Origin of the sequence: Pseudomonas sp. GOM7 (assembly GCF_026723825.1) — a bacterium.
Taxonomy (GTDB): Bacteria; Pseudomonadota; Gammaproteobacteria; order Pseudomonadales; family Pseudomonadaceae; genus Aquipseudomonas.
On the sequence record NZ_CP113519.1, the window covers coordinates 2,722,433 to 2,837,775 of the forward strand.

The following is a 115,343-nucleotide window of genomic DNA, read 5'->3' on the forward strand; positions in this document are numbered from 1 at the left end:
TTAGACGGAAAACCTTTTGCAAACTCTGGCCATGAAGAGACCTTGCCTCGGCAGATGGTAATCCTGAGTGACTTTCATTACGATCCGTATTCCATGAATGAGCCGATATAAATGTCATGCTCGGTGGACGACCACTCTGTTCACTGAAAACTACAGCCCAACATACGGGGTGCAAAATTCGTCGATATGGAACATCGGTGCAGTCCGGCGCATCTACGCCTTGGGTCAACAACTGTCTCTGCTCCATCTGCCGTTTGAGTAGAGTGACAACTTCACAGCCCAGCATTTGTCGAAGCAACCAGCGCTCGGCTTCAGGACTTGTCTGCCGGAACAGGCTATGCCTTTTCTTCTCCGCTATCCATGCAGCCATTTTCACCCTGCTGCTATGCGCCGAACGCAGTAATTCACATGGCACTTTAGCCTGGCGCCAATAGCATAACCAATCAATGTAAGCGAGCACAGTATAATAGTTAGCAGGCAGTAAAACCCCCTGAACGTCACGCCACAATAGCTCTAAAGATTTGTCAGTTAAACGAATTTCAGCCAAATGGTTTTTCTTGATATTTCTGAAAATCGACTTCGAAATACTAACCAACTCATTGATTAGGATTTCACTCTCCACCCCTACTTCCTCTTGATTTGCCCTAGAGAAGCGCGAGAATGTAGGGTACTGGCGCAGCGCAGATTGGAATGAATGATCACAGGCCATTACTTGCAGATTAGAAAATAGGTCTGCCTCCACTCGCGTAAACTGCTGAACGGAATGCGACAGCTGCAATACATTATCGCAATGAAGATCTGCTGGGCCGACGATATCGAACACAAGGTGCTTGTTCTCGCCACCCAGCATCCTATGGAACTGCCGCAAGCGCTGCATACCATGAGCGCTGATGAACCGTAACGATTGAGGATCACGCCCACATCCAAGCTGGCGACCGCAGCGCCAACAGCCATAGGGATGCTTGAATAAGGCAGCATTAAACTTGTAACTCACAAGTGCAGCGCAGTGCGGGCAATGATTAAGCAAGTCAACAGAGTGTACTGGGCATGCCTCAATGAGCTGATATTGAAATAGCGTGTAATGCCGGCCTTGCGACAAACAAATGGGGCAATATCGAAGCTCAGAAGCCACATGTCTTTCAGGGTCAATAAAAGTTGGCGAAAGAAATAAAGACTTGGCCTGCGTCAGGCTCAGGCCAAATAAGCCTTGTAGGCCAGTCACTCCCAAAGACTCAACATAAGCTAAATGCCTGCAATGTCTATTGCCGGATATTTGAGGGTTACAATGTTGTTTGATGATTTCAATCAGAGCCCCGCCAGCAACAACGTTGAACAATCCAAACCTGGAAAGAATTGAATAAACTGACTCGTATGGAATATATCGCGGCCTTATCCCGCTGTATCTCTGTTTAGAACGCAACAGCTCGTCACGCAGAGTAATGATCATGTCTAGGCTAACGTATTTGCTATTTTAGAGTTGCGGGTGGCAACCGCGAACCAGGACTCTTCAATGAGCGACATACAGACCGCCGGAGAAAGCGAGAAACTCGCGCTATCACTCTCGCAGTATTCAGTCAGGAGGATTTCAATGGTTTTCGTAAAATACTTCATCGGAATCTCCATGTCAGCCTTGATCCCTAGCCCCTTGTAGGACTCTTTGAATGCATCCCAGAGCATATCTCCATAATCTTGCAGTCGAAGTCCGGCGGCAAACGCTTCAGGGAAGAAGAAGCGCGTATAGGGCCAATTACTTCCTTCCGGAAAGACGGCGCTATCATAATAGCCAAGGCACTCTACGAAATCCTCTTTGTCACGAATTCCCCGAAATGAGTGTTCATACAGAAGGAACCGATTAACTATGGCCTCCCCCTCTTCACCAGCTTTTAGCAAAGTTTCTTTATGGCCTAGCAACTGACTCTGCCCCACCAAGATAGGCAACAACGTAACACTTTTCTCCATTAGGGCATTGTATAGATCTTTGATCCAGTCATAGTGAATCGGCAGCAATCTTGATGCTTCATCAATGAATAAAATAAAAACCCTACGGGGATCATTAAACGCTGCATCAATAATAAAATTCTTTAATCTGGATTTTTTGATGCTAATGCTGCAATGATCTTCCCATTTGGCATGCCCAACGACCTCCAGCAAAGAGGTATAGAAGCCGCCCTTACTGGGCGACAGATCGCGCTCAGCGAAGAATATAGCCACTGGAATACTTGGAAAATCAATACTTAAACATTGCCTGCAGTACAGCATTGCTCGCGTTTTACCGTAGCGGACGCGCCCATAAATAACCAACCCTGAGTCGAGTCGCTTAATGGCTTTCAGTACCATCGCATAGGTTTCACCGATGGAATAAGTAGGAATTAAATAAGTCTTACTACTTACTGGATGTTCTTCAATTCGGATTGGCCGTATATCTTTGATATCCATACTCCATCCTCTCAGAGCGTGAAGACCTTGGTCAACTTGACACGCTGATGATTAAGTCTCTCTGGCGTATCACCGTCACGGCCCTTAACTGAAGATGGATCTTCACTAACACGCCCCGTTTCCTTGTATAAGGTGGTGGCGACTCTTCGCGAAGTGTCACCAGTAGCCAATTTTAAACGCCGAAAAGCCTCAGTTGGTGTTTCATTACGTGCAAATTGAAATTGCCCCTGCTTCGTAGCCTTCCATAACTCGCTTCGAACTTTGAGACTGTGCGGTTGTAAGTACCAAGGGTGGGGGGCTCTTAGAACTCCCACAAAGGTGCCGTCTTCATCTAATAGCCGAAGAAATGAAACGTCTTCACGTGAATACTCTACAAACATGTGCCTGCCAACGGAGTCACTTCTAAGGACGTCAGGGTTTTTATACTTTAGATATGCAAAGTTAACGTAAGCACCACCGTATTTTGATGAGGTTCGAACGACCACCGATTCCCGAGCCATTGAAAATAAGGTCGGATCCCTGAGAGCGTCAGGCAATGTGTTGGGTGGAAGAGAGTTCTGAGCGCCACAAAGACAGAACACCCCCAGTGGTGAATGACCTTGCAACGACGAGTGGGGCCGACCATTGTAGTCAGAGATCAAAATATCAATGGTACTTTTTAGCTCTTCTAGTGTAAGCAGTAGCTTCAGCGGGTTCTTCGACTTGGGAGATAAGCGTTCAATTATTTTATCTCGACTATCACTGCCGGTCGTGCCAATAATCCTATGCGAATAATGCTGCACAACAAACAAAAAGAATCGCTCAATAATGGCTCGATCATTAGGTGTATGAGGGCGGCCAAACTCAGCAACACACCCTACTCGATCATGAAGAACTCGGACAACATTCGTGGCCTTATGGGCCCAAGCATTATCAAGCTTGAGAGTTGACCAAGTTTCCCAAGCGTAGCCGTGCTCACTTGGGAACCCTCCTGCGGTCGAATAATGAACATTTGGCGTGATCAGGGGCTGCTTTTGATGAGGTGTTAAGCTGTTGAATATAGCTTTTAAAAGATCAATCTGGTCGTACGTATGGCCTAAAGCAATGGAGTATCCCAGTACACAGCGCGAAAAGACATCAATGAGTAGTATTAGCCAAACTCTTAAGATTTCGTATCTGATTGGCTGTCCGAAACTGTCTAATTCTTCAATGACCAATCGGATGTCGAGCATGTGGCCGTCAGTCTCTACCTGCTGCAGAATATCGGTAGGAGGCACATTGTAATTTATGTCAGAGGCATTCCTTTCTTTTTCATCTAGCGCCTTCAACTCTTTGCTCTTCGACCTTAGATGTTCTCTCAAGGCTGAGCGGGCGAGTGTCTTTCGGTTGAATGGATATTGATCATTACTGATCGACAATGATGTGCAATGCACTAAGAATGCATTATGTATAACGTCGAAGCTAACGCCACCTTGGCTCCTTGGCTTATAATTTCGAGCGATTTTTTCCAGCCAGGACTTTATTTCAGGATGATCAGCTATTAGTTTGCTAAATGCCCCGGCATCTCCTTGAGTCACTCCATCATTCGAATAGCCTAGATCTTTCTCACGATTATATTTTTTCTCGCCAATGCGCCTATATGGTATGGCTCCTTTGAAGCCAATAACCACTCCATCCGTATCCAATGCAAGACATCTATTAATGGATCTGTACAGTGTTGCTCGCGAAAGACCATACGCATCTTCTATCTCGCGCAGGGTGGCTCCATTCTTTAGATAAGCTCTAATTGCTTTAATTCTGTTATCTGTTGCCTCTCTTATATCCTCGGCAATAAGATCAACATCTATACACCTCCACGCATCACATGAATTCCCAGCAGCAAGGAACTCACGGCGAGAAAAGCGAGTGGAGTCATTCATGTCTCACCCGGATGACATCTAGCTGAGTTAATCCACTGATTCTTTTGCATCGAACATCAAATAGCCCTACCCTGCCCCGCCTGACAAGCTCAAACAGCAGCGCCGCTGCGCCTTCGCCATATCTAGCCTGCAAGTCATTAACTGAGTTGCTTATTGCTCCCTTGCTTCGATCAATCGAATGAAATGCAAATTCAAGATTCTTCTCAGTGAAGATCTCTCTATATTTGTTAATATACGACAACATGCAAAGCAAATTTTCTGCGTACGTCTGCTCTTCACTCAGGCATTTAGCCCCTAAGAATTCAGCTTTGATATCGCAGCTATCGCAATACTCGATTATCTCAGCTTCAGTATTTTCGGTGACTTCACGCCTGGAAAAGATAAAATGTAAAACGCCATGCATTTCGTACTGAATTGCAACTGATACTTTTTTGCTCTCCAAATTTAAAGTAGCCTGATTTACAAGCACTTCTGTGGCAAAGGGATTAAACTCTAGCCCAGCCCAGCGCCAGAAGCTCGGTCGACAGTAAAGCCTTACCTGGGTATTCTGCTTAGGGCTGTATGCCAGAAACTCAGGCGCGCCCGCCGGCCTACCCCTTGCTTCCAATGTAATAAAGGCTGCCATTTGTATGGCCTCTCAGCTTGTGCACTATAATTCCCTGGCAAATTAGCAGCTTACAAAAGTTTCATATTTGCAGAGCGAGCGTTAAAGTTTCAAATTCTCAAGAATTATGGTGGGAAATTCTGCGCAACTCAGAATCTTTGGAGATAAGAAGCAGATTGGTAATAATTAATTGAATTGAAAATCGCCAAAGGCTATTCAGTCAAAGTCGCTTTTAGCGACTGGGGGAAAAGTTTCAAATTAATTTGTTTTCACTATTACGGAGTCGCAAGCAAAGCCCCGACCTAAAGCCCCGTCTGGCGCCTAGCACGCTGACGTGGTCAAGGTCTGATCCAATCTTCTGTTTTGCGTCTGTCCGCAACGGAGCCACGACTTGCAGAGGTTCGTTCCCCCTTCTACGCTTCTCTCGGACTTGGAGATCTGAGTGATGACTGTACGGTCGGTAGATGACGAAATTTTGCGCTTCCGTATTGACGGCCAGAAAAAACCTGGAGCAATATGCCGCCAGTCAAGTAGGGGTTTTCCAGTATGAATTCTAACCTTAGGGATGAGGGCTTCTCGGATGGATACTGCTTCGTGCACGAAAGTCGTCAACAACGGTGCCGACGGAAAACGCTTTCTCATCGCCATCACCGGTGACGGTTTCACCTCCAGCCAACTCGACGCCTTCCACCAGGCCGTCACCACGCTGATCAGCGGCCTCAACGCCATCGTGCCGATTTCCTGGCGCCTGCAGGACGCGATCAACGTCTATCAGCTCGACACCCTTTCCAACCAGTCCGGCTTGTCGCCGAACAGTGCTTTTGGCACTGCTAGCTGTGGCACATCTGCCAGCAACCTGAGCGCCGACCCGACGAAAGTCAGCAACGCCCTGAGCGCCGCTGGCCTCACCTGGCATCTGGCCGTGGTCATTGCCAACACCAGCAGCGCCGGTGGCAGCTTCGGTGGCAGCCTGTGCACCCTGACCCTGGACAGCGGCAACGTGGCCTTGCTGGCCCGGGCCATCGCCCATCTGGTGGCCGGACTCGGCGTCGAGTACGCCACCCAGTCCGGCAGCTACCCGGACATCGAACCCAGCAGTCCCAACCTCACGACCAGCCTCAACGCCGCTTCGCTGAAGTGGAAGCAGTATCTGACCCCCGGCTTCACTGCCCTGCCCTCCGACCCCTCGGCCAATGGCTGGCAGCCGTGGATGATCGGCGCCTTTGAAGGCGGCGGCAATTACGCCAAGGGCATCTACCGGCCCAGTCAGAACTGCCTGATGCGCGACCCCACCGCCGGCTTCTGCCTGGTCTGCTACCACGAGTTGCTGAAGGCTTTCGCGCCCTATCACCAGACCACAGGTCTGTCCTGGCTGGCCAGCCAGAGCGGCGTCGGCACCTGGTCGGCCGTGAAGGCCGTGTCGCCGCCGGTGCAGCCTTCGCCGGTTCAGGCGCTGGCTACCACCAGTCTGGCCAGCCGGCTCTTCGTCTTCACCCTGGCCAATGGGGTCATCGGGCACAACTCGGCTACGGTGGTCGGCAACTGGGAAAGCCAGCAGCCGATTCCCCTGAGCACCACCAATGTCGGCCAGGTCGGCGATATCGCCGCGACCCTGGCCGGCAGCGTGGTACTGGTTGCCGCCCTGTCCGGTAACCAGGTCTGGCTGGCCAGTCAAGCGGCCGGTGCGGCGTGGAGCGGCTTCAGCGCGATTCCCTCAAGCGGCCTGCCGGCCGGCTGCACTCGAGTGGCCTGCGCGGTCATCAACGGTCAACTATTCGTCTTTGCCTCCGGCAGCAAGGGCATCTGGCTCAGCGTGCGCAACGGCGCTCAGGTCTGGGACAGCAGTTGGAGCGAGATAACCACTCGCTTGGGGCTGGACGCCGGTTCGACGATCGACTGCATCACCGCCGGCGCCGCAGTGCAGGGCCAGTTCGTTCACCTCTTCGCCGCCCAGGGCAGCACCCTCAAGCATGCCAAGGTCAACGCCGCGTGCGCCTGGCTGGCTGCGGAGAACGTCGCCAGCAGCGGCCTGACCCCGGCCCTCGATCTCAACTGCGCGGTTCGCGACGAGGGCTACGTGTTCCTCGCTGCCGCCACGGCCAAGGGGCCGATGAGCGCGACGCGCAATGCCGTGAGCTGGCCCAGTGCCGCTACCCCCCTTTCCGCCCTGCCGAGCACGGTCAGTCGTGTCTCGGCGGGCTTCCTGTCCGGCACGCTTTTGGCCGCGGCATCCTGACCCACCCACACAGCAAGGCCATCATGGAGAACGCTTATGAGTAGTGGCGGCGGCAGCAGTCCAACCCCCAACCGTACCTGCACCGGTACCCTAACCACCTCGCAACGGCTGGTGCTGGTCGGCACCCAGTACAGCCTCAACGGCGCCAACTGGACCACCACCCCGCCGACCTCGGTGCCAGCAGGCAGCAATGCGGCCACCGTGTTCGTCGCCAACGGCCAGACGCCGGATGGCAAGGTTACCTACCAGGCTGACGACGGCACCCAGTTCATCCTGCAGTTCACCATGAACGGCACCAACTCGGCGAACATCCTTGGCGTCGGTGGCACGGCTTCGTCGTACAACTACAACAGGACCTTCCCCACCGCTGGCGACACCATCACCGTCGCCTTCACCCTGTCCAATTCCTGAGAGGAAGCCCGTCATGAGCTACACAATGTCCGTGGATCGGGTGATCCAGCTTGCCCGCTGTGACGATTTCCCCGAGGCGAAGATCCGCGAAATGTTCGCCCAGTACAATGCCACCGAACTACCTCTCGAGATTCTGGCAACCTTGCCGATCCCGCTGCCGGTGAAGGTCTATCTCGCCCTGCAGGACGAGTTCTTCAGCGAAGCGGAATTCCGCGAACTGTCGCTGGCTTTCGCCAAGCATGCGGCCAGCAGCAACCCGGCGGTGCAAAACAACCACTTCGTCAGCAGCACCATCAGCGCCTACGAGCAGGCCCTGGTGGAGACTCGCAGCCTGGCGCATGGCGTCGCCCTCAACGCCAATATCCGGCAACAGGTCGAAGGCTATCGCGGTGCGGTCAAGGCGTTGATGGAACCTCTGACCCAGGCGCTGCGCAGCGGCAATGGCAGCGGCGCGCCGTTACACACCGTTGCCGCCTATGAGGCGGTGTGGTTCGCCGGCTACGAGCACCATGGCATCGCCTGCCGCAACGCCGCCTCTTGCGCAGTGGCCGCCGTGCCCAAGGAGCAGGCCGACGCTGCTCTGCAGTGGGTGCTGGACAACGCCGTGGCCGTGACCCAGGCCCGGGCGGCCTGACATGGCCAGCACCAGTGCCGCCCTGGACGTCGCCACCGCGCTCGCCCGGCTGCGGCGCGGTCCACTGCTGCAAGCCACGGCGGGATCCTCCGTCGTGGTGGCCTTTCCGCCCCTGGAACAGATGCTGCCGCACCGGCCGCCATTTCTCCTGATCGACCGCGTTCTGGCCTGGAACCCGGACGACCATGTGCTGCACGCACAGCGCCGGGTCGACCCCGAAGACCCGGTGCTCGGCGGGCATTTCCCCGGCAACCCGATCTACCCCGGCGCGCTTCAGGGCGAGGCCATTGCCCAGGCCGGCCAATGCCTGCTGCACATGGCCCGTGGTTGCCCGGCGCAACCGCTGGACATCCTCGCCACGCGGGTATTCGGTGCCCAGTTTCTCGGCCAGGTCCGCCCTGGTGACATCATGGATATAGAGGTACGAATGCTCGACGACAACGGCATGCTGGCGATCTTCGGTGGGCGCATCAGCGTCGCCGGCGCGGTGCGCAGCGTGGTGGTGATGGAGGGCTGTCATGTCTGACCTGCCTCGCGTGGTGGTGAGCGGAATGTCGGTGCTCACCGCCCTCGGTGAAGACCCCGGCAGCCTGCTCGACAACCTGCTGGCCGGGCGCTCCGGCATTCGCCGCTGGAGCAGCTTCGACCGCGAGATCGCGACCAAGGTCGGCGGCAGTCTGGAAGGCTTCGATCCGCGCCCGCGCCTTGCCGCCCTGGCTGACAGCCTGACGGACGCACCACGCTTGCGCCTGCGCCGGGCAAGCAATCGCCTGCCCTGGTCCACCGCGCTGTCGGTATTGATGGCCGGGCGTGCCTGGCAGGACGCCGGGCTGTTCGCGCTGCCGGCGGGCGAGGATGGCGAAACCGCGATCATCGTCGGTGGCCACAACATCGGGCAGAACTACTACTACAACAATTTCCGCCAGTTCGAGCAGGATCCCGACCATATCGACGTGCAGTTCGGCCTCGCCGGGCTGGACACCGACCATGCCGCAGTGGCCTCGGAGGTACTCGGCATTCGCGGCCCCGGCTACAGCGTCGGCGGTGCCTGCGCCAGTGGCGCCCTGGCGCTGCGCGCGGCGTTCAACGAAATCCGTTTCGGCGATGCCGAACGGGTCGTGGTGCTGGCCCCGGTGCTCGACTATTCACCCTTGGAGCTGCATGCCCTGGCCCTGATGCAGGCGGTCAGTCAGCGCTCCTTCAACGATCACCCGGAGCAGGCCAGCCGGCCTTTCGACCGCCGCCGCGAAGGCTTCGTCCCGGCTCACGGTGGCGCCTGCCTGGTTCTCGAACGTGCCGAACTGGCTCAGGCACGCGGCGCCGAGCCGCTGTGCGAAGTCCTCGCCGTGGCCGCCCGCTCCGACGCTAGCCGCCAGCCAAGCCCGCAGGAAGATGGCCAGACCCGCACCATCCAGGCTGCCCTGCGCGAAGCCAGTCTGCAGCCTGGTGATATCGACTTCATCTGCGCTCACGCCACCTCGACGCCATTGGGCGACCTTACCGAGGCGCGTTCGATCCGCCGGGTGTTCGGCGCGCACCTGGAGCGGCTAAAGGTCAACGCACCGAAATCCATGCTCGGTCATACCTGCTGGTCGGCACCGCTGGTTGAGCTGGTGGCGGCCATCGCGCAGATGCGCGCCGGGCAGCTACACCCGACCATCAACCTCGACGACCCTGACCCGGAGCTGGACTTCGATGTCTGCGCTGCCGGTGCAGTGTTGCATCCGGTGCGCTACCTGCTGAAGAACGCCTTCGGCTTCGGTGGCAACAACTGCGTAGCGATCCTCGGTCGCTGGGAGCCCCGCTCATGAATTTCCTCGTCACCGGCGGTAGTCGTGGCATCGGCCGACGCATCGTCGAACAGGTGTTGCTGGCCGGCCATGATGTCGCCTTCACCTGGAATCAGGACGCCGAGGCCGCTGCGGCGCTGCAGCGCCATGCAGCGGAAATCGCCCCGCATCGACGCTGCCTGGCCCTGCGCCTGGACATGGCCGACGGCGCCGCCATCGATGCGGTGTGCGAGGAGGCCGACCAGGTGCTGGACGGCATCGACGTGCTGGTGGGCAATGCCGCGATCAACCGACCGAGCCTGGCCGTATCGCTGCCCGACGCCGACTGGCGCGCGGTGATGGAGGTCAACCTGGACGGCAACTTCCGCCTGTGCCGAACCCTGCTGCCGGGCTTCATCGCCCGCCGCCGCGGGCGCATCGTCCTGCTCTCCTCGGTGGCGGCCCACGGCATGAGTGGGCAGATCGCCTACAACGTGTCCAAGGCCGGGCTGATCGCCATGGCCGCGACCCTGGCCCGGGAGTACGGGCGCCGTGGCATCACCGCCAACGCCCTGGTGCTGGGCCTGGTGGACACCGACATGAGCCGCGAGACCGCGGCGCCGAGAACCTTTGAACACTGGCTCGGGCAGTGCCCCAGCGGCCGCCTCGGCACGCCGGACGACGTGGCCCAGGCCGTACTCTACCTGGCCTCCGACGGGGCCACCTTCATCAACGGCCAGGCCATCCACCTCACCGGTGGCCTGAACTGGGTGCCATGACAAGGAGCGACACAATGCACGATATCCACGAGACGGTCCGCGAAGTGGTTCTGCGCCATACCGAGGCCGCCCTGGCCTTCCTTGACCTCGGCCCGATCGACACCCAACTGCGCTTCGACCATCTTGGCGCCAGTAGCCTGGACATCATCACCATCGTCTCCGACGCCATGCGCGAGTTGCGCATCAAGGTTCCGGTGGAGCAGCTCAATTCGCTGTCGAGCATCGACGCGTTGATCGACACCCTGAGCGGCGCCGTGGCCGCCCGCGAGAGCGACTGAGCCATGGCCTGGTCGCTGGAGATTCACCACATCGATGTGAAGAAGGCCGGCGATGCGACCCTGATCGTCGCGAAAAACCCGGATAACGCCGAGGGCCAGCGAATCCGCGCGGTATTGATCGACGGCGGGCGCCAGGGTATCGCCACCTATCTGCACAACTACATCACCAACACGGCCGGGCTGAGCAAACTCGATGCCATGGTCGTCACCCATTACGACGGCGACCACCTGGGTGGAGTGGCCGCCCTGCTGGCGAAGAAGGTCAGTACCTACGACACGGTGCGGATCTACGACCGGGGTTGGCCAGCCCTGGGGCCCGAAGATCTGTACCTTCGATATCTCAACGCGATCAACCAGAAGTCAGGGCGCAACCGCGTGACCCGCGCCGTAAAGGCCGCTGACCTGGGGCCCAATATTCCCTCTAGCATGGTGTCGCGCACCGGCTCACCGGCAGCTCCCGCCGGTGCCAGCGCCTTCCAGGTGATGCAGGCGATCAACCAGGCCCCACAATGGCTGATCACGGGGCCCCAGGCAGAAATCCTCCAGCTTACCGGCGACCGAGCGCCGACACTGACCTGCATTGCCTGCAACCAGTGGGTGCAGCGTGCCAATGGCACTCCAGTCAAGGCCGCTCAGGGCGTCAGCGAAGCGGAAAACGCATGCAGCCTTGCCTTCCTCCTGCGCTTCGGCGATTTCACCTACTACATCGGCGGCGATATCGAAGATCCCCAGGAAACCCTGATCGCCAGCCTTGCCAACCCCAATGACAATGCCGCTGGCCGTGTCCTGGTGGTCAAGGCCAGCCATCATGGCGCCGATACCGCCACCTCGGCGGCTTTTCTCCAGCGCATGCGCCCGCTGGCGGTGATGGTTTCCAACAGTACGGACAACCAGCACGGCCACCCGGCCCCGGCCACGGTGGATGTGCTCAACGGCTATCCCCGTGGCAACGGTATCACCCTGCCCCCGCCACCGGCCTCGCCAGGGCGGCCACGGCGCACCTACTTCACCGGCTTCGACAGCGCCGAGAACATGAGCAACGCCTTCGTCACCCTGGGCATCGTCGCGGGAGATCCCAATGCCAGCAACCTGCCCGGCAACCTGCTGGTGAAGGTCAGCGAGGCCCAGGCCTTTGACAATCGCAACTTCCCGGGCAGCGCCTGGCGCGCGGTGCTCGCGGTGGCCGATATCGCCGCCAAGGCAGTGGGCCTGGCGCCAAACCCGGTGGCCGCCAATGCTGCCGCCGAAGCGGCGGTCAAAGGCACGCTGGTGGATGTGGTCACCGCGCTGGTCAACACCACCGACGCGCGGAATGCCGCCACAGCCTTGTGGGTACTGCGCAGCAAGACCGGCGGCGGGATCAACAGCGAGTACCTTCGCTGGCTGGACATGCAACCCCCCGGCCAGGAAGACTGGCTGGAGGCGATAGATGAGCAGCGCAAGGCCCTCCAGCGCGCGGCCAGCATGGACGACGTCTATCGCTGCGTCGACTGCGCCGCGCAAACCGCCGCCACCACCAGTGCGGCAGTGCCCGGCCCGTTGGCCGAGTTCGCGGCGCTGGCGGATTCTATCGATGGCTTGGGTACGGCATACCAGTTGGTCAACCACTACGTCCCCCTGCCTGAGTACAACGTCGCCGTACAAACCGCGAACGACCAGGCCACGCAGGCACGGGACATCCTCACCAATGGTGCTGGACGTGTGGCGACCCTGGCGACCCAGGCCGCGACCGCCGCGCAGCAGGTACGCGGCGCCAGTAACCAGACCGAGGCCATGCAATTGGCAGGCGCCGCCCTCGATGCCGCCGAGAAAGCCTGCGAAGCCGCCGGCGAAACCTTCTACGACCTCGGCAACTGCTACAGGCGTGCCGCCCGTGCCGGTGCGAACCCGAGCCCGGCGCTGGTGGCGCTGACCATCACCCGTGCCTGCGGCAGTACTCAGGCCGGCGTGGTCACCGGCGCCATTGCTGGGGCGATCTGTGGCAATGGCCGGCTCGACCCGGCCAGGCAGGCGCTGCACTACGCCCTCGATACGGTCGGGGTGAACTCGTCGGCGGCGCTGGCCGCCCTGAGCGAAGCCCTCACCGGGGGCGAGCCGTTGTTCACCGTCAGCTACTACAAGGCATCAGCCAACAAGGACGTACAGGATTCCCTTTCCTGAGGCGGACCGCTCTTTCCTGGAGACAGCACCCTATGAGCGCCATGAATGCCGTTACGCAGGACCTGAGTCAGTTGCAGGCCCAGCTCAAACAGAAGATCGACGCCGCCGGCAACCTTGAGCTGGGCGCCGGAACCACTGGTATCAGTGCCCTGGACAGCCTGTTCGGTGCCTGCAACGTGACCCTGGCCAGCGCCAGCATCAGCGACCCCGGCAGCACCTGGCCGGCCAGCTTCAGCGTCAGCGGTACGCCCAGCGGCGAATGGACGCTCAACGGGCTGGGCGCCAACCCCAGCCTCAGCCAGTTGACCCTGACCTTCGCCCAGAGCGCCCAGGGCCAGGATATCAGCGCCAGCCTGAGCAGCGTCGCCAGCGCGACCCTTGGCCAAAGCAGCCTGACCTTCAGCGGCAGCCTCGACGACAACGCCGCCCTGGTTCTCGACCTGACCCCGCCGGATAGCCGTCTGCCGCTGCTGGCGGTGGGCAATTTCGCCTTCGCCAACCGCTTCGACGGTTGGCTGCCGGTGGATCTGCCGCTATTCGCCGAGATGTCGTTCAAGCAGATCGAGGTGGTCGCTGCCTATGGCGGCGATGACGACACCCGCTGCGCGGTCACCACCGGGGTCAACGGCAATTGGTCTCTGGTTCAGGGCGGCCCCAGCCTCACTGGCGTCTGGGTGACCCTGACCAGCGCCAGCCAGACCGAGATGGATCAGACCATCACCCGCCTCAGCGGCACGGTCGGTGGCAGCCTGCTGATCGGCGGCCAGCCATGGACCGTGAGCGTCAGCCTCAATGGCAGCAGCCAGGTGAGCATCCTCGTCAGTGCCGACGGCAACCGCCAGCCTGCTCTGGCCGCCCTCGCCGGGCTGATCGCCGGCGATGCCGCAGCCAGCGCGGTGAACGACGCGGTGGCCAAGCTGCCGCTGGCCAACCTGGTGCTGGACAGCGTCGAGATCGCCTTCGACTGGCAGCAGCGCCAGCTACTCAATGCCAGTGTCAGCGCCACCCTGCCCTTCACCTTCAACCAGGCCCCGGCCGACCTGCTGCTGTCCATTGGCCTGCCCCCGCTGCAACTGGGCGGCAACCTGTCGCCCAAGACCCCGGTGAAGATCCGCGACGTGTTGATCCAGTACCTCGGCGATGCTGGCGGCTTCCCCGACACCACGGTGAGCAAGCTGGTCTTCGACACCGTGCCGGCGGAAGGCAGCTACAGCTTTGCCCTGGGCATGACCGAGGTGTTCAGCGCCGGCCCGCTGGCGCTGAACAATGTCGATGTGAACATCGCGAAAACCAGCGACGCCACCACCGCTTCGATGAACGCCGACCTGACCCTGGCTGGCGTCGATATCGCCGTGGCCGCCGCCTACGACCAGGGTTGGCAGATTTCCGGCAGCACCGCCTACGGCCAGCCCCTGGCCATCGGCAAGCTGATCAACGACCTGACCCAGCAGTTCAACGTGACCTGCCCCGCCGCCATCAGCGAGCTGGAGCTGCAGAACCTCGCGGTCAGCCTCGACACCGGCGCCTCGAAGTTCACCTTCGCCTGCGAGGGCAGCTTCCCCATCGCTGGCACCGAACTGGACTTCAGCATCGACCTTGAACTGTCGAAGCCGGACACCACCTGGGAAGGCAACTTCAACGGCACGCTGGTGATCGGTGCGGCCACCTTCAGCGTCACCTTCACCCAGGACAGCAAGGTCAAGATGCTGCGCGCCGAGCTGGTGCCCACCGCCGGCAAGACCCTGGCCCTGGTCGACCTGGCGCAGACCTTCGCCATCGACCTCTCCGGGGTACCGGCGGAACTGCTGCCGGTGCTCCAGCAGGCCTCGTTCACCTACGACTTCAACAAGTCGCAACTGGTGCTCACCGCCAGTACCGACAAGGTCGCGGTGAGCCTGGTCAGCGTGCCCGGCACGGTTCAGGGGCGCATTTATGCGGCGGTGGTGGAGATCGCCGTGGAAGCGGATATCTCGCAGTTGCCGGTGGTCGGCAACGAGCTGGCGTCGATCCAGCAGGTCGGCCTCGATGGCATGAGCCTGGTGATCGCCTCCGCGGTGTTCGACAAGGATCAGGTCGATGCGGTCAACGCGGTGATTCCCAAGGGCCAGCCGCAGGTTCCGGCGCTCAGCGTCGAGGGTCGGGTGGTGCTGTCGGCCAAGCTGATGCTCGGCGACCAGCCAGCCAAATCGCTGCAACTGGTCTTCGCCAAGCCATCGAAGCCGAAGCAGGCGCTGCGCGCTGCAGCCAACGACGACACCGCGCCGGTGCCTGCCGGCACCGCCAAGGCCCAGGGCAAGTGGGTCAACGTGCAAAAGAGCTTCGGCCCGATCAGTCTCAGCCGGGTCGGCGTGGCCTACCGCGAGCAGCGCGTATGGTTGATGCTCGATGGTGGCTTCGCCATGGGCGGCATCGAGATCGACCTGATGGGCGCGGCCATCGCCTTCCGCCCGGTGCTGCCACCGATTCCCGACGGCGCCTCCCTCGACGGCCTGTTCATCGGCTACGACAACGGCGCGGTGACCATCAATGGCGGCCTGCTCAAGGTCGTCACCGAAGATGCCAAGGGCAACGAGATCACCGAGTACGATGGCCAGCTAATGCTCAGGGTGCCGAGTTTCCAGCTCTCGGCCATGGCCTCCTACGCCTCCCTTGACGGCTCGCCATCGTTGTTCGCCTATGCCGTGCTCGCCGCGCCCATCGGTGGCCCGCCGTTCTTGCAGGTGGATGCGCTGGCGGCAGGCTTCGGCTTCAACCGCGACCTGATCATCCCCGGCCTCGACAAGCTCGAACAGATGCCGCTGATCGCCGCGGTCAACGGTGGCTCGCCGTTCGCCGGCAAGGACGCCTCGCAGGCGCTGAAGGTGATGCACGATTACGTGCCGCCCTCCTACGGCGACTATTTCCTTGCCCTTGGCGTGCGGGTCGCGTCGTTCCAGATGATCAAGGGCTTCATCCTCGCCGCCGGCAAGCTGGGCAACGAATTCGAGATCGCCCTGCTCGGTCTGGCCTCGGTGTCGGTGCCGCCACAGACTTCTTCGCCTATCGGTTATGCCGAGCTGGTGCTCAAGGCGTCCTACAACTTCAACCGCGGCACCCTGTTCCTCGGCGCGCAACTGACCGCCAACTCCTTCATCCTGTCGCGTGACTGCCACCTTACCGGCGGCTTCGCCGTGGCCGCCTGGACCAAGGACAACCCGAACAACCCCTATGGCTACAAGGCCGGCGACTTCGTCGTTTCCCTCGGCGGCTATCACCCGGCGTTCAGCAAGCCGGACTGGTACCCGGACGTGCCACGCCTGGGCTTCAACTGGAACATCACCTCCGAACTGACGGTAAAGGGGGGGCTGTACTTCGCCCTGGTGCCCTCGGCGGTGATGGCCGGTGGCAGCCTGGAGGCGGTGTGGCAGAGTGGCGACCTGCGCGCCTGGTTCAAGGCCTGGGTGGACTTCCTGCTGGGCTGGAAACCGTTCCACTACGATGCCGACATCGGGGTCAGCCTTGGTGCCTCGTACAAGGTCGACGTCGGCATCACCTCGTTCACCGTCAGCGTCCATGTCGGCGTGGAGATCCACCTGTGGGGCCCGGAATTCGCCGGTACCGCCACCGCCGACCTGTACGTGCTCAGCATCACCATCAGCTTCGGCGACAGCAACAAGAACGAGGTCAAGCCGATCCAGTGGAGCGACTTCAAGAGTTCGTTCCTGCCCGGTGGCGGCAGCACGCCGAAAACCGCACCACGGGCCCTGCTGCTCGCTGCCCTGCCGGCCAGCCTCAAGGCCGCCACGCCAGTGCAGCAGACCGACTCGGTGTGCCTGGTGCGGGTCGCCAATGGTCTGGTCAAGGATCTGGCCGGTGTCGATGACATGGACTGGGTGCTCGACCCGGAGCGCTTCGAGCTGACCACCTGGTGCGCCCTGCCGAGCAAGCAGGCCAGCTACACCGGCTCCGGCGCGGAGCAGGACATCACGGCCAGCAACACGGCGTTCGGCGTCGGCCCGGTGGGGGTCAACAACGATTACTTCGTGTCCAGCCACAGCGTGGTGATCAGCAAGCTCGACGGCGAGATGAGCGCCGAGGACATTCGCGTCGACGTCAGCGCCGTGGTGGAAAACCTGCCGGCAGCGACCTGGTCCACCAGCGCCGCTCTTGACCCGAGTCTGAGCAACCTCAACGACGCGGCCCAGCGCGCCATTCCCAATGCTATGACCGGCCTCCGCATCAAGGCCAAGGCCGACAACCCCGACGTCACCCCGCTGCCCATCGAACTGAGCGTGCTGCGCGAGGAAATCGAGGCCAACCGCACGGTGACCTGGATCGCGCCCACCGTGCCCGCCGCCACTGGCTATGACCAGGACAACGCCATGAGCCAGTTCACCAGCGCCCTGACCAATACCAGCGTGGCTGACGCTCGCAGCGCGATCCTCGCGCAACTGGCGGCGGCCGGGGTCGCGGTTAGCACCCAGGTCAATGTCGACCTGCTGGCACAGAACGCCGCCAACACCCTGCTCAGCGCCCCGCAGCTCTCGGTGCTCGGCGCCCAACCCACCACTGCTTTCGGAGCCGTCCGTTCATGATCAAGGCCTCTTCCACGCCGTTGAGCGACGGCAGCGTACAGTTCGTCGCCCATTGGCTGCCGCCGCTGACCGCAGGCAGCTACAGCATCACCCTTACCCAGCACCTGCAGAACAGCGACCCGAACGCTACCGCCGACGCGGCTTTCGACGAAGCCTTCGTCAACACCCGGCATTTCGCCGTGCGCGGCGAACGCTTCAGCCTCGACGACAACGAGCTGGTGTCGCGCTTCCCGCCGCCGGACAACCAGGGCGAGTACCAGAACGTGCTGCCCCACGTGATCTTCAAGCGCCGTACCCTGCCCTGGGAACGCTCACCGGAGCTGGAGGCGGACAACGCCTCGTGGCTGGCCCTGTTGCTGTTCGAGCTGGACGAAGCGCCACCGCTGCAGTCGGTGCTGGCCGGCGACCTGCAGCGCCAGGCGTTCCCGCATAGTGCCGATGCAGCCAAGGCCGGCGAGTCGACGCCCAGCAGCCTGCCGGCCAGTACCGCCAGCTACCCGGACGGCTACGCCCTGCTCGGTAGCGCCGACAAGGCACCGACCTTCGCCCTGGCCACTGGTGAGAACTGGTACGACCCCTGCCAGGTGATCGACGTGCCAGCGGAGCTGTTCGCCGCCATCGCCCCGACTCTCGATGAACTGGATTGGCTGGCCCATGCCCGCAGCGTGGTGCTGACCCAGAAGCAGGAGCAAAACGATGACGAGCAGGAAGGCAATTTCTCGGTGGTGGTGGGCAACCGCCTGCCGGCCCCCAACCAGAAATGCGTGGTGCACCTGGTGTCCCTGGAAGGCCTGGCCCGCTACCTGCCCACCGGCGACGGCGAAACCGCCGCGCCGCTGACCCTGGCCGCCGGTGGCACGGCGGAGAAACTGCGCCTGGTGTCACTGGCCAGTTGGTCGTTCACTTCCCTCGACCCACAGGAAACCTTCAGCGGCTACCTCGAAGGGGTCGACTGCGCGCAGCTACGGCTGCCAGCCCCGGCAAATGCCAGCGGTAGCGCCGGGCAGGCTGTTGGCAATGCCTTCGCCATGGGCTACACGGCGATGAACCACCAGACCCGCCTCGGCGACACCACGGTGTCGTGGTATCGCGGCCCGCTGCTGCCGTTCACTTCTGCGCCGGTGATCGTCCCGCCGCCGGGGGCCACGCCGCTGGTGGTTGCCGACCAGGCGGTGCGCTTCGACCCGGCCAGCGGCCTGATGGACGTCACCTACGCCGCCGCCTGGCAGATCGGCCGTGGCCTGGCCCTGCAGAACAGCCTGTTCGCCAGCACCCTCTATGCGTGGAAACGCAGCGAAGCGCGCAAGGTGGCACAAAACAGCGAAACCCAGACCCTTAGCCTGCGCCTGCAAGCCTCGGTGACGCCGAACTCGGCGTTGCGCGCGCTGCATGCCGCACCCACCAGCCAGCCCGGCCTGCGCGGCCTGGCCATCGGCCTGATCGCCGAATCCCTGGCCGCCCAGTGCGCCCGCTCTTCCAGTTCCTCGGAGACCGCAGAATGACCCGGCTCGCCCAGCGCAACAGTCAGTTCCTCAACCTGCAGGCCATGCTCGCCGAGCCACAATCCAGCCTCCTGCGCGCCAATAACGGCGAGCCGCTGCCAGGCGAACTCACCCAGTGGTTGGGTAACCTCGCCGTGCTCAAGGGGCTGCCCTTCGGCTACCTGGTGCCGGACGAGGCCATGCTGCCGACGGAGTCGATCCGCTTCTTCGTCCTCGACCCGAACTGGATCAATGCCCTGCTCGAAGGCGCCACCAGTATCGGTCGCTCCTGCACCTTCGACGCCGCTATCGACGCCCAGTTGGTGGCACGCCTGTATGCGGCGGTGTCGCCAGCGACCACGGTCAGCGGGTTCGTTCTGCGCTCCAACGTGGTCAGCGGCTGGCCGGGCATCGAGGTACGCGCCTACGACGCCGACGACAACCTGCTCGACGGCGTGCTGCGCCAGGAGGTGCTGGCGCCCACCGTGCTGCTGTTCATGACCTGCGGGCAGATCGACCATGTTGACATCGGCGAGCCGTCCGAGGCCATGCACTTCGGCGTCGATATCGGCCAGGGGAGCAAGTCGCTGCGCTATGTCACCGTGCCCAAGACCGCCCCGGCCGACACCCGGCCCGGCGATCAGATTGACGGTGTCAGCGTCGCTGTCAGCTACCGCGCCGCCGGAGGCGGCAAGCGCGTGCTGAAGATCGCCGACCTGGCGAAGAGCCTGCAGGCACAACTGGTGGCCAGCAACGCCAACCTCGCAGCGGACGGCACCCAGCGCCCGTTCACCCCCGCAGAGTTCGCCCTGGAGCTGGTGGAGGGCGTGCAGACCGTGCGCTTCAGCAATCAAGACAAGGAGGTTTCGGCATGAGTGACAGCGGCCTGATCGTCCCCATCGATGTCACCGCACTGGTCATCGGCAAGCCCGATGCCAGCGCGGTCAATGGTTTCGCGGCCGTGGCCAGCGACTTCGCCCGGATGCCGACGACCCAGGCGGTGGGCCCCTACCTGGCGCAGAACCTGCTGCCCAAGCCGTTCGACTCGGTCGACAGTCAGGACGCCATGCAGCCCGGTATCCACCTGCACTGGGCGCTGCCCGACAGCCTGGCGCGCGGCCGTACCGATGGCGGCAAGGTGGCCTTCCTCCAGGCGCCGAACCTGTGGCTGGTAACCCGTATCGCTGGCGGCAACGCCAACGGCAGCACGGTGCAGACCGCCTGGGTGATCGAGAGCGACCAGTTGCAGCAGGTGCAGGACCAGACCCTGCCGCAGAACATCTATTCGCGGGCGGTGCCGGTGGCCCCGGATCTCACCGGAGCCAGCCAGCCGTTCCTGTTCCAGGGTCGGGTCTACCGCCAGGCCGACTGGGCCGGGCGCAATGCTGGCACCTACGCTAGCAGCAACACCACGGTGGGCTACGGTACCCCGGCCTATGCCGCGGCCTATCCGAACTGCCCCAACGTGTTCTCGTTCTGGGATCCGCTGGACGATGACGACGCCAAGGCCTTCACCGCCGAAACGCCGCTGTCCTACTCGGTGGTGGGCTGGTACGCCAACAGCGACAGCGACCCGCTGGCAAGTCTGGTCTACCCGCCCAGCGCCACCACCGTGGAGGCGCGCCAGGCCTATATCGCCCAGACCCTGCAATGGGCAGTCAGCGATACCCCCGACGTACCCACCCGCACCGTATGCAACGGTCAGCTCAGCGGCCTCACCTGGGACCCGCAGCGAGCCTGGCTGACCCCGCCCAGCGCCGACGGCATCGACGTGGTCATCGCCGACAACACCGCCGAGGCAGTGGCGGCGCTGATCCAGGCGCGCAATCCCGAGGTAGCTGACCTGGAAACCTTGCTCAACGTGTTCCAGCAGGGCTTGCTGCACGAACTGGGCAAGGTCGGCGGCGCTGCCGCAGCCGACGAGGCAGTGCACCAGGCCGGCTTCGCCGCCTATCCCGGTGGCACCCTGTGGCTGGCACGCCAGATCACCGCACCGGGCGCCGATCCGTCTGCCAGCAACGGCCAGTTGCCGGACGTGGCCGTGGAACAACTGGAGCAGGTCAACCGCCTGCAACGCATGCTCGACGGCCAGAGCGCCGACCTCGAAGCCTTGCGCCAGCAACTGTTCGTCGACTGGGCCAAATTCATGCTTCTGCAGTTCAACAAGGCCAACCCGACCGCGCTGACTGCCGACCAGGCCCGTGCCTTCATCAAGAACTACGACCTGACGGCGATAACCGCACTGGCGGGCAGCAAGACCAGCAGCGGCAGCATCGCCACCTTGCAAACGCAGATCGACAGCGCCCTGGCCGCGCTACAGAAGACCCTCGGTACCGGCTGGGAGGTCAAACCCTCCTCGGCGGCGCGCTTCTGGCAGCCGGCCGACCCGGTGATCCTGCTGGCCGGACGGCCCACCACCAAGGCCTCGGCGCGCCATGGCGGCGACGGTCGCTTCCATGCCGAGGGCCTGCTCGGCTGCCGCACCGGCAACCAACTGGTCAGCAGCCTGCGCGTGCATGGTTCGCTGTTCACCCCCGATGTGGCGCTGGCCGCCGCACCGGCGGGCGCCAGTTATCCGCCGGAACTCGGTGCGCTACTGGCCGAGTCGCTGACCCTCGACCCGCTGCGCGCCCCGGATCTGGCCCGGCAGTTCACCCAGGGCAATGGTGCTCAGCGTCTGGCGGCGATCGCCAGCGACACCCTGGCGCAACAGATCGCCAGCGCCCAGCACGCCGCGCGCGGCCAGCACCTGCTGGCGGCCGATGCCCGTAGCGGCGCCGCTAATGCGGCGGTGGCCCTGGTCGGCAACGCGCCGTCGCCGGTGGGCCTGAGCACCTGGTCACAGCCCTGGCTGCCGACCTTTCTCAATTGGGAAGTGCTGTTCTACCCCTACCATCGTGTCGGCCTGGCCGGCAGCGGGATCGACTATGCCGCCGATGCGGTGACCGGCTCCTTCACCCTCGACCCGGATGGGCTGGACTTCGACGCCGTCGCCGGGTTGACTCCTGACCCTGCGTTCCAGACCTATTCCGGCACCCTGACCCTGGCCGGACGCACCGAGCTCAACCTGCAGTCGCAGATCGAGGTCTACCTCAAGAACTACCCGGACGACCCCAATGCCAAGGTTCTCCAGAGCATCCTCGGCCAGCTCGACCTGCAGGCCATGGCGCAAAGCCTGACCGGCTTCAACCAGGGCCTGCTGATGCGCAGCCAGACCCTGCAATTGCCGGTGGTGGACGCACTGAGCCCGTCGCTGATCGTGCGCAACTTCACCAATACCCAGGTGGCCCCGGCGATCGATGGCTTCAACGTCGCCTCGCCGGCGCCGAACAACGGCTTCAACCCGCTGCGCTGCGGCGAGCTGCGGATCAGCCGCTTGCGCCTGGTGGACGCCTATGGCCAGGCGCTGGAGTTGCCGAAGCCGACGCCGATCATCGCCCAACGGCTCAAGCAGCGCCTGGCCGGTGGTGAGGTGGCCGACAATGGCAAGATCGTCCTGCCGCCGCGCCTGACCCAGCCGGCGCGCCTGCAATTCCGCTGGCTCAGTGCCAAGGATGGCCAGGCCGAGTGTTCCGATCAGGGGCCTGCGCCGATCTGCGGCTGGGTGCTGTTCAACCACCTCGACGACAACCTCGCCGTTTACGACGCCGACGGCTCGCCGATCGGCTCGCTGAACACCGTCGGCCCGCGTTGGCAGGGGGCGCCGGGCAGCGCCAACTGGACTCGGCCGTTCGACCAGGTGATGGCCTCGATCAACCCGTACCTGGCCAACTTCGTCCGCGCCCTCTACAACCAGCCTCAGGGCCTGGGCTTCCTCCAGGCTCTGCTCGCCACGCTCGACCAGGCCAGCGGTGCCAGCGGCCCGACGGCACCGACTGCCGATCCGAGCCTGAGCGTGCTGATCGGCCGGCCACTGGCGGTGGTTCGCGCCGCCTTGCGCCTGGAGCTGCAAGGCCAGCCTGCGGTGGACGATAGCTGGCCGGCCTTCGCCGCCAGCGTCGGCCTGAGCCCGGGCCAGCCGCGCCCCAGTGCCGGCATCGGCAATGTGAAGTTCCCGGTGCGCCTGGGCGACCTCGGCGTATATGACGATGGTCTGGTGGGCTACTTCGTCGAGGACGGTAGTGCCGAGCAGTGGAACACCTTCTACTCGCCAGCGGCCACTGGCGGTAATGGCGTGATGCCGGTGGACGTGAGCAAGACCGCGCTGAGCCCGGTGCCCACCTCTGCCGCTGGTGACGGCCTGGCCCTGACCCTGCTCATCGACCCTCACGGCTCGGTGAACGCCACCGCCGGCATCCTCCCGGTGAAGACCATCTGCATCCCCCGAGCCCAGTGGCAGCCGGCGCTGGACGCGATTGCGGTGACCTTCTTGACCACGCCGATGGTCGGCGCCGGTACGGTGATGCCGGTGCCGGTACCGCAGGAAAACGGTTTTACCTGGGAATGGGTGACACGCAACCCGGGCGCCACCGGCTGGAGCAACCTCGCACCCGGCTCGGCGGTACCCACCGCGACCCTGGCGTCCCCGCAACGCATCGAAGAAGGCTGGTTGCGGCTGATCCGCGACAACGGTTAAGGAGTGACCCGGATGAGTGCAATCGATTACGGCATCGCCAACAAGGATGGTAAGCCAGTGGCTTACCTGAACCAGACGCAGACCCTGAGCCTGACCCTGACCAACGTCAGCGGCGCCGACCTGGAACTGGCCGGTAGCCCGCCGGTGCTGGAGACCGAGGCTGACAGCAACACCAGTCTGCTGTACCTGTTCCTCGGCAACCTGGTCAGCGACCCGGCCGCAGTGCAGGTCAGTTGCCCGGGTTGGACCACGCAGTTCCAGAACACCCCGCAGGGGCCGGTATGGTGCCTGGCTCAGGCACAGAACAGCACCTTCAAGGACAAGGCGAAACTGACCGTGACCCTGGACGGGGTCAACATCAGCGGCCTGCCCGGCTCGCGTCAGGTAACCGTCGACTGCTGGTTCGGTGACGGCGACTCGGTGCAATTGCCGGTGATGGCGCAGAACGATCCGGGCAAGCTGCTGCCACTGAACCTGGTCTTCGCTCTGAATGGTGGCAACGTCATCTACATCACCGAGAAGGCCGATTCGCCCATTACCTGCTCGCTGGTGTTCCGCCTCAGCAACCCGTCGCCCGACACGCCCCTCGTGCCGGATGACGTGCCCTGGGGTGCCCAGGCGCCGAGCTTCACCCTGTCCTTCGTCTATGCCGACAAGGGCGACGGCTTCGGCGCCCTGACCTCGGCGGAACGGGCCGCCAGCTTCACCCGCCAGACCGTACAGGACTATGGCAACCGCTGGTCCGTCGCACCCGATACCCAGGGCTCGCCGAGCTGGACCCTGACTCCGGATCAACTGACCAACAAGCAGATCCTCGGTACCGGCGAGCAGGCCAGCTTCGAATTCATGCTGGGCAACATAGTCACCCAGCTCAAGGCCGGCACCACCCTGGCCTACCTGCAATGGAGCAACATTCCCGGTTATCAGGACGGTTACCAGACCGTGGCGCTGATCAAGCAGGCGCCGACTCCGGGCATCCTGCGCTTCATGACCCTCAACTCCAGTGTGATCAAGCAGGGCACGCCGGTACAACTGAACTGGCAAACCTTCGCCCTATCCAAACGCACCATCAGTTGGAGCCAGGACAACACACCCTATCAGGTCGTGGTGCCGGCCAACGCCAGCGCCTGGGAGCCGAACCCGCAGCCGGACGACACGGTCACCTACACCCTCGACGGCTACGACTTCAATGGCAACAAGGTGCCCAATGCCCAGCAGACCGTCAGCGTCATCGCCAATGCACCGGTAATCAATTGCTTCTCGGTGAGTCCGCGGGTTGCTGCATTCGAGGGTGCCAACCCCAACGTACAGGTCACCGGCACCTGGCAAGCGAGCAACGTCAAGACCCAGCAGCTCAATGGCACGCCAGGCCCGTCGCCGCAGACCATCGGCCTGAACACCCCAGGCGACGTGCGATTGCTGATCACCGGCTTCCAGGATCAGATGACCTCGCAGTCACAGACCGTGTACAGCACCCCGGGGTACGTGCAGACCTTCGTCTCCACCAGCCAGGTCAGTGGTGGCACGAACGGGCCGCTGATCAAGAACGTGCTCGCGTTCGAGCGCGGCACCAACACCGGCACCTGGACCCTGATTCGCAGCGACGCCCTGGCGACTCTGACCCTGGCCATACAGGGCTTCACGTGGAGCACGAACGGGCTGAACGTCAACCTTGTCTTCAACGACGCCAGCACCACCGCCACTCTGGGCTGTGCCTTCGGCAACCTGACCCTGACCGCGCGCAGTGGCAGCTCTGACGCCAATGGCCTGCAGCCGCTGGCGATGCTGGTGCAGAACGCCGCTGGGCAGAATGCGCCAGTGTTCAGTGCGGTGACGACGGCAACGGGAGCGACGCAACCGAGATGAAGGTGCGATTACAGATGGAAGTCGCCCGCCGCTTCCGGCTGGTAAAGTACCTTTCTGATCTCGATGCAGCGGGTTCGGTCGGAAATCCGCCAATCGATGGCGTCCCCCTCCTGATAACCCAGGATGGCGGCGCCGATGTCGGAACACACCGAATGCTTCCCGGCGCGGCTGTCCGCGTTCGGGGTAAACCCCAAGACGCTCTTCTCATCCGTGATATAGCCCGCTACACCGCTACACCGCCTGGTGATGAGTTCATCGGAAAGGAGCTCAAAAGAGCTTGTAGGCAAACGCGCTACACGCACTGGGAGCTCCTCCAAAGCAGCGCAGAGATACTCTTCTCATCTTGGCCTCTGAGTCATAGGTCACTTGTTCACCGTCCTGATTTACACACCGTACTGGAATGGTCAGGTGTTGCACTCAGCTTTTGCGCCCGCCGGGGGTGGCCTGACCGGTTTTTGATCAGGCTGCCTCTTTCAAAACGGTAGCGACCGAAATCAGTCAGAAATGGTGGCCTATTTCAGGCCCTCGTTAATTGGCCGGCCGCAGAGTTACGCTCGCGAACTAAAGTCGGTAAAACTCTTCAGAGAGCCCATTTACTCCAGGCCTGACGTCGGCTTGGTGTCTGTCCCCTTAAACCGGGACAAGTCCTGGAGTTAGCAGGATACTGGCGGATTGACTATAAGCTTTTGTCCCTGTTTTCGGCGACAGACACCCCTTGGTTCACTCTGTAGTTTCGACGCATCAGATGGCCGAATCACTGCATGGCTCGGCACTGTAGACGTTTAATGTAAAGCGCTACGGACAGCGGTGTACCGGAGCCTGTGACGAGAGGGAACGATGAATTCCAAACTACAGGAAACAGGTAAGCGTTCCGCCTACTTCTTGGCCCTGGGGCGCTTGATATCAAGTGTAGGCAGCCATGACTTCGTGTCTCATATGCACGAGCTGATTAATGATTCGGTGCCCATTGACCTGACCCAGATCAGTGAATGGACCATTGATGAAAACGAGCGCAAGGTGATCAATACCTGGCTTATCGGTACTGCGCCAGCCGTCTCTGAAACTTGCCCCCAGGATCATGATTGGCTGCTGGGACGCTTGCTCGAATCTGAAGAAGCCCCGCTCATACATAACAAGTACCCCAACGCGATGATCAAGGAGCCGACTCCCTGCCTTGATGCCTGGTGCTGTAACGTCGCCTCCAGAAAGTCCAATCGTTACTGGCTGATTTCTCTACACCGTCATACCCCGCAGAAAGACTTCTCCATTCATGAGCTTTCGTTTCTGAAAAATTTCTCAGAAACGCTGCTGCCGTTGCTTGAACGTCATGCCCAGGCGACCCGGGAACTCTGTGACCTGCCGCAGATGACGCCCGACACTTCCGGAGGGCGAGAGCTGCAACGCAACTTCAACGAGAAGCTCAAACTCACCGATACCCAGCTATCGATGCGTGAGCGCGAGATCTGCCTGGGTCTGCTGGCCGGCGCCACCGTCCCGGAAATGGCTGAAAAACTTCATGTGAAAAACAGCTCCATTGAAACCTATTTGAAGCGTGCGGCTGCCAAACTAGGGGTGAAGGGACGTCACGGACTGGTCAAATGGATGATCGGGATGAGCCAGGGCGGTTGAGCGCCGCTACCAAGCCTCCTTCATTGACCGAAGCTCGCAGGTAGTTCAGAAAAGGTTGCGCCCATGTTTCGCTATTCCCCCGCTTGGCTGACGCTCGCATTGCTCAGCGGTTGCTCACTGATTCCCGATTACCATCGCCCTGCTTCACCAGTGCCTGAAACCTACGCCCAGAGCAGCGCAGCGCTGAGCCCTGGCGACGCAGTGGGATACGGCTGGCAGGACGTGTTCCGCGACCCGGCCCTGGTGCAGCTACTGGACACGGCAATTGCCAGCAATCGTGATCTGCGTGTTGCACTGCTCAATATGCAGGCCTTTCAGGCGCAATACCGCATCCAGCGCAGTGCGCTGTTTCCCAGCGTTTCAGTGCAAGCTTCCGGCACCCGCCAGAGTGTACCGCCGGATCTGGCCCCTTTGGGGGTACGCAGTACGGGGGGCAATTACTCGGTCGGGCTGGGAATCAGCGCATACGAACTGGATCTGTTCGGCCGCAACCGCAGCCTGAGCCAGGAAAAGATTGAGCAATATCTTGCCCAGGAACAGGCCCAGCGCAGCACCCGGCTGAGCCTGATCGGCAACGTTGCCACGGCCTATCTGACCTGGCGGGCAGACCAGGAACAACTGGCGCTGGCACGACAGACCCTGGAGACCTACGAAAAGAGCCTGTCGCTGACCACTCAGCAGCTCAGTGCCGGAGATGCCACGGCCCTGGCCCAGAGCCAGGCCAGCACCCAGGTTGAGGGGGCCCGGGCACGGGTGGCGCAATATCAGCGACAAGTGGAGCAGGGTCAGAACAACCTGCAACTGCTCACCGGCGCACCCGTACAGGTAACCGTCCCTAGCGAGCCAATCAGTGATGGCCTGATCGCCCAGATGCCGGCCGGCCTGCCCTCGCAGTTGCTGCAACGCCGACCGGACATCCTGCAGGCCGAGCACCAGCTCAGGGCGGCCGATGCCAATATCGGTGCGGCCCGGGCGGCGTTCTTTCCTAGCATCACCCTCACCGCCAATGGCGGCACGGCCAGCAGCGAGCTGTCCGGGTTGTTCAAGGCAGGCTCCAAAGCCTGGACCTTCCAGCCGCAGATCAACATCCCGCTGTTCAATGCCGGCAATCTGCGCGCCAGCCTCGATTACGCCAAGATCCAGAAAGACATGGGCGTCGCGCGATACGAGAAAAGTATTCAGACCGCGTTTCAGGAAGTGTCCGATGGTTTGGCCGCGCGTCAGACTTACCGACAACAAGTCAGCGCTCAGCTTGAACTGGTCAAGGCCAGCGAGAAGTACTACCGGCTCGCCGAATCACGTTATCGAGAGGGACTCGACAGCAGCCTGACTTTCCTGGATGCCCAACGCTCTTTGTACAGTGCGCAAAGTTCGTTGATTGATGTTCGCCTCGCTCAGCTAACAGCCGAGGTCAACCTTTACAAGGCTCTGGGGGGCGATTGGCAGCCGCCCCAGGCGTTATAGATTTATCGAGCGGTTACTTAGGGAAACATTGAATGTAACTTCCAGAATCAGGCGAAATACTCAGCCTGGTAGCCGCTGGATGATAACCCAATGAAATAGATGATCTTCGCATGACTCAATTTCCGTCGACTGCTGGAGAAGAATAAGCTGGCTGCCGGCATTCTTGGTGTCATCAATGGCTACCTCGGGCGACCGAGGACTACCATTACGCCAGGGCACCATCGTAGACGCCACGCTGATTCATGCGCCAGTTCGACCAAGAACAAGGAAGGCAATGGTCTCCGCAGGCTGGAGGGCAGAAACGGAGAAACAAGCGGGTGATCTGAGTGCTTTTGATCAGATGGCCACTTTCAAAACCGGCAGCGACCGAAGTCGATTTTTTATCGGGTGCTTCCATTATCCATCTGCGCCATTTTATTCAAACAGCCGTTTGCCATATTCAAACGCTTGTTAGCTAAGTTCAAACAAGCGTTTGGTGAAATCAAACAACTGTTTGTGGTCGCTTTTCATGCTGTTTGTGGTCGCTTTTTATGTTGCAAAAGTCGCTGAAAAACAAATATCTATTGCTATATGGATGCAGACTTAAGGATGTGGTTCTAAGCGATAGCATATTGATGTCATTATTTTCAACGTCCGGGCCGATTACAAAATGTGAGCTGGGATGAAGAAATATCGGTGGTAGTGCTAGATAATGCCAGCCTCACTGACCTTGGTTCCAAACTTGGTCTTCTCGGTAAGTGATGGCGTTTAGCCCTATTCAAATAACTCTTTGCTTTGTACGCATTAACTGCCTGTCGAATCCAGGAGATCAGGGTTATGCCCAATAATTCATCACCGTAGTACCTCCCCCCTTCCTAAGAATCACACGCCTTTTCGCTTGAGCTCATTAATGCCTTTTATTGCATTGGCATTACTCAATTAGATTATTGAGTCATGGTTATCGAATTTAGAAGGGAGATTTGATGAACATCCAACAGCTCTTTCCGCACTTGGGAAAAGTGATAGCTGGCACCGGTAGTCGACATTTCACACGGTTGCTTCACGATCTGATCAATACCTTGCTGCCGGTGGACGTGACGCACGTCAGCCAATACCGGGCCAGCTCCGGTATCCCGGTGGCCGGCCCGGTACCTCGGAACTGCATCGGTAACGCTTCGCCCCATAACGCCCCGCCTCCGGAGCCCATCGTGCTGAGCCTGGAACAACTCAAGGCGGCGCAACTTTACGAAAGCGCTACCGACAACGCTCGGGTCATGGCGGGCCGGGTCGATATTGAACTGGTAAAAGTTCCTGTGCATTGCCAGATGCATCTGGCGTCCTACCAGCAAAAGAATGGGCATCGTTGCGTGATTTCGGTATTCCGTAATGCCTCATGCGAACCCTTCACGCCCCAGGAGCGTGCCAAGCTCAAAGACCTGGCACTGATGCTGCTGCCGATCATCGAAGAACACATCGCAAGCATCACGCCGTCCACCGGTAATGTCACGGCACTGCATGGGCGCACCCCCCAGGTTCCCGCCCTCAATGGCCTGCGCGAGCGTTTCCAGGAGCGCCTGTGCGCCTGCGAACTGCAGCTTTCCGAGCGTGAAACCGAAGTGTGCATCGGTCTGCTGGCGGGGCATACGGTGCCAGAGCTGGCCGAGCGCTTGGCGCTGAAGGTCAGCACCGTGGAAAGCTATTTCAAGCGTGCCGCCGTGAAGATGAGCATCAATGGCCGCCGCGCCCTGTTGCGCTGGCTGCATGCCAGTGACCCGGCAGAAAACATCCAATTGCTGCGAGGCGCCTGATCGGCCTTTGCGGATACCTATTCAAGGTGGTGGCAGGCCGGCTGGATTCAGCCGTTCTGCCACCACCTTGAAGCTCCCCGCACCCCTCCTCCGCTTAGCGGATTCAGCCGCAAAAGGCCGGCCAAGCCCGCGCATCTGCCAATGAAGGTTTTGCAGTCCTCGCGGCTGAAGCCGCTCCTAGGTGCAGAGCGGCTGCCGGTTTCGGCCAATCAATCCCGCGCCAATGCGTTGATCGGGTTCAGGCGCGCCGCATTGCGTGCCGGCACGAAGCCGAACACGACGCCGATCAGGGTCGAACACAGGAACGCAGTGATGATCGAGCCCAGCGAGAAGACCATCTGCCACTCTTTCACCACCAGCGAGAACACATAGCCGATCGCGAACGACAAGCCGATACCGATCACCCCGCCCAGCAGGCAGACCATCACCGCCTCGACGAGGAACTGCTGGCGAATGTCCGAGGCCCGCGCGCCCACCGCCATGCGGATACCGATCTCGCGGGTCCGCTCGGTCACCGACACCAGCATGATGTTCATCACGCCGATCCCGCCTACCACCAGCGAGATGATCGCGATCAGCGACAACAGCAGCGCCAGCGACTGGCTGGTCTTCTGCACCGTCTGCAGGATGGTGTCGAGGTTGTAGGTGAAGAAGTCCTTGGTGCCGTGGCGCTGCTCCAGCAACTTGGTGACCTTCTCCTCGACCAGCTTGCTGGGCTGGCCGTCCTTGACCCGCACGGTAATGCTGTCCAGGTAACGCTGGCCCAGCAGGCGCCCCGAGGCGGTTTCATAGGGCATCCACACGTTGAGGTTCTTGCTGGTGACGAACACGCTTTTCTTGTCTTCGGTCACGCCGATCACCGTGCATGGCAGGTTATCGACCAGAATCACCTGGCCCAGCGGGTTAGTGCCTTTGGGGAACAGCCGATCTCGGGTGTTGTGGTCGATCACCACCACCTGGGCCTGGCGTCGGCTGTCCTGTGCAGTGAACCCTACCCCCTCGCCCAGCTTGATGCCGCGCACGCGGAAGTAGTTGTCGCCCACACCGTTCACCGTCGCGGTCAGATCCTGATTGCGGTAGCGCAGCAGCAGGTTGCGACCGACGTTGGGCGTGGCGCTGTCGATGTAGTACTCGTTCGCCAGCGCCGCCACGTCACCCAACGACAGGGTTTCGATCGATGCCGAGCGACTGTCGCCCCAGTCAGTGCCGGGAAACACTTCGATGGTGGTGCTGCCGATCGCCGCGATGTCGTTGAGTACATAACGCTTGGCACCCTCGCCGACGGCAACGATCGACACCACCGAGGTGATGCCGATGATGATCCCCAGCATGGTCAGCAAGGTACGCATGCGGTGGGCGATCAGTGCGATCCAGGCCATGCTGAAGGCTTCGCGGAACAGCTCCAGACGCGCGGTCAGCCGGCTGCTGCGCCGATTCTTGTCGGGCAGCGCCTGGGGCTGCGGGGCCTGGGCCTGGATCGGCTCGGGGTTGATGCGGTCGGCGACGATACGCCCGTCGCTGATCTCGATGATGCGCCGGGCATGCGCCGCGACCTTCTCATCGTGGGTGACCAGAATCACTGTGCGCCCGGCAGCATTGAGCTCCAGCAGGATATTCATCACTTCCCGGCCGCTGGCCGTGTCCAGGGCACCGGTCGGTTCGTCGGCAAGGATGATCTCGCCGCCGTTGATCAACGCCCGGGCGATGCTCACCCGCTGCTGCTGGCCACCCGACAGTTGATTGGGCCGATTGGCCAGGTGCCCGCCGAGCCCCAGGCGGTTGAGCAGTGCCTCGGCACGATCGGTACGTGCGGTCTCGCTCACCCCGGCATAGATTGCCGGCATCTCGACGTTGTTGACCGCACTGAGGTGGCCGAGCAGGTGGTAACGCTGGAAGATGAAACCAAAATGCTCACGGCGCAGCGCCGCCAGCTCATCGTTGGCCAGGCTGTTAACCTCGCGGCCGCCCACCTTGTAGCTGCCCTCGTCGGCGCGATCCAGGCAGCCGAGCACGTTCATCAGGGTCGACTTGCCTGACCCGGAAGCGCCGACGATGGCCACCAGCTCACCGGGCTGCACCGTCAGGTCGATGTTGTCCAGGGCGATGAAGTCCTTGTCGCCACCGCTGAAGCGCCGTGTGACGCCACGCAGTTCCAGCAGCGGCTCGCTCATGCGCCACCCCCTGCCGTGCTGGCGGTCGCGGTATCTGGCGTTGCCTCGCCGATCACCACCTGGTCACCCTCCTCCAGGCCCTGTTCGATCTGCACCCGCACATAGTTGTTGATGCCGGTGCGCACCTGGCGGGTCTGCGGCTTGCCCTGGGCATCGAGTACCCGGACTTCATAAAGGCCATCCTGGCCCTGCGCGCCCAGTGCCGCCACCGGCACGCTGAGCACGTTGCGGGCCTTGTCGAGCACGATATGCACCTGCGCGGTCATCGAGATACGCAGGCGTTGCTCGGGGTTCGGAACGTCGAACAGCGCGTTGTAGAACACTGCAGTGTTCTGCCGCGAACTGCTGTTGGCCTGGGTTTCCAGGAAGTTCTGCGGCGCCGGTTCGATACCGCGCAGCGTGGCGTGATAGCGTTTGTCGGGCTCGCCCAGGATGGTGAAGTACACCTCCTGGCCCGGCTTGATGTGGATCACATCGGCCTCCGAGACCTGGGCTTTGACCGTCATGGTGCTAAGGTCGGCGAGCTTGAGCAGTACCGGCGCTAACTGCTGGGCGATCACGGTCTGGCCTTCCTGGGTGACGATGCCCACCACCGTACCGTCGATGGGCGCGTTGATGCGTGTGTAGTCGAGGTTCACCTGGGCGGTTTCGATCTGGATCTTCGCATCCTGTAGCTGCGCATCCAGGACGCGCAGGTTGGCGCGCTGTACCTGGAATTCGGATTTGGCAGCTTCGTAGTCTTTCCTCGACACCGCTTCAGTGGGCAGCAGCCGCTGCGCGCGCTCATAGTCCGCCTTGGCCATGGCCAGTTGTGCGCGCGTCGCCTCGCGCCTGGCCGCCAGTTCCTGGGCATTCACCTGCGCCTGGCGCAGCGAGTTGCGCAGCACCACCGGGTCGATCTCGGCCAGCCACTGGCCCTTCTTCACCTCATCGCCCAGCTTGACCTTGAGGCTTTTTAGCTGCCCGGAAACCTGGGCACCGACATCCACCTGCTTGACCCCCTGCAGAATGCCGGTGGCCAGCACCGAGTTCTCGATGTCACCTCGCTCCGCCCGTGCGGTCAGGTATTGCGGCGCGGTCTGTTCCGAACGCGTACTGGCATAGACCAGGCCGCCAATGACCAGCAAGGCGGTGAGGATGATGCTCTTTCGGTATTTGAACTTAGCCATATCGAACCATGCTTGTGTGAGAACGTGCCCGGCCGGCGGCCGGGCCCAGGTAACAACGCCTTACTGTTCAAGCCCCTCCCGCCACCATTGCGCCAGGCGCAGCACATGGGCGCCCTTGAGCATGGTGAAATGGTTGCCCGGCCCGTGCCATACCGTCAGCCTCGGCACCCGCGCCGCCCAACCGTCACGCATCGCTTGTTGTTCACGCAGGTTGTGCGCGCTGTCGAGGGTGGGGTCTTCGGCCAGTACCAGGCGTACCGGACCGTCATAGGTCTGGCTCGGCTGATAGCGGGTGCGCAGTGCCGTGGCGAAGGCACGCATCGGCCCTTCCATGGCTGTAGCCGGTGAGCGTGCCGGCAGAATCCCGGCGCTTACCATGCCCGCGTGCAGCAGGCGCATCTGTTGCAGGTCATCGGCGGCTTCCAGTTGCGCCGGGTCGATGCCCAGTGCCTTGCCGCTGGCTAGCTGAATCGCCTCGATCAGGCGCCGCAGGGCCTGGGTTTGGGTATAGGGCCGCCCGACCACACCGTTGCCGCCGGGCGCTTCACTGTCGATCAGGGTCAGCGAAGCCACCTCGCGACCCTGCGCCTGCAGGCGCAGGGCCATTTCGTAGGCCACCCAGCCACCGAACGAGTGCCCGACCAGATGCACCGGGCCATTCGGCTGTACCGTATCGAGCGCCGCCAGGTAGGCCGTGGCAGCGGTTTCCACCGTCCCGAACGGCACGCTGACGCCGTCCAGGCCGCGCGGTTGCAGGCCATGCAAGGGCCACTGTGCACCCAGTGCACCGGCCAGTTCGATGAACCCGGTCACGCTGTCACCGGCCCCCGGCACACAGAACACCGGCACCTGGCCTGGCTGGCCCGACTGGATCGTCAACAGTGGCTGGAACGGCGCCGCCAGTGCCGACTGCGGCGCGCTCGCCATGGCCGCGTCGATGGCCGCGCCCAGCGCCTGAACCTGCGGCGCCAGCATCATGCTCTGGTGGTCGCCCGGCACTTCGACGCGAAGTAGCTGGTTGCGCGGCATTAGGGTGTCCCAGCCCAGCCAGCCGTCATGGGCCGGGGCATCGGCGGCACGTTCGGCGGCCACGAACAGGTGCACCGCCAGTGGCAACGGATACGGCCGGTAATGCGCCAGTCCGTGGCCATGGGCTACTTCCCGGGCCAGATAATGCCGCAGGGCCTGCTCATTCAGCTCGACCAGCGCCGGTGGCAACAGGCGCTGCTGTGTGCAGAAGGCCAGGGTCTGCTCGAAGCTGGCCTGCTGGGCCAACGCCTTGCCGGTGTCCAGGGCCTGTCGGGTGCGTGCCTGCTCGGTGGCATCCTGCGTGGTCGCCGCCAGGAACACTTCGCAGCGATCCAGCAGGTGAATGCCCAGCGCCGCAGGACCGCTCCAGCGCGCCCGCCCCTGGTCGACCAGGCGTGGGTAATAGCTGTCGAGCAGGCCCAGGAAGGCCACCTGCTGGTTCTGCGCCAGTAGCTGGTTGGCCATTTCATAGGCCAGGATGCCGCCGAACGACCAGCCGGCCAGGCGATAAGGGCCTTGCGGCTGCACCTCGCGCATCAGCCCGATCAGACGGCTGGCCATGCATTCCAGGGTTTGCAGCGGTGCCTCGCCCCAAGGCTGCGCCGGCAGGCCATAGACCGGCACGTCCGCGCCGATGTGCTTGCCCAGTACCGGGAAGTACAGATCCAGCCCGCTGAACTCGTGCACCAGGAATAGTGCCGCCTGATTACCACCACTACGCACCTTTATAGCCCCCTCTACGGCCGGCGCATGCGCCACGCGCAAGCGTAAATGGCGGGCCATGGCCGCCACGCTGTCATACTCGAACACCTCGGCCAGGCTCACTTGCAGATCCGCCTGGGCCAGCGCACCGACCAGGCGCACAGCGAGCAACGAATGCCCGCCGGCTTCGAAGAAGCGTTCGTGGCGGCCAATGCGCTCGGCCCCCAGTACCTGCGCCCACAGCGTCGCCAGGGTGCTCTCCAGCCCTTCGGCCGGCGCCTCGTAGCCCTGGCCGCTGAAGGCCGGCTCGGCTGGTGCCGGCAAGGCGGCGACGTCGAGCTTGCCGTTGGCGGTGTGCGGCAAGGCCGTCACCTGTACATAGGCGGCCGGCACCATGTAGTCGGGCAACGCAGCGCGCATGTGCTCACGCAATTGCGCCGGGGTGGGTGCCTGCTGGCTGGTGAACCAGGCCACCAGTTGCCGATCGCCCCCCTCACGTTGCAACACCTGGACGGTGGCCTGTTCGACGGCGTCATGGATAGCCAGGCGGGCCTGGATTTCACCCAGCTCGATGCGATAGCCACGCAGTTTGATCTGCTGGTCGGCACGCCCCAGGTAATGCAGGCTGCCGTCGGCCCCCCAGCAGCCCAGGTCGCCGCTGCGGTACAGGCGCGCGCCGGGCTGCTCGCTGAACGGGTCGGCAATGAATGCCGCGGCGCTGAGCTGCGGCCGGTTCAGGTAGCCCAGGGCCACACCATCACCGCCAATGCAGATTTCCCCAGCCACGCCCACCGGAACCGGCTGCTGGCGCTCATCGAGCACATACACCTGAGTGTTCGACAGCGGCCGACCAATCGGCAGGCTCACGGCGTCCGGTGCCACATCCGTGACGAGATGGGTGGTGGCGAAGGTCGTGGTTTCGGTCGGGCCGTAGGCGTGGATCAGGGTCTGGCCCGGCGCCAGGTTGCGCATCGTGCGGAACATCGCCACATCGGCCCGTTCGCCACCGCTGAGCAGTACGCGCACGCCGGCCAGCGCCGCGCCGATCAGGCTCACGTACTGGTTGAACACTGCCGTGGTGAGGAACAGCACCGACACCTGCCGCTCAATCAGCGTCTGCGCCAGTTGTTCGGGCGCCAGCAGGCAATCGTGGTCGATCACCACCACCCGCCCGCCATTGAGCAGCGCCCCCCAGACTTCCAGGGTGCTGGCATCGAACGCCGGGTTGGAGGCAAACGCCACCCGATCATCCGGCGAGAACGTCATGAAGCCATTGTTCAGCACCAGGCGGCTGACACCCCGCTGTGGCGCCACCACGCCCTTGGGCGTGCCGGTCGAGCCAGAGGTGTACAGCACATAAGCCGCCGAGTCGCCGTCGACCCCTTGCGGCTCGACGTAATCCTGCGGTGCGCCGCTGTCTTGCGTGACATCCAGCCAGCGGGTGCCGGCGGGCAACCCGTGGCCAGCCACGCTCAGGGTCAGCAGCGCCCCGCTGTCCTGCAGGATCGCCTGCTGGCGGGCCTGTGGTGCATTGCGGTCGAGTGGAACATAGGCTGCGCCACACTTGAGCACTGCCAGGACGCTGACCAGCCAGTGCAGCGAGCGGTCCAGCAGCAGCGCTACACGGTCGCCCGGGCCGACACCTTCGCTGCGCAGGCGTGCCGCCAGGGCGTTGGCCTGCTGATCGAGCTCGCGGTAGCGGGTGAACTGGCCATTGTGCTCCACGGCCACGGCCTCCGGCTGGCGCGCCACCATGGCAGCGAACAGCCGGTGCAGCGGCTGCTCGCCGGGGTAGTCGGCCTGCGTCTGGTTGAAGCCCAGCAGCAGTTGATGACGCTCGGCCAGCGGCAGTACCGGCACATCATGCACGGGTTGCGTCGGTGCATGCTGCAGCGCTTCGGCCAGCCCTTCGAGGCAGTGTTCCAGATACTGGCACAGACGCTCGGCGCCCGCCTGGGGCAAGGCCTGGGCGCTGAGCATCAGCCCTTCGCCGAGGTCGTCGACGCTCATCACGATCGGGTAGTTGCTCCACTCCTCTCCGCCCAGGCCCTCGATACCCGTCCAGGCATCACTGGCCTGCGCGTCGCCGCCCAGCGCCGTGTGACGGAAATTGAGCAAGGTGTTGAACAGCGGTGCTGGCGCCTGCACTGCACTGCAGCGCAAGGCCTGCGCCAGTGAGGCATGCTCGTGACCCAGCAGCGCGGCCAGCGCCACATGCGCGTCACGCAGTGCCTGCTCGGTACCCAGGGCGCCGACTTCAAGGCGCAGAGGCAGGGTGTTGATCAGCAGCCCGAGCGTCCGGTCGGCCCCCTCGCCGCCTTGCAGACGGCCCATCAGCACCGTACCGAACACCACCGACTGCTGCCCGCTGAGCACACTGAGTACCCGCGCCCAGGCCAGGTGCACCAGGCTGGCAACGCTCACCCCGGCACTGCGAGCACAGGCTCGCAGACGCAGGTTCAGTGCCTCGGGCAGTACACGGCGCGCCTGTTCGAGGGTGCTGGCGTCCACGGCCACGTCTTCGATACCGAAGGCCAGCGTGGCCTGGCTGACTTCGCCCAGCATGGCCTCGAAGAACTGCTGATGACTTTCGGCGCTGGATCCCAGGCGTGCCTGGGCCACGTAGTTGCGATACGGCACCGGCGCGGGCAACTGAGCCTGGTTACCGCTCAGCCAGGCCTGCATTTCCTCGCGCACGGTGTCCAGCGCCGTGTGGTCGAGCACCAGGTGGTGGAACAGCAACAGGCCGATCCAGCGCTGCTGCTCGTCATCATAGGCACATACCCACTGCAGCATGGGGGCCTGGCGTACATCGAGGCGTGTCACACGCGGGTCGAAACGTTCACGCAGTTGCGTGCCCAGGTCACCCTCACGCGGATCCAGCGCCAGCACCTGCATCGGCAGCGCCGCGTCACGCAGCACCACCTGCAGCGGCTCGCCAAGCCCTTCCCAATGCACGGCCGTGCGCAGGATGTCGTGCCGCGCGATCACCCCGCGCAAGGCATCGCAGAAGGCTTGCATACGGTCATGATCGGCGAAGGTGAACAGCGCCTGTTGCAAGTAGGCATCACCCTGCTCGGACGCCAGGTGATGGTAAAGGATGCCTTCCTGCAACGGCGCCAGCGGGTAGATGTCCTGCACGTTGGCAGCACCGCCGGGCACCTTGTCCAGCAGCCGGTTCAGCTCGTCCTGGCTCAGCGTCACCAGCGGCAGCATCGCCGGGGTGATGTGCTCGCAGCCCTCGGCCGGAATCAGGTTGGCCGGTACGGCCACCTCCTGGCCCTGCCCCACGGCACCCGCCAGGGCGGCCAGGGTCGGCTGGCCGAACAGCACGCGCACGTCGGCATTGAGGCCCGCTTTGCGCATGCGCTCGATCAAGGTCACCGCCAGCAGCGAATGGCCACCCAGCTCGAAGAAGTGGTCATGCCGTCCTACCTGCTCGACATTCAGCAACTCGGCCCACAACTGCGCCAGGGTGGTTTCCAGCTCGCCCTGTGGCGCGACGTATTCGCGCTGGCTGTAGTGGCTGGCCTCAGGCGCCGGCAGCGCGTTGCGGGCCAGTTTGCCGTTGGCGCTCAGCGGCAGCTCGGCCAGCGCCACATAGGCGGCTGGCACCATGTACTCGGGCAATTGCCCACCCAGGAAGGCGCGCAAGCCTTCTGCTGTGGGTGCCTGCGCATTGTGGGCCAGGGTGTAATAAGCCACCAGGCGTTTGCCGCCCGCCTCCTCGCGCGCCACCACCACGGCCTCGTGGATCTGCGGATGGCGGTTCAGGCAGGCCTGCACCTCACCCAGCTCGATACGGAAGCCGCGGATTTTCACCTGGTCGTCGTTGCGCCCCAGGTACAGCAACGTACCGTCGGCCAGGTAGCGGCCCAGGTCGCCGGTGCGGTACATGCGAGCACCCGGCGCCGGGGTGAACGGGTCGGCCATGAAGCGTTCTTCGGTAAGCTCCGGACGCCCCAGATAGCCACGTGCCACCTGCACACCGCCGATGTACAGCTCACCGGTACAGCCCAGCGGCACCGGCTGGCCGACGGGATCGAGCAGGTACAGGCGAGTATTGGCCACCGGGCGACCGATCGGGGTGTTGTCCGGGGCGTCCGGGCCGTTGCAGGCCCAGGCAGTGACATCCACCGCCGCTTCGGTCGGGCCGTACAGGTTGTGCAGCGCCACCGCCGGCAGGCGTGCCTGCAGGCGCCGCACGCAATGCCCGGGCAGGGCCTCGCCGCTGCACATCACCTGGCGTATCGAGGTCAGGCGCTCCAGCCCTTCGTGGGCCAGGAACAGTTCCAGCATCGAAGGCACGAAGTGCAGTGTGGTCACCGCCTCGGCTTCGATCAAACGGCACAGGTAGTCCGGCTCGCGATGCCCACCAGGTCGTGCCATCACCAGCCGCGCGCCATTGAACAGCGGCCAGAAGAACTCCCACACCGAAACGTCGAAGCTGAACGGGGTCTTCTGCAGCACCACGTCCTGCTCGCCTAGCTGATAGGCGTCCTGCATCCACAGCAGGCGGTTCATCACCGCCGCGTGTTCGTTCATCACGCCTTTGGGCTGCCCGGTGGAACCGGAGGTGTAGATCACGTAGGCCAGGTGCGTCGCCGCGTGATCGGTCAGCCGCGGGTTGCTATCGGGCTGCTCGGCAAAGGCCTCCAATACCAGCGGCAGGCGCGTGATGCCAGCATCGGGCAGGCAGGTCTCGAGCCCCGGTTGCACCAGCACCGCTACCGGGCTGGCGTTTTCCAGCATGTAGGCCAGGCGCTCGCGCGGGTAATCCGGATCCAGCGGTACGTAGGCGGCCCCGGCCTTGAGGATCCCCAGCAGGCCGGCGACCATCTCCAGGCTGCGCTCGCAGCAGATCGCCACGCGGTCATCGGCGCCGATGCCCTGGCCGATCAAGGCGTGGGCAATGCGGTTGGCCTGCGCGTTGAGGGTGGCGTAGCTCCAGGTCTGCGCTTCGCAGACCACCGCAGTGGCCTGTGGCGTGCGCACGACCTGTGCCTCGAATGCCGCCTGCAGGGTCAGTCCTTGTGGGTAGGATCTGGCCGTGGCGTTGAAGTCTTCCAGCAGCAACTGGCGCTCGGCAGCGTCGACCAGTGGCAGGTGCATCGGCACCTGCTGGGCGTCTTCGGCCAGGGCGCGCAGCACGCGCTCCAGATAGCCCAGGTGACGTTCGGCGCTGCTGCGCTGGAACAGCGCGGTGGCGTACTCCAGCGACCCATGCAGGCAGCCGTCGATCTCGGCCATGTCCAGCAGCACGTCGAACTTGGCGCTGCGATTGCCCAGGCTCAGTCCTTCCAGGCTCAGCGCGCCGGGCGCCGCGGTAGCAGCGGCAGGGTTTGCCGCCTGCCAACTGAACATGGCCTGGAACAGCGGGCTGTGCGCCAGGCTGCGCGGCGGTTTGACCACCTCGACCACCTGCTCGAACGGCAGGTCCTGATGCGCCTGGGCCTCCAGTACGCAGGACTTGACGCGCTGCAGCAGCTCGCTGCCCCGGGGTTCGCCGCTCAGGTCCAGGCGCAGGGCCAGGGTGTTGACGAACAGGCCGATCAGCCCTTCGAGTTCCACTTGGCCACGGTTGGCCACCGGCGTACCGATCACCACGTCGTCCTGCCCGGCCAGGCGGCTCAGAACCACGCCCCAGGCGGCGAGCACGGTCATGAACAGGGTGCAGCCCTGGCGTTGGCTGAGTGCCTTGAGGCATTGGGTCAGCTCGCGATCCAGCACCAGGCCCACGGCGTCGCCTTCATAACGCTGCTGGGCCGGCCGCGGGTAGTCGGTCGGCAGGCTGAGCAAGGCTGGTGCGCCGGCCAGTGCCTGCTGCCAGTAACCGCTTTGCTGTTGCAGCACCTGGGCGGTGAGCCAGTTGCGCTGCCACACGGCGTAGTCGGCGTACTGTACCGGCAGCGGCGCCAGCGCGGGCTGGCCCTGCCCGCTATGGGCCAGGTACAGCGCAGCCAGTTCCGCGCTGAGCAGGTCGGTGGACCAGCCGTCGGCAATGATGTGGTGCAGGGTCAGCAACAGGGCGTGGTCGTCGTCGCCTAGGCGTACCAGCTGGCCACGCGCAAGCGGGCCGTTTTCCAGGTCGAACGGCGCACGGGCCTCTTCGGCGGCGAGTACCGCCAAGGCGGTTTCGACATCCGGCAGCCCCTGCAGGCTGCGCTCACGCAGGCTGAAGCCGCTGTCGGCGGCGCCGATGCGTTGCTCCACCGCCTGCCCCGGCTGTTGCACGAAGGTGGTCCGCAGCGCTTCGTGACGTGCCACCAGCGCATCCAGGGCGGCCCGCAGCGCAGGCACCTGCAACCGACCGCGCAGGCGCAGGCCGCTGGGGATGTGGTAGGCGGCACTGTCGCCTTCCAGCTGGGCCAGGAACCACAGGCGCTGCTGGGCGAACGACAGAGGCAACGGCTGCTGCCGCGACACCGGCACGATGGCCGGCTGTTCGCGCCGCGCCGCCTGTGCCAGACGCTGGGCCATCGCCGACAGCACTGGATGGGCAAACACTTCGGCCAGGTTCAGCTCCACACCCAGTTGCTGACGCACCCGCGCCAACAAGCGCATGGCCAGCAGCGAGTGGCCGCCGCGCTCGAAGAAATGCTCGTTGCGGCCAACCTGGGGCAGGTCCAGCAGATCGGCCCAGATGTTGGCCAGCGCCTGCTCGGTGGCGTCGGCCGGCGCTTCATAGCTTTCATGCGCCTGCCATTGCTCAGGCGCCGGCAACGCGCTGCGGTCGAGCTTGCGGTTGGCGGTCAGCGGCAGTGCATCGAGCATCACCCAGGCACTGGGCAGCATGTACTCGGCCAGTTGCTCGGCCAGGGCCTGGCGCAACTGTGCAGCCTGCAGCACCTGCCCTGGCTGGGCCACCACATAGGCAACCAGGCGTTTCTCGCCTTGCACGTCACGGGTCAGCACGGCGGCCTCTTTCACGCCTCGGCAATCGGCCAGGCATTTCTCGATCTCGCCCAGTTCGATACGGAAGCCACGCACCTTGACCTGGAAGTCATTGCGCCCCAGGTACTGCAGGCTGCCATCGACGGTGTAACGCGCCAGGTCACCGGTGCGGTACATGCGCGCGTCAGGCGCCTCGCTGAACGGATCGGCGAGGAAGCGCTCGGCATTCACCTGCGGCAGTTTCAGGTAACCGCGCGCCACGCCGTCACCGCCGATGTACAGCTCACCGGCCACGCCCAACGGCACTGGCTGGCGATAGGCATCGAGCAGGTAGATACGCGTGTTGGCCATCGGCTGGCCGATGCTCACCACACTGCCCTGCGCCACCTCGTCGAGCATGGCGGCGGTGCAGGAGACCGTGGCTTCGGTAGGGCCATAGGTGTTGATCAGGCGCGTATGGGCTGGCCGCAAACGGTTCCACTGTTCGAGTTTCTGCGCCGCCAGGGCGTCGCCGGTCACGTTCAGCAGGCGCACGCCGGCCAGGGCCTGCGCCGCCAGCGCGGGCTGCGCCTGCCAGTCGCCGACCAGGCTGTGCCAGTGCGCGGCGGTCAGGTGCACCATGCTCGGCCCTGGCACACCGGTACCGGGCAGGCCGTCGCTGGCGAAGATTTCGCGCACCGGCAACACACAGGCACCGGCCATCAGCGCCGGGAAGATTTCCTCCACCGACAGGTCGAAGTTCAGCGAGTTCTGCTGCAGCACGCGGTCGCCTGGGTGCAGCCCGAACAGGCGGGCGGCATCCAGGCTGTAGTTGACCAGGCCGCGGTGCTCGATCATCACCCCCTTGGGGTTGCCGGTCGAGCCGGAGGTGTAGATCACATAGGCCAGGTTACGGCTGCCCAGGCCCGCGACCACCGGGTTGCCCGGATGGGCTGGCAGCGGCTCGTCCAGGGCCAGCAGTGGCAGCTCGGCCAGCGGCAGGCGCTGGTACAGCTGGCGCTGGCTCACCAGCACCTTGGCCGCGCTGTCGCGCAGCATGTAGTTGAGGCGCTCCGGCGGATAGGTTGGGTCCAATGGCAGGTAGGCCGCACCGGCCTTGAGCACCCCGAGCATGCCGACCAGCACGTCGATGCCGGGTTGCAGGTACAGCCCGACGCGATCATCCAGGCCCACGCCCATCTCGATCAGGCGCTGCGCCACCGTGTTGGCGGCAATGTTGAGCTCCGCATAGGTCAGTTGCTGGTCGGCAGTCTGCACGGCCAGCGCATCGGGCTGCGAGGCGGCGCGTTGCTCGAACAATGCATGGATGGTGACATGGCTCGGGTAGGCAACGGCGGTGTCGTTGAAACCGTCCAGCAGTTGCTGCTGCTCCTGTTCGCTGAGCAACGGCAGGCTGGCGACCTGCGCCTGCGGTTGCTCGACCATGCCCTGCAGCAGGCGCTGCCAGTAATCGATGTAGCGCTGCACGGTGCTGGCATCGAACAGCGCGGTGGCATACTCCAGGCTGCCCACCAGCTCGCCGTCGAGCTCGCCGATATCCAGGGTCAGGTCGAACTTAGCCACTTGGTTCGGCACCCCGAGCAGGCTCAATTCCAGTCCGTCCATCGCCAGTTGCGTGCCGGCGAAGTCCTGCCAGCTAAGCATGGCTTGGAACACCGGGCTGTGGGCCAGGCTGCGCGGTGGGTTGACCACCTCCACGACCCGCTCGAAGGGCAGATCCTGGTGCGCCTGGGCCGCCAGCACCTGTTGCCTGGTGTGCGCCAGCAAGGTGGCGGTGTCCGCAGCGCTGGCCAGATCCAGGCGCAGCGCCAGGGTGTTGACGAACATGCCGATCAGCGGCTCCAGCTCGGCGCGACCACGGTTGGCCACCGGCGTGCCGATCACCACGTCGTCCTGCCCGGCCAGGCGGCCCAGCAAGGCGCCCCAGGCCGCCAGTACGGTCATGAACAGCGTGGTGCCATGGCGTTGGCTCAGCGCCTTGAGCTGCTGGGTCAGGGATTTGCCAAGACGCAGCCCCAGGCTGGCGCCGGCATTGCTCTGGCGCGCCGGACGCGGGCGGTCGGTGGGCAGCGTGAGCAGCGCGGGTGCGTCGCTCAGGGTCGCCTGCCAATAGGCGCTCTGCTCGGCCAGGCCATCACCGCCCAGCCAGCGGCGCTGCCACAGGGCGTAGTCGGCGTACTGCACCGTCAAGGCGGGCAACGGGTCCGGCTGGCCGGCGTGCAGCGCACTGTACAGCGCCGACAGTTCAGCGGTCAGCAGCCCCATCGACCAGCCGTCGGCGACGATGTGGTGCAGGGTCAGCAGCAGCACGTGGTCCTGTTCGCCCAGGCGCAGCAGGCGTGCCCGCATCAGCGGGCCGCTGGCCAGGTCGAACGGTGCCAGCGCCTCTTCGCCGGCCAGGGTCAGGGCCTGCTGTTCGGCATCCGCGGCATCGCTGAGATCCGTGCAGGCCAGCTCGAAGCCCTGCCCGGCAGGCAGGATCTGCTGCACCGGCAAGGCATCGTGGTCTTGCGCATCGCCTTGAACGACGAAGCAGGTGCGCAGCGCCTCGTGACGTTCGACGAGACGTGCCAGCGCGGCCTGCAGGGCAGTGATGTCCAGCGCGCCCTGCAAACGCACGGCGGCCGGCATGTTATACGCGGCACTGGCGCCTTCCACCTGAGCCAGCAACCACAAGCGCTGCTGAGCGAATGACAACGGCAGGTCGCCTTCGCGCGGCGTCGCCACGATGGCCGGCAACTGGCTGCGGCCAGCCTGGCTGACACGGCTGGCCAGCGCGCTCAGATGGCTGTGGGCGAACAGCTCGGCCAGGCTCAGCTCGACGCCCAGCAGCAGACGCACCTGGGAGATCAGCCGCACTGCCAGCAGCGAGTGGCCGCCCAGTTCAAAGAAGTTGTCGTGACGGCTGACCTGCTCTACCCCCAGCAGTTGCTGCCAGAGTTGCGCCAGAGCGGTCTCGATCGGCCCTTGCGGAGCCTCGTAGGCCTGATTGACGAAGGCTTGCATGCCCGGCACCGGCAAGGCCTTGCGATCCAGCTTGCCGTTGGGCGTCAGCGGCAGAGCGTCCAGATAGACATAGGCGGCCGGCACCATGTACTCCGGCAACTGGCCTTGCAGGTGTTCACGCAGGCTCTGGATATCCAGTTGTTCATTACCGGTGTAGTACGCCACCAGGCGCAGATCGCCCGGCACGTCTTCACGAGCCATGGCCACCGCATCCTTCACGCCGTCGAAAGCCGCCAGGCGCGCTTCGATTTCGCCCAGCTCGATACGGAAGCCGCGAATCTTCACCTGGTCGTCGTTACGGCCCAGGTATTCCAGGTTGCCGTCCGCCAACCAGCGCGCCAGGTCGCCAGTGCGGTACATGCGCGCGCCCGGCTCGCGGCTGAATGGGTCAGCGAGGAAACGCTCGGCGGTCAGGTCATCACGGTTCAGGTAACCCCGCGCCACGCCGGCACCACCGATATACAGCTCGCCCGCTACACCCAGCGGCACCGGCTGACGGTGCTCATCGAGCAGATAGAACCGGGTATTGGCCACCGGTTTGCCGATGTGCGGCACGAAGCCATCGGCACGGTTCATGGCCACCCAACTGGAATAGGTGGTGGTTTCCGACGGGCCATAGAGGTTGCACAGGCGTTGCACCGAAGTCTCGGCGAAGAGCTTGTCGACCAGCGAGCCTTTCAAGGCTTCGCCAGCCACATTGACGGTATGCACGCCTTCGTTGAGGCCGCCGGATTCCAGCAGCGCCTTCAAGGCCGACGGCACGGTGTTGATCAGGCTGACTTTCGCCTCGCGTGCCGCCAGGGCGTTCTCGACCACATGCACGCAGCCACCGGTGGTCAGCGGCGCAAAGCACTCGTAGACCGCCAGGTCGAAGTTCAGCGAGGTGGAGAACAGCGTGTTCTGCAGCACTTCAGGCTCGAAGGCCTGTTGTGCCCAGGTGAGGAAGTTCACCGCGTTGCGGTGCTCGATCATCACGCCTTTCGGCAAGCCGGTGGAACCGGAGGTGTAGATCAGGTAGGCCAGGTTGGACGAGGTCAGGCCCGGCACCACCGGGTTGCCCTGTACCTCGCAGATCCAGTCGAAGCCATCGAGATTTACCACCGAACGGTCGCCAAGCAGCGCCAGGGTGGCTTCCTGGCCAATCACCGCCGCTGGTTCGCTGTCTTGCAGCATGTAAGCGATACGTTCAGCCGGGTAATTCGGGTCCAGTGGCACATAGGCACCGCCGGCCTTGAGTACGGCGAGCATGGCCACCAGCATCGAAGTACCGCGTTGCAGGCAGATGCCCACCCGCGCATCCGGCACTACACCCTGGGCAATCAGATGCTGGGCCAGTACGTTGGCCCGATTGTTGAGTTCGGCATAGCTCAGCAGCGTGTCGCCATGCGCCACTGCCGATGCAGTTGGTGTGCGGGCTGCCTGCTCCTCGAACAGCCCCTGCAGGGTCTGCTGCTCGGGGTAGCTCATCGCCGTGGCATTGAACTGCTCCAGCAACTGTTCGCGCTCGCCCGCAGGTAGCACGCTCAGGCGGTTCATCGGCGTCTGCGGTGCCTGCTCCAGCGCCTGCACCAGGTTGTGCAAGGCCGTCTGCAGGTACTGGCACAGCCGTTCGGCGCCAATCGCCGGCACGGCCTGGGCATTGAGTACCAGATCCTCACCCAGGTCATCGACGTTCATCGCCAGTGGGTAGTTGGTGCGCTCTTCCATGCCCAGGGTCTGGATGCCCTGCCAGGCCTCGGTGGCCTGCGCCGTGGGCGCATCGCTGGCGCTATGGCGGTAGTTGAGCAAGGCGCTGAACAGCGTTGCGCCGCTGGGCAGGCCGCTGCAACGCAAGGCTTGCGACAGAGACGCGTGCTCGTGCCTGAGCAGTGCCGAGACCCGTTGGTGGGCCTGGCGCAGCGTGTCCTTAACGCTCTGCTGGCCCAGGCTCAGGCGCAGCGGCAAGGTGTTGATGAACATGCCCAGCGCCCGCTCACTGCCGGTGCCGCCGTGCAGGCGGCCCATCAGCACGGTGCCGAACACCACCTCTTCGCGCCCGGCCAGGGCGCCGACCACCGCCCCCCAGGCCAGATGCGCCAGGCTAGCGACGCTGACGCCCGCCTGTCGCGCCTGAGCCCGCAGGCGTTGGCTCAGCTCCGCCGCCAGTGGCAGATGCGCTTCTTCGATACCGCGCCCGTCACCTTGCACATCGGCCAGGCCGAGCGGCAGCGTGGGCGCGTCGATATCACCCAGCATCTCGGTAAAGAAGGCCTCATGGGCTGCATACCCCAAACCCGCCTGAGCCTGGGCCACATGGTTGCGATACGGCACCGGTGCACTCAATTGCTCGGCCTGGCCTTGCAGGCAGGCCTGCATTTCCTGCACCACCACCTCGACGGCGGTGTGATCCAGCACCAAGTGATGGAACAGCAGCACGCCCAGCCAGCGGCCATTGGTCGCGTCGGCGGCACAGGCCAGGCGCATCAGCGGTGCCTGTGCCAGATCGAGGCGCAGTTGGCGTGGGTCGAAACGGTCGCGAAGGGCTTGCAGGGCATCGCCTGCAGAGGCTTCTAGCTGGACTCGTTCGACACTCAGGCTGGCCTCGCGCCAGACCACCTGCACCGGTTGCTCCAGCCCGTCCCACAGTACTGCGGTGCGCAGGATGTCATGGCGTTGCACCACCTGCTGCAAGGCCTGGGCGAAACGCTCGACCTGCTGTTCGCTATCGAAGGCGAACAGCACCTGTAGCACATAGGGGTCGCCTTCGCTGGCGGCCAGGTGGTGGTAGAGAATGCCTTCCTGCAGCGGTGCCAACGGGTAGATATCCTGCACATTGGCCGCGCCGCCGGGCACGCTGTCGACGATACGCTGGATGCTTGCCTGATCCAGCTCGATCAGCGGCAGCAGCTCCGGGGTAATGTGCGTGCAACCCTCAGGGATCAGGTTGGCCGGTACGCTCAACTGTTCCTGCTCACCCACAGCAGCCGCCAGCGCGGCCAGGGTCGGCTGGTTGAACAGCACCCGCACATCGGCGCTCAGGCCCTGCTGGCGCAGGCGTTCGATCAGTTTCACTGCCAGCAGCGAGTGGCCGCCCAGCTCGAAGAAGTGATCGTGACGGCTCACCCGCTCGACACTCAGCAGGTCTTGCCAGATCTGCGCGAGTTTTTCCTCCATCTCGCCTTGCGGCGCTTCATAGGCACGGCTGGCCAACGCCGAGGCATCCGGCGCCGGTAGCGCCTTGCGATCCAGCTTGCCGTTGGCGGTCAGTGGCCACTGCTGCATCACCACGTAGGCGGCAGGCAGCAAATGTTCGGCCAGGCGCGTCTGCAACTGGCTGCGCAGGCTGGCCGCGTCCAGGTCGCCCTCGCCCATCACATAGGCCACCAGGCGTTTGTCACCGGGCACGTCCTCGCGGGCGATCACTACCGCTTCGCTCACGCCAGCGCAGGTCTGTAGCTGTGCTTCGATTTCGCCCAGTTCGATACGGAAACCGCGGATCTTCACCTGGTCGTCGTTACGGCCCAGATACTGCAGCTCGCCGTCCAGCGACCAGCGCGCCAGGTCGCCGGTACGGTACAGGCGGCCCAAGGTTGGGTGCTGAATGAAGCGTTCGGCGTTCAGCTCAGGGCGGTTCAGATAACCGCGCGCCACGCCGGCACCGCCAACGTACAGCTCGCCGATAACACCTTCCGGCAGCGGCTCACGATTGCCATCCAGCACGTAGATGCTCAGGTCGGCCAGGGCCTGGCCGATCGGGCTCACTCCAGCCAGGGCATCGGCGGGCGTCAGGGCGCGATAGGTCACGTGCACCGTGGTTTCGGTGATGCCGTACATGTTCACCAGTTGCGTACCGGCATTGCGCACTTGCGCGTACCAGGGCTTGAGCAGCGCGGTGTCCAGCGCCTCGCCACCGAAGATCACCTGGCGCAAGGAATGCGATTGCTCACTGCTGGCCTGAGCGGCGATCAGCGAGCGGAATGCGCTCGGCGTCTGGTTCAGCACCGTGACGCCACGTTCGCAAAGCAGTTCGTAGAAGTCCTGCGGCGAGCGGCTGATGGCATACGGCACGATGACCAGCTCGCCACCGTGAGCCAAGGCACCCCAGATCTCCCAGACCGAGAAGTCGAAGGCCACCGAGTGGAACAGGGTCCATACGTCGCTAGTGCCGAAGTTGAACTGCGCCTGGGTGGCGCTGAACAGCCGGCTGACATTGCCGTGCTCGACCTGCACCCCTTTCGGCAAACCGGTGGAGCCGGAGGTGTAGATCACATAGGCCAGGTGGGAAGCCGAAACCTCAACGTCCGGGTTGCCTTGTGGTTGGTCGCCCAGTGAGTCCATATCGATCAGCAGTGCTGAGGTATTCAGCAGCCCCGCCGTTGCGCCCTGCACCAGCACGGCTTTCGGCGCGCAATCCTGCAACTGGTAGGCCAGGCGTTCAGCCGGGTAATCCGGATCCAGCGGCACATAGCCGGCACCCGCCTTGAGCACGCCGAGCAGGCCGACGATCAGTTGTGGGCCGCGCTCCAGGCACAGGGCCACGCGGTCATCGGCACCGATGCCTTGGGCCAGCAGATGATGCGCGACCTGGTTGGAGCGGGCGTTGAGCTCGCCGTACGTCAGGCTCTGTTCCTCGTAGCGCAGCGCGATGGCTTGCGGTCGGGCCAGCGTCTGGGCCTCGAACTTATGGTGTACTGCCGGGGTATTGGCGCACGGCTGGGTGTCGCCGCCCAGGGCCAGCAGACGCTGACGCTCGGCCGTATCCAGCAGGCCCAGCTGTTCAAGGGTGGTGTCAGGAGCGTGCTCCAGGGCCTCGACCAGCGCTGCGAGCACCTGTTGCATGTAGCCGCACACGCGGGCAGCCCCAATACGTGCATCGGCCATCACGGTCAGGGTGAAGTCCTGGCCCAGGTCATCCACCGATAGGCTCAGCGGGTAGTTGGTGCGCTCTTCGCCGCTAAGCGCCTGGATGCCTTCCCAGGCCGCCTGATCGTCGCTTGGCTGGCCCTGCAGATGGCGGAAGTTGAGCAAGGCGCTGAACAGCGGCGCCGGTGCGGCGACACCGCTGCAACGCTGGGCCAGCACCAGCGAGGCATGCTCGTGGGCCAGCAAGGCGCTGAGCCGTGCGTGCGCCTGGCGTACGCCTTCACGCACGCCCTGCCCGGTCAGCGTCAAACGCAGTGGCAAGGTATTGATGAACATGCCCAGCGCACGGCCGGCCCCCTCGCCGGCCTGCAGGCGACCGAGCAGAACGGTGCCGAAGACTACGTCTTCACGTCCGGCCAGGGTGCCCAGCACGCGGGCCCAGGCCAGGTGATACAGGCTGGCGGCGCTGACGCCCAGGTAACGGGCCTGGGCCCGCAGGCGTCGGCCGAGCGCAGGCGCGACCGGCTCGCGAACCTCCTGGATGCCCTGGCCGCTGCCCTGCACTTCACGGATGCCCAGTGGCAGGGTCGGCTCGTCGATATCGCCCAGTTGCTCGCGGAAGAACGCCTCGTGGGCTTCGCGGCTCACGCCCAGGCGTGCCTGGGCCACATAGTTGCGGTACGGCACCTGGGCCGGCAGGCGCGCGCCGTTGCCGGCCATCAGTGCACCGATCTCGGCGCTGAGCAGGCCCAGCGAAGTGGCGTCGTCGACCAGGTGATGGAAACGCAGCAGGCCCAGCCAGCGGCCTTGCTCGGGGTCTTCGCAGTAGTCGATACGCAGCAGCGGTGCCTGAGTCAAGTCCAGGCGGTGCTGACGCGGATCCAGCGCGGCGCACAGTCGCTCGGCCACGCTGCCCGGTGCGTCGGGCAAGGCCACCGGCTCCAGTGGCAGCGGCGCCTCGCGCCATACCACTTGCACTGGCTCATCGAGCCCTTCCCACAGCACTGCGGTGCGCAGGATGTCATGCCGCGCGATGACCCCTTGCAGGGCCTCGGCGAACTGCTGCAGGCGAGCGCGGTTGTCGAAGGCGAACAGCGCGTATTGCAGGTAGGGGTCGCCCTGCTCGGCGATCAGATAGTGATAAAGGATGCCTTCCTGCAGCGGCGCCAGCGGGTAGATGTCCTGCACGTTGGCGACACCACCCGGTACCGCCTGGGTGATCCGCTCGATACTGGCCTGGTCCAGTTCGATCAGCGGCAGCATATCCGGGGTGATCTGTGTACAACCGACAGGAATCAGGTTGGCCGGCACCCTGACCTGCTGCTGTTCGCCGACGGCCGCGGCCAGCGCGGCCAGGGTCGGCTGGTTGAACAGCACCCGCACATCGGCGTTCAGGCCTTGCTGGCGCATGCGCTCGATGAGCTTCACCGCCAGCAGCGAATGACCGCCCAGCTCGAAGAAATGATCGTGGCGGCCGACACGCTCGACACCCAGCAGGTCTTGCCAGATTTGCGCCAGTTGCTGTTCGGTGTCGCCTTGCGGCGCTTCGTAGGTGCGCCGCGCCAGGGCCTCGGCATCCGGGGCCGGTAAGGCCTTGCGATCCAGCTTGCCGTTGGCAGTCAGTGGCCATTGCTGCATCACCACATAGGCAGCAGGCAGCAAATGTTCGGCCAGACGCGTCTGCAACTGGCTGCGCAGGCTGGCCGCGTCCAGGTCGCCCTCGCCCATCACATAGGCCACCAGGCGTTTGTCACCGGGCACGTCCTCGCGGGCGATCACTACCGCTTCGCTCACGCCAGCGCAGGTCTGTAGCTGTGCTTCGATTTCGCCCAGTTCGATACGGAAACCGCGGATCTTCACCTGGTCGTCGTTACGGCCCAGATACTGCAGCTCGCCGTCCAGCGACCAGCGCGCCAGGTCGCCGGTACGGTACAGGCGGCCCAAGGTTGGGTGCTGAATGAAGCGTTCGGCGTTCAGCTCAGGGCGGTTCAGATAACCGCGCGCCACGCCGGCACCGCCAACGTACAGCTCGCCGATAACACCTTCCGGCAGCGGCTCACGATTGCCATCCAGCACGTAGATGCTCAGGTCGGCCAGGGCCTGGCCGATCGGGCTCACTCCAGCCAGGGCATCGGCGGGCGTCAGGGCGCGATAGGTCACATGCACCGTGGTTTCGGTGATGCCGTACATATTCACCAACTGGGTACCCGCATTACGCACTTGCGCGTACCAGGGTTTGAGCAGCGCGGTATCCAGCGCCTCACCGCCGAAGATCACCTGGCGTAGCGAGTGCGACTGCTCACTGCTGGCCTGCGCGGCGATCAGCGAGCGGAAGGCACTGGGTGTCTGGTTCAGCACCGTGACGCCGCGTTCGCAAAGCAGTTCGTAGAAGTCCTGCGGCGAACGACTCAGCGCGTACGGCACGATCACCAGTTCGCCACCGTGGGCCAGGGCGCCCCAGATCTCCCAGACCGAGAAGTCGAAGGCCACGGAGTGGAACAGGGTCCATACGTCGCTGGTGTCGAAGTTGAACTGCGCCTGGGTGGCGCTGAACAGCCGGCTGACATTGCCGTGCTCGACCTGCACCCCTTTCGGCAGACCGGTGGAACCCGAGGTGTAGATCACATAGGCCAGATGCTGCGGATTGGGCGCGGCCACCTGCGGATTGTCAGTGGGCTGTTCGCCCAGCGACGCCAGGTCGATCAGCGGCGCGGATGTCTGCAACAGGCCCGCCGTGCTGCCTTGTACCAGGACGGCTTTCGGTGCGCAGTCCTGCAACTGGTAGGCCAGGCGTTCAGCCGGGTAGTTCGGATCCAGCGGCACATAGCCGGCACCCGCTTTGAGCACACCGAGCAGGCCGACGATCAGTTGTGGGCCGCGCTCCAGGCACAGGACTACAGGGTCATCGGCACCGATGCCCTGGGCCAGCAGATGATGCGCGACCTGGTTGGCGCGGGCGTTGAGCTCGCCGTACGTCAGGTTCTGCGCCTCGTAGCGCAGCGCGATGGCTTGCGGTCGGGCCAGCGCCTGGGCCTCGAACTGACGGTGCACCGCCGGGGTATCGGCGCACGGCTGGGTGTCACCGCCCAGGGCCAGCAGACGCTGACGCTCGGCGGGCGCCAACAGGCTCAGGTGTTCAAGGCTTTGATCAGGTCGCGTGGCCAAAGCATCGACCAGCGCTTCGAGAACGTTCTGCAAGTAATCGCAGACGCGTTGCGCGCCGATTGCGCCAGTGGCCAGGGCAGTGATGTCGAAACCATCGCCCAGGTCATCGACGTTCAGGGTCAATGGATAGTTGGTGCGCTCATGCCCGCTGAGGGCTTGCATGCCGGCCCAGGCCTGCTCGGCGTGCTGGCCGCTGGCGGCGACGCTGTGACGGTAGTTGAGCAAGGCGCTGAACAGCGGCGCCTGGCCCTGGATACCGCTGCAACGCTGGGCCAGCGCCAGGGGCGCATGCTCGTGGGCCAATAGCTGTGTCAGGCGCCGGTGCGCGTCGTGCACCGCCGCGCTGACACTGAGAGCGCTGAGGTTCAGGCGCAGCGGCAAGGTGTTGATGAACATGCCCAGGGCCCGGTCACTACCCTGCCCGGCGTTGAGGCGGCCGAGCAATACGGTGCCGAACACCACCTGCTCGGTGCCGGACACACGCCCCAGCAGCACCGCCCAGCCCAGGTGCACCAGGCTGGCGGCGCTGACCCCGAGCTTGCGCGCCTGTTCGCGCAGGCCCGCACTCAAGCTGGCAGGCAATGAGCGCTTGGCTTCCTCGATACCCAGGCCGTCGCCTTGCACGTCGTGCTCGCCGAATGGCAGGGTCGGCTCGGTCACGTCCGCCAGTTGCTCACGGAAGAAGGCTTCGTGGGCTTCGGCGCTGACGCCCAGGCGTGCCTGGGCCACGTAGTTGCGATAGGGCGCTGCGGCGCCCAGGCTGTCGCCCTGGCCCAGCAGCAGGGCCTGCATTTCTTCCTGCACCACCGCCAGGGCGGTGTGATCCAGCACCAGATGGTGGAACAGCAGCGTCAGTACCCAACGCCCGTTGGTGGCATCCTCGGCGCAGGCCAGGTGCAGCAACGGCGCGCGGGTCAGATCCATGCGGTAATGGCCAGCGTCGAAACGCTGTGCCAGTTGCTCCGTGGCCGTGCCGCCGCTGGCGCTCAGGCTGACCCACTCCGGTTCCAGCGCGGCCTGCCGGCAGACCACCTGCACCGGTTCGGTCAGGGCCTGCCAGTGCACGCTGGTGCGCAGGATGTCGTGGCGCGCCACGACCTGCTGCAAGGCCTGAATGAATGCCTCCAGGCGCTCACGGCTGTCGAAGGCGTACTGCGACTGCAGCACATAGGGGTCACCCTGCTCGGCACTGAGGTGATGGTAAAGAATGCCTTCCTGCAGCGGCGCCAGCGGGTAGATGTCCTGGATATTCGCCGTGCCGCCCGGAATTGCCGACACGATGCGGTCGATTTCGCTCTGTTGCAGCTCGACCAGCGGCAGCAGTTCCGGGGTGATCTGTGTGCAGCCTGGCGGGATCAGGTTGTCCGGCACCTCGATATCGGTGCTTTCACCCACGGCAGCGGCCAGTGCCGCCAGGCTTGGCTGGCTGAACAGCACACGCACATCGGCGCTCAAGCCCTGCTCGCGCATGCGCTCGACCAGGCTCACCGCCAGCAGCGAGTGACCACCCAGCTCGAAGAAGTTGTCATGCCGTCCGACCTGCTCCACACCCAGCAGGGTCTGCCAGATGGCCGCCAGGGTGCGTTCGGTGTCGGTCTGCGGCGCTTCGTAAGTACGGCTGATGACCGCATCGGCGCCAGGTACTGGCAGCGCTTTACGGTCAAGCTTGCCGTTGGCGGTCAGCGGCAGGCTGTCCAGCTGCACATAGGCGCTGGGCACCATGTACTCCGGCAGCTCACCTTGCAGATGATCGCGCAGCACCTCGATGGCCACGGCTTGCGCGGCGGTGAAGTAGGCAACCAGGCGTTTGTCGCCTGGGGTGTCTTCACGCAGCAGCACGGCGCTGGCCTGGATACCGGGGAATTGCGCCAGACGTGTTTCGATTTCACCGATTTCGATACGGAAACCGCGCAGCTTGATCTGGTTGTCGTTACGTCCCAGGTATTCCAGATTGCCGTCCACCAGCCAGCGCACCAGGTCGCCGGTGCGGTACAGACGGCCCAACTGAGGGTGCTGGATGAAGCGCTCGGCGGTCAGCTCTGGCTGGTTGAGGTACCCCACGGCCAGGCCATCGCCGCCGATATATAGCTCACCCGCCACGCCCAGGGGTGCCAGTTGTTGCTGGGCATCGAGCACATAGAGCTGGGTATTGGCCAGCGGCCGACCGATGGGCACGCTACCCTGCCCGGCTTCGCGGATCTCGTAGGTGCTGGAGAAGGTGGTGGCTTCGGTTGGGCCGTAGCCATTGAGCAGGTGTTGTGGTGCGCCGTTTTCAAGCACGCCGGCTATCACCGCCGGATCCAGCACGTCGCCGCCAACGATCAGGTAGCGCAGACGGCTGAAGGCCGGGTACAGGCTGGCGGCGTATTGATGGAACAGGCCGGCGGTCATCCACAGCACGCTGACTGCCTGCTCGGTAAGTAGCGCGGTAAAGCGGCTACGATCCAGCAACACATTCTGCTCGACCACCACCACGGCGCCGCCATTGAGCAGCGGTGCCCAGACTTCCAGGGTGCTGGCATCGAACGCCGGGTTGGCGGCAAAGGCCACGCGATCCTGGGCGTTGAATTCGGCATAGCCGTTGTTGATGACCAGACGTGCTACGGCGCGATGCGGCACCACCACGCCTTTTGGCTGACCGGTGGAGCCGGAGGTGTACATCACATAGGCCGGGGTATCGGCGGCCTGTTCAAGGCCGGGGTCATGCGCCGGCTGAGCACTGAGGTTCAGCGTATCGAGGGCCAGCCACTGGCGTGCCTGCGGCAGTGCCTCGCGGGCATAGCCCAGCACGCAAATCGCGTCGCTGTCCTCCAGCATGAACAACTGGCGCTCCACCGGAGCATGCACGTCCAGCGGCACATAGGCCGCTGCACACTTGAGCACCGCCAGTTGTGCGACCAGCAGGTCAGCCGAGCGCGGCAGCAGCAAGGCCACCTTGCTGCCTGGAACAACGCCTTGAGCGACCAGGTGATGAGCCAGCTGGTTGGCACGGGTGTTGAGCTCGGCGTAGTTCAGCTGAACCTCGCCGTCGGTCACGGCCAGGGCGTCCGGGCTGGTCTGGGCCTGGGCTGCGAACAGGCTGTGCAGGGTCTGCTCGCGTGGGTAGTCGCTGGCTGCCGGGTTGAAACCCAGCAGGTGCATGCGTTCGGCCTCGGGCAGTGTCGCCAGGTCTTGCAACGGCGTGCCGGGGGCGTGTTCCAGCGCCTTCACCAAACTCTGCACCGCGCAGGCCAGCGCCTCGCAGACACGCTGTGCACCGATGCTTTCCAGTGCCAGGGCGGTAAAGGCAAAACCTTCGCCCAGGTCATCCACCGAGAGGGTCAGCGGGTAGTTGCTGCGCTCCTGGTTACTCAGCAGCTCGACGCCCTCCCAGGCCGCCTGAAGCTGGGCCTGATCCGCGGCCTGGGCGATGGCGCTGTGGCGGTAATTGAACAAGGTATTGAACAGCGGCGCCGGTGCCGCGACGCCGCTGCAGCGCTGGGCGACGGCCAGCGGCGCGTGCTCGTGGGCAAGCAACTGGCTGAGGCGCTGGTGCGTGGCCTTGACGGCCTGGCGCAGCGGGCGCCGGTCGATATCCAGGCGCAGCGGCAAGGTGTTGATGAACATACCCAAGGCGCGGTCGGCCCCGGCACCGCCCTGCAGGCGGCCCATCAGCACGGTGCCGAACACCACGGCATCCTGGCCGCTGGCAGTACGCGCCACCAGGCCCCAGGCCAGGTGCAGCAGGCTCGCGGCACTCACGCCCAACAGGCGCGCCCGCTGGCGTACGCGCAGCGCCAGGTCATGTTCCAGAACCAGGCTGGCTTCTTCGACCTGGCCGCTGGTCGCCGCCGTGTACGCCAGGCTTGGCTGGTCGATATCGCTCAGCATTTGCCTGAAGAACGCCTCATGGGCGTCCTGGCTCAGGCCGGCGCGGGCCTGCGCCACGTAATTGCGATAAGCCTGCGGTGCCGGCAAGGTCGCGCCCTGCCCCTGCAATAGCGCCTGCATTTCTTCGCGCACGATTTCCAGCGCGGTGTGATCCAGCGCCAGGTGATGGAAACGCAGCAGCAAGGCCCAGTGGCCATGCTCGGCGTCCTGTGCGAAGGCCAGGCGCATCAGCGGTGCCTGGGACAGATCCAGGCGTTGCCGGGTGCTGTCGAACTGCGCACGCAATTGCTCGCTGGCAGGCCCTTGGCCCGCGATGGCGTCGAAGCTTTCTACCACCAGTTGCGCCTGGCGCCAGACCACCTGCACCGGGGCCTCCAGGCCCTGCCAGTGCACGCTGCTGCGCAGAATGTCATGGCGGTCGATGACCTGCTGCAAGGCCTGGGCAAAGGTCTCGATGCGCGCACGACTATCGACCTGGAACAGCGCCTGCAGCACATAGGTGTCCCCCTGCTCGGCACTCAGGTGATGGAACAGGATGCCTTCCTGCAGCGGCGCCAGAGGATAGATGTCCTGAATGTTCGCCGCGCCGCCCGGAATCTGCGCGGTGATGTGATCGATCTCGGCCTGTTGCAGCGTCACCAGAGGCAGCAACTCCGGGGTAATCAGGGTGCAGCCTTCGGGAATCAGGTTATCCGGCACCCGCACGTCGTGACTGCCGCCCAAGGCGGCGGCCAACGCTGCCAGCGTCGGCTGGCTGAACAGCACACGCACATCGGCACTCAAGCCCTGTTCGCGCATGCGCTCGACCAGACTCACCGCCAGCAGCGAGTGACCGCCCAGCTCGAAGAAGTTGTCGTGGCGACCCACCTGCTCCACGCCCAGCAGGGTCTGCCAGATCGTGGCCAGGGTGCATTCGGTGTCGGTCTGTGGGGCTTCATAGCCTCGGCTGATCAGCGCATCGGTACCCGGGATCGGCAGTGCCTTGCGATCCAGCTTGCCGTTGGGCGTCAGCGGCAGAGCGTCCAGATAGACATAGGCGGCCGGCACCATGTACTCCGGCAACTGGCCTTGCAGGTGTTCACGCAGGCTCTGGATATCCCGTTGCTCGGCACCGGTGTAGTACGCCACCAGGCGAAGATCGCCCGGCACATCCTCACGGGCCATGACCACCGCGTCCTGAACGCCCTCGCAACCCGCCAGGCGCGCTTCGATTTCGCCCAGCTCGATACGGAAACCACGGATCTTCACCTGGTCGTCGTTGCGGCCCAGGTATTCCAGATTGCCGTCCGGCAGCCAGCGCGCCAGGTCACCAGTGCGATACATACGCGCACCCGCTTCAGCGCTGAACGGATCGGCCAGGAAGCGCTCGGCGGTCAGATCGTCGCGGTTCAAATAGCCCCGTGCCACGCTGGCACCGCCAATGTACAACTCGCCGGCCACGCCCAAAGGCACCGGTTGGCGATGTGCATCGAGCAGGTAGAACTGCGTATTGCCCACCGGCTTGCCGATATGCGGCACGAAGCCATCGGCCCGATCCATGGCCACCCAACTGGAATAGGTGGTGGTTTCCGATGGGCCATAGAGATTGCACAGGCGCTGCACCGAGGTCTCGGCGAAGAGTTTCTCTACCAGCGAACCCTTCAAGGCTTCACCAGCGACGTTGACGGTATGCACGCCTTCGTTGAGGCCGCCGGATTCCAGCAGCGCCTTCAAGGCCGACGGTACGGTGTTGATCAGGCTGACATTCGCCTCGCGCGCCGCCAGGGCGTTCTCGACCACGTGCACGCAGCCGCCAGTGGTCAGCGGCGCAAAGCACTCGTAGACCGCCAGGTCGAAATTCAGCGAGGTAGAGAACAGCGTGTTCTGCAGCACTTCAGGCTCGAAGGCCTGCTGTGCCCAGGTGAGGAAGTTGACCGCGTTGCGATGCTCGATCATCACGCCCTTGGGCAAGCCGGTGGAGCCGGAGGTGTAGATCAGGTACGCCAGGTTGGACGAGGTCAGGCTTGGCACCACCGGGTTGCCCTGTACCTCGCAGATCCAGTCGAAGCTATCCAGATTTACCACCGATCGGTCGCCAAGCAGCGCCAGGGTGGCGTCCTGGCCAATCACCGCCGCTGGTTCGCTGTCTTGCAGCATGTAGGCGATACGTTCAGCCGGGTAATTGGGATCCAGCGGCACATAGGCACCGCCGGCCTTGAGTACGGCGAGCATCGCCACCAGCATCGAAGTACCGCGTTGCAGGCAAATACCGACGCGGGCATCCGGCACCACGCCCTGGGCAATTAGATGCTGGGCCAGTACGTTGGCGCGGGCGTTGAGTTCGGCATAGCTCAGGACGGTTTCGCCATGCACCACTGCCGATGCAGTCGGTGTGCGGGCTGCCTGTTCCTCGAACAGCCCCTGCAGGGTCTGCTGCTCGGGGTAGCTCATGGCCGTGGCATTGAACTGCTCCAGCAGCCGATCACGCTCCGCTGCGGGCACGATGGCCAGGGTATGCAGCGGCGCCTGTGGGCGCTGCTCCAGAGCCAGGGCCAGGCTGTGCAAGGCGGTTTGCAGGTAATCCACCACCTGCTGGGCATCGATGCCCGACTGGGCCAGGACGCCCAGCAACAGATCCTCACCCAGATCATCGACGTTCAGGGTCAAGGGATAGTGGGTGCGCTCCTCGCCAGCCACGCCTTCGATCCCGGCCCAGGCATTCTGGGCGGCCTGGCTGGCCTGGCCCGTGGCGCTGTGCCGGTAGTTGAGCAGCGCGTTGAACAGCGGCAGGCTGGCCGGTACGCCGCTGCAACGCTGCGCCAGGGCCAGCGAGGCGTGCTCGTGGGCGAGTAATTCGGTAAGCAGCCTGTGCGTGGCCTGGGCCCGCTCGGCCACAGCGCCACTGCCGGCGTCCAGGCACAGCGGCAAGGTATTGATGAACAACCCGATGGCACGGTCAGCGCCTTCGCCCGCCTGCAAACGGCCCATCAGAACGGTGCCGAACACCACCTCGTCGCGCCCGGCAAGCCGGCCCAGCACCAGGCCCCAGGCCAGGTGCAGCAGGCTGGCCAGGCTCACGCCCAACTGCCGGGACTGGCTGCGCAGTTGCCGGGCCAGTGCGGCCGGCAGCAACTGCCGTGCATGTTGCACCGGGTCGGCCTCGCTGACGACGCTGACCAGCCCGAACGGCAGCGTCGGCTCACTGATATGGCCCAGCATGCGGGTAAAGAAAGCTTCGTGTTCGGCGCCGCCGGCGCTGCGCCGCGCCTGGGCCACGTAGTTGCGATACGGCACGGAAGGCGCCAGTTGCGCCTGCTCGCCGAGCAGCCAGGCCTGCATTTCATGCTGCACGCTTTCCAGCGCCGCATGGTCGAGCACCATGTGATGGAACAGCAGGATGGCGACCCAGCGCTGCTGTTCCGGGTCGTGCGCCACCTTGAGCTGCAGCAGCGGCGCCGCGTGCAGGTCGAGGCGCAGGGTCTGCGGGTTCAGGCGCGCCTGCAACTGCGCCGCCACATCGCCCGCCGCCGGGTCTGCTTCGAGCTGTTCGACCGGTAGCTCTGCGTGGCGCAGCACCACCTGCACCGGGTGCTCGAGGCCTTCCCAGAACACCGCGCTGCGCAGGATGTCATGGCGGTCGATCACCGCCTGCAAGGCCTGGGTGAAGCGCTTCAGGCTGGCCTGGTCGGCGAGGCTGAACAGCGACTGCAACACATAGGGGTCACCCTGGCTGGCGGCTAGGTGGTGGTACAGCAACCCTTCCTGCAAGGGCGCCAGGGCGTAGATGTCCTGCACGTTGGCCACCCCGCCCGGCACCTGCGCCAGCAGGCGATCCAGGCTGGGCTGGCTGAGCTGCGCCAGGGGCAGCATGTCCGGGGTAATGTGCGTGCAACCCTCGCCAATGACATTGGCCGGCACACTGAAGGCCTGCTCTTCGCCTACCGCAGCGGCCAGCGCGGCCAGGGTCGGCTGACTGAACAGCACCCGTACATCGGCACGCAGGCCAGCCTGGCGCATGCGTTCCACCAGGCTCACGGCAAGCAGCGAGTGGCCGCCCAGCTCGAAGAAATGATCGAAGCGGCCCACTGCCTCGATGCCCAGCAACTCCTGCCAGAGGCCGGCCAGGGTCTGCTCGACCGGACCTTGTGGCGCCACATAGGCGCGGCTGGCAAAGGCCTCGGCCGCCGGGGCCGGCAAGGCACGGCGGTCGAGCTTGCCGTTGGCATTCAGCGGGAAGGCATCGAGCATGACGAAGGCGGCCGGCACCATGTAGTCGGCCAGGCGGCCCAGCAGCGCCTCACGCAGCCCTTGCGCCGTCGGCGTGGCGCCCGGATGGGCGATGACATAGGCCACCAGGCGTTTCTGCTCGCCGGGGGTGTCGCCCTGGCGCGCCACCACCACGGCATCGGCCACGCCTTCGCACTTGAGCAACTGGCTGACAATCTCGCCCAGCTCGATACGGAAACCGCGCAGCTTGATCTGCTCGTCGTTGCGCCCGTGATATTCCAGCACGCCGTCGGCACGCCAGCAGCCCAGGTCACCGGTGCGGTACAGGCGCGCGCCGGGCTCGCTGCTGAACGGGTCGGCGACAAACGCCTGCTCGGTCAGCTCCGGGCGGTTCAGGTAGCCCAGGGCGACGCCGTCGCCGCCGATGTACAGCTCGCCGACCACGCCAATTGGCGCCAGGCGCTGGTGGCGGTCAAGCACATAGACCTGGCCATTACCCACCGGGCGGCCGATGGGAATCGCCCCAGGGCCGACCGAATCGATTTTCCAGGTGGTGGAAAAGGTGGTGGCTTCGGTGGGGCCGTAGCCGTTGAGCAGGTGTTCAGGTGCACCATGCTCCAGAACCCCGGCGATCACCGCCGGATCCAGCACATCGCCGCCGACGATCAGGTAGCGCAGCCTGGCGAATACCGGGTACAACCCGGCGGCATACTGATGGAACAGCCCGGCGGTCAGCCATAGCACGCTCACCTCCTGCTCCTGCAGCAAGGCGGCGAAACGCTCGCGGGCCAGCAACACTGGTTGCGGCACCAGCACCAGGCACGCACCGTTGAGCAGCGCCGCCCAGGTTTCCAGGGTGCTGGCATCGAACGCCGGATTGGAGGCGAAGGCCACCCGGTCACTGCGGTGGAACTGCGCATAACCGTTGTTGAGCACCAGGCGAGTGATGCCACGGTGCGCGACCACTACCCCCTTGGGGGTGCCGGTGGAGCCGGAGGTGTACATCACATAGGCGCTGCTGCTGCCATCGCCCTGCGCTGCCAGGTTGCTGTCGTCACCCTCTTGCAGCAAGGCGTCATCCAGCACCAGGCAGCGCACGCCCTGGTTGGCCGACGTTGTGCTGGTACTGAGCAACAAGCGTGCCTGGCAGTCCGCGAGCATCGCCTGCACACGCTCGGCGGGGGCGTTGACATCCAGCGGCACGTAGGCTGCACCGCATTTGAGGACTGCCAGTTGGGCCACCAGCAGTTCGAAACTGCGCTCCAACGCCAGTGCCACGCGCTCGCCCGGTTCTACCCCTTCGGCCAGCAGGCGCCGCGCCAGGCGGTTGGCCCGGCTGTTGAGCGCCTGGTAACTGAGCACCACGCCATCGAGCAGCGCAGCCGGAGCCTCGGGCTGACGTCGTGCCCAGCCTTCAAACAGCGCCTGCACGCTGCTGTCACGCGGGTAGGCACGCGTGGTGTCGTTGAAGACATGCAATAGTTGCTGGCGTTCCTGAGCGGACAGGATGTCCAGTGCCTCGAGACCGGACTCGGGCTGCTGTTGCAGCGCAGCGGCCAGTTGCTCGAGGGCGTTGAGCAGATACCCGCCGATACGCTGGCTGCCGATACGGGCCAGGGCCAGCACGCTGATGATCATCTCGCTGCCCAGGTCATCCACCGACACGGTGATCGGGTAGTTGCTGCGCTCCTCGCCGCCGAGCACCTGCAGGCCCTGCCAGGCTTCACGGGCCTGGGCGCTGGCACTCTGCGCGGCGCTGCCGTGGCGATAGTTGAGCAGCGAACCGAACAACGGCGTAGGCGCGGCCACGCCGCTGCAACGCTGGGCCAGGGCCAGCGAGGCCTGTTCATGGCCGAGCAGCGCGGTCAGGCGTCGGTGCGTGGTCTTGACGCTGCCCGCCACACCCTCGCCGTCCAGGCGAATGCGCAGCGGCAAGGTATTGATGAACACCCCCAGCGCCTGTGCGGCGCCCTCGCCGCCCTGCAGGCGGCCCATCAGCACCGTGCCGAATACCACGTCATCGCGGCCGGTCAGGCGTCCGAGCACCTGGGCCCAGGCCAGGTGCACCAGGCTGGCACTGCTCACCCCATGATCGCGGGCCAGCCCGCGCAGGCGCTGCGCCAAGGATGTCGGCAACGGCAGCACGCTTTCTTCGATCGGCTCGTTGCTGCCCTGGGCGTCGGTCAGCCCGAACGGCAAGGTCGGCTCGTCGATGTCGCCGAGCATTTCGTGGAAGAACGCTTCATGACCCTGGCGCCCGCCGCGCTGCGCCATGTGCGCGACCTGGGCCACATGATTGCGGTAAGGCACTGCGGGCGGCAGGCTGGCTTCGGCGCCCAGCAGGAACGCCTGGGCTTCGGCCTGTACCCGCTCCAGCGCGGCGTGATCCAGCACCATGTGATGGAACGCCAGCAGCGCCACCCAGCGCCCGGCAGCCGGGTCATGTGCATAGGCCAGGCGCATCAGCGGTGCCTGTTGCAGGCTCATGCGGTAATGGCGGGTATCGAAGCGTTCGCGTAGCTGTGCCTCGATCGGCCCCTCTGCCGCGTCCAGGGCCACTTCCTCGACGGCCAGCTCCGCGCGTTGCCACACCACTTGCATGGGGGCATCCAGGCCTTCCCAGAGCAGCGCGGTGCGCAGGATGTCATGGCGGTCGATCACCGCCTGCAAGGCACGGGCAAACTGCTGCAGGCGTTCCAGGCTGTCGGCGGCCAGCAGCGTATGCAGGATGTAGGGGTCGCCCTGGGCGGCGGCCAGGTGGTGGTAGAGCATGCCTTCCTGCAGCGGGGCCAGCGGGTAGATGTCCTGCAGGTTGGCCGCACCGCCAGGCACCTGGGCCACGATCAGGTCGATCTGCTCCTGGGTCAGTTCGGCCAGCGGCAGCATGTCCGGGGTGATGCGAAACGCCGGGCTCAGCCAGTCGCCGCCGTGCTCTTCGACCAGTTCCAGCAAGCGCGGTTTGTGCAGACGCAGGCCTGCCACCAGCGCCTCGTCGAAGCCCTGGTCATCGCCGAGGATCACCAGGTCGCCATCCTCGTGCTGAAGGCGGATCGGGTGGCCGGAAATGGCTGCCATCAAGTCATTGAAGAGCATGGAAGTACCTGCGCTGTGAAAGTCCCTGGAAAATCGGCGGCATGCCCGATCAGTGGCGAAAAACTAAGGGATCGCCAGGGGGCTGTCTGTCACCGTAAGCCGGGACAAAAAAGCCACGCCGCAGGGGCGTGGCTTTTTCTCGGATGCCGCAGCAGGCGGAATCAGATGCGGCGTTTGCGTTGCAGCGCGGGGATGCGCGACGGCGGCACCTGCAAGCTCTGGCTGGGCCGCGTGGCCGCCGCCAGTGCGGCCAGGGTGGACTGGCCGAACAGCACCTGGATATCCACCTCCAGGCCCTGGCGTTCAAGCCGTTCCACCAGCGTCACCGCCAGCAGCGAATGCCCACCCAGTTCAAAGAAGTGGTCATGGCGGCCGACCTGTTCAAGGTTCAACAGCTCTTTCCACAGCTCCGCCAGCAGCGTCTCGGTTCCCGCTTGCGGCGCCTCGTAGCTGCGGCTTGGGTAAGCCGTGGCGTCCGGCGCGGGCAACGCCTTGCGGTCGAGCTTGCCATTGGGGGTCAACGGGAGGCTGGCCAGTTGCACATAGGCCGCAGGCACCATGTACTGTGGCAACTGCCCGTGCAGATACGCGCGCAGTGCCTCTGGCTGCAGGGGCTGCTCGGCACGCAGATAGGCCACCAGACGCAGGTCGCCTGGCGCATCCTCGCGGGCCATCACCGCCACATCCATCACCCCGGGGTGCTGCGCCAGACACGCCTCGATTTCGCCCAGCTCGATACGGAAACCACGGATCTTCACCTGGTCGTCGTTACGCCCCAGGTACTCCAGGTTGCCGTCCGCCAACCAGCGCGCCAGGTCGCCGGTTCGGTACATGCGCGCGCCCGGCTCGCGGCTGAATGGGTCAGCGAGGAAGCGTTCGGCGGTGAGATCGTCGCGGTTCAGGTAGCCACGGGCGACACCGGCACCGCCAATGTACAACTCGCCGGCCACGCCCAAAGGCACCGGCTGACGGTGCTCGTCGAGCAGGTAGAACTGGGTATTGCCCACCGGCTTGCCGATATGCGGCACGAAGCCGTTGGCACGATCCATGGCCACCCAACTGGAATAGGTGGTGGTTTCCGACGGGCCATAGAGGTTGCACAGGCGCTGCACTGAGGTTTCGGCGAAGAGCTTGTCGACCAGCGAGCCTTTCAAGGCCTCGCCGGCGACGTTGACGGTATGCACGCCTTCGTTCAGGCCACCGGATTCCAGTAGTGCTTTAAGTGCGGACGGTACGGTATTGATCAGGCTGACATTGGCTTCCCTGGCAGCCAGGGCGTTTTCCACCACATGCACGCAGCCCCCGGTGGTCAACGGCGCAAAGCACTCGTACACCGCCAGGTCGAAGTTCAGCGAGGTGGAAAACAGCGTGTTCTGCAGCACTTCAGGCTCGAAGGCCTGTTGCGCCCAGGTGAGGAAGTTGACCGTGTTGCGATGCTCGATCATCACCCCTTTCGGCAACCCGGTGGAGCCGGAGGTGTAGATCAGGTACGCCAGGTTGGACGAGGTCAGGCTTGGCACCACCGGGTTGCCCTGTACCTCGCAGATCCAGTCGAAGCTATCCAGATTTACCACCGATCGGTCGCCAAGCAGCGCCAGGGTGGCGTCCTGGCCAATCACCGCCGCTGGTTCGCTGTCTTGCAGCATGTAGGCGATACGTTCAGCCGGGTAATTGGGATCCAGCGGCACATAGGCACCGCCGGCCTTGAGCACGGCGAGCATGGCCAGCAGCATCGGCGCACCGCGTTGCAGGCAGATACCCACCCGCGCATCGGGCACTACACCCTGGGCGATCAGATGCTGCGCCAGCCGGTTGGCACGTTCGTTGAGCTGCGCATAGGTCAGCACCAGGCCGCCATGCGCCACGGCTTGGGCCACTGGCGTACGCGCCGCCTGCGCCTCGAACAGCCCGTGAAGGGTCTGCTCCTGCGGCCAGGGCATGGCGCTGGCGTTGAAGCTGTTGAGCTGCTCAAGTTCAGCGGCGCCTGGCAGCGCCACGCTGTCCAGGGCACGTTCTGGCTCGGCGACCATCGCACGCAGAACGCGTTCCAGATAATCCCGATGACGCTCGGCGGTAGCGGGCAGGAACAGCGCCGTAGCGTATTCCAGGCTGCCCTGCAGGCAACCGTCGAACTCGCCCAGCTCAAGGGTCAGGTCAAACTTGGCAGTTCCGGTCGGTGCCGGCAGGTTGCTCAGGCGCAGCTCACCCAGTGCCAACTCGCCAGGCGCCTGGTTCTGCCAGGCCAGCATGACCTGGAACAGCGGGCTGTAGGCCAGGCTGCGCAATGGCTTGACGCGCTCCACCACATGCTCGAACGGCACCGCCTGGCGGGCCTGGGCCTCCAGGCTCAGAGTGCGTACCTGTTGCAGCAGCGTGACACTGTCGACACCGTCTTCGAGCCTGACGGGCAGCGCCAGGGTGTTGGCGAACAGGCCGATCACGCCCTCCACCTGCTCGCTGGCACGGTTGGCGACCGGGGAGCCGATCACCACCTGGCGCTGGTCGGCCAGGCGTCCCAGCACCACCGCCCAGGCCGCCAGCACGGTCATGTACAGGGTGGCGCCATGACGCTGGCTGAAGGCCTTGAGCTGCGTGGTCAAGGCCGAATCCAGGCACACCGCCAGGCGTGCCCCGGCATAGCTCTGGGTGGCCGGTCGCGGCAGGTCGGTGGGTAGGCTGAGCAGCGTCGGCGCTTGGCTCAGGGTGTCTTGCCACCACTGCACCTGGGCCTGCCAGGCATCGCTTTGCAGCAGACGCTGCTGCCAAACGGCGTAGTCGGCGTATTGCACCGGCAGCGCTGGCAGCGGGTCAGCCTGGTTCTGGCTGAACGCCTGGTAGAGCGCGCTCAGTTCCTGAGTCAGGATGCCCATCGACACGCCGTCGGCAATCAGGTGATGCAGGGTGACCAGCAGCACGTGCTGGCGCTCTTCCAGGCGCACCAGGCAGGCACGCAGCAGCGGCCCGTTTGCCAGGTCGAAGGGGCTGCAGGCGTATTCCTCGCCGAGCGCGGCCAGCGCCGCCTGGCTGTCGGTGCGACCGCTCCAGTCGAGCTGGCGCAGGGCAAAGCCGCCCGGCGCCGACACGATGTGCTGCCGGCCCTGGTCGCGGAAAACGGTGCGCAGCACCTCATGGCGCTCGACGATACGCAGCAGCGCACGCTCCAGCGCCGGCGTGTCCAGCACGCCTTCCAGGCGCAGCGCAACCGGCAGGTGGTAGGCCGCACTGGCCCCCTCCAGCCGGGCCAGGAACAGCAGGCGTTGCTGGGCGAAGGTCAGCGGTGCCTGGCCCTGATGCCCGGCGGGGATGATCACCGGCGTCGCCACGCCATGCAGCGGCTCTAGCTGACGAGCCATGGCCTTGAGCGTGGGCTGCTCGAACAGCGCGCGCAGGCTCAGTTCCTGCCCCAGTTGCTCGCGGATCCGGGCCAACAAGCGCATGGCCAGCAGCGAGTGCCCGCCCAGGGCGAAGAAGTCATGCTCGCGACCGACCTGCGGCACCTGCAGCAGTGACGCCCACAGCTCCGCCAGGCGGGTTTCCAGCTCGCCCTGCGGGGCCACGTAATCGGCCACCGCGTCTACCTCCGGCAGCGGCAAGGCGTTGCGATCAAGCTTGCCGTTGGGGGTCAGCGGCAGGCTGTCCAGGTGCATGAAGCGTGTTGGCAGCATGAAGGCTGGCAGCGCCCGGCTCAGCGTATCGCGCAGCGAGGCCTCGGCCAGTGGCTGGCCGGTGTACCAGGCCACCAGTTGCAGATCGCCTGCGGCATCGGGGCGTGCGCCGACCACGGCCTGGCGCACTTGCGGCAAGCCGGCGAGCTGGGCTTCCACTTCGCCCAGCTCGATACGGTGACCACGGATCTTCACCTGGAAGTCGTTGCGACCGAGGAACTCCAGGCTGGCGTCGCTGCGGTAGCGCGCCAGGTCACCGGTGCGGTACATCCGTGCGCCTGGTACGAAGGGATCGTTCAGGAAACGCTCGGCGCTCAGTGCCGCACGGTTCAGATAACCGCGCGCCACCCCGTCGCCACCGATGTACAGCTCGCCCACCCCGCCCTCCGGCACCGGTTGCTGTTGCTCATCCAGCACGTAGAAGCGCGTATTGGCCAGTGGCCGCCCGATGCTTACCGTGGCGCCCTCGAAGGCAGCGTCGAGCACCTCACCGGCCGACGACCAGATGGTGGTTTCGGTCGGGCCATAGACGTTCCATAGCGCCGCCACCCTGGGTCGCAGGCGCTGCGCCAGTTCGCTCGGCAGTGCTTCGCCGCCGCACAGCGCCTTGAGCCCTGGCGCACCGGCCCAGCCGCTGTCCAGCAGCATGCGCCAGGTGGCCGGGGTGGCCTGCATGAGTGTCGCTTCGCTGTGCTCGATGGCGGCGGCCAGGCGCTGGGCGTCCTGCGCCTGTTCACGCGCCAGCAGCACGCAGCAGGCGCCGCGAATAAGCGGCAGGTACAGCTCCAGGCCGGCGATGTCGAAGCCCAGGGTGGTCAGCGCCAGCAGGCGGTCGTGGGCCTGCAGGTCGGTCAGTTCGGCCATCGCCCACAATAGGTTGACCAGGCCGCGCTGCTCGACCATCACGCCCTTGGGCTGGCCGGTGGAACCGGAGGTGTAGATCACGTAGGCCAGGTGCTCCGGCGCCCGTTCGCAAACTGGCGGGGTGTCGGGCTGGTGCTGCCTGGCCGCGTCGTCGGCCAGGGCGATCAGCGGGATGCCCTCGGCGGTTAGCGGGCCTGCCGTGCCGTCCAGGGTCAGCAGTGCCACCGGCGCGCTGTCCTGCAGCATGTAGTCCAGACGTTCGGCCGGATAGGCCGGGTCCAGCGGTACGTAGCAGCCGCCGGCCTTGAGGATACCCAGCAGGCCGACCAGCATCGGCAGCCCGCGTGGCACGCACAGCGCCACCGGGGCGTTGCGCCCGTCCAGCAGCGGTTGCAGGTGATGGGCCAGGCGGTTGGCCTGGCGCTCCAGCTCGGCGTAGCTCAACTGCTGCTCACCAAAGCTCACCGCGACCTGGCTCGGCGTGCGCTGCGCCTGGGCCTCGAACAGATCCTGCAGGGTGGCCTGGCGCGGGTAGTCGGCGGCGGTGGCGTTGAATTCGTAGAGCAGGCGCTGGCGTGCTGCGCCAGGCAGTACCTGCATCTGCTGCAGGGGCAGTTGCGGTTGCTGCTCCAGGGCCTCGATCAGGCTCTGCAGGGTGCACATCAGGTACTGCTGGACACATTGCGCATCCACCCCACCGGTGGCCTGTACGGTGACCTTGAAGCCGCGCCGGCCCAGGTCATCCACTGCCAGCGACAGCGGGTACGAGGTGCGTTCATGGGCCTGCAGGCCGGTAATGCCCTGCCAGGCCACATGCGCCTGCTCCGAGTCGTCCACCGGACTGTGGCGGTAGTTGAGCAAGGCGCCGAACAGCGGCGCCGGCGCGGCTACGCCGCTGCAACGCTGGGCCAGCGCCAACGGCGCCTGCTCATGGGCGAGCAATTCGCTGAGCCGGCGATGGGCCAGCTGCAAGCCATCGGTAACGCTGGCGCTGCCGGTGTCCAGGCGCAGCGGCAGGGTGTTGATGAACATCCCCACCGCGCGGTCGGCCCCTTCACCGCCACGCAGACGGCCCATCAGTACGGTGCCGAACACCACATCCTGGCGCCCGGCCAGGTGGCCGACCAGCACGCCCCAGGCCAGGTGCCAGAGGCTCGCCGCGCTGACGCCCAGGCGCTGGGTTAGCTGCCGGGCGCGTTCCGCCAGTGCGGGGTCGCAGGCGTGCTGCACCTCTTGCGGGGTACCCACGGCGGTATCCAGGCCAAATGGCAGGGTCGGTTCGCGAACGTCCTGCAACAGCTCATGGAAGAAGCGTTCGTCCTGCTCTGGCGTGGCGCCCTGGCACACCTGGGCGATGTAGTGGCGGTACGGCACCGGCTCCGGCAACTGGGCGGTCGGTTCGAGCATCAGGCGCTGCATTTCTTCGATGACCACGTCGAAGGCCACGTGGTCGAGGATCAGGTGATGGAACACCAGGGCCACCACGAAGCGCTGCATGGCGCCGTCCCAGGCGGCGTGCAGCTCCAGCAGGGGCGCATGACGCAGATCCATGCGGTAGCGGCTGGCGTCATGGCGCTGATGCATGCGCGCAACGGCATCGCCCTCGCCGGCCGGCAGTTCGATCACCTCGCAGCGCAGCCGCGCCTGGCGCAGCACCACCTGCACCGGACGCTCCAGCCCTTGCCAGAAGACGGCGGTGCGCAGTGCGTCATGCCGTTCGATCACCGCCTGCAGGGCGCGTGTCACCTGCTCCAGGCGCGCCTGGCTGTCGACGCTGAACAGCGACTGCAGAATGAACGGGTCTCCCTCGGTGGCGGCCGCGTGGTGGTACAGCAGGCCCTCTTGCAGGGGGGCCAGGGCATAGATGTCCTGTACGTTGGCGGCACCGCCCGGCACCTGCGCGACGATGGCATCCAGGCTGGCCTGATCGAGGCTTGCCAGCGGCAGCATGGCCGGCGTCAGTCGCGTGCAGCCTGGCGGAATCAGGTTGGCCGGAACCGTCTGTTCCTGTACCTGGCCCAGCGCAGCGGCCAGCGCGGCCACGGTCGGCTGGCCGAACAGCACTTTGACGTCGGCCGCCAGGCCCTGCTGGCGCATGCGCTCGATGAGCGTCACGGCCAGTAGCGAGTGCCCGCCAAGGCTGAAGAAGTTGTCTTGGCGACCGACCCTGGGCACCTTGAGCACGTCCTGCCAGAGTTGCGCGAGTTGCACCTCCAGCGGGCCCTGCGGTGCCTGGTAGACCTCTCCAGCGAGGGCCTGCGGATCGGGCGCCGGCAGCGCCTTGCGGTCGAGCTTGCCATTGCCGTTGAGCGGCCAGTGTTCCAGGCATATGCACGCTGCCGGCACCATGTAGTCGGGCAACGCGTCGCTCAGCCAACTACGCACCGTTTCCGGTGCCAGGGCCTGCTCGGCGGTGTAATAGGCCACCAGCAGCTTGCCGCCCGGTGCATCATCGCGCACCACGACGGCGCCCTGGTGCAGGCCCGGGCAGGCATGCAGGCGCGCTTCGATTTCACCCGGTTCGATGCGGAAACCACGGATCTTCACTTGGCCATCCTTGCGGCCCAGGTGTTCCAGGCGCCCGTCTTCCGACCAGCGCCCCAGGTCGCCGGAACGGTACAGCCGTGCGTCCGGCTCGGCGCTGAACGGGTCGCGGATGAAACTGCGTGCATCCAGCTCGGGGCGGTTCAGGTAACCCTGGGCCATGCCGTCTCCGCCGATGCAGATTTCTCCCGGCAACCCCTGCGGCAGCAACTGCTGGTGCTCATCGAGCACGTACACCTGGGTGTTGGCCAACGGCTTGCCGATGGGCACGAAATCCTGGCCCTCGGGCACCTCGGTCACCCACTCGGTGGTCGCGTAGGTGGTGGTCTCGGTCGGGCCATAGCAATGCACCAGACGCAAGTGCGGGGCAATCGCCAGCAGGTCGCGGAAGACCTGGGCGTCGGCACGCTCACCGCCACACAGCAGCACGCGCAGTTTCGCCAGGGCCGGGCCGATCAACGCCACGTACTGGTTGAACACTGCCGTGGTGACGAACAGCACCGTCACTTCGTGGTGCGCCAGCGCCTCGGCCAGGCGCGGCGGATCGAGCAACAGCTCATGGTCGATGACCACCACCTGGCCGCCGTTGAGCAGCGCGCCCCAGACTTCCATGGTGCTGGCGTCGAAGGCCGGGTTGGAGGCGAAAGCGAGGCGATCCTGGCTGTCGAAGTCGGCGTAGCCATTGTTGCGCACCAGCTTGACGATACCCCGCTGCACCGCGATCACGCCCTTGGGCGTGCCGGTGGAACCGGAGGTGTACATGATGTAGGCCGGCGTCAGGGCCGTACTGGCGCAGGGCGGGTTGTGCTGCGGGTAAGCGGCCAGCTCCAGGGTGTCCAGATCCAGCCGCGGTGTAGCCGGCGCCTCCAGGCTGCTGTGGCTGAGCAGCCAGGCCGCACCGCTGTCACCGAGCATGAAGCTCTGGCGCTCGGCAGGCGCATGGATGTCCAGCGGCACGTACACCGCTGCGCACTTGAGGATGGCTAGTTGCGCGACCAGCAGGTCGAGCGAGCGCGGCAGCAGGATCGCCACCGTGGTGCCGGCCACCACACCGCGTTCCCGCAGGCCATGCGCCAACTGGTTGGCCCGGGTGTTGAGCTGGGCATAGCTCAGGCGCTCATCGCCGTGGACCGCTGCGGTCGCCTGCGGCCGTTCGGCCACCTGGCTCTCGAACAGCGCCTGCAGGGTCGCTTCGCGGGGGTAAGGCCTGGCAGTGGCATTGAAGGCTTCCAGCAGTTGCTGGCGTTCATCTGCATTCACCACTGGCAACGCGCACAACGGCGCCTGGGGTTCGCATTCCAGCGCATCGGCCAGGGCCGCCAGCGTGGCACACAGGCGCTGGCCAATGGCCGATGCATCCAGGCCTTGCGCGGCCAGCACCGTGACACTGAAGGCTTCGCCCAGGTCATCCACCGACACCGCCAGCGGATAGTGGGTGTGCTCCTCGTTGGCCAGGGCTTCGATGCCTTGCCAGGCCTGCGCGCTGCTGGCCGAGTTGTCTACCGCGCTGTGACGGTAATTGAACAGGCTGTTGAACAGCGGTGCCGGCGCCGCGACGCCACTGCAGCGCTGGGCCAGCGACAGTGACGCGTGCTCGTGAACCAGCAGCCCGCTGAGCCGGGCATGGGTGTCGCGCAACGCTTCGCTCAGCGGCCGCGCATCGATGGCCAGGCGCAGCGGCAGGGTATTGATGAACATGCCCAGGGCACGGTCGGCCCCCTCGCCGGCCTGCAGGCGGCCCATCAGCACCGTGCCGAACACCACCTGCTCGCGACCGGCCAGTGCGGCCAGCACGCGCCCCCAGGCCAGGTGCATCAGGCTGGCGGCACTGACACCACGCTGCCGGGCCTGGGCACGCAGGCGCAGACCAGTGCCTCTGTCGAGGGGCAGCCGCGCTTCGCTGCTGCCATCGAGCTGCGAAACCGGATGTCCATAGGCCAGGGTGGGTTCGTCGATGTCACCGAGCATGTCTCGGAAGAAGGCTTCCTGCGCGGCCTGCCCGGCGCCTAGCCGAGCCTGTGCCACATAGTTGCGGTAAGGCATAGCCGGCGGCAGGCGCTGGCCTTCACCCAGCAGCAGGGCCTGCATGTCCTGACGCACCACTTCCAGGGCGGTGTGGTCGAGGATCAGGTGGTGGAACAGCAACAGCATCACCCACTCGCCACTGCCGGGGCAGCGTGCGCAGGACAGCCGCAACAGCGGCGGTTGACGCAGATCGAAACGGTAGGCGCCCTCGCCTACCTGCGCCTGCAGTCGCTCGGCCAGCGTAGCGTCAGGGCCATCCAGCTCCAGCCGCTCGACCACCAGCGAGGCCTGGCGCAGAACCACCTGCAGCGGTTGCGACAGTTGCTCCCAGAACACCGCGGTGCGCAGGATGTCGTGGCGGTCGATCACCCCTTGCAGCGCCTGGCAGAAGTCTGCCAGGCGCTGATCGTCGGCCGCCTTGAAGGTCGCCTGCAACACATAAGGGTCACGCCCTTCGGCGCTGAGGTGGTGATAGAGGATGCCTTCCTGCAGCGGCGCCAACGGGTAGATGTCCTGGATATTCGCCGCGCCGCCAGGCACCTGAGCACTTATGCGGTCGATTTCGCTTTGTTGCAGCTCCACCAGCGGCAGCAGTTCCGGGGTGATCCGGGTGCAGCCCTGTGGAATCAGGTTGTCCGGCACTTTGATGTCGTTGCTTTCCCCTACGGCAGCAGCCAGCGCGGCCAGCGTAGGCTGGCTGAACAGCACGCGCACATCGGCACTCAGGCCCTGTTCGCGCATGCGCTCGACCAGGCTCACCGCCAGCAGCGAGTGGCCACCCAGCTCGAAGAAGTTGTCGTGCCGCCCCACCTGCTCCACACCCAGCAGGCTCTGCCAGATGGCTGCCAGGGTGCGTTCGGTATCGGTCTGCGGCGCTTCATAGGCGCGGCTCAGCAATGCACTGGCATCCGGCGCTGGCAGGGCCTTGCGATCAAGCTTGCCATTGGCCGTCAGCGGCAGGCTGTCCAACTGCACATAGGCGCTCGGCACCATGTACTCCGGCAGCTCACCTTGCAGATGATCGCGCAGGGCTTCGATGGCCACGGCTTGCGTGGCGGTGAAGTAGGCAACCAGGCGTTTGTCGCCCGGCGTGTCTTCACGCAGCAGCACGGCGCTGGCTTCGATACCGTTGTATCGGGCCAGGGAGGCTTCGATTTCGCCCAGTTCGATACGGAAACCGCGCAGCTTGATCTGACTGTCGTTACGCCCCAGGTACTCCAGGTTGCCGTCCGCCCGCCAGCGCACCAGGTCGCCGGTACGGTACAGGCGACCCAGTTCGACGTGCTGGATGAAGCGCTCGGCAGTCAGCTCCGGCTGGTTGAGGTACCCCACGGCCAGGCCATCGCCGCCGATATACAGCTCACCCGCCACGCCCAGCGGTGCCAACTGCTGCTGGGCATCCAGGACGTATAGCTGGGTGTTGGCCAACGGCCGACCGATGGGCACGCTGCCCTGCCCGGCTTCGCGAATCTCGTAGGTGCTGGAGAACGTCGTGGCCTCGGTCGGGCCGTAGCCATTGAGCAGGTGCTGCGGCGCGCCGTTTTTAAGTACGCCGGCGATCACCGCCGGATCCAGCACGTCGCCGCCAACGATCAGGTAGCGCAGGTGGCTGAAGGCGCCGTACAGGCTGGCGGCGTATTGATGGAACAGGCCAGCGGTGAGCCACAGCACGCTGACCGCCTGCTCGCTGAGCAATGCAGCAAAGCGCGCGCGATCCAGCAGGATGTTCTGCTCGACCACCACCACGGCGCCGCCATTGAGCAGCGGTGCCCAGACTTCCAGGGTGCTGGCATCGAACGCCGGGTTGGCGGCGAAGGCCACGCGATCCTGCGCGTTGAACTCGGCATAGCCGTTGTTCAGCACCAGGCGGGCGACGGCACGATGCGGCACCACCACGCCTTTTGGCTGACCAGTGGAACCGGAGGTGTACATCACGTAGGCCGGGGTATCGGCGGCCTGCTCCACTGTCAGGTCGTGCCTGGCTTCGCCGCTCAGATCGAGGCGATCCAGATCCAGACGCGGCAGGTCGTGGGCACCCGGTTCGTGGCTAAGGCTGATCAGGCACGCCGCCTGGCAGTCGTCGAGCATAAAGGCCTGACGCTCCACTGGAGCATGCACGTCCAGCGGCACATAGGCTGCGGCGCACTTGAGCACGGCCAGTTGCGCGACCAGCAGGTCAGCCGAGCGCGGCAGCAGCAAGGCCACCTTGCTGCCTGGAACAACGCCTTGAACGACCAGGTAATGAGCTAGCTGGTTGGCACGGGTGTTGAGTTCGGCATAGCTCAGCAGAACCTCGCCATCGATCACGGCCAGGGCGTCCGGGCTGGTCTGGGCCTGGGCTGCGAACAGGCCGTGCAGGGTCTGCTCGCGCGGATAGTCGCTGGCTGCCGGGTTCAACGCCAGGAGCTGCGCGCGCTGCGCCGCTGGCAGCACGTGCAGATCCAGCAATGGCGTATGGCCGCCCAGTTCCAGGGTCTTGGCTAGTTGTTCCAGCACGCAGCCCATGGCGGCTGCCACTGCTGCGGCATCGATGTCGCGCAGTGCTTGCACGGTGAGGCGCAGGGATTGGCCGAAGTCATCCACCGACAGTAGCAAGGGATAGTTGGTGCGCTCTTCGGCGCTCAGCGTGGTGATGCCCTGCCAGGCTTGGGCGGCAGCGGCGTCGGTCACGGCGGGAGCCGCGGAGTGGCGGTAATTGAACAGGCTGTTGAATAGCGGCGTCGGTGCTGCCACCTGGCTGCAGCGCTGCGCCAGGGCCAGCGGCGCCTGCTCGTGGTTCATCAGGGCGATCAGGCTGCCATGGGTGGCCTTGAGCGCCTGAGCCACGCTCTGTTCGCGCAGCACCACACGCATCGGCAGGGTGTTGATGACCATGCCCAGCAACTGCCCGCCACGCTGGGCGCGCGACAGGCTGCCCAGCAGCACGGTGCCGAACACCGCCTCATCACGTCCGGCCAGCGCGCCAAGCAGCCGCGCCCAGGCCAGGTGGCACAGGCTGGCGGTACTGACGCCATGCTGGCGAGCCTGCTGATGCAGGCGCTGGCACAGCGCGACCGGCAGGTCGTGATGCGCCTCCAGCACATCCTGGCCATCGCCCAGCACGTCATATTGGCCGAACGCCAGGGTCGGCTCGCTGACGTCACCGAGCATCTGCGTGAAGAACGCCTCGTGCTCCTGTTTCGAGCCGGCGCGCCGTGCCTGTTCCACATAAGCACGGTACGGCAGCGCCGGCGGCAGGCTGGCACCCTGGCCCAGCAGCAGGGCCTGCATTTCCTGCTGTACCACCGCCAGTGCCGCGTGGTCGATGGCCAGGTGATGGAACAGCAGCGTCGCCTGCCAGCGCTGTTCGGTGCGGTCTTCACCGACCAGCAGATGCAACAGCGGGGCCTGGCTGAGATTCAGGCGATGCTGGCGCGGGTCGACCTTGGCGGGCCATTGGCTGGCCAGCGGCTGCTGCGGGTCGAGTTCGTTACTGATGTCGGTGACTTTCAGGCGCGCCTGGCGCCATACCACCTGCAGCGGCGCATCGAGCTGCTGCCAATGCAGCGAGGTACGCAGGATGTCGTGGCGGTCGATCACTCCCTGCAGGGCAGCGCAGAACTGCTCCAGGCGTTCCCGGTTGGCCAGGGTGAAGCTCGACTGCAACAGGTAGGGATCGCCCTGGCGTGCGCTGATGTGGTGGTAGAGGATGCCCTCCTGCAGCGGCGCCAGCGGGTAGATGTCCTGCACGTTGGCGGCGCCGCCCGGCACGCTGGCGGCAATCCGCTCTAGCTGTGCCTGGCTCAGCCCCAGGTGTGGCACATGCTCGGGCGTGAGGCGCGCGCAGCCCTCGGGAATGCCCGGCGCCTGAGCGGCCGTGTCGCCGCCTTTGAGATGCTGCAGCAGGGCCGGCTTGTGCTCCTTGATCAAGGCCAGCGTGGCAGGCTCGGCCAGCGACTGCTTGCGTCCACGCACCAGCAGTTGGTCTTCGTTCAGCGACAGCTCGATGCCCTTGTCTTCCAGTACAGCCAACAGGTCGATCACATTCACAGCACAATCTCCGTCTTTTCCAGCGCCGCGACGTATTGCGCCAGTGTTGGTTGTTCAAACAGCAGCTTCACGTCGGCCTCCAGACCGACCTGGCGCAGTTTTTCCATCAGGCTCACCGCCAGCAGCGAATGGCCGCCCAGGGCGAAGAAGTCGTCGTGGCGGCCTACCCGCTCCACGTTCAGCACGGCGGCCCACAGCGCCGCCATGCTGCATTCGTCTTCACCTTGGGGTGCTTCATAGTCCGTTTGCGCCAGGGCGCCGTCCTGCGGTGCGGGCAAGGCCTTGCGATCGAGCTTGCCGTTGGGCGTCAGCGGCAATGCCGCCAGGTGCACGTAGGCGCTCGGCACCATCCAGGCCGGCAGTTCGGCCAGCAGGTGGGCCCGCAGGGTTTCCGGTTCCGGCATGCCGGCCTCGGTGGTGAACCAGGCCACCAGGCGCAATTCACCGCTGGCATCCGGCACAGCGCCGACCACCGCCTGGCGCACCTGGGCCTGGGCGGCCAGGCGGGCTTCGATCTCGCCCAGCTCGATACGGTGACCACGGATCTTCACCTGGAAGTCGTTGCGCCCCAGGAACTCCAAGCTGGCGTCGCTGCGGTAGCGCGCCAGGTCACCGGTGCGGTACATCCGTGCGCCTGGTACGAAGGGATCGTTCAGGAAACGCTCGGCGCTCAGTGCCGCACGGTTCAGATAACCGCGCGCCACCCCGTCGCCACCGATGTACAACTCGCCCACCCCGCCCTCCGGCACCGGTTGCTGCTGTTCATCCAGCAGGTAGAAGCGTGTGTTGGCCAGTGGCCGCCCGATGCTTACCGTGGCGCCCTCGAAGGCAGCGTCGAGTACCTCTCCAGCCGACGACCAGATGGTGGTTTCGGTCGGGCCATAGACGTTCCACAGCTTCGCCACCCTGGGCCGCAGGCGCCGCGCCAGTTCGCTCGGCAGTGCTTCGCCGCCGCACAGCGCCTTGAGCCCTGGCGCACCGGCCCAGCCGCTGTCCAGCAGCATGCGCCAGGTGGCCGGGGTGGCCTGCATGAGTGTCGCTTCGCTGCGCTCGATGGCGGCGGCCAGGCGCTGGGCGTCCTGCGCCTGTTCACGCGCCAGCAGCACGCAGCAGGCGCCGCGGATCAGCGGCAGGTACAGCTCCAGGCCGGCGATGTCGAAGCCCAGGGTGGTCAGCGCCAGCAGACGGTCGTGGGCCTGCAGGTCGGTCAGTTCGGCCATCGCCCACAACAGGTTGACCAGGCCGCGCTGCTCGACCATCACGCCCTTGGGCTGGCCGGTGGAACCGGAGGTGTAGATCACATAGGCCAGGTGCTCCGGCGCCCGTTCGCAGACCGGCGGGGTGTCGGGCTGGTGCTGCCTGGCCGCGTCGTCGGCCAGGGCGATCAGCGGGATGCCCTCGGCGGTTAGCGGGCCTGCCGTGCCGTCCAGGGTCAGCAGTGCCACCGGCGCGCTGTCCTGCAGCATGTAGTCCAGGCGTTCGGCCGGATAGGCCGGGTCCAGCGGCACGTAGCAGCCGCCGGCCTTGAGGATACCCAGCAGGCCGACCAGCATCGGCAACCCGCGGGGCACGCACAGCGCCACCGGGGCGTTGCGCCCGTCCAGCAGCGGTTGCAGGTGATGGGCCAGGCGGTTGGCCTGGCGCTCCAGCTCGGCGTAGCTCAACTGCCGCTCGCCAAAGCTCACCGCGACCTGGTGCGGGGTACGCTGCGCCTGGGCCTCGAACAGATCCTGCAGGGTGGCCTGCCGCGGGTAGTCGGCAACGGTGGCGTTGAATTCGTAGAGCAGGCGCTGACGCTCGGCTGCCGGCACGATGCCCAGCCGGCTCAGGGCCGGGCTCGGCGCGGCGTCCAGCGCTTCGGCCAGGCCGCGCAGGGCCTGCTCGACATAGCCGCATAGGCGTGCCGCGCCCACTTCTGCCGGAGCCATGACCGAGAAGGCGAACTGGCTGCCGCCATCGTCCACCGACAGGGTCAGCGGGTAGTTGGTGCGTTCCTGGCCTTCGAGCAGGCTGATGCCTTCCCAACCGGCGGTTTCGCCAGCGCTGCCATCCGTGTGACGGTAGTTGATCAAGGCACTGAACAGCGGCACGTTGCCGGCCACGCCGCTGCAGCGCTGGGCCAGCACCAGCGAGGCATGCTCGTGGGCCAGCAAGGCGTTGAGGCGTGCGTGAGTCGCGGCAACGCCCTGCAGTGCCGTGTGACCCGCCAGGCTGACACGCAGCGGCAGGGTGTTGATGAACATACCCAGGGCCCGGTCGGATCCTTCGCCGGCCTGCAGGCGGCCACTGAGCACCGTACCGAACACCACGTCGGCCTGCCCGGTAAGCGCGCCCAGCACCTGCGCCCAGGCCAGGTGGTACAGGCTGGCCAGGCTGACACCCAGGCGGCGGGCCTGCTGGCGCAGGGCCTCGGCCAGGTGCGCCGCGACTGGCTGGCGGACTTCTTCTATATCGCTGCCGTCGCCTTGTACATCGCGCAGGCCGAACGGCAGGGTCGGTTCGCTGATGTCGCCCAGTTGCTCGCGGAAGAACGCCTCGTGCTCTGCATTGCTGACCCCCAGGCGCGCCTGGGCCACGTAGTTGCGGTACGGCACCTGAGTCGGCAGCGCCTGGCGGCCCTGGCCGGCCAGCAGGGCCTGGATGTCATCGCCCATGCGGCTCAGCGAGGTGGCATCGTCGACCAGGTGATGGAAACGCAGCACGCCCAGCCAGCGGCCGTTTTCGGCATCTTCGGCATAACCGATATGCATCAGCGGTGCCTGACGCAGATCCAGGCGCTGCTGGCGTGGATCCAGCGCGGCGCACAGCAGCTCGGCCACGCTGCCTGCAGCGTCGGGCAAGGTCACCAGCTCCACCGGCAGCGGTGCCTGACGCCACACCACTTGCACCGGCTGAGCCAGGTTTTCCCACTGCACCGCCGTACGCAGGATGTCATGGTGGTCGATCACCTGTTGCAGGGCATCGGCGAACTGCTGCAGGCGTGTGCGGCTGTCGAAGGCCAGCAACGCGTATTGCAGGTAGGGGTCACCCTGTTCGGCGATCAGGTGGTGATAAAGAATGCCTTCCTGCAGCGGTGCCAGCGGGTAGATGTCCTGCACGTTGGCCGCACCACCCGGCACGCCCCGGGTGATCTGGTCGATGCTCGCCTGATCCAGCTCGATCAGCGGCAGTAGCTCGGGAGTGATCTGCGTGCAGCCTGCCGAGATCAGGTTAGGCGGCACCTCGACTTGCGGTGTCTGCTCTGCACCCACCGCAGCCGCCAGCGCGGCCAGGGTCGGCTGATTGAACAGTACGCGAACATCGGCGCTCAGACCCTGCTGACGCATGCGCTCGATGAGCTTCACCGCCAGCAGCGAGTGACCGCCCAGCTCGAAGAAGTGATCGTGGCGACCCACCTGCTCCAGTTGCAGCAGCTCGGCCCACAGTTGCGCCAGGGTGCGTTCGGTGTCGGTCTGCGGCGCTTCATAGGCACGGCTGGCCAACGCCGAGGCATCCGGCGCCGGTAGCGCCTTGCGATCCAGCTTGCCGTTGGCGGTCAGTGGCCACTGCTGCATCACCACGTAGGCGGCAGGCAGCAAATGTTCGGCCAGGCGCGTCTGCAACTGGCTGCGCAGGCTGGCCGCGTCCAGGTCGCCCTCGCCCATCACATAGGCCACCAGGCGTTTGTCACCGGGCACGTCCTCGCGGGCGATCACTACCGCTTCGCTCACGCCAGCGCAGGTCTGTAGCTGTGCTTCGATTTCGCCCAGTTCGATACGGAAACCGCGGATCTTCACCTGGTCGTCGTTACGGCCCAGATACTGCAGCTCGCCGTCCAGCGACCAGCGCGCCAGGTCGCCGGTACGGTACAGGCGGCCCAAGGTTGGGTGCTGAATGAAGCGTTCGGCGTTCAGCTCAGGGCGGTTCAGATAACCGCGCGCCACGCCGGCACCGCCAACGTACAGCTCGCCGATCACCCCTTCCGGCAGCGGTTCTAGGTTGGCGTCCAGCACATAGATGCTCAGGTCGGCCAGGGCCTGGCCGATCGGGCTCACTCCAGCCAGGGCATCGGCGGGCGTCAGGGCGCGATAGGTCACGTGCACCGTGGTTTCGGTGATGCCGTACATGTTCACCAGTTGCGTACCGGCATTGCGCACTTGCGCGTACCAGGGCTTGAGCAGCGCGGTGTCCAGCGCCTCGCCACCGAAGATCACCTGGCGCAGCGAGTGCGACTGTTCACTGCTGGCCTGGGCGGCGATCAGCGAACGGAAGGCACTTGGCGTCTGGTTCAACACCGTGACGCCACGCTCGCAGAGCAGTTCGTAGAAATCCTGCGGCGAGCGGCTGACGGCGTACGGCACGATCACCAGTTCGCCACCGTGGGCCAGGGCGCCCCAGATTTCCCAGACCGAGAAGTCGAAGGCTACCGAGTGGAACAGGGTCCATACGTCGCTAGTGCCGAAGTTGAACTGCGCCTGGGTAGCACTGAACAGGCGGCTGACATTGCCGTGTTCCACCTGCACGCCTTTGGGCAAACCGGTGGAGCCGGAGGTGTAGATCACATAGGCCAGGTGGGAAGCCGAAACCTCAACGTCCGGGTTGCCTTGTGGTTGGTCGCCCAGGGAATCCATATCGATCAGTGGCGCCACGGTGTCGAGCAGGCCCACCGTAGCCCCCTGAATCAGCACGGCTTTCGGCGCACAATCCTGCAACTGGTAGGTCAGGCGTTCAGCCGGGTAATCCGGATCCAGCGGCACATAGCCGGCACCCGCCTTGAGTACGCCGAGCAGGCCGACGATCAGTTGCGGGCCGCGCGCCAGGCACAGCGCCACGCGGTCATCGGCACCGATGCCCTGGGCCAGCAGATGATGCGCGACCTGGTTGGCACGGGCGTTGAGCTCGCCGTACGTCAGGCTCTGTTCCTCGTAGCGCAGCGCGATGGCTTGCGGTCGGGCCAGCGCCTGGGCCTCGAACTGACGGTGCACCGCCGGGGTGTTGGCGCACGGCTGGGTGTCACCGCCCAGGGCCAGCAGACGCTGACGCTCGGCGCCTCGCAGTAGACTCACCTGCTCAAGGGCGCTGTCGGGCGCGTGCTGCAGCGCAGCGACCAGCGCTTCAAGCACGCTCTGCAGGTAATCGCAGACCCGCTGTGCGCCGATGCTGACGGTAGCCAAGGCGGTGATTTCGAAACCTTCGCCGAGGTCGTCGACGTTCAGGGCCAACGGATAGTTGGTGCGTTCGCGGCCATTCAGGGCCTGCATGCCATCCCAAGCCTGGGTGCTTTGCTGGCTGTCGTCCGCCGCGCTGTGGCGGTAGTTGAGCAAGGCGCTGAACAGCGGCGCCTGACCCTGGATACCGCTGCAACGTTGGGCCAACGCGAGAGAGGCATGCTCGTGGGCCAGCAGTTCGGTGAGCTGGGCATGCGCAGTGCGTACCCCCTGGGCCACGCTGAGACCTTCGAGGTTCAGGCGCAGCGGCAGCGTGTTGATGAACATGCCGAGTGCCCGCTCGGCGCCGACACCCGCTTGCAGACGGCCCAGCAACACGGTGCCGAACACCACGTCGCTGCGCCCGCTGGTGACGCCCAGCACGCGCGCCCAGCCCAGGTGCAGCAGGCTGGCGGCGCTGACGCCCCATTGTCGTGCCTGGGCACGCAGGGCCGCGCTCAACGCCTCGGGCAGCAAGCGCTTGGCCTCCTCGATGCCCTGGCCGTCGCCCTGCACATCATATTCGCCGAATGGCAGGGTCGGCTCGGTCACGTCCGCCAGTTGCTCGCGGAAGAAGGCTTCATGGGCTTCGGCGCTGACACCCAGGCGTGCCTGGGCCACGTAGTTGCGATACGGCGCCGCGGCGGCCAGGCTGTCGCCCTGGCCCAGCAGCAGGGCCTGCATCTCTGCCTGCACCACCGCCAGGGCGGTGTGATCCAGCACCAGGTGATGGAACAGCAGATTCAATACCCAACGCCCATTGGCGGCATCTTCGGCACAGGCCAGGTGCAGCAGCGGCGCGCGGGTCAGATCCAGGCGGTAGTGCGTGGCATCGAAGCGCTGGCCTAGCTGGGCAGCGATATCACCCGCAGTGGCATCCAGCGTCAGCCACTCCGGTAGCAGCCGGGCTTCGCGGCAGACCACTTGCACCGGATTGTTCAGCGCATGCCAATGCACGCTGGTGCGCAGGATGTCGTGGCGCACGACCACCTGCTGCAGGGCCTGGATAAAGGCCTGCAGGTGAGCCTGGCTGGCGAAGGCGTACTGCGACTGCAGCACATAGGGGTCGCCCTGCTCGGCACTGAGGTGATGGTAAAGGATGCCTTCCTGCAGCGGCGCCAGCGGGTAGATGTCCTGGATATTCGCTGCCCCGCCCGGAATTGCCGACACGATGCGGTCGATTTCGGTCTGTTGCAGCTCGACCAGCGGCAGCAGTTCCGGGGTGATCCGGGTGCAGCCCTGTGGAATCAGGTTGGCCGGCACCTCGATGTCGGTGTTTTCCCCTACGGCAGCGGCCAGTGCCGCCAGCGTCGGCTGGCTGAACAGCACGCGTACATCGGCGCTCAGCCCCTGCTCACGCATGCGCTCGACCAGGCTTACCACCAGCAGCGAGTGACCGCCCAGCTCGAAGAAGTTGTCGTGCCGACCGACCTGCTCCACACCCAGCAGGGTCTGCCAGATGGCCGCCAAGGTGCATTCGGTATCGGTTTGCGGCGCTTCATAGGCGCGGCTCAGCAGTGCGCTGGCATCCGGCGCTGGCAAGGCCTTGCGATCAAGCTTGCCATTGGCGGTCAGCGGCAGGCTGTCCAGTTGTACATAGGCGCTGGGCAGCATGTACTCCGGCAGCTCACCTTGCAGATGATCGCGCAGGGCTTCGATGGCCACGGCTTGCGCGGCGGTGAAGTAGGCAACCAGACGCTTGTCGCCCGGGGTGTCTTCACGCAGCAGCACGGCGCTTTCCTGGAAGTTTTCAAATTGCGCCAAGCGCGCTTCGATCTCGCCCAGTTCGATACGGAAACCGCGCAGTTTGATCTGGCTGTCGTTACGCCCCAGGTACTCCAGGTTGCCGTCCACCAGCCAGCGCACCAGGTCGCCGGTGCGGTACAGACGGCCCAACTGAGGGTGCTGGATGAAGCGCTCGGCAGTCAGCTCCGGCTGGTTCAGGTAGCCCACGGCCAGGCCATCGCCGCCGATATACAGCTCACCGGCCACGCCCAGAGGCGCAAACTGTTGCTGGGCATCCAGGACGTACAGTTGGGTATTGGCCAACGGCCGGCCGATAGGCACGCTGCCCTGCCCGGCTTCGCGGATCTCGTAGGTGCTGGAGAAGGTGGTGGCTTCGGTCGGGCCGTAGCCATTGAGCAGGTGTTGCGGCGCGCCGTTTTTAAGTACGCCAGCGATCACCGCGGGATCCAGCACATCGCCGCCAACGATCAGGTAGCGCAGGCGGCTGAAGGCCGGGTACAGGCTGGCGGCGTATTGATGGAACAGGCCGGCGGTCATCCACAGCACGCTGACTGCCTGCTTATCGAGCAGTGCAGCAAAGCGCGCGCGATCCAGCAACACATTCTGCTCGACCACCACCACGGCGCCGCCATTGAGCAGCGGTGCCCAGACTTCCAGGGTGCTGGCATCGAACGCCGGGTTGGCGGCAAAGGCCACGCGGTCGTTGGCGTTGAACTCGGCATAGCCGTTGTTGATGACCAGACGCGCTACGGCGCGATGCGGCACCACCACGCCTTTTGGCTGACCGGTGGAGCCGGAGGTGTACATCACATAGGCCGGGGTATCGGCGGCCTGCTCCACTGTCAGGTCGTGCGTGGCTTGGCCGCTCAGATCGAGGCGATCTAGGTCGACGCGTGGCAACTCATGCACGGCAGGCTCGTGGCTAAGGCTGATCAGGCACACCGCCTGGCAGTCGTCGAGCATAAAGGCCTGACGTTCCACTGGAGCATGCACGTCCAGCGGCACGTAGGCCGCTGCACACTTGAGCACCGCCAGTTGCGCAATCAGCAGATCTGCCGAGCGCGGCAGCAGCAAGGCGATCTTGCTGCCTGGAACAACGCCTTGAGCGACCAGGTGATGCGCAAGCTGGTTGGCACGGCTATTGAGCTCTGCGTAGCTCAGCTGAGCCTCGCCGTCGATCACGGCCAGGGCGTCCGGGCTGGTCTGGGCTTGAGCTGCGAACAGGCTGTGCAGGCTCTGCTCGCGCGGATAGTCGCTGGCTGCTGGGTTGAAGCTCAGCACCTGCTCACGCTCGGCGTCCGCCAGCACCGGCACGGCGCAGAGCGGGGTTTCCAGATCATGCTCCAGAGCCTGGGCCAGGCCCAACAGCGCGTTGTGCATGTGTTCGGCGACCCGTTCGGCGGCCACACCCGGCGCGGCCAGCACGCTGAGGGCGAAGGTGTCGCCAAGGTCGTCCACCGACAGGGTCAGCGGGTAATGGGTGCGCTCTTGCGCTGCCAGGGCTTCGATGCCCTGCCAGGCCGGGTGCGCGCCCGCCTGCTCGGCGTCGGCGCTATGCCGGTAGTTGAGCAGCGCGCTGAACAGCGGGGCCGGGGCGGCCACGCCACTGCAACGCTGTGCCAGAGCCAGCGGCGCGTGCTCATGGGCCAGCAGTTCGCTGAGGTTGGCGTGGGTGCGCTTCACGGCCTCGGCCAGGGTCATGGCGCCGACATCCACACGCAGCGGCAGGGTGTTGATAAACATGCCCAGGGCCCGGTCACTGCCCTGCCCGCCACTCAGGCGGCCGAACAGAACCGTGCCGAACACCACGTCATCGCGCCCGCTCGCCGCGCCCAGCACCCGGGCCCAGGCCAGGTGGTGCAGGCTCGCCGCACTCACGCCCAGGCGCCGTGCCTGGCTGCGCAGGCGCTGGCTCAGCGCCGCGCTCAGGGCCAGGCGATACTCGCTCAGGCCCTGGCCGTCGTGATGCGCCAGGCCATAGGCCAAGGTCGGCTCTTCGACACTGCCCAGCTGGGCACGGAAGAACGCTTCATGCGCTGCATCGCTGACGCCCAGGCGCGCCTGGGCCACGTAGTTGCGGTACGGCACCGGCGCCCCCAGGCTGTCGCCCTGACCTTGCAGCACGGCCTGCATTTCCTGGTTCACCACTTCAAGGGCAGTATGGTCGAGCACCAGATGGTGGAAACGCAGTAGCGCGACCCAGCCCTGGGTGCCGGGAACCGGGCTGCACGCCAGGTGCAGCAGCGGTGCGCGGGCCAGGTCAAGACGCTGGCGTTCGTTGCTGTAGCGGGCCTGCAGGGCGGCGAGAAGATCGCCGTCGGGTGCATCGAACTCAAGGGTGTCGCGTGCCAGCGGCGCCTGCCGCCAGACCACTTGCAGCGGCTGCGCCAGCCCTTGCCAGTGCACACTGGTGCGCAGAATGTCGTGGCGGTCGATGACCGCCTGCAGCGCCTGGGCAAAGGCCTCCAGCCGCGACTGATCGGCAAAGCGGAAGGTCGCCTGCAAAACGTAGGGGTCGCTCGCCTCGGCGCTGAGGTGGTGATAGAGGATGCCTTCCTGCAGCGGCGCCAACGGGTAGATGTCCTGAATGTTCGCCGCGCCGCCCGGAATTGCCGCGACGATGCGGTCGATCTCGCTCTGTTGCAGCTCCACCAGAGGTAGCAGTTCCGGGGTGATCCGGGTGCAGCCTGGCGGGATCAGGTTCTCCGGCACCTTGATGTCGGTGCTTTCACCCACGGCAGCGGCCAGTGCCGCCAGGCTTGGCTGGCTGAACAGCACGCGCACATCGGCGCTCAGGCCCTGCTCACGCATGCGCTCGACCAGGCTCACCGCCAGCAGCGAGTGACCGCCCAGCTCGAAGAAGTTGTCATGCCGCCCAACCTGCTCCACACCCAGCAGGCTCTGCCAGATGGCCGCCAGGGTGCGTTCGGTATCGGTTTGCGGCGCTTCATAGGCGCGGCTCAGCAGTGCACTGGCATCCGGCGCTGGCAGCGCCTTGCGATCCAGCTTGCCGTTGGCGGTCAGCGGCAGGCTGTCTAGCTGCACGTAGGCGCTCGGCACCATGTATTCCGGCAGCTCGCCCTGCAGATGATCGCGCAGGGCTTCGATGGCCACGGCTTGCGCGGCGGTGAAGTAGGCGACCAGACGCTTGTCGCCTGGGGTGTCTTCGCGCAGCAGCACGGCGCTGGCTTCGATACCGTTGTATCGGGCCAGGGAAGCTTCGATCTCACCCAGTTCGATACGGAAACCGCGCAGCTTGATCTGGTTGTCGTTACGCCCCAGGTATTCCAGGTTGCCGTCCGCGAGCCAGCGCACCAGGTCGCCGGTGCGGTACAGACGCCCCAGTTCGGCGTGCTGGATAAAGCGCTCGGCAGTCAGCTCCGGCTGGTTGAGATACCCCACGGCCAGGCCATCGCCGCCGATATACAGCTCACCGGCCACGCCCAGCGGGGCCAGTTGCTGCTGGGCATCGAGTACATAGAGCTGGGTATTGGCCAGCGGGCGACCGATGGGTACGCTGCCCTGCCCGGCTTCGCGGATCTCGTAGGTGCTGGAGAACGTCGTGGCCTCGGTCGGGCCGTAGCCATTGAGCAAATGCTGTGGTGCGCCGTTTTCAAGCACACCGGCAATCACTGCCGGATCCAGCACGTCGCCACCAACGATCAGGCAGCGCAGGCGGCTGAATGCGCCGTACAGGCTTGCAGCGTATTGGTGGAACAAGCCAGCGGTCAGCCACAGAACAGTGACCGCCTGTTCGGTAAGTAGCGCGGTAAAGCGGCTACGGTTCAGCAACACATTCTGCTCGACCACCACCACCGCGCCGCCATTGAGCAGCGGTGCCCAGACTTCCAGGGTGCTGGCATCGAACGCCGGGTTGGCGGCAAAGGCCACGCGATCCTGGGCGTTGAACTCGGCGTAGCCGTTGTTCAGCACCAGGCGGGCAATGGCACGATGCGGCACCACCACGCCTTTCGGCTGGCCGGTGGAGCCGGAGGTGTACATCACGTAGGCCGGGGTATCGGCGGCCTGCTCCACTGTCAGGTCGTGCGTGGCTTGGCCGCTCAGATCGAGGCGATCCAGATCCAGACGTGGCAGGTCGTGGGCACCTGGCTCGTGGCTGAGGCTGATCAGGCACACCGCCTGGCAGTCGTCGAGCATAAAGGCCTGACGTTCCATTGGGGCATGCACGTCCAGCGGCACGTAGGCCGCTGCACACTTGAGCACCGCCAGTTGCGCAATCAGCAGATCTGCCGAGCGCGGCAGCAGCAAGGCGATCTTGCTGCCTGGAACAACGCCTTGAGCGACCAGGTGATGAGCTAGCTGGTTGGCGCGGGCATTCAGTTCGACGTAGTTCAACTGAACCTCGCCGTCGATCACCGCCAGGGCGTCCGGGCTGGACTGGGCCTGGGCTGCGAACAGGCTGTGCAGGGTCTGCTCACGCGGGTAGTCGCTGGCTGCCGGGTTGAAACCCAGTACCTGCGCGCGCTCATCCGCCGCCAGCACAGGAACCTTGCACAGCGGGGTTTTCAGGTTGTGTTCCAGCCCCTGGGCCAGGCCCTGCAGCGCGTTGCGCATGTGTTCGGCGACCCTTTCGGCGGCCACACCCGGCGCGGCCAGCACGCTGAGGGCAAAGGTGTCGCCAAGGTCGTCCACCGACAGGGTCAGCGGGTAATGGGTGCGCTCTTGCGCCGCCACGGCTTCGATGCCCTCCCAGATCGGATGAGTGCCCGCCTGTGCGGCGTCGGCGCTGTGCCGGTAGTTGAGCAGCGCGGTGAACAACGGTGCCGGTGCGGCCACACCACTGCAACGCTGGGCCAGAGCCAGCGGCGCATGCTCATGGGCCAGCAGTTCGCTGAGGTTGGCGTGGGTACGCTTCACGGCCTCGGCCAGGGTCATGGCGCCGACATCCACACGCAGCGGCAGGGTGTTGATGAACATGCCCAAGGCGCGATCACTGCCCTGCCCACCGCTCAAGCGGCCGAGCAATACGGTGCCGAACACCACGTCATCACGCCCGCTCGCCGCGCCGAGCACCCGCGCCCAGGCCAGGTGGTGCAGGCTCGCCGCGCTCACGCCCAGGCGCCGTGCCTGGGTGCGCAGGCGCTGGCTCAGCGCCGGGCTAAGGACCAGGCGATATTCGCTCAGGTCCTGGCCGTCGTTTTGCGCCAGACCATACGGCAGGGTCGGTTCGTCGACGCTGCCTAGCTGTGCCCGGAAGAACGCCTCATGCGCTTGATCACTCACGCCCAGACGTGCCTGAACCACGTAATTGCGGTACGGCACCGGAGCGCCCAGGCTGTCGCCCTGCCCTTGCAGCAGGGCCTGGATTTCCTGGGTGATGGTTTTCAGCGCGGTGTGATCCAGCGCCAGGTGATGGAACTGCAGCAGGGCCTGCCAGCGCGGGCCGCTGCCCAGTGGTGCGCACAGCAGCCGCAATTGCGGGGCCTGGCCGAGGTCGAAGGTGGCAGCAGAGCACTGGATCTGACCTTGTTCGTCAGTGTCCACGGCTTGCAGTTGCAACCTTGCCTGGCGCCACACCACTTGCACAGGAGCGGCCAGGCCTTGCCAGTGCACGCTGCTGCGCAGCATGTCGTGACGATCGATGACCTGTTGCAGGGCCTGGGCGAATGCGCTCAGGCGCTCGTGGCTGTCGAATTGGAAAGCCGCCTGACGCGCATAGGGGTCATCCCGCTCAGCGCTCAGGTGGTGATAGAGGATGCCTTCCTGCAGTGGTGCCAGCGGGTAGATGTCCTGAATGTTCGCTGCGCCGCCCGGAATCTGCGCGGTGATGTGATCGATCTCGGCCTGTTGCAGGCTGACCAGAGGCAGCAGCTCCGGAGTGATCTGCGTGCAGCCTGCGGGAATCAGGTTATCCGGCACCAGCACGTCGTGGTTGCCGCCAACGGCAGCCGCCAACGCCGCCAGTGTCGGCTGGCTGAACAGCACACGCACATCGGCACTCAAGCCCTGTTCGCGCATGCGCTCGACCAGGCTCACCGCCAGCAGCGAGTGACCGCCCAGCTCGAAGAAGTTGTCGTGACGACCTACCTGCTCCACACCCAGCAGGGTCTGCCAGATCGTGACCAGGGTGCGTTCGGTGTCGCTCTGCGGCGCTTCATAGCCCCGGCTGATTAGCGCATCGGCACCCGGTACCGGCAGCGCCTTGCGATCCAGCTTGCCGTTGGGCGTCAGCGGTAGCGCGTCCAGATACACGTAGGCCGCCGGAACCATGTAATCCGGCAGTTGCCCTTGCAGATGTTCACGCAGGCTCTGGATATCCTGTTGCTCGGCACCGGTGTAGTACGCCACCAGACGCAGATCACCCGGCACGTCTTCACGGGCCATGACCACGGCATCCTGAACACCGTCGAAAGCCGCCAGGCGCGCTTCGATCTCGCCCAGCTCGATACGGAAACCACGGATCTTCACCTGGTCGTCATTACGCCCCAGGTACTCCAGGTTGCCGTCTTGTAGCCAGCGCGCCAGGTCGCCAGTACGGTACAGACGACCAAACTCGGCGTGTGTGATGAAGCGTTCGGCAGTCAGGTCGTCACGGTTCAAGTAGCCACGAGCAACACCGGCACCGCCGATATACAGCTCGCCCGGTACGCCCAGCGGCACCGGCTGACGGTGTTCGTCGAGCAGGTAGAACCGGGTATTGGCCACCGGCTTGCCGATGTGCGCGGCAAAGCCATCGGCACGGTCCATCGCCACCCAACTGGAATAGGTGGTGGTTTCCGACGGGCCATAGAGGTTGCACAGGCGCTGCACCGAGGTTTCGGCGAAGAGCTTGTCGACCAGCGAACCCTTCAAGGCTTCACCAGCGACGTTGACGGTGTGTACACCTTCGTTCAGGCCACCGGATTCCAGCAACGCCTTCAAGGCCGACGGTACGGTGTTGATCAGGCTGACATTCGCCTCGCGCGCCGCCAGGGCGTTTTCCACGACGTGCACGCAGCCCCCGGTGGTCAACGGCGCAAAGCACTCGTACACCGCCAGGTCGAAGTTCAGCGAGGTGGAGAACAGGGTGTCTTTCAGCACTTCAGGCTCGAAGGCCTGCTGTGCCCAGGTCAGGAAGTTCACCGCGTTGCGGTGTTCGATCATCACCCCTTTCGGCAAGCCGGTGGAGCCGGAGGTGTAGATCAGATAGGCCAGGTTCGCAGACGTGAGGCCCGGCACCACCGGGTTGCCCTGCACATCACAATTCCAGTCAAAACCGTCAATATTTACCACCGATCGATCGCCAAGCAGCTCCAGAGTAGCGTCCTGGCCGATCACCGCCGCCGGCTCGCTGTCTTGAAGCATGTAGGCGATGCGTTCAGCCGGGTAATTCGGATCCAGCGGCACATAGGCACCGCCGGCCTTGAGTACGGCGAGCATCGCCACCAGCATCGAAGTACCGCGTTGCAGGCAGATGCCCACCCGCGCGTCCGGCACCACGCCCTGGGCAATCAGGTGTTGGGCCAGTACGTTGGCGCGGGCGTTGAGTTCGGCATAGCTCAGCACCGTGTCGCCATGCGCCACTGCCGGTGCAGTCGGTGTGCGGGCTGCCTGTTCCTCGAACAGCCCCTGCAGGGTCTGCTGCTCGGGATAGCTCATGGCCGTGGCATTGAACTGCTCGAACAGCAGGTGCCGTTGCTCGGCCGGCAGCACCGGCAGCGCACGCAGAGGCACCTGGGTACCCCGCTCCAACGCTTCGACCAGCGCTTCCAGTACTGTCAGCATCTGTTCCAGAACGCTTTGCGCGTCGATGCGCGGCTCGACCTGGACGGTCAGCTCGAAGGACTCGCCCCGGTCATCCACCGACAGGGTCAACGGATAGTGCGTGCGCTCGTGCGCTTGCATCACCTCGATGCCGTGCCAGGCCGACGCCAATGCCAGATGGTCGGTGCTGTGTCGATAGTTGAGCAGTGCGCTGAACAACGGTGCCGGGGCGGCCACGCCGCTGCAGCGCTGGGCCAGGGCCAGTGGTGCATGCTCGTGGATCAGCAGTTCGCTGAGGTTGGCGTGGGTGGTCTTCAATGCCGCAGGCAGTGGCATGTCGGCCAAGTTGATGCGCAGCGGCAGGGTGTTGATGAACATGCCCAGGGCCCGGTCACTGCCCTGCCCACCATTGAGGCGGCCCAGCAGTACGGTGCCGAACACCACGTCATCACGGCCGCTGGCGGCGCCCAGTACACGGGCCCAGGCCAGGTGATGCAGGCTCGCCGCACTCACACCGAGGCGCCGTGCCTCGCGGCGCAGGCGTTGGCTCAAGCTTGGCAGCAATGCCTGGCGATGTTCGCTCGGTTCCTGGTTGTCGCTCTGCACCAGGCCATAGGGCAAGGTCGGTTCGTCGACGTCCCCTAGCTGAGCCAGGAAGAACGCTTCGTGGGCTTCGTCGCTGATGCCCCGGCGGGCCTGGGCCACGTAATTGCGGTACGGCATCGGCGTATTCAGGGTGTCGCCAAGGCCTTGCAGCAGCGCCTGCATTTCGTTGCTCACCTCCGCCAGGGCGGTGTGATCCAGCGCCAGGTGGTGGAAGCGCAACAGCGCGACCCAGCCCTGGCGGCCTGCAGTGTTGCCCTCGGCTTTGGCGCAGGCCAGGTGCATCAGCGGCGCCAGGGTCAGATCCAGGTACTGCTGCTCAGTGCTGTAACGTGCCCGCAATGCGGCCACCGGGTCGCTGTCGGGCTGATCCAGCTCGACGATTTCCGTGGCCAGCGGCGCCTGGCGCCAGACCACTTGCACAGGGATGGCCAGGCCTTGCCAATGCACGCTGGTGCGCAGAATGTCGTGGCGGTCGATCACCGCCTGCAGCGCCTGAACAAAGGCTTCCAGCCGGGTGTGATCGTCGAAGCGGAAGGTGGCTTGCAACACATAGGGGTCGCCCGCTTTGGCGCTCAGGTGATGGTAGAGAATGCCCTCCTGCAGCGGTGCCAGCGGGTATATGTCCTGGATGTTCGCCGCACCGCCCGGAATCTGCGCGGTGATGTGATCGATCTCGGCCTGTTGCAGCGTCACCAGGGGCAGCAACTGCGGGGTAATCCGGGTGCAACCGGCGGGAATCAGGTTGTCCGGCACCTCGAGGTCGGTGCTTTCACCCACGGCAGCGGCCAGTGCCGCCAAGCTCGGCTGGTTGAACAGCACGCGCACATCGGCGCTCAGGCCTTGCTCACGCATGCGCTCGACCAGGCTCACCGCCAGCAGCGAGTGACCGCCCAGCTCGAAGAAGTTGTCGTGACGACCGACCTGCTCCACGCCCAGCAGGCTTTGCCAGATCGTGGCCAGGGTGCGTTCCCTGTCGGTCTGCGGGGCTTCGTAGCCCCGGCTTATCACGGCATCGGCACCCGGCGCCGGCAGTGCCTTGCGATCCAGCTTGCCGTTGGGCGTCAGCGGCAGCGCCTGCAGATACACATAGGCCGCCGGGATCATGTACTCCGGCAACTGGCCTTGCAGATGTTCACGCAGGCTCTGGATATCCAGCGGCTCGGCACCGGTGTAGTACGCCACCAGGCGCAGGTCGCCCGGCACGTCTTCACGGGCCATGACCACCGCGTCCTGAACACCGTCGAAGGCCGCCAGGCGCGCTTCGATTTCGCCCAGTTCGATACGGAAGCCGCGGATCTTCACCTGGTCGTCGTTACGCCCCAGGTATTCCAGGTTGCCGTCCGCCAGCCAGCGCGCCAGGTCGCCAGTGCGATACATGCGCACACCCGCTTCAGCGCTGAATGGATCGGCCAGGAAACGCTCGGCGGTGAGGTCGTCACGGTTCAGATAACCCCGCGCCACGCCGGCACCACCGATATACAGCTCGCCCGCTACACCCAGCGGCACCGGCTGACGGTGTTCGTCGAGCAGGTAGAAGCGGGTATTGCCCACCGGTTTGCCGATATGCGGCACGAAGCCATCGGCCCGATCCATGGCCACCCAACTGGAATAGGTGGTGGTTTCCGACGGGCCATAGAGGTTGCACAGGCGCTGCACCGAGGTTTCGGCGAAGAGCTTGTCGACCAGCGAACCCTTCAAGGCTTCACCGGCGACGTTGACGGTATGCACGCCTTCACTGAGGCCACCGGATTCCAGCAACGCCTTCAAGGCCGAAGGCACGGTGTTGATCAGGCTGATATTCGCCTCGCGTGCCGCCAGGGCGTTTTCCACCACATGCACGCAGCCGCCGGTGGTCAACGGCGCAAAGCACTCGTAGACCGCCAGGTCGAAGTTCAGCGAGGTGGAAAACAGCGTGTTCTGCAGCACTTCAGGCTCGAAGGCCTGCTGTGCCCAGGTGAGGAAGTTCACCGCGTTGCGGTGCTCGATCATCACGCCCTTGGGCAAGCCGGTGGAGCCGGAGGTGTAGATCAGATAGGCCAGGTTGGACGAGCTCAGGCCCGGCACCACCGGGTTGCCCATACCTTTACCTGCCGCCCAATCGAAGCCATCGAGATTTACCACCGATCGGTCGCCGAGCAACTCAAGCGTAGCGTCCTGGCCGATCACTGCCGCCGGCTCGCTGTCCGCCAGCATGTAGGCAATACGTTCAGCCGGGTAATTCGGATCCAGCGGCACATAGGCGCCACCGGCCTTGAGTACGGAGAGCATCGCCACCAGCATCGAAGTGCCGCGTTGCAGGCAAATACCGACGCGGGCATCCGGCACCACGCCCAGGGCAATCAGATGCTGGGCCAGTACGTTGGCGCGGGCGTTGAGTTCGGCATAGCTCAGGACGGTGTCGCCATGCGCCACTGCCGATGCAGTCGGTGTGCGGGCTGCCTGTTCCTCGAACAGCCCCTGCAGGGTCTGCTGCTCGGGATAGCTCATGGCCGTGGCATTGAACTGCTCGAACAGCAGGTGCCGTTGCTCGGCCGGCAGCACCGGCAGCACCTGCAATGGCTGTCGCGAGTCTTGCTCCAGCGCTTCGACCAGGCCTTGCAGTGCGGTAAGCACTTGTCCCAAGACATGCTGCGCGCCCACCTGGGCTTCGACCTGCACGCTCAGCTCGAAGGCTTCACCCAGGTCGTCCACCGCCAGGGTCAGCGGGTAATGGGTATGTTCCTTGGTGGCAAGGATCTCGATGCCTTGCCAGCCTGCGGCGTCGGCCATGGCCTCGGCCGAGCTGTGGCGATAGTTGAGCAGCGCGCTGAACAGCGGTGTCGGTGCGGCCACACCGCTGCAGCGCTGGGCCAGGGCCAGCGGCGCGTGCTCGTGGGCCAGCAGTTCGCTCAGATTGGCATGGGTGGTCTTCACCCCCTCGACCAGGCCTGCATCCCCCAGGTTGACGCGCAATGGCAGGGTGTTGATGAACATGCCCAGGGCGCGATCACTGCCCTGCCCGCCGCCAAGACGGCCGAGCAATACGGTGCCGAACACCACGTCATTGCGCCCGCTCGCCGCGCCCAGCACCCGGGCCCAGGCCACATGGTGCAGGCTGGCCGCACTCACGCCCAGTCGGCGCGCCTGGGCACGCAAGCGTAGGCTCAGGGTGTGTGGCAGGCGCAGGCGTTGCTCATCGATAGGCTGCCCCGCGTCATCACGTGGGGCCAGGCCGTAAGGCAGGGTCGGCTCGGCGAGCGAGCCCAATTGCGCCCGGAAGAAGGCTTCATGGGCCTCGGCACTCAGCCCCTGACGGGCCTGGGCCACGTAGTTGCGATACGGCACTGGCTGGCTCAAGGCCTGGCCGTGGCCCAGCAGCAGCGCCTGCATTTCCTGGTTCACCACTTCAAGCGCGGCGTGGTCCAGCACCACATGGTGGAAGCGCAGCACGGCCAGCCAGCGCCGGTTGGCCTTGTCCTCGGCATGCGCCAGGCGCAGCAACGGCGCCTGAGCCAGATCCAGGCGCTGTTGGCGGGCGTCGAACTGGGCCAGCAGGCTGGCGACGACATCCGCCTGGTCGACGGCCAGCGGCGCTGGCTCGACGCTCAGCGCGGCCTGGCGCCACACCACCTGCACCGGCGTCGACAAGCCTTCCCAGAGCAGCGAGGTGCGCAGCACGTCATGGCGGTCGATGACCTGTTGCAGGGCCTCGGCAAACGCCTGCAAACGGGCCTGCCCGTCGAAGGCGAAGACCGCTTGCAACACATAGGGGTCGCCCTGTTCAGCACTCAGGTGATGGAACAGGATGCCTTCCTGCAGCGGTGCCAGCGGGTAGATGTCCTGGATATTCGCCGCACCGCCCGGAATCTGCGCCACGATGCGGTCAATCTCGCCCTGTTGCAGGCTGACCAGAGGCAGCAACTGCGGGGTAATCCGGGTGCAGCCTTCGGGTATCAGGTTATCCGGCACCTGCACGTCGTGGCTGCCGCCCACGGCAGCCGCCAACGCAGCCAGCGTCGGCTGGCTGAACAGCACGCGCACATCGGCACTCAGGCCCTGCTCACGCATACGCTCGACCAGGCTCACCGCCAGCAGCGAGTGGCCGCCCTGCTCGAAGAAGTTGTCGTGACGACCGACCTGCTCCACACCCAGCAGGGTTTGCCAGATACTGGCCAGCTTACGCTCGGTATCGGTCTGTGGCGCTTCATAGCCTCGGCTGATCAACGCATCGGCACCCGGTACCGGCAGCGCCTTGCGATCCAGCTTGCCGTTGGGCGTCAGCGGCAGAGCGTCCAGATAGACATAGGCGGCCGGCACCATGTACTCCGGCAACTGGCCTTGCAGATGCTCACGCAGGTTCTGGATATCCAGTTGCTCGGCACCGGTGTAGTAGGCCACCAGGCGAAGATCGCCCGGCACGTCCTCACGGGCCATGACCACGACATCCTGAACGCCGTCGAAAGCCGCCAGGCGCGCTTCGATTTCGCCCAGCTCGATGCGGAAGCCGCGAATCTTCACCTGATCATCATTACGGCCCAGGTATTCCAGATTGCCGTCCGCCAGCCAGCGTGCCAGGTCGCCAGTGCGGTACATGCGCGCGCCCGGCTCGCGGCTGAATGGGTCAGCGAGGAAGCGCTCGGCAGTCAGCTCGTCGCGGTTCAGATAACCCCGCGCCACGCCGGCACCGCCAATGTACAACTCGCCGGCCACGCCCAAAGGCACCGGCTGACGGTGCTCGTCGAGCAGGTAGAACTGCGTATTGCCCACCGGCTTGCCGATATGCGGCACGAAGCCATCGGCCCGATCCATGGCCACCCAACTGGAATAGGTGGTGGTTTCCGATGGGCCATAGAGGTTGCACAGCCGCTGCACCGAGGTTTCGGCGAAGAGCTTGTCGACCAGCGAGCCTTTGAGGGCTTCACCGGCCACGTTGACGGTATGCACGCCTTCACTGAGGCCACCGGATTCCAGCAAGGCTTTAAGTGCAGACGGCACGGTGTTGATCAGGCTGACATTCGCCTCCCTGGCGGCCAGGGCATTCTCGACCACGTGCACGCAACCACCGGTGGTCAGCGGCGCAAAGCACTCGTACACCGCCAGATCGAAGTTCAGCGAGGTGGAGAACAGTGTGTCTTTCAGCACTTCAGGCTCGAAGGCCTGCTGTGCCCAGGTGAGGAAGTTCACCGCGTTGCGATGCTCGATCATCACGCCCTTGGGCAAGCCAGTGGAGCCGGAGGTGTAGATCAGGTAGGCCAGGTTGGAAGACGTGAGGCCCGGCACCACCGGGTTGGCCTGTACATCACAGATCCAGTTGAAGCTATCCAGATTTACCACCGCCCGGTCGCCAAGCAGCGCCAGGGTGGCGTCCTGACCGATCACTGCCGCCGGCTCGCTGTCTTGCAGCATGTAGGCGATGCGTTCAGCCGGGTAATTCGGATCCAGCGGCACATAGGCGCCACCGGCCTTGAGTACGGCGAGCATGGCCACCAGCATCGGCGCGCCGCGTTGCAGGCAGATGCCCACCCGCGCATCCGGCACCACGCCCTGGGCGATCAGGTGCTTGGCCAGGGCATTGGCGTGGGCGTTGAGTTCGGCATAGCTCAGCACCGTGTCGCCATGCGCCACTGCCGATGCAGTTGGTGTGCGGGCTGCCTGTTCCTCGAACAGCCCCTGCAGGGTCTGCTGCGCCGGGTAATTCATCGCCGTGGCGTTGAACGCATCGAATAGCTGGCTACGCTCGGCTGGCGGCAGCACGGTGACCCCGTGCAGCGGCGCATCGGGGTGCTGCAGCGCCTGCGCCAGGCTGTCCAGTGCGGTGTGCATGTAGTCGGCCACGCGCTGCGGCGACACTTGCGCCACGGTCTGCACCGTGAGCAGGAAGCCTTCACCCAGGTCATCGACCGAGAGCATGAACGGGTAGTTGGTGCGTTCTTCGACATGCAAGACCTGCACGCCGGCCCACTGCCGTTCGGCATCTTCTGGCTGCTGCGGGCTGTGCCGGTAGTTGAGCAGCGCGCTGAACAGCGGCAAGGCTGCCGGCACGGCGCTGCAACGTTGCGCCAGCGCCAGCGGCGCGTGTTCGTGGCCGAGCAAGGCGGTCAGCCGCGCATGGGTGTCGGCCAGGGCCTGGCGTACCGTCACCTCGCCCAGCGCCACGCGCAATGGCAAGGTGTTGATGAACATGCCCAGGGCGCGTTCGGCGCCCTGGCCGCTGTGCATGCGGCCCAGCAGCACGGTGCCGAACACCACGTCGTCGCGCCCGGCCAGCGCGCCCAGCACCTGGGCCCAGGCCAGGTGATGCAGGCTGGCAGGGCTGACGCCGTATTGGCGTGCCAGGTCGCGCAGGCGCAGGCTCAGCGCGGTCGGTAGCTGGAGCTGGTGTTCCAGTACGCCCTGGCCGTCGCCCTGCACCTGTTGCAGATCCAGCGGCAAGGTCGGGGTCTCGACGTCGGACAGCATCTGGGTGAAGAACGCCTCGTGGCGTGCCTGGCTGACCCCCAGGCGCGCCTGCGCCACGTACTGCCGGTACGGCACCGGCTCGGCCAGGTGGTGTTCCTGGCCGCTCAGCAGCGCCTGCATTTCCTCCTGCATCACCTCCAGCGCGACGTGGTCCATGGCAATGTGGTGGAACAGCAGCACCGCGACCCAGCGCTGGTTCGCGGCATCCTCGGCGCACACCAGGCGCATCAGCGGGGCCTGGCGCAGATCCAGGCGGCACTGGCGCGGGTCATACAAAGCCTGCAATTGCTCGATGACCGGCCCTTGCGCGCCATCCAGGGTCAGTGTTTCAACGCTCAGCGGTGCATCCCGCAGCACCACCTGCAACGGCTGCGGCATGCCCTCCCAGGCCAGTGCGGTACGCAGGATGTCGTGACGCTCGATGACCTTGTGCAGCGCCTCGACGAAGGCGTCGAACTGCTCGCGACTGCCCACGGCAAAGCTGGCCTGCAACAGGTAGGGGTCGCCCTGTCCGGCGCGCAGGTGGTGGTACAGGATGCCTTCCTGCAGCGGCGCCAGCGGGTAGATGTCCTGAATGTTCGCGGCGCCGCCGGGTACCTGCGCGGCCAACGCATCGAGACTGGCCTGGTTCAGTTCGACCAGTGCCAGCATGTCCGGGGTAATGCGCGAGCAATCGGCAGGAATGCGGTTGTACGGTACTTGCAGTTGCGGCTCGTCGCGGCCCACGGCAGCGGCCAGTGCGGCCAGGGTCGGCTGGCTGAACAGCACCCGTACGTCGGCCTGCAGGCCCATCGAACGCAGACGCTCGATCAGGCGCACCGCCAGCAGCGAGTGGCCGCCGAGGGCAAAGAAGTGGTCGTGGCGGCCAACCCGGGCGACCCCGAGCAGTTCGCTCCACAGCGCCGCCAGGGTGATTTCCAGCTCGCCTTGCGGTGCCTCGTAGGCCTGGCTGGCGAAGGCGTCTTCGCCCGGCGCCGGCAACGCACGGCGGTCGAGCTTGCCGTTGGCCGAGACCGGCATGGCGGCCAGCGCCACCCAGGCAGCCGGAACCATGTAGTCGGGCAACTGCGCCTGCAGGTATGCGCGCAACTCATCGGCACTCGGTGCAGCGATGCCAGGCTGTTGCGTGAACCACGCCACCAGCCGCGGACCGGCCTCAGCGGGCAGAGCCTTGACGGCCACGTCGCGCAGCGCCGGGTGCTCGGCCAGACGGGTTTCCACCTCGCCCAGCTCGACACGGAAACCGCGGATCTTCACCTGATCGTCGTTGCGGCCCAGGTACTCGATCACTCCGTCCTGGGCATAGCGGCCCAGGTCGCCGGTCTTGTACAGGCGCTGCGCCGGGTCGTCACTGAACGGGTCGGCGATGAAACGCTCGGCGGTCAGTGGCTCGCGGTTCAGGTAACCGCGCGCCAGGCAGGCGCCGCCAATATGGATTTCCCCGGCGATGCCTTCCGGCACCGGCTGGCCGCTGGCATCGAGCAGGTACAGGCGGGTGTTGCCGATCGGCCGGCCGATCGGCGGCAGGCTGGGCCATTGCGCCACGTCAGCAGGCAGGGTGTAGGCGCTGGTGACGTGCGACTCGGTCGGCCCGTAATGGTTGTGCAGGCGGCACTGTGGCAAGTGCTCGAACAGGGCGCGAATCGGCGCGGTAATGCGTAATTGCTCACCGGCGGTGATCACCTCGCGCAGCCGGCACGGCAAGGCCTGCAACGCCGGGTTGGCCACGAAGGCTTCGGCCAGGGCCTGCAGGGCCAGGCACGGCAGGTAGAGCCGGGCGATTTCGGCGTGGCACAGGTGCTCGAACAAGGCCGGGAAATCCAGGCGCAGCTCTGCCGGAATCAGCGACAGCGGCGCGCCCTGACTCAACGCAGTGAAAATTTCCTGGAAGGCCACGTCGAAGCCCAATGCTGCGAACTGCAGCGTGGCCGGAGCATCACCTGCGCCCTGGTCAACCTGCCAGTGCAGCAGGTTGACCAGGGGGGCATGGGGCATGGCCACGCCTTTCGGCTGGCCGGTGGAGCCGGAGGTGTAGATCACATAGGCCAGCGAATCGGCGCCCTGTTCCAGGCGTGCCGGGTTCTCGGCGCTGTGCGCGGCGAAGTGGCTCAGGTCGTCGAGCAACAGCACCGGGCAGGCGGCCTGCGCCAGGCGTGGGTGCAACGCCGCCTGGGTCAGCAGCACCTGCGGCGCGCTGTCACCTAGCATGTAGGTCAGGCGCTCGTCCGGGTAGTCGGGATCCAGCGGCACATAGCCAGCGCCGGACTTGAGGATCGCCAGCAGGCCCACGACCATCTCCGGGCCGCGCTGGCAACAGATCGCCACACGCTGGTCGGCAGCAGCCCCCAGCTCGCGCAAACGGTGCGCTAGCTGGTTGGCCTGGCGGTTCAGTTGCTCATAGCTCAGGTGCTGACCCTGGAAGCTCACCGCCAGCGCATCAGGCTGGCGTGCGGCCTGCGCTTCGACCAGCTCATGAACCAGCTGCCCGGTGGGATAAGCGCTGGCCGTGGCATTGAAGTCATGCAACAGACGCTGACGGCGCGCCGCCGGCAGGCAGACCAGTTCGGGCAGCGCCACCTCGACGGGCTGTTCCAGCGCGTCGATCAGCGACTGCAGCGTCGTGTGCATCATCTCGACCACCTGCGCGGCGTCGATGCCCTGCACCATCTGGGCAGTGAGTTCGAAGCGCTCACCCAGGTCGTCGACCGACATCGACAGCGGATAGTGGGTACGTTCCTGGCCATCGACCAGCACGCAACCGCCCCAGCGACGCTCACCCTCGCCGGCGGCCACCGCGCCGTGGCGATAGTTGAGCAGCGCGCTGAACAGCGGTGTCGGCGCGGCGACGCCGCTGCAGCGCTGGGCCAGAGCCAGCGGCGCATGCTCGTGGGCCAGCAGCGCCGCCAGTCGCTCGTGGGCCTGGCGCGCTGCGGCGCGCACGCTGCTGGCGGCGGTGTCGAGGCGCAGCGGCAAGGTGTTGATGAACATACCCAAGGCGCGTTCGGCATGCAGGCCCGCGTGCAGTCGGCCCATCAGCACGGTACCGAAGACCACGTCATCGCGCCCGGCCAGGCGCCCGACCACAATGGCCCAGGCCAGGTGATGCAGGCTGGCGACGCTCACCCCCAGCTCGCGGGCCTGGCTGCGCAGGCGCCTGGCCTGCGCGGCTTCCAGGGTCAGGCTGGCCTGCGCGACGGCCTGGCCATCGACCGGCATCTGCTCCACACCGAACGGCAGTGTCGGGGCATCGACATCGCCCAGGGTTGCGCGGAAGAACGCCTCCTGCGCCGCGCGGTCGCTGCCCAGCAGGGTTTGCGCCACATAATTGCGGTACGGTACCGAGGCCGGCAGCGAGGCCTGGCGACCCTGCAGGTGCGCCTCGATTTCCTGGCCCAGCAGCCCCAGCGAGGTGGCGTCATCGATCAGGTGGTGGAACAGAAGCACCGCGACCCAGCCCTGGCCAGGGTCTTCGGCCAGATGCAGCTCCAGCATGGGCGCCTGACGCAGGTCCAGGCGGGTGTGGCTGGGGTCGAGCGCAGCCTTCAGCTGAGCGGCGATGTCACCGTCGGCTGCCGCCAGCCGGTGTTCCCGTACCCGCAGCGGCGCCTGGCGCCACACCACCTGCATGGGCGTGGTCAGCCCTTCCCAGGCAATGCCGGTACGCAGGATGTCATGCCGGTCGATGACCGCTTGCAGTGCAGCGACCAGGCCATCGACCTGCGCGTGGTCGGCCAGGCGCAGGGTGCCCTGCAGCAGATAGGGGTCGCCCTGGGTACTGGCCAGATGGTGATAGAAAATACCTTCCTGCAGCGGCACCAGCGGGTAGATGTCCTGGATGTTCGCGGCGCCGCCCGGCACAGCCTCGGCCACGGCATCGAGTTGTGCCTGGCTCAGTTCGGCCAGGGCCAGCATGCCCGGTTCCAGGCGCGTACAACCGGGCGGAATGCGGTTGGCCGGCACCGCGACCGGGGCACTGTCCGCCACGCGACTGGCCAGCGCGGCCAGGCTCGGCTCGGTGAACAGCGCCCGCACTTCGACGTCCAGGCCCTCGCCGCGCAAGCGCTCGGCCAGCTTGACCGCCAGCAGCGAGTCGCCACCCAGCGCGAAGAAGTGGTCGTGACGGCTGATCGCCTCGATGCCCAGCAGCTCGCTCCATAGCCGCGCCAGGGTTTGCTCCAGCGGCCCTTGCGGCGCTTCAAAGCCGCTGCGCACGTAGGCCTGGTCATCAGGCTCGGGCAAGGCTTTCTGATCCAGTTTGCCATTGCCGGTCAGCGGGAAGGCTTCGAGGGTCACGTAGGCGGCTGGCAGCATGTAGTCCGCCAGGTGCTGTGCCAGCTCGGCACGCAGCTCGCCCGGAACCAGTACCACACCCGGCTCGGCCAGCAGGTAGCAGACCAGGCGTTTGCCGCCCTGACCATCATCGCGGGCCACCACCACCGCATCGCGCACGCCCTGGCAACGCGCCACGCGCGCCTGGATTTCGCCCAGTTCGATACGGAAACCACGCACCTTGACCTGCTGGTCGTTACGCCCCAGGTAATCAAGCGAACCATCGTCCAGCCAGCGGGCCAGGTCGCCACTGCGGTACATGCGCGCCTGCGCATCGGCCACGAACGGATCGGCGAGGAAACGCTCGGCATTGAGTTCCGGGCGGTTCAGGTAGCCGCGCGCCACCCCTGCTCCACCCACATACAGCTCGCCCACCTCACCCGGCGGCACGGGCTGCCCGTGGGCATCGAGCAGGTACAGGCGCAGGTCGTCCAGGCGCCGGCCGATCGGGCTGCCGCTGCGCAGGGTGTCGGCCTGGCTCAGTGGGTAGCAGGTCACGTGCACCGTGGTTTCGGTGATGCCGTAGAGGTTGTAGAGGTGGGTCTGCGCGTTCAGCGGGCAGGCGTACCAGGGAATCAGGCTGGCCGGCTCCAGGGCCTCGCCACCGAAGATCACCTGGCGCAGCGCGTGCTCGCGTGGCTGTTGGCCCTGGGCAGCGATCAACTGGCGGAAGGCGCTGGGGGTCTGGTTCAGCACTGTGACCTGGCTGTCGCACAGCAGGTTGTAGAAGTCCGCCGGCGAACGGCTGACCCACTGCGGCACCAGCAGCAGGCGCCCGCCGTGCAGCAGCGCACCCCAGATTTCCCACACCGAGAAGTCGAAGGCAAACGAATGGAACAGCGCCCAGGTGTCCTGTTCGGAAAACACCAGCCACGGCGCGGCGGCGCTGAACAGCCGGGTGACGTTGCGGTGCTCGACCATCACGCCCTTGGGCAGCCCGGTGGAGCCGGAGGTGTAGATCACATAGGCCAGGTGCTGCGGCTGTACATCGGCACGCTCGGGGTCGTGTTGCGGCTGCTCGGCCAGGGCCGGCGTCTGTGGCCCGGCCAGTCCGGGCAAGGCCAGCGCCTGCTGCGGCAACCGGGCGTGCACGTCGGGCTCGCTGAGCAGCGCCATGGGCGCGCAATCCTCCAGCATGAAGGCCAGTCGCTCGGCCGGCGCCGTCGGGTCCATGGGCACATAACCGGCACCGGCCTTGAGTACACCCAGTACGGCGACGAGCATCCACGGGCCGCGCTCCACGCAGATCGCGACCCGGTCATCGGGACCGACGCCCTGGCCGATCAGGTAATGCGCCACCTGGTTGGCCTGCGCGTTGAGTTGCGCGTAGCTCAGGTGGCTGCCTTCATGCAGCAGCGCCACGGCGTCCGGGCTTTGCCGTACCTGTGCCTCGAACAGCCCGTGCAGGGTGTGCGGATGGCTGGTGCTCGCCAGCGGCGGGTTCCAGGCCTGCAACTGGCGCAGTTCGTCCGGGGTGGCGAGCTCGAAGGCCTGCACGGCCAGCTCCGGGGCCTGCAAGCCTTGCTCGAGCACATGCATGAAACGCTCGGCCAGGCGCTCGATGTCCTGGTCGCGGAAGAACCCATGGTTGTAGATGAAGTGCAGCCACACCTCGTCGGTGTGCGGGTTGCTGCGAATGTGCAGGGCCAGCGGCGCCTGCTCGTGACCATTGCTGGCCTTGATCGAATAGGGACGCGTGTCGTCGAAGGCCAGCCGGTGGTCGGTCACCTCATAGGACACCGACACATCGAACACCTGGCCACGTCCGTCGCGCAAAAGCCCCAGCGAGCGGTTCAGGTCGCTCAGGGCGAAGCGCTGGGCGCGGTAGTCCTGGCGTAGCGTGCGGGTGATGCCGTCGACCAGTTCGGCGAAGCTCAGGTCGGTGCCGAAGTTCAGGCGCACCGCGCTGACCTGGGTGAACAGCCCCACGGTTTCGCGGAAGGTGGCGCTGGAACGGTTGAGTAGCGGCAGCCCGATGACCAGTTCGTCGCGCTGACGGGCGCGCAGCAGGTAGACGTAGACCGCCGCCAGCAGCACCTGGAAGCGCGAGGCCTGGCGGGCGTCGGCCAGGCGGTCGATGCCTGCCAGCAGGCTGGCTGGGTAGCGGCGGATCAGATGCCCGGAGGTATTGGGGTGCGCCCCGGCCAAGGGCTCGAACAGGGGCTCGGGCACCTGCCGGTACTTGTCCAGCCAGTAGGCACGGTCGCGCTCGAAGCGCCGTGAGCCACGGTAGGCGGCATCGTCCTCGACGTAGCGCAGGTAGGATGGCGCCTCGCCCGGCAGGGGTGCATCAGTGCTGTACAGCTCGCCCAGGTCGCGCAGCAGCAAGGCGATGCCCCAGCCATCGAGCACGATGTGGTGGGCCTGCACGCCGAGGTAGGACAGCGTGTCGCTGACCGCCACCCACTGAAAACGCAGCAGCGAGGCCTCGTGCATCTGGAATGGCTGGCTGTGATAGCCCTGCAGCCAGGCCTGAGCGGCACCCTGCGGGTCACGCTCTTCGCGGGTGTCGTGCACCTGCACCGTCACCGGCAGGTCATCGACGAAGCTCTGCAACGGCAGGCCGTCCTCCCCCTGTCCTTCGCGCAGTACAGTGCGCAAGGCCGGGTGACGCCGCACCAGCCGGTCGACTGCCCGCTGCAGCCGCTCGGGGTCGAGCAGGCCGTCGATCTCCACGTGCCCGCAGATGTTGTAGAGCGGCACCTGCGCCTGTACCGCCTGGTCCAGCCAGATGTCTTTTTGCGCCGAGGTCAAGGGGTGGAGGTTACCGAGCGAGCGGAACAGATTCATGCGTGATTTCCCATAGCATCGTGACGGCCGGGCACGCCCTCCACGGGCGAACCTGTCCCTGTGCCGGGGACTTTAATCAGACGCTGGTGGTGGTGTATGTCACGCAAATCCCGGACAAGCTGTCCCCGATTCGCCGTGGTGGCTGTCCGGTTTTCCGATGACAGACAAGGGCCTGCGTCGCTGCTCGAATGCCTGCGAACGGGCGCGCACGGGGCGAGCCCTTCCAGGAGGCAGGCTGATGAATGATTTCGAGGCGGGACAGTACGTGCGCCTGCGCGCAGGCGGACGAATCATGCGGGTGATCGCGGCACCACCCTTTGAAAGCCCGTTGGTGGCCTGTGAATACCGCGAGAAGCATCGGCGGGTGACTGGCCTCTATGCAGCCAGCGCCCTGATAAGGGCACCCGCGCCGCACCAGGTGGCGAGCGCCAGGAGCGGATGAAACGGCTCAGGCCAGCAACGGCTTGACTGCGACGCTGTAGAGCAGGCCACTGGCGAACAGCGCAATGACCATCGACACGCCACGGTTCACCCAGAAGGTGGCGTGATCGGAGCTCAGGCGACCACCGAACAACGCCCCGAGCGCCACCCAGGCGCTACCCACCGGCAGCACGACCAGGGTGAAGGCCGCCATGAACGCCAGGTAGCTGTCGCCGTGCATGAAGGTGCCGACCGGCGCCACGAAAGAGGCGAAGAACAGCCCCTTGGGGTTGCTCAGGGTCGCGGCGAACAGCCCTGCCGGGGACAGCCCGGGCGTACCGTCCCCGGCGCCCCGGCGCGCCGCCCCCCACAGCTTGATGGCGATGTAGAACAGAAAGCCGACCGCGAAGACCTTGCTGAGCGTTGCCACCCAGGGGTAGTCACGGGCGATCCAGTTCAGGGTCAGGCCCCAGGCACTGATCTGCAGCACATAGGCCAACCATTCCGCGACCACCCACTGCAAGGCGCGCAGATTCAGGCCACGGTTGACACCGGTCTGGAACAGCAGCGAATTGGTCGGCCCCGGCACGGCCAACACGGCGAACAACGCCAGGAAGATCGTTTCACTCATGAGCGGTACTCACCTGTCTTGGAGTTACAGAGCCGGTATTGAAGCTACGGCCCACGGCAATGTCTGGCATGGAAAGCCGGGACAGCCGGGTCGCGGCAAATTGTCCGGCCGCCGGCACTGCCGGAGAATCGAGGCGCCCACGAGGCTTTCTCTTTTTGCGCAGGCGGATGATCGGACATGCCAGAACTCAGCGATCTATCGAAAGTGGAATCCAACGCCCGCACTTATGCGGCCAACTTCAAGCAATTGTTCGTCAAGGGTAATGGCATGCGTCTGAAGGATGCCCAGGGCCGTGAATACCTCGACTGCCTGAGCAATGCCGGCACCCTGGCGCTGGGGCACAATCCGCCAGCGGTACGCGACGCGGTGCTGGAATTCCTGCAGACCGATCAGCTACAACAGGCACTCGATCTGGCCACCCCGGCCAAGCACACTTTCGTCAAGACACTGTTCGCCACCCTGCCCCCGGCACTGCGCGACCATGGCAAGGTCCTGTTCTGCGGGCCCAGCGGCTCGGATGCGGTGGAAGCGGCCATCAAGCTGGCTCGCCATTACACCCAACGCTCGACCTTGCTGGCCTTCCAGGGCGGCTATCACGGCATGACGGCCGGGGCGCTGTCGGCAATGGGCAACCTCAAGCCGAAGTTTCATGCCGCCGCAGTGACGGCCGGCACGCATTTCATGCCTTTCCCCTACCCGCTGCGCTGCCCGTTCGGCACCGACGGCCGCCACACCGAGCAACTGAGCATCGACTACCTGCGCACGCTGCTGAACGACCCGGAGAGCGGCGTGCAGCAGCCGGCCGCCGTGCTGGTGGAAGTGGTGCAAGGTGAAGGCGGTTGCATTCCGGCTTCGGCCAACTGGATGCGCCAGTTGCGCGAGCTGACCCGGGAGCTGGGCATCCTGCTGATCGTCGACGAGGTACAGACCGGCCTGGGCCGCACCGGCAGCCTGTTCGCCATCGAGCACTCGGGCATCGTGCCGGACATCCTGGTGCTGTCCAAGGCCATCGGCGGCGGCTACCCGATGTCGTTGATCGTCTTCGCCGAGCACCTGGACACCTGGACCGCTGGGATGCACGCTGGCACCTTCCGTGGCAATCAGATCGCCATGGTGGCCGGCGCAGCGACCATCGAGCACATCCAGACCAACGGCCTGGTGGCGCGCGCCGCACAGGCCGGCGAGCACCTGCGCGAGGGACTGGACAGCCTGGCCCGACGCTACCCGGCGCTGGCCGAGGTGCGCGGGCGCGGGCTGATGCTGGGTGTGGAAATCGCCCAGCCGGGCCACGACGGCCGCCCCGGCCCGGCCGACAAGGCCCTGGCGGCGGCCATCAAACGCGAGTGCTTTGCCAAAGGCCTGCTGATCGAAACCGGCGGCCGGCACAACTCGGTACTGCGCTTCCTGCCGCCGCTGAATATCAGTGATGAGGAGATCGGTCAGGTGCTGGAGCGTTTCGACAGCGCGCTGGAAGCGGTGTGCTGAGGCTGGCATAAGCCGGTGTACCCGCCCTCGGGCTTTGGCCGCGAAACGCTTCCCAGCTGAAGTCGGTTCTTCCCACTGGCCAGGGATGGCCCAGTGCGCCGCCCCCTGGAATGGCACCAGAGGGACGTCCGTCCGCAGGACGAACCCCAAACCAGGAGCAAGCGGTTTTGCTCACTTTTGCCGCGACAGAAGTGAGCTGCTGCAAGAGCGGCAAGTTGACTCAAGATCACCCTGCAGCGGCGGTGTACTCGCTCTGGAGTAAACCGCCTTAGTTGCAAGCCCGGAACTAGGCCTGCTGCTCCTGCAAGGCGCAATCGATGTCCGAAACGATCCGTCCGCTGTCGAGCTTGATGATGCGGTCGGCTAGCTGGAAGTACTGGTCATCGTGGGTGATGATCAGCACCGTCTTGCCGCGTCGCTTCAGGTCGGGCAGCAGCTCTTGATAGAAGAAGCGCTTGAACGGCGGGTCCTGGTCGGCAGCCCATTCATCCAGCACGTACACCGGCCGGTCCTCCAGGTAGGCGCACACCAGCGCCAGGCGCTTCTGTTGCCCGTACGACAGCGCCTTGAGCGTCGAGTAGCCATGCCCCTGGATCTGCACCTTGTCGGCCAGCCCGAGGGTTTCCAGGTACTGCCTGGCGGTGTCCGGGCAGGCACCGTTTTCATCCGGGCCGATCAGCCGGTTGAATAGCTGGAAGTCCGAGAACACCGCCGAGAACAGATCGCGATAGGCACTACGGTTGTTCTCGTCGATGACCTGCTCGCCCAGCTTGAGCTGGCCCTCGTTGGGCACGTAGAGCCCGCACAAGACCTTGGCCAGAGTGCTCTTGCCGCACCCGTTGCCGCCCACGATGTACACCAGTTGCCCGGGCACTAGCTGCAGGTCGATCGGTCCCAGGGCAAAGCCTGTGCTGGCATCGGCGCCCTGGTACTGCACCCGTACGCCCTGCAGGGAAATATCGGCCATGCCTTCGCTGCCGACTACGGCGGGCAGCGCTGGCACTTCAGGCTCGGCGGTATGACTGTGATGCGCATCGATGGAAAAACCGAACTGCGCCAGACGGGTACTCGCCACCCGCCCCTGTGCCAGCACCGGCATCGCCCCCACCAGCAGCGACACCGGGCCCATGATGTACAACACCGCCAGCAGGCTGGCGGTCAGCACGCTGGGTTCGAGCACCGCCAGTTGCGGCGCGACGAACAGCAGGCAGCCGATGAGCAACGACAGGGTCAGCTGCCCGACGTTGTCGCCCAGGGTGAACCACACCCTTTCGATGAAATTTAGCTGCGCCACACGAGTAGACGACGCCTCGATTGCCGTACGGCTGAACCAGTTGCGGCGAATGCGGTTGAGCTTGAGCTCCTTGAGCCCGAACACCAGCGCATGGGTGTACTCGTTGAAGGCGGTGTACTCGTCGCGCATACGGCTCGACACGCCGATACCCTTGCCGAAGCAGAAGAAATACAGCACCACGCCGAGCAGCATCAGCCCCAGGGTGAAGGCCAGCACCACCCACGACAGGTAGGCCAGGTAGCCGATACCGAAGACGAACACCGTGGCCTCGACCAACACCGTAGGGATCACCACCAGGGTGGTGCTGAGCTGAGGGATGTCGGTGGTGAGCATGGTCAGCACATTGGCTGCGCCGCGTCGGTCGACTTCTTCCAGCGGCGTCGTGAGGATCTTGCGGCACAGCGCGATGCGCAGGTGGGTCATGATGCGTCGACTGGCGAGGGCCGGAAAGAGTGCCGCGCCGTTGCGAAACAGCAGCGCCACCACGCTCAGGCCGACGAACCAGTACAACGCTGCAGAGCGTGCGGCGGCGTCGTGGATCGCCGTGTTGATCACGTTGACCACGGCGATGGAGGCCACCCCGCTGATCACCCCGGCCAGCACAGTGAACAGGGTCAGCCACGGGTGACTGCGCCATAACAGACGCAGCAGCGAACCGGGCTTGGCGGGCGTGTCGGCGGTCGTGTTCATGGCTGTCTCCAGACGTGGTCACGCTCGACCATCTCGCCCATGGCCACGGCGATCAGCCGCGGTTCCTGATACGGATCGCGGGCATGTGCGGTGAGCATGTTGTCGAGCATCACCAGGTCACCCTGCTGCCAGTCGAAGCGTACCGCGCAGGCCTCATAGGCCTCGCCGATCAGTTGCATGGTGCGGTCGTCGATCGGGCTGCCGTCGCCATAGCTCACCAGGCGCGGCAAGCGGCCCTCGCCAAAAAAGTCGAGCAGGTCCTCACGCATGTCTTCGCCCAGGCAGTACGGATGATGCAATTGCACCTGATTGAAGAACGCCGCCTCGCCGGTAATCGGATGCTGCAGCACGCCGGGGCAGTGGGTATGGATCTGCAGGGTGTCGTCGTCGAGCCATTCAAAGGCAGTGCCCTGCGCGCGGCAGTGAGCCTCCACCTGCTCGCGCTGCTCGGTGCCGAAGAACTGCTGCCAGCTCGGCTCGACCCCCTCGATGAAAGTACGGCTGTAACGCAGGCCCTTGCTGGCAAAGGCCTGCGCCACCTCCTCCGGTAGCCGACGCAGCACCTGGCGAATGTCGGCCAGCGGCGTGGCCCCACCCACCTTGGACGGCAGCTCGCAGTAGAACCACTGCTTGCGCGGCCAGCTCTCCAGATGCGAGCTCTCGTTGTGGTAGAGGATCATTTCCTGCTCCGGATAAGGCGTCGAGCGGTACACGTTGCGCCCGCCTTCCTTTTTCGGCAGGTCGCCGTAGCCGCCGTGCAATCCCGGCGACAGCGCCTCGGCAAAGGCTTCAAAGGCCGCCACGTTGTCCAGGCCGAAACCACGGAACAGCAGCGCGCCGTGCTGACACAGCAGGGCGTCCAGTGCAGCGCGCTGCTCGGCCGCCCAGCTCAACACATCCAGGCCCGGCTGCGCGGGTTCTATCACCAGCGGCAAGCTGGCCTGCGGCGACAGTTGTGAGAGGCGCACGCGGTCGTCCAGCGCCTCGCTTGGCGGTTGCAAGGGCATCGTACGGCTCGCCTGGCGGGCGGTGGGCGAGACAGGGTTTTCTGCGGTCATGGGCGGCTCCCGGGCAGTGACAAAAGCTCAGGGCGCTGCCGCTGAAACCGTGCATGGCGCGCCCACCAGCCGACGATCTAAGCACCGCCCGCGCGTGGCTGTCTGTCACCTCAAACCGGGACAGTCGGACAGCAAGGGCTTGTCCCGGTTTTCCTCGACAGACACCCCGAACGCCTCGGTGCTCCAATTCTTCAATGTGTGAAAACACACCACCCTGCGCCCAGGCACGGCGCCACGGCGTAATGCCCTTTGCGACCTTTACAGGAGCGTTATCGAATGCCGATTTCTCCCCCCTCTGGCAGCCCAGGCCACTTCTCCGGCACCCCCTTGCCCAAGTCTGCCCTGTTGCACGAGCTGTTCGGCGCCCAGGCCCGCGCCGTTCCCGAGCGCACCGCGGTCAGTGACCAGGACGGGGCTCTGAGCTATGCGGAACTGGATGCCGCGTCTTCACGCCTGGCCGCCCACTTGCGCACCGAGGGCGTCAAGGCAGGCACCTTGGTCGGCCTGTGCCTGCCGCGGGGCACGCAACTGGTCAGCGCCCTGCTGGGCATCCTCAAGGCCGGCGGTGCCTACGTGCCGATCGACCCGCGCTACCCGGCAAAACGCATTGCCCACATCATTCAGGACAGCGGCCTGCAGGTGCTTATCGGCGATGCCCAGAGCCTGGAACAACCGCTGCCCGAAGGCATCAGGCTGCTGGGCATCGACGCCCTGCTGCAGAGCAGCGACACGCCACTGACACCCGGCGATGCCCGCGACCCGGCACAGTCAACGGCCTATGTGATCTACACCTCCGGCTCCACCGGCACCCCCAAGGGTGTGCAGGTCACCCATGCCAACGCCAGCGCGCTGTTGGCCAGCACCCAGCGCCGCTTCGAGTTCAACAGCGACGATGTGTGGTCGATGTTCCACTCCATCGGCTTCGACTTTTCGGTCTGGGAAATCTGGGGCGCCCTGGCCCACGGCGGACATGTGGCGATCGTGCCTTACGAGGTTTCCCGCTCGCCGCAGGCCTTCCAGGCATGGCTGGCCAAGACCGGCGTCACCGTCCTCAGCCAGACCCCTTCGGCGTTCCGTGGCCTGGATCAGGCCAATCAGCAGGCCCCCGAGCCACTGGCCCTGCGTTACGTGGTGTTCGGTGGCGAGGCGCTGCCGTCCAGCGTGCTGCAGTCCTGGGTAGCGCGCCATGGCGACGCCCGGCCCCAGTTGGTGAACATGTACGGCATTACCGAGGCCACGGTGCACACCACCTACCACCGCGTGCTGGCCCAGGATCTGGAGCAGCACGCCAGCGTACCGATCGGTCGACCACTGGATGGCTGGGTCCTGCACCTGCTCGATGAGCACGGCGCTGCCGTGGCGGACGGCCAAGTGGGTGAGCTGTTCATCGAAGGTGCTGGCGTTGCACCGGGCTACCTCAACCGCCCAGAGCTGACCGCCGAGCGCTTCGTAACCCTGCCCGGCAGCCAAACCCGCGCCTACCGCAGCGGCGACCTGCTCAGCCGCGACGTGCACGGTGTGCATCACTACAAGGGCCGTGCCGACCAGCAACTGAAGGTACGCGGCTTCCGCATCGAGGCCGGTGAAGTGCAGGCCTGCCTGCAGCGCGACGGACTGATCAGCGCCAGCCATGTGTGTGCCCACGATTACGGCGACGGAGACGTACGCCTGCTGGCCTACGTGGTGCCAGCCGACGGCTCCGGGCAGTTGAGCCCTGCCCTGCGCGACAGCCTGGCTGCCCTGGCCAGTGAGCAACTGCCCGACTTCATGCGTCCTTCGGCCTATGTGGCACTGGCGCAACTGCCACTGACCGACCACGGCAAGATCGACAGCGCGCGCCTGCCCTCGCCGAGCAGTGCCGAACACCCTGCTGCGCAGCAACAAGGCGACCTTTCGGAACACCAGCGCCGCGTGCTCAAGGTGTGGTGCGAAGACATCGGCCTCAAGGGCATCGGCCTGGACGACGACTTCTTCGACTTCGGCGGTACCTCGCTGGCACTGATTCGCGCCCTGAGCGTTCTGAAAACCCACTACCGCATCGACCTCAACCCCGGTGTGCTGGCCGATGGCGCCACCGCGCGGGTTCTGGCCCAGAGCATCGAATTGTCACTTGGCAACGCCCAACGTTTGAAGGAGCAAGCCCATGTCTGAAGTCGCTACAGAGCAACGCTTTCACCTCACCGCCGAAGAACGTGCCCAGTTCGAGAGAGACGGTTTCATCGGTCCGTTCACCGCCTATTCCCAGGATGAAATGAAGGACATCTGGCGGCGCACGCGCCTGCGCCTGCTCGAGCGCAGCCATGCGGTCTACCAGGATCTGGACGCGATCTCCGGAGCCACCAACATCGCCAACTACGACCGCCACCTGGACGATGACTTCCTCGCCGACCACATCTGCCGCGCGCAGATCTGCGACCGCGTGCAGAGCATCCTGGGCCCTGACGTGATCTGCTGGCGTACCGAGTTCTTCCCCAAGTACCCCGGCGACGAAGGCACCGACTGGCACCAAGCCGACACCTTCGCCAATGCCTCCGGAAAGCCGCAGATCGTCTGGCCGGAACATGAAGACTTCGGCGGCACCATCACCGTCTGGACCGCCTTCACCGACGTGACCATCGCCAACGGCTGCCTGCAGTTCATCCCCGGCACGCAGAACAGCATGAACTACGACGAGACCAAGCGCATGGAGTACTCGCCGGAGCTGGTCAACGCCAAGGAAAAGAACGGCGTGCGCCGCGGCTTCTTCGGCTACGACTATCGCCAACTGCAGATCGACGAGAACTGGGAGCCTGACGAAAGCAAGGCGGTACCGATCCAGATGAAGGCCGGCCAGTTCGTCATCTTCTGGTCGACCCTGATGCACGCTTCCTACCCGCACAGTGGCGAGAGCGAGGAAATGCGCATGGGCTTCGCGTCGCGTTACGTGCCATCGTTCGTACACGTGTACCCGGACTCCGATCACATCGAGGAGTACGGCGGCAAGATCAGCCTGGAAAACTACGGTGCGGTGCAGGTGGTCGGTGAGCACACACCGGCCTACAACCGCCTGGTCACCCATACCACACGCGGCAAGCGCTTCGAGCGCAACTAAGCCCCTCGGCAGGGCCGGC

General features: G+C 65.1%; 33 protein-coding genes and 2 pseudogenes (2 of these 35 running past the window's edge). 22 read left to right on the forward strand and 13 right to left on the reverse strand.

Annotated features, from left to right (window positions below):
- A protein-coding gene (locus OU800_RS12365; protein WP_137006966.1) for a hypothetical protein crosses the window boundary here: on the forward strand, positions 1 to 4 show its final stretch. It extends 1,151 nt beyond the left edge of the window; the window shows 4 of its 1,155 coding nt (coding positions 1,152–1,155); the start codon falls outside the window, past its left edge; its stop codon occupies positions 2 to 4.
- On the opposite strand, the gene OU800_RS12370 is transcribed toward OU800_RS12365, so the two are convergent.
- The 4 genes in view from OU800_RS12370 to OU800_RS12385 are tightly spaced (at most 11 nt apart) and all read right to left on the reverse strand, a layout consistent with a single transcriptional unit that may run on beyond the window.
- Positions 1 to 1,447: the 5' portion of a TniQ family protein gene (locus OU800_RS12370; protein ID WP_013715599.1), read on the reverse strand. It extends 11 nt beyond the left edge of the window; only the first 1,447 of its 1,458 coding nucleotides appear in the window; it begins with the start codon at positions 1,445 to 1,447; the stop codon falls past the left edge of the window. The two genes, OU800_RS12365 and OU800_RS12370, sit on opposite strands and share 15 nt — an antisense overlap.
- A gap of 2 nt (positions 1,448 to 1,449) precedes the next feature.
- Positions 1,450 to 2,436, reverse strand: coding sequence for an ATP-binding protein (locus OU800_RS12375; protein WP_041769449.1), 987 nt, complete (start codon positions 2,434 to 2,436; stop codon positions 1,450 to 1,452).
- An 11-nt stretch (positions 2,437 to 2,447) separates the two neighbouring features.
- Positions 2,448 to 4,334 carry a DDE-type integrase/transposase/recombinase gene (locus OU800_RS12380; protein ID WP_013715598.1) on the reverse strand — a complete coding sequence of 629 codons (1,887 nt, stop codon included), beginning with the start codon at positions 4,332 to 4,334 and terminating at the stop codon, positions 2,448 to 2,450.
- Positions 4,327 to 4,959 carry a hypothetical protein gene (locus OU800_RS12385; RefSeq protein WP_045736087.1) on the reverse strand — a complete coding sequence of 211 codons (633 nt, stop codon included), beginning with the start codon at positions 4,957 to 4,959 and terminating at the stop codon, positions 4,327 to 4,329. Before OU800_RS12385 ends, OU800_RS12380 begins: the two co-directional genes overlap by 8 nt.
- 559 nt (positions 4,960 to 5,518) lie before the next feature.
- Between OU800_RS12385 and OU800_RS12390 the strand changes: the two genes are divergently transcribed.
- From OU800_RS12390 to OU800_RS12450, 13 genes are read left to right on the forward strand one after another with little or no spacing between them, the layout of a single operon-like run.
- Positions 5,519 to 7,174 carry a M64 family metallopeptidase gene (locus tag OU800_RS12390; RefSeq protein ID WP_268177577.1) on the forward strand — a complete coding sequence of 552 codons (1,656 nt, stop codon included), beginning with the start codon at positions 5,519 to 5,521 and terminating at the stop codon, positions 7,172 to 7,174.
- Positions 7,175 to 7,210: 36 nt separating this feature from the next.
- Positions 7,211 to 7,585 carry a hypothetical protein gene (locus OU800_RS12395; RefSeq protein WP_268177578.1) on the forward strand — a complete coding sequence of 125 codons (375 nt, stop codon included), beginning with the start codon at positions 7,211 to 7,213 and terminating at the stop codon, positions 7,583 to 7,585.
- A gap of 13 nt (positions 7,586 to 7,598) precedes the next feature.
- Positions 7,599 to 8,219, forward strand: coding sequence for a hypothetical protein (locus tag OU800_RS12400; RefSeq protein WP_268177579.1), 621 nt, complete (start codon positions 7,599 to 7,601; stop codon positions 8,217 to 8,219).
- Position 8,220: 1 nt separating this feature from the next.
- Entirely contained in the window at positions 8,221 to 8,745 is a 525-nt protein-coding gene (locus OU800_RS12405) for a 3-hydroxyacyl-ACP dehydratase FabZ family protein (RefSeq protein WP_268177580.1), read from the forward strand.
- Complete coding sequence (locus tag OU800_RS12410) at positions 8,738 to 10,030, forward strand: beta-ketoacyl-[acyl-carrier-protein] synthase family protein (RefSeq protein ID WP_268177581.1); 1,293 nt, start codon at positions 8,738 to 8,740, stop codon at positions 10,028 to 10,030. Before OU800_RS12405 ends, OU800_RS12410 begins: the two co-directional genes overlap by 8 nt.
- Positions 10,027 to 10,767: an SDR family NAD(P)-dependent oxidoreductase gene (locus tag OU800_RS12415; protein WP_268177582.1), complete on the forward strand. Its 741-nt coding sequence runs from the start codon at positions 10,027 to 10,029 to the stop codon at positions 10,765 to 10,767. The genes OU800_RS12410 and OU800_RS12415 overlap by 4 nt, the downstream gene beginning before the upstream one ends.
- Before the next feature lie 14 nt (positions 10,768 to 10,781).
- The gene (locus OU800_RS12420) at positions 10,782 to 11,045 is read left to right on the forward strand and encodes a phosphopantetheine-binding protein (RefSeq protein ID WP_268177583.1); all 264 of its coding nucleotides are present in this window, start codon (positions 10,782 to 10,784) and stop codon (positions 11,043 to 11,045) included.
- A 3-nt stretch (positions 11,046 to 11,048) separates the two neighbouring features.
- Positions 11,049 to 13,205 (forward strand): ComEC/Rec2 family competence protein, encoded by a 2,157-nt coding sequence (locus tag OU800_RS12425; protein ID WP_268177584.1) that lies wholly within the window; start codon positions 11,049 to 11,051, stop codon positions 13,203 to 13,205.
- A gap of 32 nt (positions 13,206 to 13,237) precedes the next feature.
- Positions 13,238 to 17,779: a DUF6603 domain-containing protein gene (locus tag OU800_RS12430; RefSeq protein ID WP_268177585.1), complete on the forward strand. Its 4,542-nt coding sequence runs from the start codon at positions 13,238 to 13,240 to the stop codon at positions 17,777 to 17,779.
- Positions 17,776 to 19,281, forward strand: coding sequence for a hypothetical protein (locus tag OU800_RS12435; protein ID WP_268177586.1), 1,506 nt, complete (start codon positions 17,776 to 17,778; stop codon positions 19,279 to 19,281). The genes OU800_RS12430 and OU800_RS12435 overlap by 4 nt, the downstream gene beginning before the upstream one ends.
- Positions 19,278 to 20,135: a hypothetical protein gene (locus tag OU800_RS12440; protein WP_268177587.1), complete on the forward strand. Its 858-nt coding sequence runs from the start codon at positions 19,278 to 19,280 to the stop codon at positions 20,133 to 20,135. Before OU800_RS12435 ends, OU800_RS12440 begins: the two co-directional genes overlap by 4 nt.
- Entirely contained in the window at positions 20,132 to 23,836 is a 3,705-nt protein-coding gene (locus tag OU800_RS12445; RefSeq protein WP_268177588.1) for a hypothetical protein, read from the forward strand. The genes OU800_RS12440 and OU800_RS12445 overlap by 4 nt, the downstream gene beginning before the upstream one ends.
- A 12-nt stretch (positions 23,837 to 23,848) precedes the next feature.
- Entirely contained in the window at positions 23,849 to 25,702 is a 1,854-nt protein-coding gene (locus OU800_RS12450; protein ID WP_268177589.1) for a hypothetical protein, read from the forward strand.
- A gap of 8 nt (positions 25,703 to 25,710) precedes the next feature.
- Here the strand turns inward: OU800_RS12450 and OU800_RS12455 are convergent.
- Positions 25,711 to 25,881: pseudogene (locus OU800_RS12455) on the reverse strand (GNAT family N-acetyltransferase); the annotation flags it as partial.
- A 658-nt stretch (positions 25,882 to 26,539) separates the two neighbouring features.
- On the opposite strand from OU800_RS12455, the gene OU800_RS12460 reads away from it, so the two are divergent.
- The 4 genes and pseudogenes from OU800_RS12460 (at position 26,540) to OU800_RS12475 (ending at position 30,582) form a co-directional block, all read left to right on the forward strand.
- Positions 26,540 to 27,331, forward strand: coding sequence for a helix-turn-helix transcriptional regulator (locus OU800_RS12460; RefSeq protein ID WP_268177590.1), 792 nt, complete (start codon positions 26,540 to 26,542; stop codon positions 27,329 to 27,331).
- A gap of 63 nt (positions 27,332 to 27,394) precedes the next feature.
- Positions 27,395 to 28,795: an efflux transporter outer membrane subunit gene (locus OU800_RS12465; protein WP_268177591.1), complete on the forward strand. Its 1,401-nt coding sequence runs from the start codon at positions 27,395 to 27,397 to the stop codon at positions 28,793 to 28,795.
- A gap of 114 nt (positions 28,796 to 28,909) precedes the next feature.
- Positions 28,910 to 29,068: pseudogene (locus OU800_RS12470) on the forward strand (IS5/IS1182 family transposase); the annotation flags it as partial.
- A gap of 689 nt (positions 29,069 to 29,757) precedes the next feature.
- On the forward strand, positions 29,758 to 30,582 hold the full coding sequence (locus OU800_RS12475) for a LuxR C-terminal-related transcriptional regulator (protein ID WP_268177592.1): 825 nt from the start codon (positions 29,758 to 29,760) through the stop codon (positions 30,580 to 30,582).
- Between the two features lie 209 nt (positions 30,583 to 30,791).
- Here OU800_RS12475 and OU800_RS12480 read toward each other — a convergent pair whose 3' ends face one another.
- From OU800_RS12480 to OU800_RS12500, 5 genes are all read right to left on the reverse strand, one after another.
- Positions 30,792 to 32,753 carry a MacB family efflux pump subunit gene (locus tag OU800_RS12480; RefSeq protein WP_268177593.1) on the reverse strand — a complete coding sequence of 654 codons (1,962 nt, stop codon included), beginning with the start codon at positions 32,751 to 32,753 and terminating at the stop codon, positions 30,792 to 30,794.
- On the reverse strand, positions 32,750 to 33,922 hold the full coding sequence (macA, locus tag OU800_RS12485; RefSeq protein ID WP_268177594.1) for a macrolide transporter subunit MacA: 1,173 nt from the start codon (positions 33,920 to 33,922) through the stop codon (positions 32,750 to 32,752). Before macA ends, OU800_RS12480 begins: the two co-directional genes overlap by 4 nt.
- Positions 33,923 to 33,982: 60 nt before the next feature.
- Positions 33,983 to 64,729, reverse strand: coding sequence for a non-ribosomal peptide synthetase (locus tag OU800_RS12490; protein ID WP_268177595.1), 30,747 nt, complete (start codon positions 64,727 to 64,729; stop codon positions 33,983 to 33,985).
- A 161-nt stretch (positions 64,730 to 64,890) separates the two neighbouring features.
- Positions 64,891 to 77,856 (reverse strand): non-ribosomal peptide synthetase, encoded by a 12,966-nt coding sequence (locus OU800_RS12495; protein WP_268177596.1) that lies wholly within the window; start codon positions 77,854 to 77,856, stop codon positions 64,891 to 64,893.
- A complete protein-coding gene (locus OU800_RS12500) occupies positions 77,853 to 106,655 on the reverse strand; it encodes a non-ribosomal peptide synthase/polyketide synthase (RefSeq protein ID WP_268177598.1) in 28,803 nt (9,600 codons plus the stop codon). Before OU800_RS12500 ends, OU800_RS12495 begins: the two co-directional genes overlap by 4 nt.
- Before the next feature lie 238 nt (positions 106,656 to 106,893).
- Here OU800_RS12500 and OU800_RS12505 point away from each other — a divergent pair, with 238 nt between their 5' ends.
- Positions 106,894 to 107,097 (forward strand): hypothetical protein, encoded by a 204-nt coding sequence (locus tag OU800_RS12505; protein WP_268177599.1) that lies wholly within the window; start codon positions 106,894 to 106,896, stop codon positions 107,095 to 107,097.
- 6 nt (positions 107,098 to 107,103) lie between these two features.
- Here OU800_RS12505 and OU800_RS12510 read toward each other — a convergent pair whose 3' ends face one another.
- Positions 107,104 to 107,706, reverse strand: coding sequence for a LysE family translocator (locus tag OU800_RS12510; RefSeq protein ID WP_268177600.1), 603 nt, complete (start codon positions 107,704 to 107,706; stop codon positions 107,104 to 107,106).
- 177 nt (positions 107,707 to 107,883) lie between these two features.
- On the opposite strand from OU800_RS12510, the gene OU800_RS12515 reads away from it, so the two are divergent.
- Complete coding sequence (locus OU800_RS12515) at positions 107,884 to 109,191, forward strand: diaminobutyrate--2-oxoglutarate transaminase family protein (RefSeq protein WP_268177601.1); 1,308 nt, start codon at positions 107,884 to 107,886, stop codon at positions 109,189 to 109,191.
- A 286-nt stretch (positions 109,192 to 109,477) separates the two neighbouring features.
- On the opposite strand, the gene OU800_RS12520 is transcribed toward OU800_RS12515, so the two are convergent.
- Positions 109,478 to 111,175 carry a cyclic peptide export ABC transporter gene (locus tag OU800_RS12520; RefSeq protein ID WP_268177602.1) on the reverse strand — a complete coding sequence of 566 codons (1,698 nt, stop codon included), beginning with the start codon at positions 111,173 to 111,175 and terminating at the stop codon, positions 109,478 to 109,480.
- Complete coding sequence (locus OU800_RS12525; RefSeq protein WP_268177603.1) at positions 111,172 to 112,233, reverse strand: TauD/TfdA family dioxygenase; 1,062 nt, start codon at positions 112,231 to 112,233, stop codon at positions 111,172 to 111,174. Before OU800_RS12525 ends, OU800_RS12520 begins: the two co-directional genes overlap by 4 nt.
- A gap of 276 nt (positions 112,234 to 112,509) precedes the next feature.
- Between OU800_RS12525 and OU800_RS12530 the strand changes: the two genes are divergently transcribed.
- Positions 112,510 to 114,384 (forward strand): amino acid adenylation domain-containing protein, encoded by a 1,875-nt coding sequence (locus OU800_RS12530; RefSeq protein WP_268177604.1) that lies wholly within the window; start codon positions 112,510 to 112,512, stop codon positions 114,382 to 114,384.
- The gene (gene syrB2, locus OU800_RS12535; RefSeq protein WP_268177605.1) at positions 114,377 to 115,324 is read left to right on the forward strand and encodes a syringomycin E biosynthesis L-threonyl-[L-threonyl-carrier protein] 4-chlorinase SyrB2; all 948 of its coding nucleotides are present in this window, start codon (positions 114,377 to 114,379) and stop codon (positions 115,322 to 115,324) included. Before OU800_RS12530 ends, syrB2 begins: the two co-directional genes overlap by 8 nt.
- Positions 115,325 to 115,343: the final 19 nt, after the last annotated feature.

Bases quoted from the DNA above. Each gene is read 5' to 3' on its own strand.
- OU800_RS12450 (WP_268177589.1), top strand. From the start codon at position 23,849: ATGAGTGCAATCGATTACGGCATCGCCAACAAGGATGGTAAGCCAGTG.
- OU800_RS12390 (WP_268177577.1), top strand. From the start codon at position 5,519: ATGGATACTGCTTCGTGCACGAAAGTCGTCAACAACGGTGCCGACGGA.
- syrB2 (WP_268177605.1), top strand. From the start codon at position 114,377: ATGTCTGAAGTCGCTACAGAGCAACGCTTTCACCTCACCGCCGAAGAA.
- OU800_RS12405 (WP_268177580.1), top strand. From the start codon at position 8,221: ATGGCCAGCACCAGTGCCGCCCTGGACGTCGCCACCGCGCTCGCCCGG.
- OU800_RS12380 (WP_013715598.1), bottom strand. From the start codon at position 4,334: ATGAATGACTCCACTCGCTTTTCTCGCCGTGAGTTCCTTGCTGCTGGG.
- OU800_RS12415 (WP_268177582.1), top strand. From the start codon at position 10,027: ATGAATTTCCTCGTCACCGGCGGTAGTCGTGGCATCGGCCGACGCATC.
- OU800_RS12440 (WP_268177587.1), top strand. From the start codon at position 19,278: ATGACCCGGCTCGCCCAGCGCAACAGTCAGTTCCTCAACCTGCAGGCC.
- OU800_RS12505 (WP_268177599.1), top strand. From the start codon at position 106,894: ATGAATGATTTCGAGGCGGGACAGTACGTGCGCCTGCGCGCAGGCGGA.
- OU800_RS12435 (WP_268177586.1), top strand. From the start codon at position 17,776: ATGATCAAGGCCTCTTCCACGCCGTTGAGCGACGGCAGCGTACAGTTC.
- OU800_RS12520 (WP_268177602.1), bottom strand. From the start codon at position 111,175: ATGAACACGACCGCCGACACGCCCGCCAAGCCCGGTTCGCTGCTGCGT.
- OU800_RS12395 (WP_268177578.1), top strand. From the start codon at position 7,211: ATGAGTAGTGGCGGCGGCAGCAGTCCAACCCCCAACCGTACCTGCACC.
- OU800_RS12385 (WP_045736087.1), bottom strand. From the start codon at position 4,959: ATGGCAGCCTTTATTACATTGGAAGCAAGGGGTAGGCCGGCGGGCGCG.
- OU800_RS12490 (WP_268177595.1), bottom strand. From the start codon at position 64,729: ATGCTCTTCAATGACTTGATGGCAGCCATTTCCGGCCACCCGATCCGC.
- OU800_RS12425 (WP_268177584.1), top strand. From the start codon at position 11,049: ATGGCCTGGTCGCTGGAGATTCACCACATCGATGTGAAGAAGGCCGGC.
- OU800_RS12465 (WP_268177591.1), top strand. From the start codon at position 27,395: ATGTTTCGCTATTCCCCCGCTTGGCTGACGCTCGCATTGCTCAGCGGT.
- macA (WP_268177594.1), bottom strand. From the start codon at position 33,922: ATGGCTAAGTTCAAATACCGAAAGAGCATCATCCTCACCGCCTTGCTG.
- OU800_RS12475 (WP_268177592.1), top strand. From the start codon at position 29,758: ATGAACATCCAACAGCTCTTTCCGCACTTGGGAAAAGTGATAGCTGGC.
- OU800_RS12525 (WP_268177603.1), bottom strand. From the start codon at position 112,233: ATGACCGCAGAAAACCCTGTCTCGCCCACCGCCCGCCAGGCGAGCCGT.
- OU800_RS12410 (WP_268177581.1), top strand. From the start codon at position 8,738: ATGTCTGACCTGCCTCGCGTGGTGGTGAGCGGAATGTCGGTGCTCACC.
- OU800_RS12375 (WP_041769449.1), bottom strand. From the start codon at position 2,436: ATGGATATCAAAGATATACGGCCAATCCGAATTGAAGAACATCCAGTA.
- OU800_RS12500 (WP_268177598.1), bottom strand. From the start codon at position 106,655: ATGAATCTGTTCCGCTCGCTCGGTAACCTCCACCCCTTGACCTCGGCG.
- OU800_RS12400 (WP_268177579.1), top strand. From the start codon at position 7,599: ATGAGCTACACAATGTCCGTGGATCGGGTGATCCAGCTTGCCCGCTGT.
- OU800_RS12420 (WP_268177583.1), top strand. From the start codon at position 10,782: ATGCACGATATCCACGAGACGGTCCGCGAAGTGGTTCTGCGCCATACC.
- OU800_RS12510 (WP_268177600.1), bottom strand. From the start codon at position 107,706: ATGAGTGAAACGATCTTCCTGGCGTTGTTCGCCGTGTTGGCCGTGCCG.
- OU800_RS12515 (WP_268177601.1), top strand. From the start codon at position 107,884: ATGCCAGAACTCAGCGATCTATCGAAAGTGGAATCCAACGCCCGCACT.
- OU800_RS12460 (WP_268177590.1), top strand. From the start codon at position 26,540: ATGAATTCCAAACTACAGGAAACAGGTAAGCGTTCCGCCTACTTCTTG.
- OU800_RS12430 (WP_268177585.1), top strand. From the start codon at position 13,238: ATGAGCGCCATGAATGCCGTTACGCAGGACCTGAGTCAGTTGCAGGCC.
- OU800_RS12480 (WP_268177593.1), bottom strand. From the start codon at position 32,753: ATGAGCGAGCCGCTGCTGGAACTGCGTGGCGTCACACGGCGCTTCAGC.
- OU800_RS12530 (WP_268177604.1), top strand. From the start codon at position 112,510: ATGCCGATTTCTCCCCCCTCTGGCAGCCCAGGCCACTTCTCCGGCACC.
- OU800_RS12445 (WP_268177588.1), top strand. From the start codon at position 20,132: ATGAGTGACAGCGGCCTGATCGTCCCCATCGATGTCACCGCACTGGTC.